Annotated in this window: 92 protein-coding genes and 1 riboswitch (1 of these 93 only partly in view); of the genes, 36 read left to right on the forward strand and 56 right to left on the reverse strand. The window is 74.8% G+C overall.

The genetic code is table 11. From position 1 onward, the window contains the following. The 4 genes from MT994_RS00760 to MT994_RS00775 form a co-directional block, all read left to right on the forward strand. Positions 1-193: the 3' end of an HNH endonuclease gene (locus tag MT994_RS00760; RefSeq protein ID WP_354804663.1), read on the forward strand. The gene continues 695 nt to the left of window position 1, outside the view; 193 of the gene's 888 nt are visible here — the last part of the coding sequence; its start codon lies beyond the left edge, outside the window; the stop codon is at positions 191-193. Positions 194-554: 361 nt separating this feature from the next. Continuing rightward, the gene (locus MT994_RS00765) at positions 555-851 is read left to right on the forward strand and encodes a hypothetical protein (protein ID WP_354804664.1); all 297 of its coding nucleotides are present in this window, start codon (positions 555-557) and stop codon (positions 849-851) included. Positions 852-1,138: 287 nt separating this feature from the next. Then, the gene (locus MT994_RS00770; RefSeq protein WP_354804666.1) at positions 1,139-2,308 is read left to right on the forward strand and encodes an ATP/GTP-binding protein; all 1,170 of its coding nucleotides are present in this window, start codon (positions 1,139-1,141) and stop codon (positions 2,306-2,308) included. After that, entirely contained in the window at positions 2,305-2,700 is a 396-nt protein-coding gene (locus MT994_RS00775; protein WP_354804668.1) for a hypothetical protein, read from the forward strand. Before MT994_RS00770 ends, MT994_RS00775 begins: the two co-directional genes overlap by 4 nt. Before the next feature lie 66 nt (positions 2,701-2,766). Here MT994_RS00775 and MT994_RS00780 read toward each other — a convergent pair whose 3' ends face one another. The 3 genes from MT994_RS00780 to MT994_RS00790 all read right to left on the reverse strand — a co-directional run bounded on the left by MT994_RS00780 (position 2,767) and on the right by MT994_RS00790 (position 5,166). Beyond that, entirely contained in the window at positions 2,767-3,564 is a 798-nt protein-coding gene (locus MT994_RS00780) for a hypothetical protein (protein ID WP_354804669.1), read from the reverse strand. Between the two features lie 86 nt (positions 3,565-3,650). After that, complete coding sequence (locus MT994_RS00785) at positions 3,651-4,733, reverse strand: hypothetical protein (RefSeq protein WP_354804670.1); 1,083 nt, start codon at positions 4,731-4,733, stop codon at positions 3,651-3,653. Between the two features lie 46 nt (positions 4,734-4,779). Beyond that, positions 4,780-5,166 carry a hypothetical protein gene (locus tag MT994_RS00790; protein WP_354804671.1) on the reverse strand — a complete coding sequence of 129 codons (387 nt, stop codon included), beginning with the start codon at positions 5,164-5,166 and terminating at the stop codon, positions 4,780-4,782. Positions 5,167-5,280: 114 nt separating this feature from the next. On the opposite strand from MT994_RS00790, the gene MT994_RS00795 reads away from it, so the two are divergent. After that, complete coding sequence (locus MT994_RS00795) at positions 5,281-5,940, forward strand: DUF6308 family protein (RefSeq protein ID WP_354804672.1); 660 nt, start codon at positions 5,281-5,283, stop codon at positions 5,938-5,940. After that, positions 5,937-7,616, forward strand: a complete 1,680-nt coding sequence (locus MT994_RS00800) for an SIR2 family protein (protein WP_354804673.1) — start codon at positions 5,937-5,939, stop codon at positions 7,614-7,616. Before MT994_RS00795 ends, MT994_RS00800 begins: the two co-directional genes overlap by 4 nt. 52 nt (positions 7,617-7,668) lie before the next feature. On the opposite strand, the gene MT994_RS00805 is transcribed toward MT994_RS00800, so the two are convergent. The 3 genes from MT994_RS00805 to MT994_RS00815 form a co-directional block, all read right to left on the reverse strand. Next, the gene (locus MT994_RS00805) at positions 7,669-9,336 is read right to left on the reverse strand and encodes an NERD domain-containing protein (RefSeq protein WP_354804674.1); all 1,668 of its coding nucleotides are present in this window, start codon (positions 9,334-9,336) and stop codon (positions 7,669-7,671) included. A gap of 65 nt (positions 9,337-9,401) precedes the next feature. Then, a complete protein-coding gene (locus tag MT994_RS00810; RefSeq protein ID WP_354804675.1) occupies positions 9,402-10,001 on the reverse strand; it encodes a hypothetical protein in 600 nt (199 codons plus the stop codon). A gap of 72 nt (positions 10,002-10,073) precedes the next feature. Then, a riboswitch (SAM riboswitch) is annotated at positions 10,074-10,191 on the reverse strand. A gap of 228 nt (positions 10,192-10,419) precedes the next feature. After that, on the reverse strand, positions 10,420-10,584 hold the full coding sequence (locus MT994_RS00815; RefSeq protein ID WP_354804676.1) for a hypothetical protein: 165 nt from the start codon (positions 10,582-10,584) through the stop codon (positions 10,420-10,422). A gap of 126 nt (positions 10,585-10,710) precedes the next feature. Between MT994_RS00815 and MT994_RS00820 the strand changes: the two genes are divergently transcribed. From MT994_RS00820 to MT994_RS00830, 3 genes are all read left to right on the forward strand, one after another. Beyond that, a complete protein-coding gene (locus MT994_RS00820; RefSeq protein WP_354804677.1) occupies positions 10,711-11,973 on the forward strand; it encodes a ubiquinone biosynthesis protein UbiD in 1,263 nt (420 codons plus the stop codon). Positions 11,974-12,120: 147 nt separating this feature from the next. Further along, positions 12,121-13,065 (forward strand): hypothetical protein, encoded by a 945-nt coding sequence (locus tag MT994_RS00825; RefSeq protein ID WP_354804678.1) that lies wholly within the window; start codon positions 12,121-12,123, stop codon positions 13,063-13,065. A 101-nt stretch (positions 13,066-13,166) separates the two neighbouring features. Then, positions 13,167-13,802, forward strand: a complete 636-nt coding sequence (locus MT994_RS00830; protein WP_354804679.1) for a glycosyltransferase — start codon at positions 13,167-13,169, stop codon at positions 13,800-13,802. A gap of 289 nt (positions 13,803-14,091) precedes the next feature. Here the strand turns inward: MT994_RS00830 and MT994_RS00835 are convergent, their stop codons facing one another. The 3 genes from MT994_RS00835 to MT994_RS00845 all read right to left on the reverse strand — a co-directional run bounded on the left by MT994_RS00835 (position 14,092) and on the right by MT994_RS00845 (position 21,933). Beyond that, on the reverse strand, positions 14,092-16,569 hold the full coding sequence (locus MT994_RS00835) for an Ig-like domain repeat protein (protein ID WP_354804680.1): 2,478 nt from the start codon (positions 16,567-16,569) through the stop codon (positions 14,092-14,094). A gap of 108 nt (positions 16,570-16,677) precedes the next feature. Next, the gene (locus MT994_RS00840; protein WP_354804682.1) at positions 16,678-20,679 is read right to left on the reverse strand and encodes a ThuA domain-containing protein; all 4,002 of its coding nucleotides are present in this window, start codon (positions 20,677-20,679) and stop codon (positions 16,678-16,680) included. 105 nt (positions 20,680-20,784) lie between these two features. Continuing rightward, positions 20,785-21,933 carry a multicopper oxidase domain-containing protein gene (locus MT994_RS00845; protein WP_082774719.1) on the reverse strand — a complete coding sequence of 383 codons (1,149 nt, stop codon included), beginning with the start codon at positions 21,931-21,933 and terminating at the stop codon, positions 20,785-20,787. 533 nt (positions 21,934-22,466) lie between these two features. On the opposite strand from MT994_RS00845, the gene MT994_RS00850 reads away from it, so the two are divergent. Next, complete coding sequence (locus tag MT994_RS00850; protein WP_354804684.1) at positions 22,467-24,788, forward strand: glycosyl hydrolase family 65 protein; 2,322 nt, start codon at positions 22,467-22,469, stop codon at positions 24,786-24,788. Between the two features lie 44 nt (positions 24,789-24,832). Here MT994_RS00850 and MT994_RS00855 read toward each other — a convergent pair whose 3' ends face one another. Beyond that, entirely contained in the window at positions 24,833-25,879 is a 1,047-nt protein-coding gene (locus MT994_RS00855; protein ID WP_163188806.1) for a GlxA family transcriptional regulator, read from the reverse strand. Positions 25,880-26,029: 150 nt separating this feature from the next. Here MT994_RS00855 and MT994_RS00860 point away from each other — a divergent pair, with 150 nt between their 5' ends. Next, positions 26,030-26,662: a hypothetical protein gene (locus MT994_RS00860; protein ID WP_354804685.1), complete on the forward strand. Its 633-nt coding sequence runs from the start codon at positions 26,030-26,032 to the stop codon at positions 26,660-26,662. Positions 26,663-26,689: 27 nt separating this feature from the next. Here the strand turns inward: MT994_RS00860 and MT994_RS00865 are convergent, their stop codons facing one another. Continuing rightward, positions 26,690-27,568: an alpha/beta hydrolase gene (locus MT994_RS00865; RefSeq protein WP_354804687.1), complete on the reverse strand. Its 879-nt coding sequence runs from the start codon at positions 27,566-27,568 to the stop codon at positions 26,690-26,692. Positions 27,569-27,685: 117 nt separating this feature from the next. On the opposite strand from MT994_RS00865, the gene MT994_RS00870 reads away from it, so the two are divergent. Further along, positions 27,686-28,894, forward strand: a complete 1,209-nt coding sequence (locus MT994_RS00870) for a hypothetical protein (protein ID WP_354804689.1) — start codon at positions 27,686-27,688, stop codon at positions 28,892-28,894. A 79-nt stretch (positions 28,895-28,973) separates the two neighbouring features. Next, positions 28,974-29,720: a histidine phosphatase family protein gene (locus MT994_RS00875; protein ID WP_354804690.1), complete on the forward strand. Its 747-nt coding sequence runs from the start codon at positions 28,974-28,976 to the stop codon at positions 29,718-29,720. A gap of 138 nt (positions 29,721-29,858) precedes the next feature. On the opposite strand, the gene MT994_RS00880 is transcribed toward MT994_RS00875, so the two are convergent. Continuing rightward, entirely contained in the window at positions 29,859-30,317 is a 459-nt protein-coding gene (locus tag MT994_RS00880) for a DUF6194 family protein (RefSeq protein WP_354804691.1), read from the reverse strand. Between the two features lie 43 nt (positions 30,318-30,360). Between MT994_RS00880 and MT994_RS00885 the strand changes: the two genes are divergently transcribed. Together MT994_RS00885 and MT994_RS00890 are read left to right on the forward strand one after the other, a co-directional pair. Beyond that, complete coding sequence (locus MT994_RS00885; RefSeq protein WP_354804693.1) at positions 30,361-31,185, forward strand: MerR family transcriptional regulator; 825 nt, start codon at positions 30,361-30,363, stop codon at positions 31,183-31,185. Between the two features lie 136 nt (positions 31,186-31,321). After that, on the forward strand, positions 31,322-33,211 hold the full coding sequence (locus MT994_RS00890) for a glycerophosphodiester phosphodiesterase family protein (protein ID WP_354804695.1): 1,890 nt from the start codon (positions 31,322-31,324) through the stop codon (positions 33,209-33,211). Between the two features lie 99 nt (positions 33,212-33,310). Here the strand turns inward: MT994_RS00890 and MT994_RS00895 are convergent, their stop codons facing one another. Beyond that, positions 33,311-34,678 (reverse strand): hypothetical protein, encoded by a 1,368-nt coding sequence (locus MT994_RS00895; protein ID WP_354804696.1) that lies wholly within the window; start codon positions 34,676-34,678, stop codon positions 33,311-33,313. A gap of 46 nt (positions 34,679-34,724) precedes the next feature. Beyond that, complete coding sequence (locus tag MT994_RS00900; protein WP_354804697.1) at positions 34,725-35,558, reverse strand: VOC family protein; 834 nt, start codon at positions 35,556-35,558, stop codon at positions 34,725-34,727. A 157-nt stretch (positions 35,559-35,715) separates the two neighbouring features. On the opposite strand from MT994_RS00900, the gene MT994_RS00905 reads away from it, so the two are divergent. Both MT994_RS00905 and MT994_RS00910 read left to right on the forward strand, forming a co-directional pair. Beyond that, on the forward strand, positions 35,716-36,999 hold the full coding sequence (locus tag MT994_RS00905) for an endonuclease/exonuclease/phosphatase family protein (RefSeq protein WP_354804699.1): 1,284 nt from the start codon (positions 35,716-35,718) through the stop codon (positions 36,997-36,999). 274 nt (positions 37,000-37,273) lie between these two features. Next, the gene (locus MT994_RS00910) at positions 37,274-38,419 is read left to right on the forward strand and encodes a ScyD/ScyE family protein (protein WP_354804700.1); all 1,146 of its coding nucleotides are present in this window, start codon (positions 37,274-37,276) and stop codon (positions 38,417-38,419) included. Positions 38,420-38,464: 45 nt separating this feature from the next. On the opposite strand, the gene MT994_RS00915 is transcribed toward MT994_RS00910, so the two are convergent. Then, positions 38,465-39,931, reverse strand: coding sequence for a pyridoxal-dependent decarboxylase (locus MT994_RS00915; RefSeq protein ID WP_354804702.1), 1,467 nt, complete (start codon positions 39,929-39,931; stop codon positions 38,465-38,467). 185 nt (positions 39,932-40,116) lie between these two features. On the opposite strand from MT994_RS00915, the gene MT994_RS00920 reads away from it, so the two are divergent. Then, a complete protein-coding gene (locus tag MT994_RS00920; RefSeq protein ID WP_354804703.1) occupies positions 40,117-41,736 on the forward strand; it encodes an asparaginase in 1,620 nt (539 codons plus the stop codon). A gap of 227 nt (positions 41,737-41,963) precedes the next feature. Further along, the gene (locus MT994_RS00925) at positions 41,964-42,620 is read left to right on the forward strand and encodes a chitinase (RefSeq protein ID WP_354804705.1); all 657 of its coding nucleotides are present in this window, start codon (positions 41,964-41,966) and stop codon (positions 42,618-42,620) included. A 121-nt stretch (positions 42,621-42,741) separates the two neighbouring features. On the opposite strand, the gene MT994_RS00930 is transcribed toward MT994_RS00925, so the two are convergent. The 11 genes from MT994_RS00930 to MT994_RS00980 all read right to left on the reverse strand — a co-directional run bounded on the left by MT994_RS00930 (position 42,742) and on the right by MT994_RS00980 (position 57,544). Then, complete coding sequence (locus tag MT994_RS00930; protein ID WP_354804706.1) at positions 42,742-45,234, reverse strand: alpha/beta hydrolase-fold protein; 2,493 nt, start codon at positions 45,232-45,234, stop codon at positions 42,742-42,744. Positions 45,235-45,354: 120 nt separating this feature from the next. Beyond that, a complete protein-coding gene (locus MT994_RS00935) occupies positions 45,355-46,218 on the reverse strand; it encodes a CoA ester lyase (RefSeq protein ID WP_354804707.1) in 864 nt (287 codons plus the stop codon). Continuing rightward, the gene (locus tag MT994_RS00940; protein ID WP_086149918.1) at positions 46,215-47,435 is read right to left on the reverse strand and encodes a CoA transferase; all 1,221 of its coding nucleotides are present in this window, start codon (positions 47,433-47,435) and stop codon (positions 46,215-46,217) included. The genes MT994_RS00935 and MT994_RS00940 overlap by 4 nt, the downstream gene beginning before the upstream one ends. Further along, positions 47,432-49,495, reverse strand: a complete 2,064-nt coding sequence (locus tag MT994_RS00945) for an SUMF1/EgtB/PvdO family nonheme iron enzyme (RefSeq protein WP_354804708.1) — start codon at positions 49,493-49,495, stop codon at positions 47,432-47,434. The genes MT994_RS00940 and MT994_RS00945 overlap by 4 nt, the downstream gene beginning before the upstream one ends. 53 nt (positions 49,496-49,548) lie before the next feature. Next, the gene (locus tag MT994_RS00950) at positions 49,549-50,529 is read right to left on the reverse strand and encodes a ribokinase (RefSeq protein WP_354804709.1); all 981 of its coding nucleotides are present in this window, start codon (positions 50,527-50,529) and stop codon (positions 49,549-49,551) included. Next, positions 50,526-52,004 carry an ADP-ribosylglycohydrolase family protein gene (locus tag MT994_RS00955; protein ID WP_354804710.1) on the reverse strand — a complete coding sequence of 493 codons (1,479 nt, stop codon included), beginning with the start codon at positions 52,002-52,004 and terminating at the stop codon, positions 50,526-50,528. The genes MT994_RS00950 and MT994_RS00955 overlap by 4 nt, the downstream gene beginning before the upstream one ends. Then, a complete protein-coding gene (locus MT994_RS00960; RefSeq protein WP_212715493.1) occupies positions 52,001-53,182 on the reverse strand; it encodes an ADP-ribosylglycohydrolase family protein in 1,182 nt (393 codons plus the stop codon). Before MT994_RS00960 ends, MT994_RS00955 begins: the two co-directional genes overlap by 4 nt. Before the next feature lie 182 nt (positions 53,183-53,364). Further along, a complete protein-coding gene (locus tag MT994_RS00965; protein WP_354804711.1) occupies positions 53,365-54,654 on the reverse strand; it encodes a sugar ABC transporter substrate-binding protein in 1,290 nt (429 codons plus the stop codon). Between the two features lie 71 nt (positions 54,655-54,725). Further along, positions 54,726-55,553: a carbohydrate ABC transporter permease gene (locus tag MT994_RS00970; RefSeq protein ID WP_021481799.1), complete on the reverse strand. Its 828-nt coding sequence runs from the start codon at positions 55,551-55,553 to the stop codon at positions 54,726-54,728. Positions 55,554-55,556: 3 nt separating this feature from the next. Then, positions 55,557-56,516 carry a sugar ABC transporter permease gene (locus MT994_RS00975; protein WP_206158315.1) on the reverse strand — a complete coding sequence of 320 codons (960 nt, stop codon included), beginning with the start codon at positions 56,514-56,516 and terminating at the stop codon, positions 55,557-55,559. Continuing rightward, on the reverse strand, positions 56,513-57,544 hold the full coding sequence (locus tag MT994_RS00980) for a LacI family DNA-binding transcriptional regulator (protein ID WP_354804712.1): 1,032 nt from the start codon (positions 57,542-57,544) through the stop codon (positions 56,513-56,515). The genes MT994_RS00975 and MT994_RS00980 overlap by 4 nt, the downstream gene beginning before the upstream one ends. A 355-nt stretch (positions 57,545-57,899) precedes the next feature. Here MT994_RS00980 and MT994_RS00985 point away from each other — a divergent pair, with 355 nt between their 5' ends. After that, the gene (locus tag MT994_RS00985; protein WP_083384651.1) at positions 57,900-58,880 is read left to right on the forward strand and encodes a glycoside hydrolase family 19 protein; all 981 of its coding nucleotides are present in this window, start codon (positions 57,900-57,902) and stop codon (positions 58,878-58,880) included. 84 nt (positions 58,881-58,964) lie between these two features. Here MT994_RS00985 and MT994_RS00990 read toward each other — a convergent pair whose 3' ends face one another. Beyond that, entirely contained in the window at positions 58,965-59,762 is a 798-nt protein-coding gene (locus MT994_RS00990; RefSeq protein ID WP_354804713.1) for a DUF305 domain-containing protein, read from the reverse strand. 48 nt (positions 59,763-59,810) lie between these two features. On the opposite strand from MT994_RS00990, the gene MT994_RS00995 reads away from it, so the two are divergent. Together MT994_RS00995 and MT994_RS01000 are read left to right on the forward strand one after the other, a co-directional pair. Continuing rightward, on the forward strand, positions 59,811-61,619 hold the full coding sequence (locus tag MT994_RS00995) for a carbohydrate-binding protein (protein ID WP_354804714.1): 1,809 nt from the start codon (positions 59,811-59,813) through the stop codon (positions 61,617-61,619). A 135-nt stretch (positions 61,620-61,754) separates the two neighbouring features. Beyond that, positions 61,755-62,198: a YchJ family protein gene (locus MT994_RS01000; RefSeq protein ID WP_354804715.1), complete on the forward strand. Its 444-nt coding sequence runs from the start codon at positions 61,755-61,757 to the stop codon at positions 62,196-62,198. 69 nt (positions 62,199-62,267) lie between these two features. Here the strand turns inward: MT994_RS01000 and MT994_RS01005 are convergent, their stop codons facing one another. The 5 genes from MT994_RS01005 to MT994_RS01025 all read right to left on the reverse strand — a co-directional run bounded on the left by MT994_RS01005 (position 62,268) and on the right by MT994_RS01025 (position 67,443). After that, positions 62,268-63,044, reverse strand: coding sequence for a fumarylacetoacetate hydrolase family protein (locus MT994_RS01005; protein ID WP_354804716.1), 777 nt, complete (start codon positions 63,042-63,044; stop codon positions 62,268-62,270). After that, positions 63,041-64,177, reverse strand: coding sequence for a sialidase family protein (locus MT994_RS01010; RefSeq protein ID WP_354804717.1), 1,137 nt, complete (start codon positions 64,175-64,177; stop codon positions 63,041-63,043). Before MT994_RS01010 ends, MT994_RS01005 begins: the two co-directional genes overlap by 4 nt. Next, entirely contained in the window at positions 64,174-65,613 is a 1,440-nt protein-coding gene (locus MT994_RS01015) for an MFS transporter (protein WP_211932698.1), read from the reverse strand. Before MT994_RS01015 ends, MT994_RS01010 begins: the two co-directional genes overlap by 4 nt. Positions 65,614-65,740: 127 nt before the next feature. Further along, on the reverse strand, positions 65,741-66,616 hold the full coding sequence (locus tag MT994_RS01020) for a dihydrodipicolinate synthase family protein (protein WP_354804718.1): 876 nt from the start codon (positions 66,614-66,616) through the stop codon (positions 65,741-65,743). Positions 66,617-66,780: 164 nt separating this feature from the next. Next, positions 66,781-67,443: a GntR family transcriptional regulator gene (locus tag MT994_RS01025; RefSeq protein ID WP_021483304.1), complete on the reverse strand. Its 663-nt coding sequence runs from the start codon at positions 67,441-67,443 to the stop codon at positions 66,781-66,783. A gap of 110 nt (positions 67,444-67,553) precedes the next feature. On the opposite strand from MT994_RS01025, the gene MT994_RS01030 reads away from it, so the two are divergent. Continuing rightward, positions 67,554-68,561, forward strand: coding sequence for a LacI family DNA-binding transcriptional regulator (locus tag MT994_RS01030; RefSeq protein WP_354804721.1), 1,008 nt, complete (start codon positions 67,554-67,556; stop codon positions 68,559-68,561). 7 nt (positions 68,562-68,568) lie between these two features. Here the strand turns inward: MT994_RS01030 and MT994_RS01035 are convergent, their stop codons facing one another. Continuing rightward, positions 68,569-69,561 (reverse strand): ketose-bisphosphate aldolase, encoded by a 993-nt coding sequence (locus MT994_RS01035; RefSeq protein WP_168945881.1) that lies wholly within the window; start codon positions 69,559-69,561, stop codon positions 68,569-68,571. An 83-nt stretch (positions 69,562-69,644) separates the two neighbouring features. Between MT994_RS01035 and MT994_RS01040 the strand changes: the two genes are divergently transcribed. After that, on the forward strand, positions 69,645-70,703 hold the full coding sequence (locus MT994_RS01040; RefSeq protein WP_076404334.1) for a LacI family DNA-binding transcriptional regulator: 1,059 nt from the start codon (positions 69,645-69,647) through the stop codon (positions 70,701-70,703). Positions 70,704-70,759: 56 nt separating this feature from the next. On the opposite strand, the gene MT994_RS01045 is transcribed toward MT994_RS01040, so the two are convergent. From MT994_RS01045 to MT994_RS01065, 5 genes are read right to left on the reverse strand one after another with little or no spacing between them, the layout of a single operon-like run. Continuing rightward, complete coding sequence (locus tag MT994_RS01045) at positions 70,760-71,404, reverse strand: class II aldolase/adducin family protein (protein WP_021483183.1); 645 nt, start codon at positions 71,402-71,404, stop codon at positions 70,760-70,762. Then, positions 71,401-72,900 carry an FGGY-family carbohydrate kinase gene (locus MT994_RS01050; RefSeq protein WP_354804722.1) on the reverse strand — a complete coding sequence of 500 codons (1,500 nt, stop codon included), beginning with the start codon at positions 72,898-72,900 and terminating at the stop codon, positions 71,401-71,403. Before MT994_RS01050 ends, MT994_RS01045 begins: the two co-directional genes overlap by 4 nt. Then, positions 72,897-73,823 carry a carbohydrate ABC transporter permease gene (locus MT994_RS01055; protein WP_086149933.1) on the reverse strand — a complete coding sequence of 309 codons (927 nt, stop codon included), beginning with the start codon at positions 73,821-73,823 and terminating at the stop codon, positions 72,897-72,899. Before MT994_RS01055 ends, MT994_RS01050 begins: the two co-directional genes overlap by 4 nt. Further along, on the reverse strand, positions 73,820-74,788 hold the full coding sequence (locus tag MT994_RS01060) for a sugar ABC transporter permease (protein WP_083711552.1): 969 nt from the start codon (positions 74,786-74,788) through the stop codon (positions 73,820-73,822). Before MT994_RS01060 ends, MT994_RS01055 begins: the two co-directional genes overlap by 4 nt. Positions 74,789-74,790: 2 nt before the next feature. Beyond that, the gene (locus MT994_RS01065) at positions 74,791-76,128 is read right to left on the reverse strand and encodes an extracellular solute-binding protein (RefSeq protein WP_031316944.1); all 1,338 of its coding nucleotides are present in this window, start codon (positions 76,126-76,128) and stop codon (positions 74,791-74,793) included. Between the two features lie 459 nt (positions 76,129-76,587). Here MT994_RS01065 and MT994_RS01070 point away from each other — a divergent pair, with 459 nt between their 5' ends. Then, the gene (locus MT994_RS01070) at positions 76,588-78,150 is read left to right on the forward strand and encodes an FGGY-family carbohydrate kinase (protein WP_354804723.1); all 1,563 of its coding nucleotides are present in this window, start codon (positions 76,588-76,590) and stop codon (positions 78,148-78,150) included. Continuing rightward, complete coding sequence (locus MT994_RS01075; protein ID WP_354804725.1) at positions 78,147-79,796, forward strand: fucose isomerase; 1,650 nt, start codon at positions 78,147-78,149, stop codon at positions 79,794-79,796. The genes MT994_RS01070 and MT994_RS01075 overlap by 4 nt, the downstream gene beginning before the upstream one ends. Positions 79,797-79,916: 120 nt before the next feature. On the opposite strand, the gene MT994_RS01080 is transcribed toward MT994_RS01075, so the two are convergent. Then, entirely contained in the window at positions 79,917-80,384 is a 468-nt protein-coding gene (locus MT994_RS01080) for a VanZ family protein (protein ID WP_143317176.1), read from the reverse strand. Positions 80,385-80,503: 119 nt separating this feature from the next. Between MT994_RS01080 and MT994_RS01085 the strand changes: the two genes are divergently transcribed. Further along, positions 80,504-81,496 (forward strand): TIGR03885 family FMN-dependent LLM class oxidoreductase, encoded by a 993-nt coding sequence (locus MT994_RS01085; protein WP_354804726.1) that lies wholly within the window; start codon positions 80,504-80,506, stop codon positions 81,494-81,496. Continuing rightward, positions 81,493-83,196 (forward strand): alpha-amylase family protein, encoded by a 1,704-nt coding sequence (locus MT994_RS01090; RefSeq protein ID WP_354804728.1) that lies wholly within the window; start codon positions 81,493-81,495, stop codon positions 83,194-83,196. Before MT994_RS01085 ends, MT994_RS01090 begins: the two co-directional genes overlap by 4 nt. Positions 83,197-83,287: 91 nt before the next feature. Here the strand turns inward: MT994_RS01090 and MT994_RS01095 are convergent, their stop codons facing one another. Then, a complete protein-coding gene (locus MT994_RS01095; RefSeq protein ID WP_051028580.1) occupies positions 83,288-83,515 on the reverse strand; it encodes a hypothetical protein in 228 nt (75 codons plus the stop codon). 128 nt (positions 83,516-83,643) lie between these two features. On the opposite strand from MT994_RS01095, the gene MT994_RS01100 reads away from it, so the two are divergent. Both MT994_RS01100 and MT994_RS01105 read left to right on the forward strand, forming a co-directional pair. Further along, positions 83,644-84,780, forward strand: coding sequence for a beta-eliminating lyase-related protein (locus MT994_RS01100; protein WP_354804729.1), 1,137 nt, complete (start codon positions 83,644-83,646; stop codon positions 84,778-84,780). An 18-nt stretch (positions 84,781-84,798) separates the two neighbouring features. Further along, positions 84,799-85,299 carry a nucleoside deaminase gene (locus MT994_RS01105; RefSeq protein ID WP_354804730.1) on the forward strand — a complete coding sequence of 167 codons (501 nt, stop codon included), beginning with the start codon at positions 84,799-84,801 and terminating at the stop codon, positions 85,297-85,299. Between the two features lie 69 nt (positions 85,300-85,368). On the opposite strand, the gene MT994_RS01110 is transcribed toward MT994_RS01105, so the two are convergent. Further along, complete coding sequence (locus MT994_RS01110; protein WP_354804731.1) at positions 85,369-86,319, reverse strand: hypothetical protein; 951 nt, start codon at positions 86,317-86,319, stop codon at positions 85,369-85,371. 83 nt (positions 86,320-86,402) lie between these two features. Here MT994_RS01110 and MT994_RS01115 point away from each other — a divergent pair, with 83 nt between their 5' ends. After that, positions 86,403-86,831 (forward strand): SRPBCC family protein, encoded by a 429-nt coding sequence (locus MT994_RS01115; protein WP_228485119.1) that lies wholly within the window; start codon positions 86,403-86,405, stop codon positions 86,829-86,831. A gap of 95 nt (positions 86,832-86,926) precedes the next feature. On the opposite strand, the gene MT994_RS01120 is transcribed toward MT994_RS01115, so the two are convergent. Continuing rightward, positions 86,927-90,529, reverse strand: coding sequence for a DUF5979 domain-containing protein (locus tag MT994_RS01120; protein ID WP_354804732.1), 3,603 nt, complete (start codon positions 90,527-90,529; stop codon positions 86,927-86,929). 197 nt (positions 90,530-90,726) lie between these two features. Here MT994_RS01120 and MT994_RS01125 point away from each other — a divergent pair, with 197 nt between their 5' ends. Together MT994_RS01125 and MT994_RS01130 are read left to right on the forward strand one after the other, a co-directional pair. Then, positions 90,727-91,941, forward strand: coding sequence for a glycoside hydrolase family 3 N-terminal domain-containing protein (locus MT994_RS01125; RefSeq protein ID WP_354804734.1), 1,215 nt, complete (start codon positions 90,727-90,729; stop codon positions 91,939-91,941). A gap of 29 nt (positions 91,942-91,970) precedes the next feature. Beyond that, positions 91,971-93,023, forward strand: a complete 1,053-nt coding sequence (locus MT994_RS01130) for a LacI family DNA-binding transcriptional regulator (protein WP_354804735.1) — start codon at positions 91,971-91,973, stop codon at positions 93,021-93,023. An 88-nt stretch (positions 93,024-93,111) separates the two neighbouring features. On the opposite strand, the gene MT994_RS01135 is transcribed toward MT994_RS01130, so the two are convergent. From MT994_RS01135 to MT994_RS01150, 4 genes are all read right to left on the reverse strand, one after another. Continuing rightward, positions 93,112-93,390, reverse strand: coding sequence for a hypothetical protein (locus MT994_RS01135; protein ID WP_034654462.1), 279 nt, complete (start codon positions 93,388-93,390; stop codon positions 93,112-93,114). A gap of 23 nt (positions 93,391-93,413) precedes the next feature. Next, entirely contained in the window at positions 93,414-94,682 is a 1,269-nt protein-coding gene (locus MT994_RS01140) for an inorganic phosphate transporter (RefSeq protein WP_228485120.1), read from the reverse strand. A 209-nt stretch (positions 94,683-94,891) separates the two neighbouring features. Next, positions 94,892-96,586: a hypothetical protein gene (locus MT994_RS01145; RefSeq protein WP_354804737.1), complete on the reverse strand. Its 1,695-nt coding sequence runs from the start codon at positions 96,584-96,586 to the stop codon at positions 94,892-94,894. 99 nt (positions 96,587-96,685) lie between these two features. Next, positions 96,686-97,522: an NUDIX domain-containing protein gene (locus MT994_RS01150; protein ID WP_354804738.1), complete on the reverse strand. Its 837-nt coding sequence runs from the start codon at positions 97,520-97,522 to the stop codon at positions 96,686-96,688. Between the two features lie 97 nt (positions 97,523-97,619). On the opposite strand from MT994_RS01150, the gene MT994_RS01155 reads away from it, so the two are divergent. The 3 genes from MT994_RS01155 (at position 97,620) to MT994_RS01165 (ending at position 100,406) form a co-directional block, all read left to right on the forward strand. Next, positions 97,620-98,663: an SPFH domain-containing protein gene (locus tag MT994_RS01155; RefSeq protein WP_043658139.1), complete on the forward strand. Its 1,044-nt coding sequence runs from the start codon at positions 97,620-97,622 to the stop codon at positions 98,661-98,663. A gap of 2 nt (positions 98,664-98,665) precedes the next feature. Continuing rightward, positions 98,666-99,589 (forward strand): inorganic polyphosphate kinase, encoded by a 924-nt coding sequence (locus MT994_RS01160; protein WP_043658143.1) that lies wholly within the window; start codon positions 98,666-98,668, stop codon positions 99,587-99,589. A gap of 172 nt (positions 99,590-99,761) precedes the next feature. After that, positions 99,762-100,406 (forward strand): zinc ribbon domain-containing protein, encoded by a 645-nt coding sequence (locus MT994_RS01165; RefSeq protein ID WP_354804739.1) that lies wholly within the window; start codon positions 99,762-99,764, stop codon positions 100,404-100,406. An 81-nt stretch (positions 100,407-100,487) separates the two neighbouring features. Here MT994_RS01165 and MT994_RS01170 read toward each other — a convergent pair whose 3' ends face one another. The 10 genes from MT994_RS01170 to MT994_RS01215 form a co-directional block, all read right to left on the reverse strand. Further along, on the reverse strand, positions 100,488-101,450 hold the full coding sequence (locus MT994_RS01170) for a hypothetical protein (RefSeq protein WP_354804740.1): 963 nt from the start codon (positions 101,448-101,450) through the stop codon (positions 100,488-100,490). Between the two features lie 39 nt (positions 101,451-101,489). Continuing rightward, a complete protein-coding gene (locus tag MT994_RS01175; RefSeq protein WP_354804742.1) occupies positions 101,490-103,868 on the reverse strand; it encodes a S9 family peptidase in 2,379 nt (792 codons plus the stop codon). A 29-nt stretch (positions 103,869-103,897) separates the two neighbouring features. Next, positions 103,898-105,334 carry a DUF1254 domain-containing protein gene (locus MT994_RS01180; RefSeq protein WP_354804743.1) on the reverse strand — a complete coding sequence of 479 codons (1,437 nt, stop codon included), beginning with the start codon at positions 105,332-105,334 and terminating at the stop codon, positions 103,898-103,900. Positions 105,335-105,497: 163 nt separating this feature from the next. Continuing rightward, the gene (locus MT994_RS01185; RefSeq protein WP_354804744.1) at positions 105,498-107,216 is read right to left on the reverse strand and encodes a PQQ-binding-like beta-propeller repeat protein; all 1,719 of its coding nucleotides are present in this window, start codon (positions 107,214-107,216) and stop codon (positions 105,498-105,500) included. Positions 107,217-107,237: 21 nt separating this feature from the next. Then, positions 107,238-109,127 (reverse strand): PQQ-binding-like beta-propeller repeat protein, encoded by a 1,890-nt coding sequence (locus MT994_RS01190; protein ID WP_354804745.1) that lies wholly within the window; start codon positions 109,125-109,127, stop codon positions 107,238-107,240. A gap of 52 nt (positions 109,128-109,179) precedes the next feature. Next, positions 109,180-109,899 carry an ABC transporter ATP-binding protein gene (locus tag MT994_RS01195; protein ID WP_021483127.1) on the reverse strand — a complete coding sequence of 240 codons (720 nt, stop codon included), beginning with the start codon at positions 109,897-109,899 and terminating at the stop codon, positions 109,180-109,182. Continuing rightward, complete coding sequence (locus MT994_RS01200; RefSeq protein WP_228074992.1) at positions 109,886-110,761, reverse strand: ABC transporter ATP-binding protein; 876 nt, start codon at positions 110,759-110,761, stop codon at positions 109,886-109,888. Before MT994_RS01200 ends, MT994_RS01195 begins: the two co-directional genes overlap by 14 nt. Before the next feature lie 185 nt (positions 110,762-110,946). Then, the gene (locus MT994_RS01205; protein ID WP_354804746.1) at positions 110,947-112,341 is read right to left on the reverse strand and encodes a branched-chain amino acid ABC transporter permease; all 1,395 of its coding nucleotides are present in this window, start codon (positions 112,339-112,341) and stop codon (positions 110,947-110,949) included. Beyond that, a complete protein-coding gene (locus tag MT994_RS01210; RefSeq protein WP_043657230.1) occupies positions 112,338-113,396 on the reverse strand; it encodes a branched-chain amino acid ABC transporter permease in 1,059 nt (352 codons plus the stop codon). Before MT994_RS01210 ends, MT994_RS01205 begins: the two co-directional genes overlap by 4 nt. 114 nt (positions 113,397-113,510) lie before the next feature. Then, positions 113,511-114,764, reverse strand: a complete 1,254-nt coding sequence (locus MT994_RS01215) for a branched-chain amino acid ABC transporter substrate-binding protein (protein WP_354804748.1) — start codon at positions 114,762-114,764, stop codon at positions 113,511-113,513. Positions 114,765-115,343 lie beyond the last annotated feature (579 nt).

Consider the following 115,343-nt stretch of genomic DNA (forward strand, 5'->3'; position numbering starts at 1 on the left):
GAACATGCTGGGCGTGACGCCTGACGGCGAGGTGCGGATCGCGCTCGACCTCCTCCAAGAGATCGACGGACCCATGCTTAAGCACGGGCTCCAAGAGATGCACGGGCGCCACCTCACGCTCCCGCGCCGTCGTGCCGACAGACCCGATCGAGAGCTTCTTGCGTGGCGCTTCGAGCGCTTTGGACGCCTGTAGCGCGCTCACGAAGGACACCCGCTTCGCTATCCCGCGAGGTCGTTTCACCACCGCCTCGGCGGTACGGGTTGGAGCTCGCGCAACCGCATCGAAGGAGACGTGTGAACACTCCGCCGGTCGCCGCGTCGCTCGCTGACGAGCAGGCCTGCTTCACCCAGGCCCGACGTCCGGGAAGCGAAGCGGGCCGCGCGCAGCGCCGCACCGTCTGCCGCAGGGGACATTAAGGCCGCAAGCAGGCTCAAGGCGAACGCCGAGGCCGATGACACGCTGGGAGATCCTTCGGACGCCGCCGCGTACCTCCCGAACGACACGGGGGACGAAACGTTCTACGTCGGGCGCGCAGGGGTGCGGGACGACGCCGGTGACGTCCTCGTCTACTCGGTGGAAGGCTCGCTTCGTCCAGGGGCTCGCCTCGGCGACCGCACACGACCCGGGCGACGCCCTCCGTCAGCGGCGCTATCACGTCCATCCGGTCAACACGATCACGGAGACGAGCGACACGGTCTTCGCCGAGTTCGCCCGGCGCATCGCAGAGCTGGAGGACCTCGACCCCGGACAGGATCCCGTCGCCTACGTGATGGGCAAGGACTCGTTGCTGGTCGATGCGCTCAAGCAGGAGCGCAAGCCGGAGATGCGCCAGTTCGTCGAGACGCTTTAGGGGGCGCAGGCGGCACTCATCAGCGCCGACGCCGAGCCCCTGCTCGTCGTCCAGGGCGGGCTCGGCACGGGGAAGTCCGCGGTCGTGTTCATGGATGCCCACTTGAAGATCGCCCAGTCCGGCATGATCTCGCCTCGGATGCACTACCACGACGCCGTCGACACCCACGGCCATGTCTACGTCGGCTACCTCGGCCCACACCTCCGACGCAGAAGTCCAACTGACCGCGGGTGAAGTCTGACAGCGAGGCTCGGGTACGCCGCCGCACCACTGCTAGCGTCACCGCCGTGGCAACAAAACCCCGGGTCCGCGAGCAGAACATCGCCGTGTTCGGCGCCAGCGGCAGCGGCAAGACCGTCCTCCTCTCGTCGTTCTACGGGGCGGCCCAGGAGCTGGCGCTCGACAAGGAGAGCCTGTTCCGCGTCCTCGCCGACGATGCCGGGCAGGGCAACCGGCTCTACCAGAACTACCTGGGCATGAAGAACCGTGCCAGGGTGCCTGCCACGAACCGCTTCTCCGCGATCCGCTACTCCTTCACTCTGACGTTCAAGGACTCGGGTGACGCCAAGGCCGCCAAGTCGCGACCGTTCGACGAGCTGCGTCTTGTCTGGCACGACTATCCCGGGGAGTGGTTCGAGGAGGAGCCCGGCACCGACGAAGAGTTGACGCGGCGCGTCGACACGTTCCGGACGCTGCTGCGTTCCGACGTCGCCCTCGTCCTGGTCGACGGACAGCAGCTCCTCGACCACGCCGGCGAGGAGGAGCGGTACCTCAAGGCGCTGTTCAGCAGCCTTCGGGATGGCCTGCTCCGGCTCAAGCACGAGCTCCTCGACGACGGCGAACCACTGGTCGAGTTCCCGCGCATCTGGATGCTCGCGCTGTCCAAGTCCGACCTGCACCCCGATCTCGACGTCCACGGGTTTCGCGACCTGCTCGTCGAGAAAGCAGGCAGCGACGTCGCTGCTCTGCACGACGTCTTGCGGGAGTTTGTGCAGCTCCCTGAGGCACTCTCGATGGGAGAGGACTACCTGCTGCTGTCGTCGGCAAGGTTCGAACCCGGACGGATCGAGGTCGCAGATCGCATCGGTCTCGACCTCATCCTGCCGGTGGCTGCGCTGCTCCCCCTCGAGCGCCTGGTCCGATGGGCCGAAAAGCTCGAGATTCCCCGCAAGTGGCTCGACCGCCTCGCAGACAATGCCGATGCGCTCGCTACCGTCCTCATCGGCACGGGGATCGTCGGCACGCTTCTCGGGAAGGTGCCTCGGGTCGGCGCCCTGCTCGCGAAGGTCGCGCTCCCGTTGCTCGCAGGAGCGATTCAGCTCAGCGAGTCGAAGATCAGAGAAGTCAACGAGCAAGCCCGCGCGAACCGGGACTACCTGACCGCGACTCTGACGCAGTTCCAGCTCGACCTCGACCGCGGCGAGGACGAGGGGATCTTTAGGAAGAGCCCTCGGTGAACCTGGTCTGGGCGACGCGCGGTCGGTCCTGGGGCTTCCGGTTCCTCCTCGACGGCGGCTTCGAAGACCCGTTGTCGACGTACGACCTCGCGTTCGCGGGGATCGAGGGCGAGCCGACGGCATACCGCCGTGTCGGGAGGCTCGTTGCTCTGCGCTTCCCCGACCCGGCGGGCCGACACGACCGGGCGGGTCGGGTGATCCCGCACGACATCGTGGTTTTGCCGCCGTCGGCGGACGACGTGCGGTCCGTCGACGACGGGCTGCGCCTCGTCTGGCCCCGGCTGGCGGAAGCGTACGACGGCGTGTGGGACCGGGCGCAGCCACCGTCGCGCGCCGAGGTTCGCCTCGCCCTCGACCACGTGGCAGGCGGCGGTTCCGACGACACGATCTGACGGTCCAGAGTCTGGCGATTCGCATCCCTCCCCAGGAGATCCCGACAGCCGATCGGTGCAATCAGCTCAGTCGTCGCAGGTGTCGCACCGGTCGTTCGCGGGCAGCTGCGTGTGGCACGTGGGGCACGTACCGAACACACGCTCTTCGAGCCGACGAAAGGCGTCGGCTTGCCCTCCCCGGCGAGGACCGCCGCGAAAGTTCGGCAGCTCGACGACCTCGTAGTCGTTCGGGCCACGGTAGATCGAGACGTACCCGGCGCCGAAGTAGGCCGCGGCGGGCGTGCCCGGCGTACCGACCGCGACGTACGACCGGGCCGGTGGGATCCACACCTCGGTGAAGCTCAGACCGGCCGCGATCTCACGGAGTCGCACCCGGTTCTCCACCGGCATACCAAACTCTTCGAGCGCCTCGTCGAACGACCCGAACGTCGCCCGCGCCGCACCGGGGTGGCCTTGCACGGCCGCGCCGTCGACGTCGTCGAGCGGGTCGTCCTGCTCGGCGGCGCCGTCCGGGCCGACGTAGCGCAGCGGGTTCTGTGCTCCGCGCGGGAACCACGGGGTGACGTCGAGACCGTCGTACAACCGATCGAGCTCGGGGTCTTCACGGCCCTCGAACGACCATCGCGCGCCCCCTTCGTCGGGGGTCCACTCGTCGATCCACCACGCGCCGACAACCGCGTTGTCGCGCACTGCGAGGGCGACCTCGACCGCCTCGGGCCCCTCCCGCCGGCGGGCTGCGACACGCCACCACGCGTGTGCGGCGTCGTACAGGATCCGCGCTGAGACCTCGGTGCTGCCGAACTGTGTCACCTTGACCAAGACGGCGCGGTGCTGAAAGGGGACGACCATGTCTGGGACCTCCATGTCACGAGAGACGGAACTTCGATGGCCCGCCGGTACCCGCCAGCTGCGAGGGACGTCGTCGCGAACCGGCCCACACCGTCGGGCACTCAGTCTGCGGCGGTCACCCCACCCAGGGGACCTGCCGCGGCCTGCACCGCGGTCGTGTAGCAGTAGAAGCCTGGCACCCGCTCGCCGACACGGAAGGTGACCTTGTTGAGCTGACCCTTCCGGTTGGCGATGACGCTCCACGGCAGCGGGCCACGGGCCGCCGCGTCCACGAACTGCTGCAGCGCCGCGCGCGACGAGTCCGCGTTGAGGTAGACCGGCACGCCGCGCACGGTCGCCCAGACGACCGCTCGTCCCCCGAACGTGCCCACGTCGGCGAGCGTCGGCGCGCCCGACGCGAGCACCGACCGTACGTGCGCCAGCAGGTGCTGCTCGTCGAACGGGTCGTCCTTCGTCCCGCGGGGAACGGGCACCGCTGCGGGCCCGGCGCTGCGACGACCGACCGTGGAGCTCCCACGAGCTGGTACGGGACCACCGGCCGCTGCGCGGTCCGCCTCCGTGTACACCGCGTGCTGGTCACGCGCCGCAGCGGGCGGCGCACCCGCGGCCATGGCCGTGCGCATGCCGGCCATGCTGCGCGACGTCGCGGCGTACGCCTGGTCGACGTTCGCCGTGTCGTACGTGAGCGACCGCTCGCGCTTCACGCCGAGCGACGCGCCGACCTCGATCGCGTCCTGGTTGGCGCCCATGTAGAGGAATGTCCAGCCGAACTGCTCCTCGCGCTCGGTGACGAGCGCCTTGATCGCGGCGTGCGTGTACTCCTTCGACGCGTTCTCGAGGCCGTCGGTCATGATCCCGACGATCACCGCGCCGGGCCGCTGGTCCTCGGGGAGCTGCGCGATGCGCAGCGCGGTCGTCTGGACGAGGCGCCCGATGGAGTCGAGCAGCGCCGTCATGCCACGCGGGCGGAGGTCGAGCGGCGGGACCTCGCGCACGTCGAGGTCGGTGTAGACCTCCTCGTACTCGTTGTCGAACTGCGCGAGCGTGACCGTGCACCTGCCGGGGGTGTCACGCTGCTCGGTGAGAAACAGGTCGAAGCCCTGCTCGGTGGCCTGCTTGATGGTCTGCATGGACCCGGAGCGGTCGAGCAGCATGGCGAGGTGGGTGAGGGTCTGGTCAGGCATGGCGGTTCCCTTCGTCGTGCTGCTGGACGGACGGCGCGGCAGGTGCTCAGGTGCGACGGCGGAACCTCAGCGGTTCGACGGTGGTCGTCCGCTCGGGCGGCGGTGTCCCGCGCTCGCGGTCGTAGCGGGCGCGCGTGACGCCCTCGGCAGTGACGCGGCCGTCAGGGCTGGAGTAGCCCGCGAGCGCCGACGTGCGCGCGAGGCGGGGCGGGACGGTGTTGGGGGCCACGCCTGCCGCCTCCGCGACCGACCGCATCGACGACCCGGCGAGCAGGGCCTCGGCCATCGCCTCGTCGAGCGCGACGTCGAGCAGCGCCCGGGCACGGGCGAGAGGTTCGACGGCGGCCCCCGGCTCAGCCGCGGCCGCCTCGTCGAGCGCCGCGCGGGCGGCGTCGAGTCGAGGTCGGTGATGTCGCGACGAGTCCGTGATCATGCAATTGACCGTACGTGCACTAACTGCACACATGCAAGATCTGCTTGCTGGTTTCACCCGCGCGGGATCCGAGCACGGCGGTGTCCACGTCCCCGGCCGACCTACGCTGACGCCGTGACATCGACGCTGATCGTCCCTCCGGTCCTGACGCCTCCTCTCCGTGGCGAGGCCGTCAAGCATCTTCGCCGCTACTTCGGCCCCGTGGGCGCGACGACGGGCTGGGCAGGTTCGCGCTTCGAGCGGTTGGCCGGCGGAGGCGACCGCCCGGAAACGGCCGACCGGTTCACGGCGGACGATCTCGTCGCCGTCTCGCTCCTTTCGGTGAACGTCCCGCCGCACGGAGCCATCGATCTCCTCGAGACCCGCGCGGACGAGTTCGCGCAGCTGCTCGCCGAGATCCCGCACGATGTCGAGCTCGTCGACCTGGAGTCGATCCCCGACGACTGGGCTCCGGGCCGACTGTGGGAGGCGCTGCGCGGCATCCAGGGGATCGGCTGGGTCACCGCCGGCAAGCTCCTGGCACGCAAGCGACCGCGGCTCGTCCCGGTCTACGACACCGTCGTCCGGGCGGCGGTCCAGCCGACCGCCTCCTTCTGGGAGGCCCTCCGCGCGGAGCTCCGCGCGGACGACCGCGCCCTCCACCGGCACCTCCTCTCCCTGCGGGACGAGGCCGGCATCGGCGACGACATCTCGGCGCTGCGCGTCTTCGACGTCGTCGTGTGGATGCACCACCGCTACCTCGTGCCCACCGCCGACGCGGAGGTCGCCCGATGACCGCGGGTCACCTCTTCGTCGTCAACGGCCGCCTCGAAGCCCTGAGCGCCGACGCCGTCGTCATCCCGACCGACGCGGGGTTCCGCGTCGAGCGCTGGTGGCGCGACGCGGCCGGACTCGATCCCGCGACCACGTGGAGCCAGGTCGAGCCGGCGGGATGGGGACGGGGTGCAGCCCTCCCCGCGCGGACGTCTCGCCGCAGCACCAAGAACCGGCCCGAGGTCTGGTTCCTCGACGCCGTCGCCACCACGCCTGCCGGCGTGGGCGACGCCGCACGCCGTGCCGTCGAGGCGATCGTCGAGCACTCCGGCGACCGTCTCCGCGCCGCTGCCGAGGCTGCGGGCCGCGAGCTGCCGCTCGTCGCGCTGCCGGTCGTCGGGACCGGCTACGGCGGTCACCGGCTCCGCCGCGGCCAGGTCATCTCCGCGCTCCTCACCACCCTGCACGACGCCGCACGTGACCTGGGCGTCGACGTCGCCCTGGTCGCGTCGAACCGAGCGGACTACTCCGCGCTCCAGCACCGCCGTCGCGTGCTCGCCCGGCCCACGGGGCTCGCTGACCACGTCACGGCCCGGGCCCAGGCTCTCGGCGCGCACGCCGCCCGCGGTGAGCTCGCCCTGTTCTTCGGTGCCGGCGTGAGCATCGCCGCGGGCCTCCCGTCGTGGAGCCACCTGCTGACCGAGCTCGTCGTGAAGCTCGACCTGGACGGCGACGTGCGCGAACGCATGAAGGATCTCGGCCCGCTCGAGCAGGCGGAACTCATCCAGGTCGCGCTCGCGGACCGGTCCGCACGGGCCAGGTCGGACACGCAGAAGGCGCTCGGCGCTCGCGTCGCGAGCATCATCAAGGCCGCGTCCGCCCGTCCCAGCCTCTCCCATGCCCTCCTCGCGAGCATGCGCGTGCGTGAGGCCGCGACGACCAACTACGACCAGCTCTACGAGCAGGCCGTCACGGCCGCGGGCGGCCCGACCGACGGGCTGCGGGCCGACATCGACCGGCTCCCGTGGGACCGAACGAGCACGGGACGGCCGTGGCTCCTCAAGATGCACGGCGACGTGGAGCACCCCGACTCGATCGTGCTGTCCCGCAGCTCGTTCGTGCACTACGACAACCGGTGGAAGCCCGTCGGATCCCTCGTCCAGTCGTTGATGATGACGAAGCACCTTCTCGTCGTCGGGGCGTCCATGACCGACGACAACCTGCTGCGGTTCGCCTACGAGGTGGCCGGCCTCCGGGCGAGCGTCGAGAAGCACGACCCGGCCGCTCCGGAGATCGGCACGGTCCTCCATCTCGCCGACGACGCAGCGTTCAGCCGCCTGTGGAAGGGCCGGTTCGACGTCGTCGTCCCGACCCTGGAGGCCGAGGAGCGCGCCGCGATCGTGACGCCTGACCCGTCCGAGTCGGACGACGCACGGCGCGACCGCGAGGCGACCGAGCGGCGTCGAGCCGCACGGGCCCTGACCGTCCTCCTCGACGTCGTCGCGATGCACGCGGAGCGCGAGGCACCCCACCTCCTCGACGCGCGGTACGTCGACGAGCGCGGCGAGGAGGCGGCATCGCTCGTCACCGACCTGAGGAACCTGGCGAGGACTGCCCGCCAGATCGGCGCCGACGACGCCTGGACCCAGCTCGCCGACGCCCTCGACCAGTTCGGTGCCGGATCGACCGACGGCTGAATCTCACCCGGCGCACGACGCCGTCGTCCACCGCGGACGTCCACGGCGAGGCTCAGGCCGGCGACCACTCCTGCGCCCGGGCGAGGCGACGGCGGACCGCTTCTCCCCCGATGTCCTCGATCCACGAGCGGTCACCCACGACGACCAGGAGCGACCGCGCCCGGGAGAGCCCGGTGTAGAGCATCTCGCGCGCCCGGACGACGTCGCGGACGCCGTTGACGGCCAGCACGACGACCGGACGCTCGAGCCCCTTGAACCCGAGGACGTGCCCGTAGAACACGTCGTCCTCGGCGAAGAACGCGTCCCAGTAGGCGGCGTGGCCGCCCGCCTCGACCTCGTTCACCTGCTGCGGGTGCCGACGCCCGGTCGCGAGCAGCGCGAGCTGCCCGCTCCCCCACCCCTCGTCGAGCAGGGCCTCCACCGCGTCGTCCGCAGCGCCGACGGCGTCGGTCGCAGGAACGTCGACGACCCGGACGGGCGGCCCCTCCATGCCGCGCGGCGTGATGCGCTCCGGCGAGAGCGCCCCGAACACCTGGGCGACCTGCTTCGTCGAGCGCAGGTTCTCGTGCAGGGTCACCGGCACGAGCTCCAGCGGGACGCGTCCCTCGCGAGGGAAGACGCGCTGCGCGTCGTCCATGAAGACGTACAGACCGCCGGAGTCCTGGTCGCGCAGGCAGCGCAGCAGCGACGGCCACCAGAGGTCGCCGAAGTCCTGCGCCTCGTCGACCACGACCGCGTCGAAGAGGTCGGCCGCGCCGCGTGCGTCGGCGAGCGCGCCGAGCGCGAGCGGCAGCCGCCGCTCCCAGTAGTCCGGGTCGTCGTCCGCGCCGGGATCCGCGCCCCAGGCCAGCGGCAGGTCGTGGAAGAGACCGACGTAGGCCGGACGGTCGCGCGCCGGCCACTGCTCGACGATCCGCTCGAAGTAGCGGCCGAGCCCGCGCGAGTAGCACAGGAGGGCGATCCGCTCGCCGGCTCGCGCTCGCCGTCGCGCCTGTTCGAGAGCGAGCCACGTCTTGCCACACCCCGCGCCGCCGACGACGCGCATCCGGTGCACCTCCGAGAGCGCGTCGAGCGTGCGGGACTGGTCGCGGGTCATCTGCTCGAGCCGCGTCTCGTGCTGCGCCGCGAGCGCCAGGTGCTCCGCCTGGCTGGGAAAGCCCCCGGTGAGCGACTCGACGAGGTCGGGGACGTCGTCGAGGGCGAGCGGCGCGTGCCCCTGGCCGTGGCGCTCGATCGCGTGCTTGACGCGGTCGGCCACGCCGAGCGGCCGCTCCAGGTCCGTGCGGTCGACGAGCATGTCTCGCGGCAGGTCGAGCGACGACCAGTCGGCCGGCACGTACCGGTGCGGCAGAGCGACGAGGTGCGCGGTGCGCGCCCCGCCGGCCCAGAGGCCGCGACGACGCAGCAGCGCCTGGAGCGCGTGCCGGGCCCCCTGCACCTGACGGACCGGGTCGATGCGGTGCCTACGGTCGCCGCTGCCCTGGTACCACGCGCCCTCGTGCCGGTCGACGTAACCGCCCTTGACCTCGATCGCCGCGATCCCGACTCCCGGCCACGCGACGAGCACGTCGATCTCGTACTCGTGCTCGTCCTCCTGGAGGTGCAGGCCGTGGACGACGACCGCGTCGTCCGGCAGCTGCGCGACGAGCGCCTCCCACACGGCGCGCTCTGCGCCGCCGTCGTCGGGAAACGTCGGGTCGGGGGGATACGCGTGCGGCATGACCTGTTCGTACCGCACCGGCCCGATGCCGTCACGGGTGCCGGCGGGACGGTGCGCCACCCTCATCAGATTTCACCCGCCTTCGCGGAGGCGACCACGCTTGCGGGATGCACGGCACGCACCCACGCGAGGTAGGCCGCGCGGCGGGCGGCGTCGTCGAAGCTGCCGTGGGCTGCCCAGTGGTCGTGCCAGGTGAAGAGGCGCTCGGGCCGCGAACGCATCGCGTCCTCGATGATGCCGTCCTGGACCGTCCGCCGGCCCCAGTACGGCGCGCTCGGGTCGAGCCGGAGGACGGGGAGACCCGTGGCGCGCGCCAGGCGCCACCGCTCGGGAAAGACCAGCGTCACGTAGGCGCGCATCCGTGGCTTCATCGGGTCGTCCTGGTGGCGCGGCGCGAGCGACGGCACGCCCAGTGCCGAGGTGAGACGCGAGTCGACGGCGAGGCAGTCCGCGCACACGGAACGCTGCACCCGCAAGGTCCCGTGGGAGTACGAACTACCCCGCAGGCACACCTGGCACAGGGTCAGTCCGGCGCCGACGGCGCACGCGCGGGACGGCGTCGGGCGGGGGACGCCGGTGTGGACGGGGCAGATCAGCCCTCCGTCGGCGGTGAGGAGGACGCGGCACGCCTCGTCGGTGCGGACCCAGTGGGTGAGGACGGACATCGGTACAGCCCTTCGTTCAGGGCCGACGACCGGTCGGCGCGCACCGTCGCGGTGCGGCCGAGGCGGACGTCGACCTCGCACTTCCCTCGGCCGGTCGGCCGGGGGCCGGTCTTCCTCCTGGGGCACCGTGCGCGAGGGGCGCGGTTGCCGGACCAGCACGCGGAGGGCGTATCGCTGGACACTCGTGACCTGGGCAGATGTCTACCTCATCCGCCGACGGACAGCAAGAACGCTCCTCGTGTCCGCCGGGCTCCGCGCCCTCGGAGCGGTGCCGAACCCAGGTCGCCTCGCAGCACCCGCTCCCCAGCCGCGCAAGGCGCGTCCGGCACAGGGTCGTCTCGGCGGGAACGGGGTGAGGTCTCTGATGGGCAGGAACTGCTCGGCCAAGGGGCCGGCGGAGTCGCCCGGTGGCGCGCCCTTAGCGGCCGTCCAACAACCCGATCGCGACGCCGACCACCAGCACCGCCACGATGACGACGACGCACCACAGCACCCCGACGAGCCCAGGCCGGGGCCCGTCGGGCCGTCCACCGTCGTCGGGCGGCCTGTCCTCGCGCCGCGGGTCGTCAGGCTGTCGGTCCATACCGCCAGGACACCACGCGGGCCGCGGGCGAGCGCGGGCAGGGAGCGGCCGGACCCCGCCGACGCGCGAGCCCCGGCACCGCTCCGTAGTCTCGCGGGATCCCTGGTTCCGGCGAAAGGTGACCCCATGACCGACGCCCCGACCCCTCCCCCGGCGACGGGCCGCATCGTGCTCCTCGGCGCGACGGGCTACACGGGCACGCTCGTCGCGCACGAGCTCGTGGCCCGCGGCGCGAGGCCCGTGCTCGCGGGTCGGTCCCAGGACCGGTTGGAGGCGCTCGCCGCCGACCTCGCCGCGGAGACACCGACCGCGACCGCACGGACCGCGGCGGCACCGTCCGCGACGGCACCGTCCGCGGCCCGTCACCGCGCCGAGCCCGCGGGCTCGCGCGAGGCCGGGAGCCCGCCGTCGGGCACCGCTGCGCGCACGCCGCTCGAGACCGCGGTCGCGGACGTCGACGACGCGCGGACCGTGCGTGCGCTGGTCGAACCGGGCGACGTGCTGATCTCGACGGTCGGCCCGTTCGGGCGGCACGGCGGCCCGGCGGTCGAGGCCGCGATCGAGGCGGGCGCGGTGTACCTCGACTCGACGGGCGAGCCAGCGTTCATCCGGCGCGTGTTCGACGAGCTCGGGCCGCGCGCCCGGCGCACGGGTGCGGCGCTGCTCACGGCGTTCGGCCACGACTGGGTGCCCGGCAACCTCTCGGGGGCGCTCGCGCTCCAGGAGGAGGGCGCCGACGCGGTGCGCCTGGAGATCGGCTACTTCCCCACCGGCGGCGGCGTGAGCGGCGGCACGCGCGTGAGCGCGCTGGAGACGGCGCTCGAGCCGTCGTACGCGTGGCGCGACGGCGGTCTCCGGAGCGAGCGCATCGCGGCGCGCGTCGTCACGTTCGACGTCGGCCCCGGCCGGCGCGTGCGGGGCGTCACCGCGGGCGGCACCGAGCCGTTCACGCTCCCCGGGCTCGAGCGGGGGCTGCGCGACGTCGAGGTGGCGCTGGGCGTGTCCGGTCCCGCGGTGCGGCTCGCGCCGGTGGCGACGGCGGTCGCGACGGCCGCGCTGCGCGTCCCCGGGCTCGGCGACGGCCTGCGGCGGCTCGCCCGCTCGCGCAGCGGGTCGAGCGGCGGGCCGGACGAGGCAGCCCGCGCGGCGTCGCGCACGCACGTGCTCGCGGTCGCACGCGATGCCGAGGGCAAGGTGCTGCGCCGGGCCCGACTCGACGGTCCCGACGCGTACGACCTCACGGCCCACTACCTCGCGTGGGGCGCGACCCGAGCAGCGGCCGGCGAGACGAACGGGACGGGAGCGCTAGGCCCGGTCCAGGCGTTCGGCCTCCAGCCGCTGCTGGCCGCGGCCCGCGCCGCCGACACGACGGTGACCACCAACCGCTGACCACCACGCCCTCACCGACCGTCGACCACGGGGTTGCCGACCAGAAACAGCCGCAAGAGGTCGCCATCCCCGTGTTCGACCCACGGCGTGGCTAGGACGGGGCGGCAGGTGGGCCCGGCGGGGCAAGGCGATCGTAGGATCGGGGTGATGTCTGACCACACGATTGGGGCGCCGTCCGCCCCTCATGACGAATCGCCCCTGCCGCCGTCTGCCGCGCTCGCGCGCAAGACCGCGGACCCGAAGGCCATCCTGCGGCTGGTGGGCAACGACGAGTCCGTCGACGACCTGCCGCGCACGCCCGAGGGGCTCATGGAGCCGCCGTCGGGCGTCGGGACGAAGATCCGCAACGGGGTGCTGCTCGCGCTGCTGTCGGGCGGGTTCGTCTGGCTCGTGACGGTCAACGCGTGGGACCACGACGGCTTCTTCCCGTGGTTCTGGAACGTCGTGTGGACGATCTTCCCGTGGGTCTTCCTCGGCCCGATGTGGGCGGGCTACGCGCGGTCGCTGCGCCGGTCGCGCGACGACGCCCCGCTCTACGCGCAGTACCACCGCGACCGTCTGGCGGCGACGCGCGAGGCCGGGGTCGTGACGGCGTCGGTCACGGACCGCACGGAGTCGGGCGGCGTCGCGCACTGCGCCGTGCGCGTGCGGCACGGGGCGCTGACGACGACGGTCACGCGCCTCGCCCCGGTCACGAACCTGCTCCCCTCGGAGGTCCCGCAGCCCGGCGACCCCGTGGTCGTCTGGCGCCTGCCCGGGGAGCGGGTCGTGGTGCAGGCCCGCCGCGACCGCACGCGCGCGCTGCACGACGCCGCCCGGGCCGCGAGCGCGACCGTTGCCGACGCACCGGTCGCCGACGACCCGACGAGCGACGCGGACGTCCCCGCGTGGGGCTCGCCCACGCGCTCGTCGTCCTCGACGACCACCACGTACACGACGACCCGGATGACCCGCGGCGCGGGCACCCCCGAGGTGACCGTGCAGCACGGCGTCACCGCGGCGCTCGCCGAGCTCGCGAGCCTGCACGCCGCGGGCTCCCTCACCGACGACGAGTTCACCGCCGCCAAGCGGATGCTCCTCGGCGGCTCCTGAACCGACGATCCCCCGAGCCACCGAGCACGAGGTTGCTGGCGGTATCGCCGTGAGAACGACAGCAACGTCGTGCTCGGCGCCGACCCGGCAGACTGTCCTCCGTGAGCAGCAGCCACCGACCCCGGCAGCCGTACCGGCCGACGATGGTGTGGACCGCCGTGCGCGGCGGCGTGCGCGGTCGCGAGCGCCTGACGCCGGTCGCCGACTACCTCGCGGTGCTGCTGATCCTGCTGGCGCTGTGCGGCGGCGCGGTGGCGTTCGCGGTGTGGCTCCTGCGGAACGACGAGGGGTTCGCGGCCGCCCTGATCGGCATCGTCGCCCTCGCCTTCGGCGGCGGGCTGCTGGCGTACGTGCGCGGGCCGTCGAAGCACGCGGTCGTGCTGCGGCCGCACGAGGTCGAGCTGCCGGTGGGTCGCGCTGAGGTGGCCCGGGTCGTCGTGCGGTGGGACGACGTCGCGCGCGTCCACGTCGTCCCGGGCGAGGGGCGCCCGTCGCTCCGCGTCGAGCTGCACGACGGCGCGCGGTCACGCCACGCGGAGGGCGAGGACCTGCTGCAGGGCCGGCCCGCGCACGGACCGGACCCCGACCCCGTCGTCGTGACGGACCCCGAGGCGGTCGCGCGCGTCCTGCGGCACCTGCTCGACCACCCGGAGGACCGCGCGCGCCTCGCCCAGCGCGGCGGGCTCGGGATCGTCCTGGCCTTCGTCCGCCCGGTGTACGGCGAGCCGCCGGCCTGACCGGTCCGCGCGGCGTCGGGCAACCCGGCCGCCCTGCCCACAGCCCGACGGCGAGGCACGCCCCTCCCGGGCGCCCCTCCCGGCGGGGCAGGCCGAGCACGACCCTGCGCGCGGTCGAGAACGACTCTCTCGTCGGGATACCGCCCCAGGCGACAGCAACGTCGTGCTCGGCGCACCGGGGGTGTCTCTCGGACCCGGGGTGGGCCGGGACGACGACGGCCCGGGCCCGCTCCTGGAGGGAGCGGGTCCGGGCCTTCGCCGGTCGGACGTGCTGGTGGGACGGGTGCTGTCAGCGGCGACCGATGTCGGACAGCTGGGCCGCCGTGATGACGAGGTCCCGCTCGGCGTCGTCGAGGACGCCGTCGAGGACGAGGTCCTCGGTCACGAGGCTCACGTGGTCGACGAACTCACGGTGCGTCGCGTACTCGTCGTTCTCGGCGACGTGGTCGTTGACCGTGCAGCCGGTGCCGTCGTCGTAGTTCTGCACCGTGCTGTCGTGGCCGTCGATGATCACGGTCGGGCGGATGTCCGAGCCGACGCAGCGGTCCCGCACGAGCTTGAGGACCGTGAAGGTCACCTCGCCGCTCGTGACGTTCCCGACGCCGTCGACCGCGCGGTACCGGACCACGTGCTGGCCGTCGGCCGCGAACGCGACCGGGGCCGCGTAGCGCTGCCACGCGCCGTCGTTGGCCTGGAACTCGATGCGGTCCACGCCCGACTCCTCGTCGACCGCCGTGAGCGTGACGCGCGCGCTCGCGACGAAGTCGCCGTCGCGCGTGCGGCTGCCGCTGACGCCCGCCGTGACGACGGGGCCGTCGGTGTCGCCGCCGGGCTCCTCGCCGCCCGCGATGACGAACGTGACCGTCTTCGGGGCGGACACGTTGCCCGCGACGTCCGTCGCGCGGTAGGTCACCGTGTGCGACCCGGGGGTCCGCACGGAGATCTGCTTGGCGTACGGGGTCCACTCGCCGCCGTCGAGCTGGTACTCGACCGACGCGACGCCGGAGTCGGCGTCCTTCGCGAGGAGGCGCACGAACACGTTGTCGAGGTACTCGCCGGCCTCGTTCTTGTCGCCCCCCATGACGCGGTGGTCGACGGTCGGGGCGACGGTGTCGCCGCCCTGGCCCGCGACGACGTCGAACGTGACGGTCGCCGGCTCGCTGACGTTCCCCGCGACGTCGGTCGCGCGGTAGGCGAGCGTGTGGCGGCCGGGCTCGTCGACGACGACGGCCCCGGTGTACTCGGTCCAGCCCGCACCGTCGAGGTCGTACTCGACGGTCGCGACGCCCGAGCCGTCGTCCGTGGCGGTGAGCAGCACGGACGCGGAGCCGACGTAGGCGCCGTCCTCGTCCTGCTGGCCGCTGAGCTCGGTCGCCACGACGGGGGCCGTGGTGTCCTCCTCGGCCTCCGCGACGACGACGAACTCGGTGACGGTCTCCTCGGAGACGTTGCCCGCGACGTCGGTGGCCCGGTAGACGAGCGTGTGCTCGCCGGGCTCGTCGACGACGACCGGCTCGGTGTACGGCTGCCAGCCGGCGCCGTCGAGGTCGTACTCGACGCTCTCCACGCCGGACGCGTCGTCCGTCGCGGTGAGCGTCGCCGTGGCGGACCCGACGAACGCGCCGTTGCCGTCCTGCGTGCCGGTGACCTCGGCGGTGACGGTCGGGGCGGTCGTGTCGTCCTCGCCGCCGCCGGCGACGACGGTGAACGTCACGGAGCCGACCTCGGACACGTTGCCCGCGACGTCGGTCGCCCGGAACGACACGGTGTGCTCGCCGACCTCGGTGAACGGCACCGTGGTCGTGTACGGGAGCCACGCGCCGCCGTCGACCTGGTACTCGACGGACGCGACGCCCGAGCCCTCGTCCGTGGCGTGGAGCATGAACGCGGCGGTGCCGACGTAGGCGCCCGACTCGTCCTGCTGCCCCATGACCATGGGCTCGACGACCGGGGCGGTCGTGTCCTCCTCGACGTCGCCCTCGACGACGGTGAAGGTCGCGGTCTGCGCCTCGGACGTGTTGCCCGCGGCGTCGGTCGCGCGGAACTGGAGCGTGTGCGTGCCGACGGCGTCGACGACGAACGGCTCCGTGTAGGCCTGCCAGCCCGCGCCGTCGAGGTCGTACTCGACCCCGGCCACGCCGGAGTCGTCGTCGGTCGCGTCGAGCGTCACGGTCGCGCCGCCCACGTAGGCGCCGTCGCCGTCCTGCTCGCCCGTGACGAGCGCGGTCACGGACGGGGCCGTGGTGTCCTCGCCGCCGGTGCCGCCGTCGGTCACGACGAGCTCGCCCCACATCTCGCCGTGCCCGGGGATGGCGCAGAAGTAGCGGTACTTGCCCGGGGTGAAGGTGACCTGGGCCTCGTGCCGCCCGCCGTTCGCGTCGAACGGGCTCGCGAGGATGTTGAGGTTCACGTCGTGGTTGTAGCCGGGCGACGACGTGTCGAACGTGAGCGTGTGGCTCATACCGAACGTGCTGCCGGTCGCCATGCTGTTCTCGAACACGATCGTGGCGGGGCCCGCCTCGGCCGTGGCGGGGAAGGCCTTGTAGTCGGTCACGCTGTTGTCCGCGGTCCACGTGAGGACCTGCTCCGCGGCGACGGTGGCGTCGGCGACGGAGAAGACGGACGACGGCGCTGCCGTCCCTGCGGGGGACGCGGACGCCGGCGCGACGGTGAGGACCGTCGTCGCGGTGAGCCCGGCGACCGTGGCGGCGAGGAACCGCCGCGCGCCGCGGCGGCGGACGCCGCCGGGACTGGTACGTCGTTCCATGAGGGTGCACTCCTCGGGGGGTGTCTCGGGAAGGTTCTGGGGGTGGTTCTGGGGGCTCTGCCGGGTACGGGCGGGGACGGCCTGGCCGGCCGCCCCCGCCCGGCGGTGCTACAGGTCCGCGACCCGGATGTCGCGGAACTCGATGAGGTCCGCGTTCCCGTGGTTCTGGAGCCCGATGAACCCGCTGTCGAACTGGCGCAGGTCGGTCGGCGGGTCACCGGCACGGGACGACTGCTGTCCCGGGGTGTTCTCCCACTCGTTGATGACGACGCCGTTGCGGATGATCGTGTACTGCTGGCCGACCACCCGGATCTCGTACTCGTTCCACTCGCCCTTCGGCTTCTCGCCGCCGGTGTTCAGGCCGAGCGGGTCGAAGTTGTAGACCGAGCCGGTCTTCTGCGGCTCGCCCGTCGGACCGTCGTAGATCTGGATCTCGTGACCGCACGAGATCGCGACCCACGCGGGCGACTGGTTGGCCGCGCACGGCACGTCGCCCGGGTCGTTCGGGTTCGGGAACCGGGTGAACACGCCCGTGTTGGCGTAGTGGTCACCCTCGGAGACGTCGCGGTACAGGAGCTTCACGGAGAAGTCCCCGAGCTCCTCGCCCGCGTACCAGAGCATCCCGAGGCCGCCGCTCGACTTCAGCGAACCGCCCGGCTCGAGCGTGAACTTGCCGCTCGGTGCCTGGAACCAGTCGTACAGCGACTCCTGCGTGCCGTCGAAGATCGTGCGGTACCCGCCCGGGTCCACGCCGATCTGCGACCGCGCCGCGGCGTCGACGAGGCGAGCACGCTCGCGCTCGTCGATCCGGCTGTCGTCGTACAGGCTCTTCGCGACCGACTCGACGTGCGCCAGGAACCGGGCGTGGGTGCGCCACTCCTTCTCGTCCTGGAACAGGTCGTTCATCGTGCAGGCGCCGAGGTCGAGGTTCTCGACCGTGGAGTCGACGTCGCCGAAGAACACGGTCTCGCGCTCGTCGGGCAGGGTGCACGACGGCGAGCCGTCGGTCGTGACGGTGGCCGTCGAGCCGTCCGCGTACGTGACGGTGAGCTTGGCCTCGTAGGTCCCGATGCGGGGGTACTTGTGCTTCGGGTTGGCCTGGCGCGAGGTCTTGCCGTCGCCGAACTCCCACAGGTAGGAGACGCCGCCGGACCGCGCACCCGTGAACTGCACCGTGAGCGGGTCGCCCTGGATGCTCGTCGCGGACGCGGCCGGGGCCGGGGTCGGGGCCCCGCCCTGGTACGTGATCCGCATGAGCTTCTGGTTCGGGTCGAGGCTGAAGAAGCCGCCCGCGTAGTCGACCAGGTACAGCGCGCCGTCCGGACCGAACTTCGCGTCCATCCAGCTCTGGAGCAGCCCGTCACCGCGGCCGCCCGGGATGATCTGGCGGAGGTCCTCCATGAACACGGGGGCGTCCAGGTTCTCCGGGTCGACCGTCACCGCGACGCGGTTGTTCGAGTTCGACTGGTCGCCGATGAACCACTTGCCCTCCCAGTACGACGGCCACGCGACGTCGGACTCGGGGTCGACCTGCGACTGGCGGTACGTCGGACCGGACATGACGGCCTGGCCGCCGCCCCGCAGCCACGGGATGGTGTAGGTCGCCTCGTCGTCCTCGTACGTCGGGATGCCGTTGCCGCGGTCCGGGAAGACCGGCCCGCCGCCCGAGGGCGAGTACCAGATCATGTTGTTCCGTACCGGCGGGAGGTCCACGAGGCCCGTGTTGCGGGGCGACGTGTTCTTCGGGTTGTCGCAGTCGTACCAGCCGGTGAGGACGCTCGCGTCCTCGTTGCTCCGGTCGCGGTACGGCTGCTTGTTGCCCATGCAGTAGGGCCAGCCCTGGTTGCCCGCGGACGTGATGATCGTCGCGGTCTCGTACTTCGCCGGGCCGAGCTCGGGGCTCGGGCTGCCGGCGTCCGGGCCCACCCAGGCCGCCGTCAGCCAGTCGGTGTCGGGGTCGATCTGGAGGCGCGAGATGTTGCGCACGCCCATGACGTAGATCTCCGGGCGCGTCTTGTCCGCGGGGTACTCGCCCACCGGGAACAGGTTGTCGTCGGGGATCGTGTACGTGCCGTCGTCCTCGGGGTGGATCCGCAGGATCTTGCCGTTGAGGTCGTTCGTGTTGCCCGACGTGCGGCGCGCGTCCTGGAAGCTGATGCCCGCGAACTCCTGCGTCCAGTTGTTGCCGGAGTACCCGTTCGACCCGCCGGACGAGTTGTTGTCGCCCGAGCCGATGTAGAGGTTGCCCTCGCTGTCGAACGCCATGCCGCCGCCCGCGTGGCAGCAGCTGTGGATCTGCGTCTCCCACTCGAGCAGGTCGACGCGCGTGCTCTGGTCGATCGTCGGCGTCTCGGGGTCGTAGGTGAACCGCGAGACGGTCCGGTAGCCGACGCGACGCTCGCGGTCGATGTTCTCGTGCGGCATCCAGTACACGTAGAGCCAGTGGTTGGTCGCGAAGTCGGGGTCGGGCACGATGCCGAGCAGCCCCTCCTCGTTCTTCACCAGCTCGTCGCCGCTGCCGCGGTTGCCCATGACGTCGAGCGTCGTGAGCAGCTTCGCCTCACCCGTCTCCGGGTCCCACTGGTGGATCGTGCCGCAGCCGAGGCCCACGTTCGGGTCGCTCCACGGGACGATCGGGCCGGTCGGGCAGGCGCCGCGGCCGATGTAGAAGACCGTGCCGTCGGGCGCGATCGTCAGACCGTGCTGCTCGCCGTTCTGGTCGAGCGTGCCGGCCGTGTTCACCTGGGACAGGCGCTCGGCCTTGTAGTTCGACGCGATGGTCGCCTGGCAGTCGCCGCGCACCACGCCCGTCGTCCACTGGAGCGCACCGAGCAGGTGCTCGCGGAACGTCGCGTCAGCCCAGCTCTCGGGCGTGCCGCCCATGCCGGTGAAGAACGACCGGCCGCCGTCGTAGTCGCGGCACCACGAGACGGGCTGGAACGGGTTGGTCGTCGGGCCGGCGTCGGCGCCGGGCTCGAGCGTCGCGACCGTGTGGACGTCACCGGTCGGGTCGTCGGCCCAGTCGAGCCACCGGTCCTCGCGGTCCCACGTGAGCGGGAGGTCCGCCGTCGCGGGGTGCTGGCGGTCGACCAGGTCGACCGTGCGCTCCTCGAGCGGGATCTCCGGGTCGGGCTGCTCGACGGAGTCGGGGCCGAAGATCGAGAGCTCCGCGAGCTGGATCTCGGCGTCGCCGGAGTTCGCGGTGACGTCCAGCCGGTACCAGCCGTACGCGGTCTCGTTCGCGACGTCGAACGTGCGCGGCTGGAAGCGCTGCGGGAAGTCCTCGTCGGCGCGCGTGTCGAGGTCGACCCACGTCTGCCCGTCGGTCGAGCCCTGGAGCTTCCAGTTCTTCGGGTCGCGGCCCGCGGAGTCGTTCGCCGACGTGATGCCGTACTTCACCACCGCGACGGGCTGCTCCATGCGCAGCGTGAGCTGGCCCGTGCGGGCGAACGTCAGCCACTTGGTGTTGGGGTCGCCGTCGACGGCCTTGGCCGGCGTCTCGGCGGCCGGGCTGCGGCCGGTGCCGGTCGCCTCGGCGACCTTCTCCGCCGTCATCGTGGCGCCCTTGATCCGGGCGCCGACGAGGCCCTCGAACCACTTCGAGGCCTCCTGCGAGCGCGCGGCGTCGCGCACGCCGAGGAAGCCGCCGCCGCCGTTGATGTACGCCTGGAGGGCGGCCTCCTGCTCGCCGCTCAGCTCGATGCCCTCCGCGGAGAGCATGACGACGCCGCGGTACTCGCCGAGCGTCGCCGCGCTGATCATCTCCGGGTCGGACGTCGCCTCGACCTCGAAGCCGTTGGCGGCCCCGATCTCGGTGAGCGCCGCCGTCGCGTCGACGACGGGGTCGGTCTGCTCGTCGGGCGCGCCGTGGAACACGAGCACGCGCACGGGCGCGGCTGCGGCGGCCGGCGCGGCGGCGACGGACCCCGCCGCGAGGGACCCGCCCGCGCTGACCGCGGTGGTCGGTGCGGTGGCGCCGGTCTGGGCCGCCGCCGGGAGGACGGCGGCGCTCGCGACGAGCGCGACGCCCGTCAGGCCGACGGTCAGGGCCCGTAGTGCCCCCGGTCGGGAGCGCCCCCTCGTGGGGGGTGTCGATCGTCTGGAAAGCACTCTCCAACTCCTTCGTCATCGGTGCGACGCCCCCGGACGGGCCGGGAGCGGGTCCTGCCGGGTGCGGGACGGGCCGACGGCCCGCCCCACCTCACCGGCGGACGGTCAGTGGCCGGCGTGGCCCGTGAGGTCGACGACGGCCGGCCCGGAGCCACCGCCGGCCGGACCGCCGGGGGCGGTGGCCGGGGCGCTCGTCGTCGCGGCGGCGCCGGACGGCGCGGCCCCGGACGGGGCCGACATGGTGTGGCTGCCGTGGCCCTGGAAGCGGTCGATCGACTCCTGGGCGCCCGGCGGCATCGAGCCGTCGGCGTTGCGCACGAGGAAGATGCCCGCCATGCCGCCGTCGGAGTGGAACTGGACGTGGCAGTGGTACATCCACGCACCCGGCCCGACGCCGAGCCCGGCGACGACCTGGAACCCGAACGCGTCGCCCGGGTTGAGGTCCCGGTTGTCGACGACCTGGCTCGGGTCGTACTGGTCCGCGAGCAGGCCGGTGCGGTTGTTCGCCCAGCGGTGCGCGTGGAGGTGGAAGGTGTGGAGCTGGTTGCCGTGGCCGATGCAGATGAACTCGACGCGCTCGCCGAGCTTCGCCTCGAACATCGGCGTGTCCGGCGCGACCTTGTTGTTGATGGTCATGTCGTTGAAGACCATCGTGAACTGCTTCTGCGGCAGCACGTCGCCGACCCGGCGCACGACGAGCGCGCCGTAGAGGCCCGCGGCGAGGCCCTGCGTCCCGTGCTCGCCCCACGCGTGGTCGTGGTAGTGCCAGTACCCCGCGCTGCCGGGCATCCAGATGCCGCGGTCGCGCGCCATCTTGACCGTCGACCACGTGTACGTCCGCGTCTCGCCCGGCTCGTTGAACGAGTTGTTGAACGTGCTGCCGTCGCTGTTGACGTCGTAGTTCACGCCGTGCGGGTGGATCGACAGACGCTTGTCCGTCGTGTTGACGAGCGTGATCTCGAGGGTCTCGCCCTCCCACATCTCGAGGATGGGCCCGGGGACGGTCGCCTTGCCGCGCTCGAGCCCGTAGCCGACGAGGGTGTCGGAGATGCGCTCGGCGTACATGGTGATCTTGCGGACGCCGGTGGCTGCGGTGACGGTCGTCGCGGCGGCGGCGGGGGGCGCCGCGGCGACGCTGCCGCCGGCTCCGAGCAGGAGCGCGGCGGCGGGGCTGGCAGCGACGACGCCGGCCCCGGCGAGCAGGGCCCGCCTCGAGAGCGGCCTCGGCGCCGTCTCGGTCGTCGGGTCGGGCATGGGGGACTCCTTCCGGGCGTACGGGGTCGTCCGGGCGGTCCGTGGCGCGCCGGACCGGCGGGACGGCGGTCGCCGCCCCGCGTGCCGGCGCGCTCGGGCGCGCGGAGGCTCCCCGAGGTGGTGCGGGGGACTCTGAGCAGCAGGACTGGGTGGTGCGGGGGTGTCCCGCGGTCGCAGAGGGTCGAGAGGGTGCTCGGTCGTGCGGGGCTCGACCCGGGCCGGTGGGAGACCGGCCGTGGGGCGAGGTCCAGGGCCGTCGGGCCCCGCCGGGGTACGCGTCGGTGCGTACCGTCCGGCTGTCGGTCCGGACGACGGGCTCCCCTGCGCCGACGTCCGGCCCCCTGGTCGGTTCCAGGGGCAACGAGGTTCATGACACCGCAGTCAGTGCATGGATGTCAACAGGTAGGCGAAAGTTGTGTCGACAACAAGCAAAAGTCCACGGCCGATCGACACTTGTCTCCGGAGCGGCCCTAGACGGCGCTCGGACACGCCCCGGACGGGTGTGCGACACGGCGTCGTGGTGGAGTGACCGCGTGACTCGCGACCTCCCCGCGTGGTCCGTCCGGGAGTCGGCCCTCGACGTCGACGACCCGGCCACGGCCGCGTCCCTCCTGTCCCTCGCCAACGGGTACGTCGGCGTCCGCGGCACGCTCGACGAGGCGGACCCCGACGACGACCCCTCGACCCTCGTCGCCTCCGTGCACGAGGAGTTCGAGCAGACCTACGCGGAACGCGCGTACGCCTACCCCGAGGTCGAGGAGCGCCTCGTGCCGGTCGTCGACGCGTGGCGGCTCGGCTGGTCCGTGGACGGGGAGCCGGTCGACGTCCGGACCGCCGACCCCGCGGGTCCCGACGGGACGGTCGAGGCGCACGAGCGCGTGCTCGACCTGCGCCGGGGCGTGCTGCGGCGCGAGCTGCGCTGGACCGCGCCGTCGGGCGGGACCGTCACGCTGCACAACGAGCGGCTCGTGCCGCTCTCGCGCCGCGAGGTCGTCGCGTCGCGCTGGCGCGTGCTCGCGCACGACGACGTCACCGTCACCCTGCGCCCGGTCCCCGGCTGCGCGCACGGCGGGCAGGACCCGGGCCGCGAGGCGCCCGGGCTGGTCACCGTCTCGTGCCGGCACGACGCCGAGGGGTCGTCGGTGCGCCAGCGCACCGTGCGCTCGGAGCGCGGCGTCGCGGCCGAGACCGCGCACCTCGTCGACGCCGCGGACGGCGTCCGCCCGCGCTGGCACCACCGCGGCGGCGCCGCGGTCCTCACCGTCGACCTGCGCGCCGACGAGTGGCTGGAGGTCGTCGTCCTCGCCGCGTACGCGGGCGGCGCGGATGCCGACGCGCTCCCCGCGCACGCGCACACCGTGCTCGCCGCGGCCGTCGACGCGGGCTGGGACGTGCTCGAGCGCGAGCAGGCCGACGCCCTCGCCGCGGTCTGGGACCGGGGCGACGTCGAGCTCGACGGCGACGACGAGATGCAGCAGGCCCTGCGGCACAGCCTGCTCCAGGTGGTCCAGGCGTCGGCGCGGGTCGAGGGCGTGGGCGTGCGGGCGAAGGGCCTCACGGGCACCGGCTACGCGGGCCACGCCTTCTGGGACTCGGACACGTTCGTGCTCCCCGTCCTGGACCACGTGCTGCCCGACGCCGCGGCCGCGCACCTGCGCTGGCGGCACGCCACTCTCCCCCACGCGTGCGAGCGGGCCGCCGAGCTCGGCCTGCCCGGCGCGGCGTTCCCGTGGCGCACGATCAGCGGCCGCGAGTCGTCGGGCTACTGGCCCGCGAGCACCGCCGCGTTCCACGTCTCGTCGGCCGTCGCGCTCGCCGCCGTGCGGCACGTCGCCGCCACGCACGACGACGAGCTCGCCCGGGACGTCGTCGTCGACCTCGTGGTGCAGACCGCGCGGCTGTGGGCCGGGCGCGGCCACCACACGGCCGCCGGCTTCCGCATCGACGGCGTGACCGGGCCCGACGAGTACACCGCCGTCGTGGACAACAACACGTACACGAACCTCATGGCGCGCAAGAACCTGCGCGCGGCGGACGAGCTGTGCGAGCGGTTCCCGGAGCAGGCGGCGCGGCTGGACGTCACCGCGAACGAACGCGCGGGGTGGCGGCGCGCGGCGGACCGGATGGTCGTCCCGTACGACGCGGAGCTCGGCGTCACGGAGCAGTCGCAGGACTTCACGCGGCACGCCCACTGGGACTTCGAGTCGCGAGGCACCGCGCGGTTCCCGCTCGACGACCACGTGCACTACGTCGAGCTGTACCGGCGGCAGGTCGTCAAGCAGGCCGACCTCGTGCTCGCCCTGCACGCCGCGCCCGAGGAGTTCACGCCCGAGCAGCGGCGCCGCGACTTCGACTACTACGAGCCGCTGACCGTCCGCGACTCGTCGCTCTCGGCGCCCGTGCAGGCGGTCGTCGCCGCGGAGATCGGCTACGTCGACCTCGCGTACGACTACGCGCGCGAGTGCGCGCTCCTCGACCTGTGCGACCTGCGCGGCTCGACCGACGGCGGGCTGCACGTCGCGTCGCTCGCGGGCGCCTGGACCGCCGTCGTCACGGGCATCGTGGGGCTGCGGCACGACGACGACGGGCTCCGCCTCGCCCCCCGGCTCCCGTCCCGGCTCACGCGGCTCGCGCTCGCCGTCCACCACGGCGACGCCCGGGCGCGCGTCGAGGTCCGGCCCGACGGCGTCACGTACCGTCTCGAGTCCGGCGAGCGGCTGCGGGTCGTGCACGGCGACGAGCCGTTCGAGCTCACGCCCGAGCACGCGGTCTTCGAGCGGCCCCTGCTCGCCGGGATCCAGGACCCGCCGCCCGCGCAGCCGCCCGGCCGCGCGCCGCTCTTCGCCACCTCGTAGGTGGACGTACCCGCGACGGGCCCGGTGGGCCGTGCGCGGGTCCCCTACGTCGGCAGCCGCTCCTGCTCGCCGCGCGCGCCGCGGAGCCCGGCGGCTCCCGGACCGGTCCCGCCAGGCGGGGCGAGGCGCCCGGCACGCCGGTGCGCGGCCCGGTACTGCGAGGGCGCGAGGCCGTACTCCGCGGCGAACGCCTGCCGCAGCGCCTCCGCGGACCTCAGCCCGCACTCGCGGGCGACGGTGGTGACCGGGCGGTCGGTCGACGCGAGCAGGTGGGCCGCCGCCTCGGTCCGGGCTCGCCGGACGTACCGCGCCGGCGTGCGGCCGAGGTGCCGGACGAACAGGCGCGTGAGCTGGCGCTGGCTCACGCCCGCGTGGGCGGCGAGGGCGGGGAGCGAGAGGTCTCCGTCGAGCCGCGCGGCGACGAGGTCGACCACGGCCCGGACGCATGCGTCCCGTACCTGAGGGGCCGCCGTGAAGACGCTCATCTGGGCCTGGTTCCCCGGACGCTGGAGGTACGTCACGAGCGCGCGGGCCACCCTGCGGGCGAGCTCCGGACCGTTGTCCTCCTCGACCAGCGCGAGCGTGAGGTCGAGCGCGCTCGTCACGCCCGCCGACGTGTAGACGTTGTCGTCGCGCACGTAGATGGGCGCCGGGTCGACGCGGACGGCGGGGTACTCCTGCGCGAGCCGGTCGGCGTAGCGCCAGTGCGTGGTGGCACGACGCCCGTCGAGGAGACCCGTCGCCGCGAGGACGGTCGCGCCCGTGCAGACCGACGCGACCCTGCGGCTCAGGGCGGCCACCCGGCGCACGTGCGCGACGACGAGCGGGTCGGCACCGGCCTCCTCGTGGCCGAGCCCTCCGGTCACGACGACCGTGTCGACCGGCTCGACCCACCGCTGGAGGGAGCCGTGGCTCGCGAGCGTGAGGCCCGAGTCGCACGCGACGGGTCGCCCGCCCGGGGTCAGCAGCACCACCCGGTAGGGGGGCGCGGCGCCCACACGGTTCGCGAGGACGAGGGTCGAGGTCACGCACGCGATGTCCAGGAGCTCCGCGCCGGCGTAGCCGACGACCGCCACCAACCGCTCCGCCATGAGCCGTCACCCCCGGGTTCCCGACGTCCGGTCCACAGATCCGGACACCGTCCACGATACCCCCGGGGAGTACCGCGGCCCAGGGTGAGGCTGTTCCTCCCAGGAGAGCGCGGTCGCCCGACCGCGACCGCCACGAGAGACGAGGACGTCATGAGCACTCCACGCACCGCCCGGCAGACCACCGGACCGCGCTCCGGAACCGCGCGGGGGACGAGCACCCAGACGAGGACGGGGACGAGCACCGGGACGAGCACCGCCCGGGCCGTCGTGGCCCGCTGGCCCGCCGCGCTCGGCCTCGGCGTCGCCGTCCTGCTGCTCGCGATCGGCGTGGCCGACCGCACCACCCTGGCGATCGGCGTGAGCGCGGCCGCGCTCTGCTACGTGGCCGCAGCAGCGCTCGGACGCCCCTGGGTCGCCTGGGTGAGCATCCTCGGCGCCTCGCTCGTCGTGGTCGCGAGCGAGGTGGCGGGCATCCCCTGGTGGGCCGGCATCGGGCTCACCGCGCTCGTGCTGCTCGGGATCGGCGTCGCGCGCGGCGCAGCACGACCGACGCTCCCCCAGGCGGCCGCACTTCTCGGCTACGGTTCCCTCGCTGTGGTGGCGCTCGCCGTCGACCCGGGCATCGGTCTCGTCGTGGCAGGGCTGACCCTGGCCGGCCACGCCGCGTGGGACGTCGTCCACCACCGGCGCGGCGAGGTCGTCCCCCGGCCGATGGCGGAGGCGTGCCTGTACTTCGACGTCGTTCTCGGCCTGGGCTGCCTCGCCCTCGCCGCCCTCCGCTGAGACGCGGGGCGCGTCCGGGACGCGCCGTCAGCCCGCGAGCGCCTCGCGCAGGGTCGTCGCGAACGCCGCCGGGTCGTTCGCGGGCGACCACTCGTTGACCATGAAGCCGCCGTGGTCGCCCGGGAACGTCACCGGCTCGACGCCCAGGAGGGCGGCGAGGGCGGCACCGCCGCGCCACGCGAGCGTGCCCTCGCCCTGGGCGCTCACCGCGGGGACGATGCGGGTCGCCGCCGCACGCAGGGCGTCGCCGTCGGGCGCCCACGACGGCATGGTGGCCAGGTTCCGGCCGAGGAGCAGGTCGTCGCGCGACCCGTCGTCGTCCGTCGGGAAGCCGAACATCGCCGGGTCGGGCGCCGGGCGGTCGAGGTAGTCCGCGGGCAGCGGGCCCACGTGGCTGACGAGCGCGACGAACTTCGCCATCGCGCGCCCGAAGCCCTCGCGGCGGTACGTCTCCACGATGTCCGCCTGCACCGCCGTCGCGGTCGCGGCGTCCTCCAGGAGCGGCGTGATCGGCGGCTCGTGCGCGACGAACGTCCGCACCTCGCCCGGGTGCCGCTCGATCCACGCGAGCCCGACGACGCCGCCCCCGCTCGACCCGAACACCTCCACCGGCCCGAGCCCGAGCGCGGCCACGACCTCGTGCAGGTCGTCCGCGTGCCGCTCGACCGACACCTCGCCGTCGGCGGCGAGCGTGCTGCGCTCGGTGCCGCGCGGGTCGTACGTGACGACCACCCGGTCGTCGATCAGGTCCACGAGCTGCCCGAACCCGGACGCCGCCATGGGCGAGCCCATGACGACGAGCGGCGGCAGGTCGCCCGGCGCCGCGGGGGTCCGGACGTCGTACGCCAGGACGGCTCCCGGCACGTCCAGGGTGCGGCTCGTGGTGCGGGTCGTGGTCTCGCTCATGACGTCCTCCGTGTCGTCGTCCCGCCGCGCGTCGCGGCAGGTCCCGTGCGTAGAGACGGCGACCGCCGCCGGAACTGAGCGGTCCGCGCGGCCGCGCGTTGCCACTACCCTCGCAGGATGCCGTCATCGAGGACCGTGCCCGCCGTCGTCGCCGCGGGGACGCTCACCGCGGTGCTCTGGGTCGTCACCGGGCGGGTCGCGGACTGGCTCGCCGGGGCGACGCACGCCCTGCCCGCCGGGCTCGTCCGGACGCTCCTGCCCCACCCGACCGGCGTCGTCACGGGCGGTCAGCAGGTGTCGGGCAGCACCGTGCTCACGGCCGCCCTCGCGGGCGGGCTCGTCGCGCTCGGCACGCACCTCGTGCTGCGGCGCCTGCCCGCGGGCGAGGGCCGCTGGGCCGCGTTCCTCGCCGTGTGGGGCGCGGCCGTGCTCGCGTCCGCGCTCGCCGCGACGGCGGCCTGGTTCGCGGGCGTCACGCTCGCCTGGCGCGCGGACACGATCACCCGGTTCGTCGCGACCGCGCTCGGCGGCTGGTGGGGGTTCGTCAACGGCCCGCTCGTGGCCGTGACGGTCGCCGTCGCGCGCGCCCTCACCGACCGCCACGACGACCCCGCCGGCACCCGTCACACCCGGACGCCGACGCGCGTGCGAGCGTGGCCCGCCGCGCTCGCCGCGGGCACGGCGACGGGCGTGCTGTGGGCGGCCGCGGGCGTCGGGCGCACGACGCTCCCCGGCGCCGCGGACCCGCAGTCGCCGTGGGGCGTGGCGCGCGACGTCGTGCTGCTGCCCTCCGCCCGGATCGCCGTCGACCGCGCGGCGCTCCTCGCCGACCCCGTGCACCTGCTGCTGCCCGTCGGCGTCGGGCTCGCGGTCGGGCTGCTCACGGCGCTCGCCGCGCGACGCCTGCCGCCGGTCGAGGGCCGCGCGGCGCTGCTGCTCGGGGTGTGGCTCGCGTGCGCCGGAGGTGCGGCCCTCGCCGCGGCGGTGCCCGTCGTCGCCTCCACGCTCGCCGCGGGCGGCGTGCTGCCCGACGCCGGCCGCACCCTCCCCGTGCTCGAGGCGGGCCTCTCCTGGGGGATGGTGTGCGGGGTGCTCGTGGCGCCGCTCGCGGTGGTCGTGCACCGGCACGCGGGCGCGCGACCGCACGCGGGGTCGGCCGTCGCCGACGAGCCGTGGCCCGCGCCCGTCGCTCCCGAGCAGCCCGAGGAGCGCGTGCCCGAGCACGCAGAGACATCCGACGCCGAGCAGGCGCGTCCGCGCGACGCCGACGACGCTCCCGGGCCGGACGACGCCCGGCACCTCGACGAGGTCACCGCCCGCTCCTGAGGGACGGCGTTCCGGCACCCGCCACCCCGGCGTCACCCGGCGGTCGTCGTGCCGACACCCCGGCCCCCTAGCGTCGGCCGTGACCAGCAGACCGGGACGCACCGGAGAGGGCACAGCGACGATGACCCTGACGATCACGCTCGTACGCCACGGGCAGACCTACCTCAACGCACGACGCCACCTGCAGGGGGCGTGCGACTCCCCCCTCACCCGCACGGGACGCGCGGGCGTGCGCGTCACGGCGCAGCACCTCGCGCGGCACGACTTCGCGGCCGCGTACTCCTCGCCGCAGGGCCGCGCGGTCCTCACGGCGATGGAGATCCTGCGGCACCACCCCGACCTCCCGCTCACGGTCGACCCCGACCTGCGCGAGCTGTCGTTCGGCTCCTACGAGCGACGGCCGGAGTCGCAGCTCGACGCCGTCGAGCCGTGGGCCGAGCTCGTGCCCCGCATGCTCGCGGGCTCCCACCCGGGCGTCGGCGGCGGCGAGCCGGGCCGGGACTTCATGGCGCGCGTGCGCGCGGTGTTCACGCGCGTCGTCGCCGCGCACGACGACGCGTCCCGCCCGGGCGCGACGCGCGACCGGCACGTGCTCGTCGTCGGGCACGGCCTCACGCTCGGCGCGTGGCTCGCGACGCTCGCCCCCACCGGCCTCGTCGCGCTGCCCAACGCGTCCGTCTCGACCGTCGAGGTGACCGACGGCGTCCCCCGCCTCCTCGCGGTCGGGGTCGACGTCGCCGGCCACGGCCACGTCGCCGCCCGCCCCGCCCCCGCCCCCGCTCGCGCTCGCGCTCGCGCTCGCGAGAGCACCCGACTCCCCGCCTAACCGCCACCCCGCCCGATCCCCCCGGCAGAGACCTCCGCCGAACACGGGGTTGGGGTCGCTCTCCCGGCGAAACACGTCGCCAACCCCGTGCTCGGCGGGGACCAACCCCGTGGTCGACGGCGGGTCGCCAGGTCTCCGCTACCGGGTGGTGCGGCGGGCGGTGCGGGTGCGGGCGTCGTCGTGGGCCGCGCGCAGCAGGTCGAGGACGAGCGCGGTCGTGCGCTCGCCCGGCACCACGACCGCCACCCAGCCGAGCGCGCCGTAGACCGGGTGCGGCACGACGACGTCAGTCTCCGCCGCCTCCGACGCCGCGCCGTCGCGCGGGTCGGTGCCGAGGAGCGTCCGGAACCGGTCGCGCCCGACGTGCACGTTGACCCTCCAGCGCCCCTCCGCACCGAGGCGCGACGCGGTGTCGTCGGGGTAGTCCTTCGTGACGACCGTGCCGTACGGCTGCCCGGGCGGGACGACGCCGTCGGGGGCGAAGTAGAAGAAGTGGTCGCCCCACGCGAACTCCGGGAACGCGCTGCCCGGCCCCGGGGAGAGCACGAGGGCGCCGTCGAGCGACCGGACCGTGGCGAGGATCTGCTCCATACTCATGGTTCCAGTGTGAGGTTGACGTGCTTCCGGAGGGTTGGGCGACGTGGGTGCACGAGCGCGGGGGTCGGGCGGCGGTCCCGACACGCCCCGGGTGCTGCGCACGTCCGACGTCGCGCGCGCGACCGGCTGGTCCGTCCAGCAGGTGCGCGACCTCGAGGCGCTCGGCGTCCTGCCGCCCGCGGGCCGGTCGTCGAACGGCTACCGCACGTTCGGCGACGAGCACGTGCTGGCGCTGCGTGCGTACCGGGGGCTGGCGACGGCGGTCGGGCCGGTCGTCGCTCGCGCGGTGCTGCGCGACGTCCGCACGCTCCCCCTGCCCGACGCCGCAGCGCGCGTGGGGGCGCTGCACGTGACGCTCGCGCGCGAGCGGGACGAGGCGCTCGTCGCCCGCCGCGCGCTGCTCGCGATCCGCGCGGAGGGCGGGCCCACCGGCGAGACCGGACCCGACGAGGGCGGCCCGTCCGCGAACGTGCCCGCGGGCGCGGCCGGCGACGAGGGCGACGTCCTCACCATCACCGGGCTCGCCGCGGCGCTCGGCGTGCGGGCCTCAACGCTGCGCCACTGGGAGCGCGAGGGGCTCGTCGCTCCCGAGCGCGTCGCGACGCGCGCCGGGACCCACGGTGCGCGCGCCTACCCGCCCGCCGCCGTCCGGGAGGCGCGCATCACCGCGGCGCTGCGGTCGGCCGGGTACCCGGTCCCGGCGGTCCGCGAGACGATCGCGGCGCTGCGCCGGCTCGACGACGTCGCCCCGACCCTCGCAGCCCTCGACGCGCGCCTCGACGCGATCGCGCGCCGCACCGTCGCGCTGCTCGCCGCGGGGGCCGACGTCGCACGGCTCCTGACGGGCGCGACCGGGCCGCCCGGGTGAGGCTCGAGGGGATGCCGAGGGGGCCGGCGGCGTCCCGACACCTGACCGTCCCCGGGGCGTCGCCCGGCGTCCACCGGAGCGCAAGGCCGCGTTCCTAGGGTCGCCGGGGCAACCGACCCGACGCTCGGAGGACCCGATGACGACCACCCGACGCCGCGCCGTGCGCGGCACCGCCGCCGCACTGGCGGGGACCCTGCTCGCGACGACCCTCGTCGCCGCCACGGCCACGACCGCGACCGTGCCGTTCGCGGCCCCGGCCGCCGCCGCACCCGGCGACGTGCTGCTCGCCGAGTCGTTCGACGGCGACGCCCTCCCCGAGGGCTGGACGCCCGTGCTCGGCGACTGGCAGGTGCGCGACGGCCGGCTCGTCGGCGACGCACCCGACGGGTCGTCGCCCGCGCGGATCGTGTTCGGCCGCTCCGCGGAGAACTACCGGCTCGACGCGACGCTCCGGTTCGAGAGCGTGGACAACGCGTCGCGTTGGGCGGGCGCGATCCTCGACGTCGCGCCCGACGGCACGACCCCGTGGTGGCAGGCGGTCCTGCGCACCACGACGACGGCGCCCAACGGTGTCGAGATCGCCCAGCGCACCGCCGCGGACGCCTGGAACGTCCCGTACACCGGCTCGGCGCCGACCGACGCCGCGACGGGGCGCGACGTGCACCTGTCCGTCGAGGTGCAGGGCGCGGCCGTCACGTACGCGCTCGACGGGCGGACCGTGCTGGAGGGGCGGATCGACCGGTCCCGCGACGGCGCGCTCGGCTTCGTCACCGCCGGGGCGACCGTGAGCGTCGACGACGTGACCGTCACGGAGATCGAGCCCGCGTCGTACGTCGGCGGCGACGGCGAGCTGCCGGTCACCGTCGCGCACCGCGGCTACTCGTCGGTGGCTCCCGAGAACACGCTCGCCGCCGTCGCGGCCGGGATGCGCACGGGGGCGGAGTACGTCGAGGTCGACGTGCACACCACGGCCGACGGCGTCCCCGTCGTGCTGCACGACCAGACGGTCGACCGCACGACCGACGGCACGGGCGACGTCGCCGTCCTGGCGGGCGAGCAGGTCACCGCGCTCGACGCCGGGTCCTGGTTCTCGCCCGCGTTCACCGGGCAGCGGCTGCCGTCGTTCGCGCAGCTGCTCGACCTGCTGGAGACCGGGTCGTCGACCCTGCTCCTGGAGATCAAGGGGCCCGAGACGTCCGCGGAGGTCGAGCGCGTCGTCGACATGGTCGTCGAGGCCGGGCTCGAGGACCGCGTGGTGCTCCAGTCGTTCGACGTCGACGCGCTGCGCGCCGCGCGCGAGCACGCCCCGCAGATCCCGCGCGGGCTGCTCCGCGGCGCGCTCGACGCCGACCCCGTCACCGTGGCGCAGGACCTCGGGGCGGTCATGTACAACCCGTCGGCGAGCGCGCTGCTCGCGCGTCCGGGCGTCGTCGCCGACCTCAACGCGGCGGGCGTCGCCGTCATGCCGTACACGGTGAACTCCGCCGCCGACTGGGCGCGGCTCACCGAGATCGGGGTCGACGGCATCATCACCGACCGCGCGGGGGCGTTCGTCGGGTGGAAGCAGGCGCGCGAGCAGGAGGCGCCCGCGCCCGGCGCGCCGACGGTCACGATCGTCAGCCCCGCGGAGGGCACCGAGGTCGAGCGGGGCGGCACGCTCGTCGTCGCGGCGAGCACGACGGACGCGGACGAGGTGGTCGTGACGCTCGACGGCGAGCCCGTGGACAACGGGGCGGTCGTCCCGGCCGCGGACCTCGCGCTCGGCGAGCACACGGTGACGGCGACCGCGCGGGGCGCGGGCGGCGAGGCGACCGCGGAGACGACCGTCGTCGTGACCGTGACGCCGGAGGGCCTGCGCTCGCGCCTCGCGGCGCTCGACCTCCCGCCCGGCCAGCTGACGAAGGCGCTCGACGCCGTCGAGGCCGGGCGGTGGGCGTCGGTGCGCAAGGTCGTGGAGAAGTTCGTGCGCGACACGGCCACGCGCGAGCGTCTGCTCGAGGAGGTCGACCACCTCGACGGCCGCTGACCGGGCAGCCTGACGGGGCGCCTGACATCGACCGGGCCGCTGCGCGCAGCGGCCCGGTACGTCGCCCGTCCCCGGTCGGAGCCGACCGGGGACGGGCGCTCACGCGTCGGCGAGGAAGCGTCGCCGCTCCCCGCGGGCGGACCCGGCCCGCACCCAGCCGGTGAGGACGAGGGCGCCGCCCGCGACCCACGGGACGACGTCCCACCCGGGCGGTCCGTCCGACCCGACGACGGCGCCGTCCGTCGCGAGGATCGCCGCCCCGAGGCCGAGCAGCGCGAGGCCCAGCACCAGCAGGACGACGTCCCACGCCGCGCTCCCCGCGCCCCGCCGGGGCGCGCGGGCGACGAGGGCCGCCTTCTCGGTCGCGGTGAGCGGCGCCGTCGGGCCGAGGGGCTGGACGCGCTCGGCGCCGTGCCGGAACCGCGCCGGGTCCTCGACGGCCTCGACGAGCGCAGCGGGCAGCCCGAGGAGGTAGGCGAGGTCGGCGACCGGGTCGCCGGGCCAGGTCGACGCGGCGAGCAGCGCGCGCAGCCGGCCCGGGTCGCGCGGCGCGCCGAACGCCTCGACCAAGGCCTCGTACGCACCCTCGGGGCCGGACGTCGAGAGGTCCGTCCAGGTGTCGTTCCAGCTCCCGAAGACCCACGGGCGCCCCGGCGTGCTGAGCGTCCAGGCGACGCCGCCGCCGGTCCGTTCCAGGCTGACGACGACCTCCCCGGCGCGCAGGCCGCGCTCGATCGTGGACCGGGCGCGGAACTCGCCCGAGAGGGCCGACCGGAACGCCTCCTGCTCCGCCTCGTCCGCCGCGCCGAACCTCGGCACCTCGGGGCGTGCGGCGCTCCAGACGACGGTGCGCTCGTCGGTCGCGCGCACCCACGCCGTGCCCGCCCGGCGCACGGCGGCGCGGACGAACGCGGCGTCCGCGCGGACGAGCTGCACGACGGCGTCGGGCGCCGCCGAGTCCGTCGCGGGCAGGTCCGCGACCGCCGCGAACGCCTCGAGGAGGTCGTCGGGGTGCTCGAGCGCGCGCAGCCGGTCCGCGGCGCTCGTCGCGTCCCGCAGCCCGACGAGCGCGCCGACGGCCGCGAGCACGGCGCCCGGGTCGCCGTCGAGGCGCATCGTGTGGTCGGTGGTCGAGCCGGGCTGCGCGGGGGCCCAGGTGACGACGACCGGCGGCGCGACGGCGTCCGTGCGGGCGGCGAGGATCGCGCTCACGCCCTCGGGCAGCAGGTCCGAGCCCGCGTCGAGCTGCACGACCCACGGGACCGGCACGAGCGCGTCGACCTGCGCGAGGGCCTCCGCGGCCGACGTCGGGGCGTCCGCCGCGTCGGTCGCCGTGCCGTTCTCGGTGTCGACCTCGGCGAAGGTCCAGCCCCGCTCGTCCGTCGGGCCGACGCGCCCGTACTCGAGGTCCGCGGCGCGGAGACGGTCGACGACCTGGGCGTGCGGACTGCGCGTGACGACGTTCACGGCGTCATGATGCCGCACCCGCCTCCACCCGGCGGTCAGCGTCCGGTCAGAAGCCCTCGGGCGGCGTGAACTGCGAGAGCGTGAGCACCGCACCCTGCGGGTCGCGGACCTCCGCCTCGCGCGTCCACCCCGTGTCGGCCGAGGACAGCACCACCGCACCGGCGCGCTCGGCTGCCGAAGCCGCGGCGTCCCGGTCCGCGACGGCGAACGTCACGGTGTGGCGTGCGGGTCCGGGCTCCTCCAGGACGCCCGCCACGACGTCCCGGAAGCCGGGCGGCGCGCCCGCCTGGTTCGCGTCGATCTCCGGGTTGACGGTCCGCGCGAGGTGGTCGCCGTAGCCCTCGACGCGCGCCATCCCGGCTCCGAGGTCCGGGCTCACCTCCCAGCCGAGCAGCGGGCCGTAGAAGTGCAGGGCCCGCGCGACGTCGGGCGTGCGCAGCACGCTGAAGTTCCACGTGCCCGGCTCGTTGGCGCGCTGCGCACCGAGCCGCGTGCCCGGCTGCCACAGCCGGAACGTCGCGCCCTGGGGGTCGCGCACGGTCGCCATGCGCCCCGGCGGGCCGACCGTCGTCGGGCCGTCGAGGACCTCGCCCCCGAGGTCCGGGACGCCGCGCGCAGAGGCGTCCACGTCGTCGACCGCGACGTACGTGATCCACCCGGGCTCGCCGCGGCCCGTCGCGACGGCCGCGACGTCCTGCCCGCCGAGCGAGGCGACGACGTACCGCTCCCCCGCGCCGGGCGGGAGCCGGTCCTCGAACTGCCACCCGAAGAGGGCGCCGTAGAAGGCGAGGGCGGCGTCGACGTCGGGCTGCTCGGTGTCCACCCAGCAGGGCACGCCGTGCGGGTAGGTGCGGACGGGTCGGGACGGCGAGGTGTCCATGTCTCACGGTCCCACCGGGCACCCACATCGTCACCCCGGCCCGGCGCCGGGTGTTCGCCCGCGCGACACCTTCCCGACCTTCCGGGCGTGGGCACCCGTGCGTACGGTGGCGGGGAACCTCTCGACGACCACCGTCCCCCGACGACGAGGAGCCACCGTGTCCACGAGACCGTCCAGCCCGACCGCGCGCCGCACCCGACCGCGCACCGCGCTCGTCCCCGCCCTCGCGGCCGCCGCGGCCCTCGCCGTCGCGGGCGCGGGCGCCGCCGCCGCCCCCGCCGCCGCGCACGGCGACCGCCACGGCCACGACCGCGGGACGCTCCGCGTCGCGACGTACAACGCGAGCCTCAACCGCGCCGCCGCGGGCGAGCTCGAGGCCGACCTCTCGACCCCCGACGACCCGCAGGCCGCGACGATCGCCGAGGTGCTCCAGCGCACGCGGCCCGACGTCGTGCTGCTCAACGAGTTCGACTTCGTGCCCGGCGGGCGCGCCGTGGACCTCTTCCGCGACCACTACCTCGAGGTCCCGCAGGGCGGCGCCGAGCCGATCGAGTACCGCTACGCGTACGTCGCACCGTCGAACACCGGAGTGCCCAGCGGGTTCGACCTGAACGACGACGGCGTGGTCGGTGGCGGCGACGACGCGTTCGGCTTCGGCGCGTTCGAGGGGCAGTACGGCATGGTCGTGCTGTCGCGGTACCCGATCGACACGCGCGGCGTCCGCACGTTCCAGCACTTCCTGTGGAAGGACATGCCGGGAGCGCTCCTCCCGGACGACCCCGCGATGCCCGCGCCCGCGGACTGGTTCACGCCCGAGGAGCTCGACGTCGTGCGGCTGTCGAGCAAGTCGCACTGGGACGTCCCGGTCCGCGTGGCGCGGCAGACCGTCCACGTGCTCGCGTCGCACCCGACCCCGCCCACGTTCGACGGCCCCGAGGACCGCAACGGCCGCCGCAACCACGACGAGATCCGGTTCTGGGCGGACTACGTGACGCCCGGCAAGACGTCCCGCTACGTGTACGACGACGCGGGCCGGCGCGGCGGGCTGCGCCCGGGCGCGAGCTTCGTCGTCCTGGGCGACCAGAATGCCGACCCGCTCGACGGCGACTCCGTGGACGCCGCGATCGACCAGCTCCTCGACCACCGGCGCGTCCAGGACCCGGCGCCCCGGTCCGCCGGCGCGGCCGAGGCCGCCACGCTCCAGGGCGGGGCGAACGCGACCCACCGGGGCGACCCCGCGCTCGACACCGCCGACTTCGCCGACAGCGCCCCGGGGAACCTGCGCGCGGACTACGTGCTGCCGTCGCGCGACCTGCGGGTCCGCGACGCGGGCGTGTTCTGGCCCGTCCAGGCCGACCCGATCTCGCGCCTCACCGGCGTCTTCCCGTTCCCGAGCAGCGACCACCGGCTCGTCTGGGTGGACCTGGCCGTCCGCGGCTGACCCACCGGCCCCGACGTCGCCCCGGGTGCTCGTCGCCCGGGGCGACGATGGTGGACCGGCGCCGCCCGCGGGTGCACACTCGGAGGTCTGTGCTCACCGCCGACGCACAGCAGACTCCCGGCCGGCGCCTCGCCGGTCGCACGGCACGCCCCCGGCGCGCCACGTCGTCCGGCCCGACGACCACCTCACCCTCGTCCCCGGGGCGACGCCCGCGCCGACAGCAGCGCGCGCCGGCTCCCCTCGCCCCCGCGGGACCGCCGGACCAGGAGCACCCATGAGAAGACTCCGCACCGCCCTGCCCGCCGCCGTCGCCGCCGCGACCGCCGCCCTCGTGCTCGTCGCGGGGCCCGCCGTCGCGCACGGCGGCAAGCCCTCGCCGCGCCCGCCGACCGTGACCGACGTCGCGACCGGCCTCGTCACGCCGCTCAGCCTCGCGGTCGGACCGCGCGGCACCACCTACGTCACCCAGAACTTCGCCGGGCTGCTCACGGCCGTCGGCCGCGACGGCACCCCGACCGTCCTCTACGCGTCGCCCGACGGCGGCGAGGTGGGCGGCGTCTCCTACGACGGCCGTCGGATCACGTTCACCGAGACGCAGCTCGGCGAGGAGGGTCCGGTCGCGTCGGAGGTGTCGACGCTGCGGACCGACCGGCGGGGCAACCCGACGGGCGCGCCGGTCGTGCTCGCGGACACGTTCGCGTACGAGCAGGCGAACAACCCCGACGGCGGCGTGACCTACGGCCTGCGCGACACCGACCCGGCGTGCGTCGCCCAGGTCCCCGCGTCGCCCGTCCCGCCCCGGTACACGGGGATCGCGGACTCCCACCCGTACGCGACGACGTCGTCCCACGGCACCACGTACGTCGCCGACGCGGGCGCCAACGCGATCCTGTCGGTGAGCGACCGCGGCCGGGTCCGGACGGTGGCCGTGCTGCCCGCGCAGCCCGCGGTCGTCACCGCCGAGGCGGCGGCGGGCCTCGGGTGGCCCGCGTGCGTCGTCGGGCAGACGTACTGGTTCGAGCCCGTCCCGACGGACGTCGAGGTGGGCCCGCGCGGCGTGCTCTACGTGACGACGCTCCCCGGCGGGCCCGAGGACGCGAGCCTCGGCGCGCGCGGCGCGGTGTACACGGTCGAACCCTGGCGCGGCGCGGTGCGCCGGCTCGCCACCGGGTTCCTCGGAGCGACCAACCTCGCCGTGTCCGGCGACGGCACGGTCTACGTCGCCGAGCTGTTCGGCGGGAAGATCTCGCAGGTCGGCAAGCGCGGGCCGAGCACCCTCGTCGAGGTCCCGCTCCCCGCGGGCCTCGAGTGGGACGGCAAGGGCCTGCTCGCGACGACGAACGCCCTCCCGGCGGACGAGACGACGCCGCCCGACGGGCACCTCGTGCGCATCGACCTCGGCCGGCACGGCGGGCGCTGACGCACCACCGACCCCGGGCGTCGCACCGACGCCCGGGGCCGGTCGTCAGGCGCGGGTCGCGGCGACCGCCCGGCCGAGCGCGTCGACGCTCACCGCGACGTCGGCGTCCGTCGTCGCCCAGGAGCTCACGGAGACGCGGAGCACGGCGCGGTCGTGCCAGCGCGAGCCGGACATCCACGCGGTCCCGTCGTCGAGCACGCGCCGCACGACGTCCTGCGTCCGCGCGTCGTCGCCGAACGCCGCGCACACCTGGGTGAACACGACGTCGTGCAGCACCTCGCCCTCGAGCGCGCGCACCGCGTCGGCGAACGTCGCCGCGTGGCGGCAGAACCCGTCCACGAGGTCGGCGACGCCCGAGCGGCCGAGCGCCCGCAGCACCGCCCAGACGGGGAACGCGCGACCGCGCCGCGAGAGCTCGGGCACCTTGTCGAGCGGGTCGCCCGCCTCGCTCTGGATGAGGTAGTCGCCGTGCATGCCCATCGCGGCCCGCAGCGGCGCCGGGTCCGCGACGATCGCGAGGCCGCAGTCGTACGGGACGTTGAGCGTCTTGTGCGCGTCGGTCGCCCACGAGTCGGCGCCCTCGTACCCCGCGACGAGGTGGCGGTACGTCGGCGACGCGGCGGCGAAGAGCCCGAACGCGCCGTCGACGTGCACCCACGCGCCGTGCCGGTGCGCGACCTCGACCGCCGGGCCGAACGGGTCGAACGCCCCGGAGTGCACGTTGCCCGCCTGCAGCACGACGATCGTGGGCGCCGGCCCCGAGGGAGAACCCCGGTCCCGCGAGGTAGAGCTCTGGTCCCGCGAGGTAGAGGCCAGGTCCCGCGAGGTAGAGCCCTGGTCGTCCGAGGGAGAGTCCGGGTCGGCCAGCGCCTCCTCGAGCGCGGCGACCGAGACCCGGCCCTGGTCGTCCGCGGCGACGACCTCGGGCGCCCCGAGCCCGAGGTAGGACAGCGCGAGGTCGACCGACTCGTGCCGCTCGGTACCGACGAGCACGCGCACGCGCGGCGCACCCGTGAGGCCGTCGCGCCGCACGTCCCACCCCGCGCGGCGCAGCACCTCGCCGCGCGCGGCGGCGAGCGCCGTGAAGTTCGCGGTCGTGGCGCCGGTGACGAACCCGACCGCGCCCGACGCGGGCAGGCCCAGCAGCTCGAGCAGCCACGCGCTCGTCACGTCCTCGACGGCGGTGTGGGCCGGGGTGACGGTGCGCAGCGCGGAGTTCTGGTCCCACGCGCTCGTGAGCCAGTCGGCCGCGAGCGCCGCCGGGTGGCTGCCGCCGATGACCATGCCGTAGAAGCGGCCCGACGGCATCGCGGTGAGGCCCGGCCCGCACGCCGTGGCGAGCAGGTCGACGACGTCGGCGGCCGGGCTGGGACCGTCCGGCAGGTCCGTGCCGAGCGCGGCGACGACGTCGGCGACGCCCGCCCGGGGCGGGACCGGGCGCGTCGCGAGGGAGTCGAGCCACGCGGCGGCGTGCTCGTGCGCCCGCAGGAGGGCGGCGTCGCGATCGTCCATGACCGCTCCTGACCGGGCCGGACCGACGCCGGCCCTCCCGCCAGGCTGGACCCGCGGGGAGCGCGGGTCAACCGCTCCACCGGTAACCGGCACGTCCGTACTTCTTACGCCCAGGCAATCCCCAGGCAACACACGGTCCCTAGCGTCGGGCGGGCCAGATGTTCCCCCCGACGGAAGGCCCCCTGTTGAGAACGTTCACCCTGACCCTGTCCGGCCGCGCCGTCGCGGCCGTCGTCGCGCTCGTGCTCGCGTGCGCCGCCCTCGCCGCGACGGTCGCGTACACCGTCGCCGACTCCCGGGCGTCGGCCGCCGCCGCGCGCGCCGAGGGTGCCGCGGCACCGGTGCTCGCGGCCGGCACCGCGCCTGCGAACCCGCTCGGCATCACGTCCGCGCGGTACACGACCGCGACGGCGACCGCCGCGGCGGAGAAGCCGAAGGTCGTCGTCGTCGCGACCGGCGGCACGATGGCCGGCAAGGCGACCGGCCGCGACACGTTCACGAGCTACCGCGCCGGCACGTACCGCATGGAGGACATGCTGAACACGCTGCGGCCCGAGCTCGACGCGGTCGCCGACGTCACCGCCGTCCAGTTCGGCAACGCCGGGTCGTCCGGCTACTCGATGGAGCAGTTCCACGCGCTCACGCTCGAGGTGGAGAAGCAGCTGAAGACCGCCGACGCCGTCGTGGTGACGACCGGCACGGACACGCAGGAGGAGTTCGCGTACTGGCTCGACCTCACCGTGCGGTCGCGCAAGCCCGTCGTCACGTCCGGCTCGATGCGTCCGTGGGGGTCGGGCGCCGGGCCCGACTCGAGCCTCGTGTTCGGCACGGACGCGCCCGCGAACCTCTACAACGCGATCAAGGTCGCCGCGTCCCAGCAGACGTTCTGCTTCGGCACGGTGCTCATGCTCAACGACGAGATCCAGGCGGCCCGCGAGGTCACGAAGTCGAACTCGTACCGCACCGACACGTTCCAGACGCGCGAGTACGGCGTGCTCGGCTGGATCGACGGTGACAACGTCACGCTCGGTCGCGCCCCGGCGCGCGTGCTCGCGTGCGACACCGAGGAGTGGTTCACGCCGTTCGACCTCGCGAAGGTCGACGCGAAGACGCTTCCGCGCGTCGAGATCCTCATGTCCTACCAGCAGGCCGGCGGCGAGGCCGTGACGGCGTTCGCGAACGCGGGCGTCCGGGGCATCGTCACCGCGGGGACGGGTGCGGGGGGCATCTCGTCCGCGATGAGCCAGGCCCGCACCGCCGCCGTCCGCGACAAGGGCGTCTGGTTCGTCTCGACGACGCGCACCGGGTCGGGGTCGTCGTACGGGGGCGGCAACGGCATCATCGCCGGCGGCGACCTCACGGCCGTCAAGGCGCGGCTCCTGCTGCTCCTGTCGCGCGCCTTCACCGACGACTTCGCGACCGCCCAGGGCTGGTTCACGACATTCGGCAACGCGTCGTTCGACCAGTCCGCGACGGCGGCCACGGTCGGCGCCGAGCCGGGCTCGACGACGGTCCGCTTCTCCGGCACCGCGACGCCGTCGTGCAAGGCCGCGGGCAAGCAGCTCTGGCTGACGGCGTCCGTGACGAACGAGGACACGGTGCCGATCGACGTGTCCGTGCAGACTCCGGCGGGCGAGCACACGTTCTCGGCGGTCCCCGCCGGGGAGTCGGCCGAGAAGACGCTCGCCGTGAAGGCCAAGACGCTCGACGCGGGCGAGATCACGCTCGTCGCGACGAAGGACGTCGACGGGCGGGCCGTGCAGACGGAGACGACCGCCGCCTACCCGGAGACGACCTGCCGCTGACACCCTGACCCCTGGCCCCGCCCACCACCCCGTCGAGCACGGGGACGGCGACCGGATCCGCACCGATCCGGTCGCCGACCCCGTGCTCGGCAGCGTCGTGGGGGTCTCGGTGGGCGACTCGGTGGCTCGATCCGAGGCACCTCTCCCGGTTACGCAGGTCTCCTCACCAATCCCGTAGGGTGGGCGCGGCCGCGGCGTCGCGGCCGCCGCCGACGAGGGGGGACCCCGTGACCGACCCGACGACCACGACCACCACCGCACCGACGACGTTCGTGGTGACCGAGCAGCAGTTCGACGCGATGTTCCCGGAGCGGAACCCGTTCTACACGTACGCCGGGCTCGTCGCGGCAACGGTCGCGTACCCCGCGTTCGCGACGTCGGGCGGCGACCGTGTGGCCCGGCGCGAGGCCGCGGCGTTCCTCGCGCAGGTGAGCCACGAGACGCACGGGCTGGAGCACGTCGTCGAGGTCAACACCGCGAACTACCCGCACTACTGCGACCCCGCGCAGCCGTACGGGTGCCCCGCCGGGCAGGACGCCTACTACGGCCGCGGCCCGCTCCAGCTGAGCTGGAACTTCAACTACCGGGCGGCCGGGGAGGCTCTGGGGATCGACCTCCTCGCCGACCCGTGGCTCGTCGAGCAGGACCCGACCGTCGCGTGGCAGACGGCGCTCTGGTACTGGAACACCCAGCCCGGCACGGCCTCGATGACGTGCCACGACGCGATCGTCGGCGAGCACGGCTTCGCCGAGACCATCCGCGCCATCAACGGCCCGCTCGAGTGCGAGGGCGGCAACCCCCGCCAGATGGACAACCGCGTCCGCCTCTTCCGGCACTACGTCGAGATCGTCGGCACGACCACGGGCGACCACCTCACCTGCTGACCGCGCCTCCCCGACACCACCGCCCGCCGAGCACGGGGTCAACGACCGAAATCCCGAAGAAACGGTCGCCGACCCCGTGCTCGGCTGCGTGCGGGGGGCGGCGGCAGCGTAAGGGTCAGGGTCAGGGGCAGGTGAGCGCGGCGTACGGGACGACGACGGCGCGGCCGTCCACCGTCGCGGTCGCCTCGCCCGCGGGGACGGTCGTGGCGCGGACGGCGAACGACCGGTAGGCCGACGCGCCCGGGACGACGTCCGCGACGACGTGCGTGCCGTACGGCGTCGCGAGCTCGACGTCGACGGGCGCGTCCCCGGTGCTCGTCGCGCGCACGGCGACGTAGGCCTTGCCCGCGAGGCACCGCGCCTCGGCGGTGACGTCCAGCGCCGGGCCGGTGGCCCCGGCGTCGGGCACGACGGCGTCCCACGGCGTCCGGGCCACGAACACGTCGGCGGCGCCCGCGTTCGTCGCGCCCGCGGGCGCGCCGTACGTGAGCCCGGTGAGCAGCGCGGCGCCGTCGCGGCCGTCCGCGGCGGGTGCGGGGGCCGCGAACAGGTTCGCGTCGTCCCACTCGTCGGCGCCGTCGCGCTCGCGCGACCCGGTCTGCGTCGCCTCGCCCGGGGTGCCGTCGGCCGCGACGGGGAACGTCACGACGTCGACCCCGCCGACGGCCGTGCCCGGCGCGCCGTACGTCGTGCCGACGACGAGCACCGCGTCGTCGGCGCCGAGCACGCCCGTCACGCCGCGGTCGTCGGTCGACGTCCCGACCTGCGTCGTCCACAGGACCTCTCCCGCGGTGTCGAGCGCGCGCACGACGACGTCGTTGTCCCCGAGCTTGCCGCCCTCGCCGAGCGCCCCGCGCGTGTGCCCGACGGCGACGACCGACCCGTCCGAGCGCGCCACGAGGCCGTTGACCTGGTCGTTCTCGCCCGTCGCGACGGCGCGCAGCCACTCCTGCTCGCCGTCCGCGCCGTAGCGCGCGACCCAGCCGTCGTTCGCGCCCGCACGCTCGGCCCCGGGCATCCCGCCGCCCGACACCCCGCCCACGTACACCGCGCCGTCGGGCGAGGCCGCGACCGCGAGCGCCTTGTCCTCGCCGGGCCCGCCCACCTGGTGCAACCACAGCAGCTCGCCCGCCGCGGAGACCCGCCCGACCAGCGCGTCCTTGTCCCCGGCGCTCGGCGCGTCGCCCACGGCACCGCTCGTGTACCCGGCGACGTAGGCGCCGCCCGCGCCGTCGGGCGCGACGGCGTAGAAGCGGTCGGCCGCGGCGGGGTCGCCGGTCTGCAGCGTCCAGGCGCGCTCGCCGTCGGCGGTGACGGCCGCGACGAACCCGTCGTCGCGCGTCGTGCCCGCGTGAGCGCCGTCGAGGTCGCCCTTCGTGTACCCGGCGACGAGCACGCCGCCGTCGGCGCCCGGCACGACGCCGTACGCGCGGTCGTCCGCGGCCGTCGCGACCGCGTGCCGCCAGACCTCGGCGCCGTCGGCGTCGCGCCGCACGACGACCGTGTCGAGCCCGCCCGCGGGCTCGTACCCGTCCCACGCGCCGGCGAGGTTGAGCGCGACGGCGGTCCCGCCGTCGGGCAGGGCCGCGACCCCGCCCGCGCGGTCGTCGCCCGCGGAGCCGAGGAGCTCGGCGTCCCACGGCACGGCGGGCGTGGTGCGCAGGCGCGCCGAGACGTCGACGACCCCCTCGCGGAACGCGGGCCGCCAGACGTCCCAGTCGTGGCCGCCGTCGAGCACGCGCAGCTCGGCCGTCACGCCCGGGACGCGGCGCGCCTGGTTGTAGAGGCGCGCGGACTCGAAGTCGATGTCGTGCGTGGCCTCGGCGGGGTCGGGGTTGGCCCACTCGTCGTCGCCGACGGCGACGAACAGGTGCACCGGGAGCGCCGGGTCGAGCGCCGCGAGCGCCGTCGGGTAGGACAGCTCCGTGTACCGGTCGGCGTCGAACGGCGCGGTCCCGACGCCGTAGCCGCCGTGGTCGCGGGCCGAGGAGTCGGCCGGCGGCTGCGGCACGTAGACGGCGGGGCTCAGCACGATGCCCGCGGAGAACGTGTCCTGGTGGGCGAGCGTAAACCGCAGCGCGCCCGCGCCGCCCATGGAGTAGCCGCCGACGGCGCGCGCCTCGCGGTCCTCGACCGTGCGGTACGTCGCGTCGACGTGCGCGACGAGGTCGCGCGTGAACGCCGTCTCGACGGCGGTGCCGACCCCGGCGCCCGTCGCGTCCCCGGTGTAGAGCGAGTCCGTGTACCAGGAGCCGCGGTCGTTCCACGGCGCGTCGGGCATGACGACGACCATCGGCTGGATCTCGCCCGCCCCGATGAGCTCGTCGAGGTCGCCCGTGACCTGCTGCCACGCGGCCTGCGTGTCGCCGCGGCCGTGCAGCAGGTAGAGCGTCGGGTACTCCTGCGCGGCGTCGTCGTAGCCGGGCGGCAGGTAGACCGTGTAGTCGATCGGCCCGGCCGCGGAGTCCGCGACCCGCCCCGCCTCGACCGTGCCCTGCTCCGCGGCGGTCGCGGGCAGCGCGAGCGCCGACCCGCCGATCGTCGCGCTCACCGCCAGCGCGGCGAGCGCCGCCGTCGTCCCGGGCCGCCGGTGCGGCCGTCGTGCTGCGTCCATGGTGTCTCCTCGTCGAGATCCGGTGATGACTGCCCCCTCCCCCTACCCCCCACCCGCCGACCACGGGGTTGGCGACCGTCCTCGGGGGAATCCGGTCGCAGATCCCGTGCTCGGCGGTCGTCAGTGGCGTGGGCGGCGGTCCGCCAGCGCGAGGACCGTGCTCGCGCGCTCGACCATCGCGACGTCGAGGAACGTGCCGTCGGCGAGCGCCACGACGCCCGTGCCCGACGCCGCCGCGTCGCCGACGCGCTCGACGACCTCGCGCGCGCGGTCCACCTCGGCCGGGGTCGGGAGGAACGCGTCGCGGATGGTGTCGAGCTGCGCGGGGTGGATCGCGGTGCGGCCGCAGAACCCGAGGGACCGCCCGGCGCGGCACGACGCCGCGAGCCCGTCGAGGTCGCGCACGTGCGTGAACGCGGACATCGCGGGCGACGGCAGCCCCGCCGCCCGGGCCGCGACGACGACCCGGCTGCGTGCCCACGCGAGCCCGGCCTCGTCGTCGACCCGCAGGTCGGAACGCAGGTCGGCCTCCCCGAGCCCGAGGGACGCGACCTGCGGCGACGCCGTCGCGAGCTCGAACGCACGCTCGACGCCGAGGGCCGACTCGACCAGCAGGTGCAGCGCCCGCCCGGGGAGCGCCGCCGCGAGCGCGCGCACCTCGTCGGCGGACTCGACCTTCGGCGCGCGCGCCCCGACGGCGAGCGGCATGCCCGCGAGGGCCGCGACGTCGGCGGCGTGCCACGGCGTCGCGGGGTGGTTGACCCGCACCTGGACGCCGCGCGCGGCGGCCGCGTCGTCGAGCAGCGCGACGGCGTGCGCCCGCGCCTCGTCCTTGCGCGCCGGCGCGACGGCGTCCTCGAGGTCGACGAGCACGACGTCGGCCGCGGACCCCAGCGCCTTGGCCACCCGGTCGGGCCGGTCCGCGGGCACGTACAGCAGCGTCAGCGGCGGCCCGGCGCCCGGCCGGTCGCCCCGGCCCGTCACACCGCCCCCTCGGCCCGGAGCTCGGCGACGCGCTCGGGCGAGAAGCCCAGCTCGCCCAGCACGGCGTCGGTGTCGGCGCCGTGCGCGCGGCCGGTGAAGCGGATGACGCCGTCGTTCTCGGACATCCGGAACAGCGGGCCCTGCATGAGCATCGGGCCGAGCTCGGGGTCCTCGATCTCGTGGATCGTGCCGAGCGCGCGGAACTGCGGGTCGTCGACGATGTCCTGGGCGTCGTAGATCGGCGCGACGGCGGCCTGCGCCTCCTCGAACGCGGCGACGACCTCGTCGCGAGTGCGCTGCGCGATCCAGCCGCCGACGGCCTCGTCGAGCAGGTCGGCGTGCTGCGCGCGCTCGACGCCGCTCGCGAACCACGGCTCGTCGACGATCTCGGGGCGACCCACGAGGCGCATGACGCGCTCGGCGATGGACTGCGCCGACGTCGACACCGCGACCCACTGTCCGTCGCGCGTGCGATAGGTGTTGCGCGGCGCGTTGTTCGCGGACCGGTTGCCGGTGCGCGGCTGCACGGTGCGGAGCTGGTCCCAGCGCGTGATCTGCGGCCCGAGCATCGCGAGGATGGGCTCGATGATCGCCGTGTCGACGACCTGCCCGTGCCCGGTGCGCTCGCGCGTGGACAGCGCGACCATGACGGCGAACGCGGTCGCGAGCGACGCGACGCCGTCGGCGAGCCCGAACGGCGGGAGGGTCGGCGGGCCGTCGGGCTCGCCGGTCATCGCGGCGAACCCGCTCATCGCCTCGGCGAGCGTGCCGAACCCGGGGCGGGTGCGGTACGGCCCGACCTGCCCGAACCCGCTCACGCGCGCGAGCACGAGGCGCGGGTTGCGCGCGGACAGCTCGTCGTAGCCGAGGCCCCAGCGCTCGAGCGTGCCAGGCCGGAAGTTCTCGACGACGACGTCCGCCTCGGCGGCGAGCGCGAGGAACACCTCGCGGCCGCCGTCGCTCCCGAGGTTCGCGGTGACGGTGCGCTTGTTGCGCCCGAGCGTCTTCCACCACAGGTTCACGCCGTCCTTCGCGGCGCCGTGCGTCCGCGACGGGTCGGGCTTCGTGGGGTGCTCGACCTTGACGACGTCGGCGCCCAGGTCGCCGAGGTGCATCGCCGCCATGGGCCCGGCGAACAGCGTCGACGCGTCGACGACGCGCAGGCCCGCGAGCGCGCCCGCGGCCGGGTCGCGCGAGACGCGCGGTGCGTCCGTCATGCCGTCACCCCCGTCGCGTCGTCGGCGAGGTCCCACGCGCAGCGGAACCCGACGGTCGCGCCGCGCGCGAGCCCCACGCCCGGGACGAGGAGCTTGACCGCGTAGTCGGCCGCGTGGCGCCCGCCCTCGACGTACCAGTCGGAGCCCTCGGCGCGGTGGTCGCTGCCGCCCTTGAGCATGACGAACCGCGTGCGGCCGTCCGAGTGCTCGGAGCCCGTCCAGCTCCACACGGCGGGCTCGTCGCGCGTCCAGCCGGGCTGCTCGGCCGCGAGCTGCCACTCGTCCTCGGTGGGCAGGCGCCCGCCGCGCCACGCGCAGAACGCGCGCGCGTCGTCGAGGTCGACGAAGGTCACGGGCTCGTCCTCCGTGCCGGGCGCGGGACGGCCGTCGACCCAGTGCGCGAGGAAGCGGTGCGCGACGGCGGGCACGTAGCCCGTGGCCGCGAGGAACTCCGCGAACTCCGCGTTCGTCACGTCGCGGCCCACCGCCACCGGGGCGGCGAGCTCGCCGTCGCGCTGGAGGGTCCGCGCGTCGTGCAGGCGCGGCGGGAGCGGCTTCCACTCGTCCACGTACGGCGCACCCTGGTACATCCCGGTCTCGCGCGCGCGGTAGCGGACGGTCAGCGCGTACGGCCCCGCAGGCACGACGACGGCGCCCGCCCCGGGCGCGCCCGTCGCCCGGGCGGCGTCCTGCCCGACGACGGCCTCCGGCCCGGTCGGGTCCGTCTCCCCGGTCGGAGCGGACGTGGGGACAGAGGCGTCGAGGCGCCGCGCGAGGCGGTGCGGGAACCGCGCGTCGGGGTCGTGCGGCGCGGTCTCGTCGAGCGAGGCGACCACGTCGCGCAGGTGCGGCAGCCACGCGGGCTCCGCCGCGCCGTCGGCCACGTGCAGCGCCGCGGCGATCCCTCGGCCGGGCACGCGCACGTCCGCGCCGTCCCCGCCGCCCGCGAGCAGCGGGCCCGCGTAGTCGGCGTCACCGCGGTTGACGAGCGTCCACAGGGTCACGCCGTCGAGCTCCCAGCGCGACGCGTAGACCCCGGCGGCCTCGGCCTCGGGTGCGAGCTCGGCCAGCGGCGTCCACTCCCCGTCGAGCAGCAGCGGACGCGCCGCGCGCTGGACCGTGACCAGGCGCGTCACGGTCGCGGCGTCGCGCCGCGACCAGCCGACCCACACGCCGAACACGACCTCCCACACCATGACGCCCACGCCGTTGAGCCACGCGGACTGGAGCTCCTCGGAGTGGTCGCGGTGCCAGCGGCGCACGTGGTGCTGCATGTGCCGGCGCTCGTACCAGTGCGCGCGCAGCACGCCGGGCACGGGCGAGTCGGCGAAGAACTGCGCCCACGACGACGAGTGGTCCTCGATGCGCTCGACCGGGAGCTTCGACTCGCCCTCCAGGACGATCCCCGGGCGCGCGGCCTCGAGCCGTGCGACGAGCTCCGGCTCGGCCTTCTTCAGCGTGTCGAGGAAGACGCCGTCGGCGCCGAGGTCGCGCACGACGGCGGCGAGCTCGGTGAGGTCGTCGTCGCCGCGGCGCGTGCCGACGTCCCACGGGTTGTAGTCGACGAACACGTGCAGACCCGCGTCGTGGAACGTCTGCACGAGGTCGACGATCCCCGGAACGTCGCGGTAGAAGTCCCACTGGTTGCGGTCGTCGATCCCGATGACGGGGTACGCGTGCCACAGCACCACGGCGTCGAGGCCGCCGAACCGCTCGCGCGCGTCGGCGAGGAACCGCTCCGGCGTGAACCGGTGCTCCTCGAACGAGTACAGCAGCTCGTCCCACAGCCACACCTGCGCGACCGTCGAGCACCCCGCGGCCCACGCCGCGTCCGGGCGGTCGTACGCCGCGCCCGTGTACCCGTGGCGGCGGCGTGCGTCGTCGCGCCACGCGGCGAGGCGCTCGCGCCAGGCCGGGCGGTCGGCGGGGTCGGCCGGGCCGACGAAGATCTTCGCCTCGTCGAGCGCGAGGGACTGCTCGGGCGTGAGCGGCCCGTCGAGCGCGACCTCGGTCGGCAGGTCGATCGGGCGCGGGACCAGCGGGTCGAACGTGTAGGTCATGGTGCCTTTCCCTCGGCGGGCCGGGCCCGCGCTCGGACGTGCTGCGGACGGGCTCAGGTCGGTCGGTCGGGGTTCGCGGCGCGCTCGGCGAGCGCGACGACGTCCGCCGCGTCGGGCACGGCGTCCTGCGCGCCGGGCCGGGTCACGGCGAGCGCGCCCGCGGCGGCGGCGAGCCGCGCGGCGTCGGGCAGGTCCGCGCCGCGCGCGAGCGCCGCGGCGAGGACGCCGCAGAACGTGTCGCCCGCGCCGGTGGTGTCGACCGCCTCGACGACGATCGCGGGGACGGTCGTGAGCAGGGGCCCGGCCGGGCGGCGCTCCGCGACGAGGCTGCCCTCTCCGCCCAGCGTCACGACGACGGCCGGCACGCGCTCCAGCAGCAGCCCCGCGAGCGCGCTCGGGTCGGCGTCGCCGGAGGCGCCCGCCAGGTCCGCCGCCTCGTGCTCGTTGACGACGAGCACGTCGAGCGCGGCCCACACGTCGTCGGGCAGGTCGCGCGACGGCGCCGCGTTGAGGACCAGCAGCGCGCCCGGCCGGCGCGCCGCGGCGGCGGCGCGCACGACGTCGAGCGGGATCTCGAGCTGCGCGAGCACGACGTCCGCCGCGGCGATCCGCTCGGCCTGCGCCGCGCCGACCGTCACGTGCGAGTTCGCGCCGGGCGCCACGACGATCGCGTTCTCGCCGTCGGGCGAGACGGTGATGAGCGCGGTGCCCGTCGCGGCGTCCACGCGCTCGACGAGGTCGGTCCGCACCCCGCCGCGGTCGAGCGACGCGAGCAGCAGGTCGGCCGCGTCGTCGTGCCCGAGCGCGCCGACGAACGTCGTCTCGGCACCGCCCGCGCGCGCCGCGCCGACCGCCTGGTTCGCGCCCTTGCCGCCGGGGTTGCGCCGCAGCTCGCCGCCGAGGATGGTCTCGCCGCCGCCGGGGTGCCGCGGCACGTCGACGACGAGGTCGACGTTCGCCGACCCGACCACCACGACCCGTCCCGACCCGCCCGGGACCGTGGCGCCCTGCTCCCCGTCCGCCGTCGTGCTCATGCCTGTGCCTCCTCCGTGGGACCCTGCACGGCTCCCCCGGCCACCACGACCGGGACCGTCGCGAGCGCGACCGTCCGCGCCGCGAGGTCCACGATCCTCTGCTCGCCGCCGGGCAGCGAGGTCGCGATGTGGCCGTCGAGCGGGCGCGTCCACCGCTGGCCGATGCCCTCGACGCCCTGCAGCGCACCCACCACGCCGCCGACCGTCGCCCCCGCGGAGTCGGTGTCCCAGCCCGCGGTGACCGCGATCGCGACGCTCGCGCCGAAGTCGCCGCGGCCGTCCGCGCCGCGCCCCGCGGTGAGCGCGTAGGCGATCACCGCGGCGTTGTTGAGCACGTGCACCCAGTGCAGGTCGCCGTACGCCGCGTGGATCGTGTCGAGCCCGGCGCGCACGCCCGCCTCGGACGCGTCGCCGTCGCGGCCCGCGTCCCGCCCGAGCCGGATCGCCGCGGCCAGGCGGCTGCCTGGCGGCACGACGGCGTCCGCCGCGTCGAGCACCTCGTCCACCGTCTCGCAGACCATCGCCGCCGACGCGAGCGCGGCCGCCCACATCGCGCCGTACACGCCGTTGCGCGTGTGGCTCAGGCGCGCGTCCGTCCACGCGAGGCGCGCGGCCTCGCGCACGTCGCCGGGCGAGACCCAGCCGAGCACGTCCGTGCGGATGAGCGCGCCGATCCACTCCCGGAACGGGTTGTGGTGCGTCGCCGTCTCCGGCACCGGCCGCGCGTCCAGGATGTTGCGGTACGCGGCGCGCTCGGCCGTGAACACGCGGCCTGCGGGCAGCGCGTCGAGCCAGAGCTGCGCGACGTCGTCCGTCGTGAAGCCGCGCCCGTGCCGCTCCAGCAGGGCGAGCGCGAGGATCGGGTAGTTGAGGTCGTCGTCCTCGGGCATCCCGTCGATGTTCTCCTCGAGCGACGTCGGGGCGCTGCGCCGGTTCCACGGCCAGCGCGCGGCGACGTCGTCGGGCAGCCCGACGGCGGTGAACCAGCGGTCCAGCGGCCACCGGCCCGTGGCGCGCAGGATCTCCTCGATCCCGGCGCGCGGGATCTTCTCCACGGGCTTGCCGAGCAGGCAGCCCGCCGCGCGCCCGGTCCACGCGCCGAGCACGCGGTCCGCGTACGCGGCGTCGGCGGCGCCGGTTCCCGTGCCGACGGAGGACCCGACGGCGCCCGGGCGGGTGGGCAGGCCGGGCGCCGCCGGGAGCGTGGTGAGGATCGCGTCCCAGTCGTCGGGCTCGTGCGGCGCGGGCGCCGCGGGCAGCGCGTCGAGCTCCACGAGCAGGCCGCGCGCGAGCGCGCGCAGCTCCGGGGTCGCGGGGACGGGACCGGCCCCGCTCACCGCGGGGACGGGGTCCCCGCCCGCGGCGGCCCAGCGCTCGCGCACGTCCGCGAGCGCCGCGGGGTCCTTGCCCTCCGCCGCGGCCTGGACGAGCTCGTGCGCGAGCAGGTCCTCCGGCTGGGCCCAGGTCAGCCTCACGCCGGTTCACCCGCCCGCGCGGGGAGGGCCGCGCCGTCGACGGGCGCGTTGCCGAGCTCGGCGAGCGCGCGCAGGCGCGCGGTCGCGCGCTCGCGGTCGGCCCGCAGGATGTCCTGCGCGGCGGACGCCATGAGCCGCCCGGTCTCCCGGACGTCCATGCGGCTCGCCTCCTCGATCGCGTCGAGCCACTCGTCCGGCACGACGGCGGTCCCGCCGAGGCCCGCGCACACCGCGCCGGCCATGACGGCGATCGAGTCGGCGTCGCGCCCGTAGTTCACGGCGCCGAGGACCGCGCCGCGGAAGTCGCCGCGGTGCCCGAGCACGAAGCCGAGCGCCGCGGGCAGCTCCTCGATGGACTTGGTGCGCGACGGGCGCCGTGCGTCCATCGACATCTGCCGGTACGCGGGCCCGACCGAGTCGAACGGCGCGACCGTGTCGCGGATCAGCCGCGCGAGGGCGCGCTCCTCCTCGTCGGTGGTGGGCGCCGTCGTCCAGCCGTCGAACGCCTCGACGACGGCCTGGAGCGCGGCGGCCGTGCCGTCGTGCGCGACGTCGAGCGCGGCGTGCACGACGTCGTCGACCGTGGCCCCCGGCGCGACGGACGCGGCGACCATGGCCGCGAACACGCCCGCCGCCTCGCGGCCGTAGCTCGACTGGTGCGCGCCGGTCAGGTCGATCGCCTCGGCGTACGCGCCGCGCGGGTCGCCCGCGTTCGCGAGCCCGACGGGCGCGACGTACATCGCGGCGCCGCAGTTGACGACGTTCCCCACCCCGGCCTCGCGCGGGTCGACGTGCCCGTAGTGCAGGCGCGCGACGATCCACTTCTCCGCGAGGAACACGCGCTGGAGCAGCAGGGCCGTGGACTCGAGCTCGGGGATCCAGCGCGGCTCGCCAATCATGAGGGGCACGAGGTCCTCGGCCATCGCGTACGCGTCGAGGTGCTCGCGGCGCTTCGCGTACACCTCCACGAGCGCGCGCGTCATGAGGGTGTCGTCCGTGATGTGCCCGTCACCCTTGTGGTAGGGCGCGATCGGACGCGCGTCCTGCCAGTTCGGGTACCAGGGCTCCACGATCCCCGTCACGCGGCCGCCGTGGCGCTCCTCGATCTGCTCGGGCGTCCAGCCCTCCGTGGCGCCTCCCAGCGCGTCCCCCACCGCCGCTCCGGTGATCACTGCCACCGCTCGGTCGTCCAGCCAGGTCACGATCCACTCCCTGTCGATCCGTCTCGGCGCCTCGCGCCGGTGCGACCCGTGCGGGTCGCGGTTCCCGGCCGGGCGGTCGCGTGCGCGGCCGCCCGGCCGCTGCTGCTCGGTGCTCGCCGCGACCCGTGACGCGGTGCCGCGGCGAACGACCGAGAGTGCTACTTGGTGATCTCGGCCCAGCCCGACTCGAGCTCGGTCGCGAGCTGGTCGGCGTCGATCTCCTGGGCGAGGAACTTCTGGTACGCGGGCGTCGCGACGGTGTCCTTCCACTGCGCGTACGCGTCGACGAACAGGTACGGCGCCGAGGTGAGGTACTGGCCGGAGGAGAGGATCGTCGACCAGCCGTTCTCGTCGCCGAGCGACTCCGCCATGGCCTCCTGGGCCGACGTCGTCGCCGGGATGAGCGCGTCCGCCTCGTTGAGCGCGGCGAGGTTCTCCGTCTGCGTGAAGAACTCGATGAACTCCGCGGACTCCTCGACGTGCTCGGAGTCGATGTTCACCGAGAGCGTCTGCGGGTTCGCGGCCTGCTCGGCGCCGTCGGGGCCCTCGAGCGGGGGCAGCACGACCCAGTCGAAGCCCTCGGGCGCGTCGTTCGCGATGTTCGCCGCCTGGAACGAGCCCTGGATGGTCATCGCGACGTCGCCGGCGTAGAACGACGCGAGCGTCTCCGACCCGGACTGCGTGAGGGTCACCGGCAGCACCGTGCTGTCGGTGTGCGCCATCGTGTCCACGAGCTCCGGCAGGGCCATCTCGCCCTCGCCGATGGTGATGCTCGCGTCGGCGCCGGTGCCCTCGAAGTACTCGCCGCCGAAGCCGGGGGCCATCGCCATGAACGCGGCCGTCGGGCTCGCGAGCCCCCACCCGAGCCCGTACGCGCCGTCCTTCGTCGTGGCCTGCGCGATCTGCCGCAGCTCGTCCCACGTCATCGTCTCGCCCGTGGGGATCTCGACGCCGGCCGCGTCGAGCATCGTCTTGTTGGCGAAGACCATGTAGGACTGCAGCTCGGTCGGGTACGCGATGACCTGGTCGTCGACCGTCACCGCGTCCAGGATGCCTTCGGGGATGTCCTCGCGGCGCTCGTCGGACATGTACTCCGAGAGGTCCGCGAGGTACCCGTCGACCGCGAACGGCACGATGCTCGCGGCCTCGTAGTGGATGATGTCCGGCGCGGCGCCGCCGTTGAACTGGGTGATGAGCTTGTCGTAGATGCCGTCCCAGCCGGCGGGCACGATCTCGACCTGGACGTCGGGGTTCGCCTCGTTCCAGTCGGCGACGATCTTCTCGGTCGCCTCGATCGCGGCGGGCTGGTCGGACAGCGACTGGAACTTCAGCGTCACCGTGCCGCCGTCGGCGCCGTCGTCCCCGCTGCCGCCCCCGCTGGAGCAGGACGCGACGAGCAGGGTCGTGATCGTGAGGCATGCGGCGATGGACGCACCACGAGTCTTCATGGTTCTACCTTTCGGGTGGGGGTGGGGTCGAGAGAGCCTGGGGGCGGGACCGGGCGTGGAGGGGGTCACGGTCAGCCCTTCACCGCGCCCGAGAGCAGGCCGCCGGTGAGCTTCTTCTGCATGATCGAGAAGAAGACGATGCTGGGGATGGCCGCGAGCACGGAGCCCGCGGCGAGGGGGCCGAGCGCCACCTTGCCCTCGCCGCCGATGAACATCTTCAGCGTGATGGGCAGCGTGTAGTTCTCGGGCGACTGGAGCAGCACGAGCGCGAAGAAGAACTCGTTCCACGAGGAGACGAAGCTGAACATCGCGGTCGCGACGATCCCGGGCATGAGCAGCGGGAAGACGATGGTGCGCAGGACCGTGAGCCGGCTCGCGCCGTCCATGGAGCCCGCCTCCTCGAGGTCCACGGGGATGGCGCTGACGTAGCCCTGCATCATCCACAGCGCGAACGGCAGCGTGTACGTGGTGTGGACGAGCGTGAGGCCGACGAGCGAGTCCGTGAGCCCGATGGTCCGCAGGATGAGGAACAGCGGCAGGATGATGAGGATCACCGGGAAGACCTGGCTCACGAGGATCCAGCCGACGCCCGCCGCGCGGATCTTGCCCCGCAGCCGGGCGAGCACGTACGACGCCGGCAGCGCGATGACGATGACGAGCAGCGTGGACACGACCGCGACGATCGCGCTGTTCCAGGCCGAGCGGACGAGGCCCTGCCGGGCCAGCGCCTGGGAGTAGTTCTCCCAGTGCCAGTCCTGCGGGATCAGGCTCACGGTGAGCGAGTTGAGCTCGCCCGAGGACTTGAGCGAGGCCGAGATCAGCCAGAGCAGCGGGAAGCCGAGGAACAGGATGTAGAACCCCAGGGCCGCGTACTGGGCTGGACGGACGAGTGCGCGCACGGGTCAGCTCTCCTTCTCGGAGCGGAACTGCGACCGCAGGTAGATCGCGAGCAGGAGGACGACCACGACGACGAGCACGACGCCCATCGCGGCGGCGTAGCCGATGTTGCGGTTCTTGAACGCCTCGAGGTACGTGAAGAGCATCGGGAGCATGGTCCGGCCGCCCGGCCCGCCCTCGGTGAGCACGTAGACCAGCGAGAACGAGTTGAAGTTCCAGATGAAGTTCAGCGAGGTGATCGAGGTGATGATCGGGCGCAGGCTCGGGAGCGTCACCGCGGTGAAGCGGCGCCACGCGCCCGCGCCGTCCATGGCCGCGGCCTCGTGGAGCTCGTCCGGGATCTGCTGGAGCCCGGCGAGCAGCGTCACGGTGGTCTGCGGCATGCCGACCCACACCCCGACGACGATCACCGCGGGCAGGGCGGTCGAGAAGTCCGCGAGCCAGTTGATGTCGTCCGGCAGGCCCAGGGCGCCGAGGAACGCGTTGAGCGGCCCCGCGTTGGGCGAGTAGATCATCTGCCACATGATCGCCACGACGACCGGCGGCATGGCCCACGGGATGAGCGCGAGCACGCGCGTCAGGCCCTGGAGCCGGAGCCCGGAGTTGAGCAGGAGCGCGAGGCCCATCGCCGCGACGAGCTGGAGCAGCGTCACCGAGACGGCCCAGATCATGCCGATGCGGAACGAGTCCCAGAAGAACGAGTTGTCCGCGAGGCGCACGAAGTTGTCGACGCCGACGAACTGGTAGTCCGGCTGGCGCACGAGCCGCGCGTCGGTGAACGCGAGCGCGACGCCCATGACGAGCGGCGCGACGCTGAGCACGAGGATCGGCAGGAGCGACGGCATGACGAGCGCGATCGCCTCGCGCCGCTTGGCGCGGGCCATGCCGCCGGTCCGGCGCACCGGGCCGCGGTCGGGGCGCAGGGCGGCGCGACGGGGGTCGCCCGCGAGGGTCGGTGCGCTCACCGGGAACCACCCCCGGGGGCGGTCGACTCGCGCACGACGAGCCGCGGCCCGACAGCGGTGTGCCGCCCGGGCTCCGCGTCGCCGTCGACGAGGTCCACGACGAGCTGCGCGGCGACGCGCCCACGCTCCGTCGAGCCAAGCGAGACGCTCGTCAGGCTCGGCTGGAACACGCGGCCGATCTCCGTGTCGTCCATGCCGGTCACCGCGACGTCCTCGGGGACCGAGAGCCCGCGCTCGCGCACGGCGCGGATGGCGCCGATGGCGAGGAGGTCGTTGGCCGCGACGATCGCGTCCGGGCGGGCGCCGTCGTCCGTGGCGTCGAGCAGCGCGCGCGTCGTCGCGAGGCCCGCGGCGACGGTGAAGTCGAGGGCGGGCGCGACCTCGACCCGCTCGGCATCGAAGTCGGCGGCGCGCGTCGCGGCGTCGAAGCCACGCTGGCGCGCCTCACCGGGGGTCGTGTCGAGGGGGCCGTTGAGGAACGCGATCCGGCGACGGCCGAGGCCGAGCAGGTGCCGCACCGCCTCGCCGATGCCGCCCGCCGAGTCCGTGGACACCGAGTCGATACCGCGGTCCGCGAGCGTGCGGCCGATGACGACGACCGGCACCGGCGCCTCGCGGATCTCCTCGACGAGCTCGTCGTCGGTGCGCAGCGGGCTGAGGATCATGGCGTCGACGAAGCCGCTCGACAGGCTGCGCACGAGCTCGACGGTGGACCGCGTGGTGTCCCCCGTCGTCATGACGACGACGCGGTAGCCGTGCGGCGCGAGCACCTCGTGGATCGCCGTCATCATCTCGACGTAGACGGGGTTGCCGATGTCCGCGACGGCGAACGCCACCTGGAACGTCTTCTTGAGGCGCAGCGAGCGCCCGATGGCGTCCGGGCTGTACCCCAGCTCGGTGGCCGCGGCGCGCACGCGCTCGACCATCGCGGGGCTCGCGCCCGTCCCGTGCAGCGCACGGGAGGTCGAGGCCAGGGAGACCCCGGCCCGCTGTGCCACCTGGATCAGCGTGGCGCGTGATGACGTCACTGTCGTCCACCTCGTCGTCGAAGGACCGTCGTTCTGGAAACGTTTCCAGACTGACGACCTCGACAGCCCTGGAAACGTTTCCGGGTTGGCGGACACTCTTGCACCCGCCCCGCCCGGACGTCAACCCGCCGCCCCCGCGACGCTCGTCCCCCACCACGAGGTAGAGCTCTGGTCCCGCGAGGCAGAGCCCCGGTCGCGCGAGGTAGAGCCGTGGTCCCGACCTCGGCTCTACCTCGCGGGACCTCGGCCCTACCTCGGGCTCCCACGGGTACGGGGTTCCGCGTAGGGGGGTTGTCCACGACGCCGCGCGGCGGTCAGGCTCGAAGCGACCCGACCACCGACGAAAGGTGCACCGATGCACACGCGAGCCCCGGCGTCGTCCTCCCCCGCGGCGCCCACGACGGCCGCCGCCCGGCCGATCTCCCGCCCCCTCGCCCTGCTCCTCAGCCTCGTCCTCGCGCTCGCGGGAGCGCTCTCGTGGTCCGTCGCGGGCCCGGCGCAGCAGGCGCACGCCGCGACGTGCGCGGCCCCCTGGAGCGCGAGCGCCGTGTACACGGGCGGCGCCGTCGTCTCCCACGGCGGCCAGAACTGGAAGGCCGGCTGGTGGACCCAGGGCGACACGCCCGGCACCACCGGCGAGTGGGGCGTCTGGCGCAGCCAGGGCGCCTGCGGCGGCGGCACGAACCCCGGCAACCCGGGGAACCCCGGCAACCCGACCGGGTTCGTCGTCTCCGAGGCGCAGTTCAACCAGATGTTCCCCAACCGGAACCCGTTCTACACGTACCAGGGCCTCGTCGACGCGCTGTCCGCCTACCCGGGCTTCGCGACGACGGGCGGCACCGAGGTCGCCAAGCGCGAGGCCGCGGCGTTCCTCGCCAACGTCAACCACGAGACCGGCGGCCTCGTGTACGTCAAGGAGATCAACACCGCGAACTACCCGCACTACTGCGACACGTCGAAGCCGTACGGCTGCCCGGCGGGCCAGTCCGCCTACTACGGCAAGGGCCCGATCCAGCTGAGCTGGAACTACAACTACAAGGCCGCGGGCGACGCGCTCGGCATCGACCTGCTCAACAACCCGTACCTCGTCGAGCAGAACTCCGCGGTCGCGTGGAAGACCGGCCTGTGGTTCTGGAACACGCAGTCGGGCGCGGGCTCGATGTCCGGGCACCAGGCGATCGTGTCGGGCGCCGGCTTCGGCGAGTCCATCCGCTCGATCAACGGCACGATGGAGTGCAACGGCGGGAACCCGGCGCAGGTGCAGTCGCGCATCGCCGCGTTCCAGCGGTTCGCCCAGATCCTCGGCACGACGACGGGCAACAACCTCTCCTGCTGACCCGTCCCGCACGCCCGACGGCGGCCCGTCCCACCCCGGGGCGGGCCGCCGTCGTGCGTGGCGGCCCGTGCCGGGACGGCCGGGTCAGAGCTGCGCGAGGAGGTCCCGCATGCGGTCGATCTCGCCGCCCTGGCCGGCCGCCGTCTCGGCGGCCATCTCGTTCGCGAAGAGGTCCTCTCCCTCGACGAGCACGACGTCGACCATCGCGAGCGCGCCCTCGTGGTGCTGGATCATCCCCTCGAGGAAGAGGCGGTCGAACTCCGGGCCGCTCGCGGCCTCGAGCGCCGCCAGCTGCTCGTCGGAGAGCATCCCGGCGGCCCCGTCGCCGTGGTCGTGCCCCGCGCCGTCGGGCGCGCGCGGGCCGGTCCCGCCCGCGTCCTGCGCGCCCTCGGGCACGGCGAGGTCGCGCGCCTGGAGCCACGACGCGAGCGCGTGCACCTCGGGCCCCTGCGCGGCGGTGACGCGCTCCGCGAACGACCGGACGGCGTCGGACCCGGCGCGGTCGGGCGCGAGCGCGGCGATCTCGAGGGCCTGGAGGTGGTGCTCGATCATGCCGGTGACGAACGCGGCGTCGGCCTGGTTCCACGAGCCCTCGTCGGGCGCGCCCGCGTAGTCCTCGGGGGCGACGGTCGTCGCACCCTCCCCCGGTCGCCCGGGCTGCACGACGACGCTCGACGGCGTCGACGTCGGCTGCGGGTCGGGCGTGCACGCGGCCAGGCCGAGCGCGGCACCGAGCGCCAGGCCGGTCGCGGTGACGCCGCAGGTCAGGGCACGCGCGGCGGTGCGCCGCGCTGTGTTACGGCTGGGAAAAATCTGCACCCGCGCTGTTCCCTCCGTGTAAAAGATCGTCGCGAACCGCCCGGTTTGAGTGGTCCAGATCACATTTGCCCGCCAGAATTTGCAGCACCCTACCAAGGAGGTGTTTCCCTCGTGCATCGAAGAACGCACCGGCAGACGCACCGGCACCGGAGCCGGGTCCTGCTCGCCTCGTCCCTGGCGGCGACCCTCGCCGTCTCGACCCTCGCGGTCGCCACGACCGCCGCCGCGGAGCCGTCCGACGGCTCCCCCGAGGCGGTGGCGGCGCTCACCGACCAGGCCGCCGCCTCGCTCGCAGACCTCCCCGCACAGCGCCTCGCCCCCCTCGCCCAGGCCACCGACGTCCTGGCGCCCGGGGAGACGGCGGGCAGCCCCAACCTCACGCACGTCGCCAACATCCCGAAGAACGGCGGCTTCGCGCCCGAGGGGCAGTACAGCACCGACCTCGCGTTCCAGGGCCGGTACGCGTTCGCCGGGAACTACGGCGGCTTCACCGTGTACGACGTCGCGAACCCGACCGCCCCGCAGCAGGTCGCCCAGGTCGTCTGCCCCGGGTCCCAGAACGACATCTCCGTGTACGGCGACCTGCTCGTCCTCAGCACCGACTCCTCGCGCAGCAACGACTCGTGCGAGAACGTGGCCCAGAGCGCCGCGATCAAGGACTCGTGGGAGGGCATCAAGGTCTTCGACATCTCCGAGCCGACGGCGCCCGAGTACGTGGCGTCCGTCGAGACGCAGTGCGGCTCCCACACGCACTCCCTCGCGCCGTCGCAGGACGGCGGGGAGCTGTTCGTCTACGTCTCGTCGTACAGCCCGAACGCGGCGTTCCCCGACTGCCAGCCGCCGCACGACCTCATCTCGGTCGTGCAGATCCCGCTCGACGACCCCGCCGCGGCGGAGCTCGTCTCGACGCCCGTCCTCTTCCCCGACGGCGGCAACCCGGGCGGCAACGGCTCGAGCACGACGTCGGGCTGCCACGACATCACGACCTACCCGTCGAAGGACCTCGCGGCGGGCGCGTGCATGGGCGACGGCATCCTGCTCGACATCTCCGACCGCGCGCACCCGGTGGTGACCGAGGTCGTCCGGGACACGACGAACTTCGCGTTCTGGCACTCGGCGACGTTCAACAACGCCGGCACCAAGGTCGTCTTCACGGACGAGCTGGGCGGCGGCGGGGCGCCGACGTGCAACCCGACCGTCGGGCCGGAGAAGGGCGCGGACGCCATCTACGACATCGTGGGCGGCGAGCTCGTGTTCAAGAGCTACTACAAGATCGAGCGGGAGCAGGCGGCGACGGAGAACTGCGTCGCGCACAACGGCTCGCTCATCCCCGTCCCGGGCCGCGACATCATGGTCCAGGCCTGGTACCAGGGCGGCATCTCGGTGTGGGACTTCACGGACTCGGCGAACCCCGTCGAGATCGCGTGGTTCGACCGCGGCCCGCTGTCCGCGGAGCGGCTGATCCTCGGCGGCTCGTGGTCGGCGTACTGGTACAACGGCGCGATCATCTCGAACGACATCCAGCAGGGCCTCGACGTCCTGCTGCTCGACGACCCGGTGACGAACGCCGCGAAGTCGGTCGTGACGGACGAGTTCAACCCGCAGGCCCAGCCGACGTACACCGAGCCGCCGGCCTGGTCGAAGGGCACCGCCTACGCGGGCGGCACCACGGTCACCTACGGGGGCGCCGTGTGGCGCGCGCAGTGGTGGACGAAGGGCCAGGTGCCCGGTGCCGACGCGTGGGGCCCGTGGGAGGAGATCGCGGGGGTCGACTCCGCCGGGGTCGGCGCGTGGAAGCCGAGCCGCGTCTACGTCAAGGGCGACAGCGTGACGTACGAGGGCACGACGTACACCGCGAAGTGGTGGACGCGGAACCAGGCGCCCGGCGACCGCTGGGGCCCCTGGGACCCGCAGGACTGACGCGCCCCGCCCGGTCGCCGCGCCCGAGCGTGGCGCCCGGGCGGCGCACCGCCCGACGACGCCCGTCCACCCCGGTGGGCGGGCGTCGTCGTGCGGGGACCGTGCCCGCACGGCTCGCCCGTAGGATGCGGCCGCATGACCGGGAACCCGCTCGACGACGGCGCACGCTGCCCCTGCCTCTCCGGCGACACCTACGGGTCGTGCTGCGGCCGGTACCACGCGGGGCTGCGCCCCGGACCGGACGGCACCGCCCCGGGCCCGCACGCACCGACCGCCGAGACGCTCATGCGCTCGCGCTACAGCGCGTTCGCCGTCGGCGACGCCGACTACCTGCTCGCGACCTGGCACCCCTCGACCCGGCCCGCCGACCTCGACCTCGACGACGACGTCGAGTGGCGCCGCCTCGACGTCGTGCGCACGGAGGCGGGCGGCCCGTTCGACACGACCGGGGTCGTGGAGTTCGTCGCGCACCACCGCTCGCGCACCGACCCGGCCGACCGCGGGCGGCTCCACGAGGTGAGCCGGTTCGTCAGGGAGGGCGACCGCTGGTCCTACGTCGACGGCACGGTGCAGGGCTAGGAGCCGCCGCGTCGGCCCACCGGCGCCCGGTGGGGCCGGGTGACGCGGTGGCTCCGGCGACGCGGCCGCTCAGGCGACGCGGTGGTGCAGCGTGCCGACGCCGCCGACCTCGAGCGCGACCTCCACCCCGCCCTCGACGGGCACGGCGGACCGGTGCGCGCCCGTGAGCACGACGTCCCCCGGGCCGAGCTCGAGGTGGCGCGTGAGGAACACGAGCTGGTCGACGACGTCGTAGGACAGCCCCGCGGTGGTCGACCGCGCCCGCTCCACCCCGTCCACCGCGACGACGAGCGCGGCGTCGTCGAGCGTGGCGGCGGTGTCGATCCACGGGCCGAGCGGCGTGAACCCGGTGCCGTTCTTCGCGCGCGTCATCATCGCGTCGAGCCGCACCTGGTCGTCGGCCGTGAGGTCGTCGGCGACGGTGCAGCCGAGGATCGCGCCGGGGACGTCGTCGGGCCGCAGGTCGCGGCACGGTCGTCCCACGACGACCGCGGCCTCCGCCTCCGCCACCAGACGCCCCAGCGCACGGTCGTGCCGGACGACGGCCCCCGGCCCGACGACCGTGCGCGCCGACTTGAGGAACGCCTGCGGGGGCAGCGCCCGGCCCTCCGGCCCGCTGTTGTGGGCCATGCCGACCACCACGCGCGGGCGGCACGGCGCGAGCAGGGCGCCGTCGAGGCCCGGGTCGTCGGCGCGGACCCGCACGCCGCTCGACGCGGGCAGCGCCGGGCGGCCGTCGCGACCCGTCGCGGGCTCGGGGACGTCCGCGACGAGCACGTCCCAGGCGTCGCCGTCGAGCACGGCGGCCCGCGGGCCGTGGGCGGTGCGGAGCCGCGCGATCCTCACGACGACCCGGCCCGGTCGGTCGCGCCGGCGACCGCGTCGGCGACCGGCCGGTCCACGAGCCGCAGCGGCACGCGCGCGAGGACGATGCCCCGGCGCTGCCAGGTGTAGGCGACGAGCAGCGTCGCGCCGTCGGTCGTCGCCGACGGGTAGGAGTACTCGCCGCGTCCGTCCGTGACGATCCCCGTGTCGCCGGCGGCGAACCCGCTCGGCGGGCCGGCCTCCCGCAGCGCCGGCACGGGGACGCCCGGGAGCGTGGCGGGCGCCTCGGTCCCGTCCTCGAGGTCCAGCACCCGGTGCCAGGTCAGCCCGTCGTCGTCCGAGACCGAGACGCTCAGCGGGCACCGCGCGCCCCACTCCTCGCCGACCGGGTTGTGCACGAGGGCGACGCGCCCGCTCGGGAGGCGGACGGCCGTGAGGCCCGAGTTGTTGTTGGGCAGCCGCGTGGGTGCGGCGGCCGTCCACGTGCGGCCGTCGTCGGCGGACGTCGTCCGGTAGACGAGGCCCTCGCTCGACCGGCAGACGGCGACGAGGCCCGACCGCCCCGACCAGAGCGCCGGCTGGATGACCCCGGCGCCGCGCAGCCGCGACCGGTCGAGCGGGACGTCCGCGAGCGCCCAGCTCGCCCCGGCGTCCTCCGAGCGGTCGAAGCGCGCGCCCCAGACGGGGTCCGCTCCCCCGCTCTCGACCGAGGACGGGGCGAGCCACGCGCCGCGCGGCGTGACGACGGGCGGGTTCTTCACCGGGCCCCGACCGCCGCTCGCGTCCCCGGGCACGAGCTCGCGCGGCGCCGTCCAGGTGCGGCCGTGGTCCGTGGACGTGCGGTACCAGGTCACCCAGCGCGAGATCCGCTCGCCCCGGTGGGCGAAGAGCCAGAGCCGGCCGTCGGGCGCGACGGCGAGCACGGGGTTCCACCAGGCGACGCCGTCGTCCTCGCCGAGCACGACCTGGGGCTCTCCCCAGACGCCGTCCTCCTCGGCGACGAGCCAGATCGCGTTGTCCGGCGTGCCCTCCCGGGTGCCGGCGAACCATGCCACGAGCGTGCGCCCGCCCGTGCGGGCGACGGTAGACGCGTGGCACTGGGCCCACGCCTCGCCGTCGCCCGACACGAGCAGGCGCTCCACGGGCGTCGTCACCGGACGGTCTCGCCGACGACGTTGAGGTCGCGTCGGAAGGTCTCCGGCGTCTTCCACACGGTGAGCATCGTGATGAGCGCACCGACCATGACGTACAGCGCGACGAGCTGCCAGCGCGACCCGTCCTCGCCCGCGAGCGCGGTCGCGATGAACGGCGTGAGGCCGCCCGCGACGATCGACGCGATCTCGCGCCCGGTGGCCGCGCCGGAGTAGCGGCGGTCCGCCGGGAAGAGCTCGGCGAAGAACGCCGGCTGGATCGAGTTGATGGCGTTGTGCCCGAGGTTCAGCATGAGCACGTACCCGAGCACGATGAGCACGAAGCTGCCCGTGTTGAGCAGCCCGAAGAACGGGAAGGCCATGACGAACACGACGAGGGCCCCGAAGAAGTAGACCGGCCGGCGACCGATCTTGTCGGAGACCCAGGAGAAGATCCCGTGGGCGGGGAACGCGAGGACCGCCATGATGAGGATCGCGGTGTTGAGGCTCTCCTTCTCGATGCCGAGGTGCTGCGGGCCGTAGCTGAGCACGAAGACCGTGAGCAGGAAGTACGGCAGGGCCTCGGCGAAGCGCAGCCCGACGATGCGCAGCAGGTTGCGCCAGTCCTCGAGGAAGACGCTCGCGAGCGGCCCGCGGGTGGGCGTCTGCGGCGCGGGCTCGGCGGCCGCGGCGGCGTCGCGCTCCTGGCGCTCGCGGATGGCGGCCTGGCTGGCCTCGAGGTTCTCGACGGTGAGCGAGCGGTTGCGCCCCTCCTTCTCCAGCCCGGCGACGGCGTCGGTGAAGACCGGCGTCTCCTCGAGCGAGCGGCGCATCCACAGGCCGACGGCCAGCACGACGGCGGAGAGCCAGAACGGCACGCGCCAGCCCCACGACTGGAGCTGGGCGTCGTCGAGCGTGTACACCCAGGCGAACACGAGGGTGATGAGGATCTGCGCGGAGAAGCCGCCGGTGTTCGGCCACGACGTGTAGAAGCCGCGGTGCCGCGGGTTCGTGGACTCGAGCACGATGATCATCGACCCGCCCCACTCGCCGCCGACGGCGAAGCCCTGGACGAGCCGGAGCACGACGAGCAGCGCCGGCGCGAGGAGGCCGATCGAGTCGTAGGACGGCAGGAAGCCGATGAGCAGGGTCCCGGTCCCCATGATCGCGAGCGTGAGGACGAGCGTGGACTTGCGCCCCTGCTTGTCGCCGCGACGGCCGAAGAACATGCCGCCCAGCGGGCGGGCCAGGAACCCGACGGCGAACGTGCCGAGGGATGACAGCGTCGCGACGAACGAGTTCTCGGACGGGAAGAAGACGGCGGGGAAGACGATCGCGGCGGCGGTGCCGTAGACGAGGAAGTCGTAGTACTCGAGCGTGTTGCCGACGAAGCTCGAGAGCGTGACCTTCCAGGCGTACCGCCTGCTCGTGAGCGGGGCCGCGGGTGCGGTGACGGACATCGTTGTTCCTTCGGTGCGGGGTTCCGCTGATCTCAGTGTGGGGGCTCCGGGTCTCAGCGGCGAGGGCCCGGGCCCCTCCCGCGGCACCCGTCCGGGGTGCCGCGGGTGGAGCGGTTCGGAGCGGGGGTCAGGCGGCCGCGAGGTCGTGCCCCGCGGCGGCGAGGGCCGCGCGGATCTCCGCCTTCACGGCGTCGGACGGCGGGTCGACCGGCATGCGCGTCGTCCCGCCGGGCAGCCCCTGGACGTCGAGGCCGTACTTGAGGCGGGCGATGCTGGGCCCGAGCGCGGCGACGAGCCGCTGGACGACCGCCTGCGCCCGCACGACGGCGGCCGCGTCGTCCGCGGCGAGCGCCGCCCGCAGGTCCGCGAACGCGCGCGGCGCGACCCCGGAGACGCCGGACACGGTCCCGCGCCCACCGGCCGCGACGACGTGCGGGAGGTCGGCGTCGTTCCCCGACCAGAGCGCGAGCCGCGGGGCCGCGGACCGGTACGCGTCGACCCGGGCCGAGGCGGAGCCGGACGTCTTGACGCCGTCGAGACCGAGCTCGGCGAGCACGGCGAGCAGCTCGGGCGAGACGTCGGAGCACGCGACGTCCGGGAAGACGTAGGCGTAGAGCTCGCCGTCCGTCGCGGCCCGCAGGCTGGCGTAGTAGCGCACGACGCCCTCGTCGCTCGCCGTGAGGTAGTAGGGCGTGATGGCGGCGAAGCGCCGGACGCCGGCGTCCTCGGCCGCGCGCAGGTGGTCGAGCGCCTCGTGCACGGAGGCGGCACCGACGTGCGCGATCGTCCGGTCGGAGCCGAACACGTCGACCGCGGTCCGCACGAGCGCGGCGCGCTCGGCGGCGTCGAGGGCCGGGAACTCGCCCGTCGTGCCCACGGCGAACACCCCGTCGACCTCCGGCTCCACGTGGGCGAGCAGCACGCGCAGCGCCCCGAGGTCGAGCGCGCCCGACGCGTCGTAGGTGGTGACGGGCGGGGTGATGATCTCCGGTGCCGTGGTCATGGCACGTCTCCTTCGGTCTCTCGCGTCGCTGCGCGGGCGCTGCTTCGCGCCGCCGTCAGGATGGCACCGTTTACTGTTAACAGTCAACCGTCAACGGGAAGACGTTCCTGCGGCACGACGACGCCCCGGCCTGCCGAGGCAGACCGGGGCGTGCGGGAGGGGGCTCAGCGGCGCGGCTGCTGCAGCGCGTCCTTCATGCGACGGCGCGAGCCGGCGAGGTGCTCGTCGAGGTAGGCCAGCGCCTCGTCGAGGCGCGGCGTCCGGATCGCGTCGAGCAGCCGCTCGTGGTCCGCGCAGGACGGGTGCAGGTCGACGTCCTGCTTGTTCGTCTCCTGGAGCATGACCGCGAACGTGGGCTCGATCTGCTCCCACAGCGTGCGCAGGCGGCGGTTCGGCACGGCGGCGTACAGCGTGGAGTGGAACGCGAGGTCGTGAGCGGCGTACGTGTACCAGTCGCCGGCGTCCGCCGCCTCCCGCATGCCGGCGAGAGCCGCCTCGCTCGCGGACCAGTCGACCTCGTCGGCGTGCTCCGCCGCCGCGCGCACGGCGACCGCCTCCAGGGCGCTGCGCACGTCGTACAGCTCGTCGACGTCGGCGGCGCCCACGCCGCGCACGACGTACCCGCGGCGCTCGGACTCGACGAGGTGCTCGGCCGCGAGGACCCGCAGGGCGTCGCGGACGGGCCCGCGCGACACGTCGTACTGCCGCGCCACGCCCTCCTCGACGAGCCGCTCCCCCGGCGCCAGCTCCCCCCGGACGATCGCGACCCTCAGGACGTGGGCGAGACGATCCCCCAGCGACCCCGCACGCACCGTGTCGACCGACACCCTCGCCCCTTCGTCCCCACGCCCGACGGGGCCGGCGACCGGCCCCATGACCGGACCATTGTGCCGCAGACGCGCGGGTGGGACCCGGGCGCCCGGCTACGCTCGCGGGCATGACCCGCATCGTCGACGTCGCCCGGCACGCCGGCGTGTCCACGGCCACCGTCTCCCGGGTCCTCAACGGCAAGACCGTCCGGCCGGAGCTCGCAGCCGCCGTCCGCGCGGCGGTCGAGGACCTCGGCTACGCCCCGGACCGCACGGCACGGTCCCTGCGCCGCCGGTCGAGCGACGTCGTCGCGCTCGTCCTGCCCGACGTCGAGAACCCCTTCTTCACGGCGGTCGCGCGCGGCGTCGAGGACGTCGCGCAGCAGGCTGGCTACTCCGTCGTCCTGTGCAACACCGACGACGACCCGGCGAAGGAGGAGCGCTACCTCGCCGTCGCCGAGCGCGAGAACATGGCGGGGGTCGTCCTGGCCCCGGCCACCGACGCGCCCGAGACCGCCGCCCTGCGCGCCCGCCGTCGGGCCGTCGTCGTGATCGACCGCCGGGTGCGCCAGGACGTGGACCAGGTCGTGTTCGACAACGTCGCGCTCGGTCGCCGCGCCGCCGCGGAGCTCGTCCAGCGCGGGTTCCGCCGGGTCGCGTGCATCACCGGGCCGCGCGGCACGAGCACGGCGGTCGAGCGCGCGGACGGGTGGCGCGAGGCGCTCGCCGAGGCCGGGCTCTCCCCCGACGGGCTGCTCGTGCACGCGAACTTCCGCGTCGACGGCGGCCACGGGGCGGCCGTCGACCTGCTCGCCCGGCCCGACCCGCCCGACGCGATCCTCGCCACCAACAACCTCGTGGGCGTCGGCGTGCTCCGGGCGCTCGCCGAGGCGCACGGCCGACCCGCGGCGTCGGCTACCGACGCACGGGCCCGCGGCGCCGGCGACGGGCCCGCCGTCGGGGTCGGCATCGTGGGCGACCTGCCCTTCGCGACGTCGCGCACGTCCGACGTCGCGCTCGTCCCGCTCGACCCCCGGGCGCTCGGCACGACGGCCGCGCGGATCCTGCTCGACCGGCTGGCCGGCGCCGACGACCCGGCGCGCCGCGTCGTCCAGGGCACGCCCACCGGGCCGTGAGCCGGCCTCAGCCCGCCGCCGGGGCGCCCGCGGCGGCGGGCAGCACGTCGGACGCGCGGCCGGCCTGGCCGAAAAGTACCATGCGCTCCTCGACGAGCCGCTGCGCCCACTCCCGGCCGAGCGCGAGGTAGCCCGCCGGGTCCACGTCGCCGGGCGACGCGGCGAGCGCGACGCGGACGCCCGCCGTGAACGCCATGTAGTGGTCCATGCCCTGGTTGATCTTGCGCACGCCGAGGCTCGCCGCCCGGGCCTTCTCGGCGTCGGGGACGCCCCACGACTCCGGCAGGTCGCCGCCGTGCGCGTTGATGGTCGCCCGGAGGTCGGCCGGGAGCCCCGACGAGCCGTGCATGACGAGGTGCGTCCCCGGCACGCGCCGCGCGATGCGCTCGACGAGGTCCATGTGGAGCACGGAGCCGTCCGGCGGGCTCGTGAACTTGTAGGCGCCGTGCGAGGTCCCGATCGCCACGGCGAGCGCGTCCACCCCGGTGCGGCGCACGAACTCCTCGGCCTGCTCGGGGTCCGCGAGGACGATCTCCGCGTGGCTGCGCCCGTCCTTCGAGCCGCCGATCGTCCCCAGCTCGCCCTCCACGGACACGCCGTGCGCGTGCGCGTGCTCGACGACGCGCCGCGTCACCGCGACGTTGTCCTCGAAGGCGGCGGGGCGGCCGTCCGGCCCGAGCGAGCCGTCGATCATGACGCTCGTGAACCCCGCCGCGACGGCGCGCGCGCACGTCGCCTCGTCGGGGCCGTGGTCGAGGTGCAGCGCGACCGGGACGTCGGGGTACGCCGCGATCGCCGTGCGCAGGGCGGACCACCACAGCGCGTCCGAGGCGTACGGGTGGGACCCGGCCAGGGTCTCGACGATGACGGGGCTCTCCGTGGCGCGCGCGGCGTCGAGCACCGCCGTCGCCATCGCGAGGTCCGCGACGTTGAAGGCGCCGACGCCGTAGCCACCCCGGGCGGCGGCGTCGAGCAGGGTACGGTTCGTGACGAGGGTCATGGCTGACCTTCCTGTCGTGTCGTCGGGAGCGTGCCGCCCGGGCGGACGGCGGCGGGTGCGGGCGAGCGACGGGCGGAGGCGACGTGACGCAGGACGACGACCGGACCGCGGGAGCGGGTGGCCGGTCCGTGCGGCTCGCCGACATCGCGGCGCGCGCGGGGGTGTCCATCAAGACGGTGTCGCGCGTCGTCAACGACGAGCCGCACGTCGCGGCCGCGACGCGGCGCCTCGTGGAGGACGCGATCGCCGAGCTCGGGCTGGAGGGCGAGTCCCGCCCGCGCGGCCGCAAGCGGCGCACGGGCGTGGTCGGGCTGGTCTTCCCAGACGTGCGCAACGACTACTTCGCAGCCGTCAGCCGCGCGCTCCAGGAGCGGCTCGCCAACGTGAGCCCCACGCTGCTGTCGGCGGACTCGGACGACGACCTGCACACCGAGGAGGCGATCCTCACCGCGTTCCGTCGGCTCGACGTCGACGGCATGGTCATCTTCCCGACCGGCGCCCCGGGCCTCGTGGAGTTCGCGCAGTCGGTGCCGACCGTCGTCGTCGACCGCACGGTGCCGTCCGTGCGCGGCCTCGTCGACCACGTGCTGCCGGACGCGCGGCACGCGGCCGAGCAGCTCACGCTGCACATGATCGAGCAGCACCGCGTGCAGCGCGTGTGCCTGGTCGCGGGCGACCTCGCGGTCTCGACGCTGCGCAACCGGCACACCGCGTTCCAGCGCGTCGTCAGCCGGACGGGGACGGAGAACCACGTCCTCGCCGGCCTCACGACGTCGGAGGAGGCGGCGACCGCGGCGTACTCGCTCTTCCGGACGCTCGAGCCGCCGTTCGGCGTGCTGGCGACCAACAGCCTCATGTTCTGGGGCGTGCTCACCGCGGCGCAGCGCCTCGGCCTCAAGGTGCCGTCCGACGTCGTGCTGACGACGTTCGACAACGTGCCCGGCGTCGGGACGACGGGCCTCGTGCCCACGAACGCCGTCGCGCCGGCGGCGACGCTCGCCGCCCGGACGGTCCAGCTCCTCACGGAGCGCATGAACAACCCGTCGCTGCCGCCGCGCCTGCTCGACATGGACTACGACATCGCCTACGGCACGACCTGCGGGTGCGTGCCGATCGACCCGGCGCGCAACGTCCTCGGCTAGGCGGCCCGGCCGGGCGGTGCGCCCGACCGGACCGGGTCGCTGCGCGCCGGGCCCGGTCACAGCGTGTGCGTGATGCCCAGCGACGCGTAGTCGAGGACGATCGGGTCGTCCGTCACGGCGCGCGCCGCGGAGAGCACCTTCGCCGCGCTCTCGACCGCGACGCTCGTCTTGAACGCGTCGCGCAGGTTCGGCCCGACCGTGAGCAGGCCGTGGTTGGCCCACACGACGGCGTTGCGGTCCTCGAGGTACCGCGCCATGTCCCGGCCGAACTCGGTCGAGTTGCTCAGCGCGAACGGCATGACCGGCACGTCGCCCTTGGTGTAGATGACCATGTTGACGAGCGCGCCGCGGATCGGCTCGCCCAGAACGCCGAACACGTTCGCGTACGTGGGCTCGGTGTGGACGATCGCCTGGACGTCGGGGCGCGCGGCGTAGACGGCGAGGTGCACCGTCACCTCCGACGACGGCTGGAGCCGCCCCTCGACGACGTTCGCGTCCTCGTCCACGACCACGAGGTCGTCCGGCGTCATGCGGTCGTACTCGAGGTCGGTCGGGGTGATGAGGAACGTCGACGTGCCCGGGATGCGGAGGCTGATGTTGCCCTGCGTGTTGAAGTTGAGCCCGAGCTTCACGGACTCCAGGCAGTACGCGAGGACGTCCTCGCGCGCGGCCTGCAGGTCGAACGTGTCCAGCGTGGTCATGCGATCTCCTTGAGTGCGGTGCCGTCGACGGTCTCGACGGCGAGGGACGTGCTGACGGGGGTGAGGAGCTGGTGCAGCGAGTCGAACGTCGCGCGCTGCCGCGCGTACCACGCGGCGTGCCGCGGGTCGGGGCTCGCCTCGTGCACGACGGCGGGGGCGGGCAGGTCGAGCACGCTCGCGAAGGTGCCGGCACCGAGCGCGGCGAGGAGCGCGGCGCCGCGCCCCGCCGCCTCGCGCACGACGGCGCGCAGCGGGACCCCGGCCGCGTCGGACCGGGCCTGGAGGGCGCCGAGGTTGGCCGAGCCGCCGCCGACGGCGTGCACGTCCACCGGCTCCACCCCGCGCTCCGCGAGCGCCGCCCGGATCTTCGCGAGCTCGAACCCCGAGGCCTCGACGAACGCGCGCGCGATCTGCGCCGTCGTCGTCTCGAGCGTCAGGCCGAGGAGCGCACCCCGCGCGGCGGGGTCGTTGTCGAGCGTGCCCGACCCGGCGAGGTAGGGCGCGACCAGCAGCGGGGGCGGGTCGACGGCGCCGACCTCGTAGAGCGACGCCCACGGGTCGATCCGGTCGTGGTGGACGATCGACGAGAACCAGTCGAGCGCGAAGCCGCCCGCCGCCGTGCCCGCGAGGGTGACCCACAGGTCCGCCCCCACGGGGTAGGTCGCGAGCCCGGTCCCGCCGAGCCGCTCCGGCCGGGAGCGGGTGCCCACGGTGAGGCAGTCGCTCGACCCGAACGAGAACACGGCCCGCAGGCCGGGGCGTCCGCCCCCGCCGAGGAAGGCCGCGGCCTGGTCGTGCACGCCCGCGACGACGGGTGTCCCGGCGCGCAGCCCCGTCCGGGCGGCGGCGTCCGCGGAGACCACGCCGATCACGTCGCCCGCGGCGACCACCGGGGACAGGAGCGCGCCGGGCACGTCGAGCGCGTCGAGCACCGCGTCGGACCAGGCGCGGGTCCGGACGTCGAACGCTCCCGTGCGGGACGCCATCGTCAGGTCCACGGCCGGCGCCGCGCCGAGCCGCGTCGCGACGAAGTCGTCCAGGGTCCGCACCGCGGCGGGCAGCGCGCCGTCGGGCAGGAGCCCGCGCACCTTGTGCACGGAGAACATCGGGTGCAGCGGCTGGCCCGTGATCTCCTGGACGGCGTCGCCGCCGAGCAGCTCGCGGAGCCGGTCCGCCGAGCCCGCGCCCCGGCCGTCCATGCTCAGCGGGGCGGGGCCGAGCGCGCGGCCCGCGCGGTCGACGGGCACGACGGCCTCGCCGAGCGTCGAGAAGGACAGGGCCTCCACCGGGTCCGCGGCCACCGCGGGCTCGGCGACGACCTCGCGCACGAGCGCCTCGACGCCGTCGAGCACGGCCTCCGCGTCGACGTGCGCGCGCCCCGGCGCGGGGCGCACGACCGTCGTGCGGCGCGAGCGCGCGACGAGCTCGTTGCCCCCCTCGTCGTACACGCCGACGCGCGTCCCCGTGGTCCCGAGGTCGATGCCGAGGTAGCTCACTTGACCGACCCCGCGAGACCGTTCACCAGGTACCGCTGGATGAACAGGTAGACGACGACGATGGGCACGGAGATGAGCACGAGCACCGCGAACAGCGCGCCGGGCTGGCTCAGGTAGATCCCGCGGTACGCGAGGGGGACGAGCGTCAGGGGCTTGAGGTCGTTGTCGCTGATCGCGACGAGCGGCAGGAGGAAGTCGTTCCACGTCATCATGAGCTGCCAGATCACGACGACCGCGGCGGCCGCCTTGCCGAGCGGGAAGTAGATGCGCCAGAAGATCGTCCACGCGGACGCGCCGTCGACGAGCGCGGCCTCGTACGTCTCGTCGGGGATCGCGAGGTACGTGGTGCGGATCATGATCACGGCGAACGGCAGGCCGAGCGCCGTGTAGGCGAGGACGAGCCCGAGCAGCGAGTCGTAGAGGCCGATCGCCTGGAGGATCTTGAAGACCGCCACGACGATGCTCGCCATGGGCAGCACCAGCGCGAGCAGCAGCCCGACGAACACGACGCCCCGGAACGGCACGCGCAGGCGGGCGAGGGCGAACGCCGTCATGGAGCCGAGGAGGACGACGAGGAGGATCGACGGGACCGACACGAGCAGGCTGTTGAGCAGGTGCTGCAGGATCGGGTTGGTCTCGAAGATCGTCACGTAGTTGCGCAGCGTCGGCTCCTCGGGGAGCAGGCCGAGCGCCGTCGTCGAGGGGTTCGACGTGGGCAGCAGCGAGATGCCGACCACCATCACCACGGGGACCATCCACAGCGCCGCGAGCGGTCCGAGCACCCAGTGCGACCACCGCGGCGGGGCCTCGACGTCCTTGCTGCGGCCGTGGCCGCGCCGACGGCGGACGGGGGCGGCGGGCGGCGTGGTGGTGCCGTCGGCCGCGCGCCGCGCGCGGTCGGTGCCGGAGCTGAGCGCCGTCATGACTTCTCCCCCGTGATGAACCCGGCCCCGAACGTGCGCAGCATCGCGACGGACGAGCCGATCGCGAGGACGAGCAGGACGACGGAGATCGTCGCGCCGTAGCCGAACGACTGGAGCTGGAAGGCTTCCTTGAACATGTACGTGGGCATGAGCTCCGACGCGTGGTTGGGCCCGCCCTCGGTGAGCACCCACACGAGCTCGAAGGTCTTGAGCGAGCCGATGATCCCGAGCAGGACGAGCGAGAGGTGGGTCGGCTTGAGGAGCGGCAGGACGATGCGCCGCACGAGCGCCCACCCGCTCGCCCCGTCGATGCGCGCCGCCTCGAGGACGGAGTGGTCGAGGAGCTGGAGGCCGGCGAGGTAGAACAGCATCGAGAAGCCCGACCACATCCACACGTTGACGACGATCACCGTGACGATCGCCGTCGACGGGTCGGACAGGTAGGGGCGCGTGAGGACCTCGAGACCGGTCGCCCGCCCGAGCTGCGCGAGCACGCCGTTGAACGGGTCGAGCAGGCGCTGCCAGACGATGCCCACGACGACGGGCGACAGGACGGCCGGCAGGAAGAAGATCGCGCGGTACACCGTGCGTCCCCGCAGCCGGGTGTTGAGCAGCCAGGCGAGCGTGAAGCCGATGACCGCCTGCGGGACGATCGTCAGGAGGATCCACAGCAGCGAGTTGCGCAGCGTGATGTGGAAGACCGGGTCCTGGGCGAGGTCCGCGTAGTTCTGGACGCCGACCGGCGTCCCGGCGTTGACGCCGTCCCAGTCGAGCGTGCTCGCCTGGACGTTGAACACGATCGGGTACACGACGAACACCGCGAAGAGCAGGAGCGCGGGCGCGATGAAGCCGAGCGCGACGAGCTGCTGGCGGCGACGCGTGCCGCGTCCCGTCGACGTCGTCGCGCGCGGCCCGGCGACCCGCGGCGTCGCCGCCGCGGGTCGCCCGGAGACGAGGGCTGCCATCGTCAGCCCAGCCCGTCCTGGACCGCCTGGACCTTCGCCGCGGCCTCCTCGGGGGTCGACTGCCCGGCGGCGACCGCGGACAGCGCGTCCGCGACGGCCGTGTCGATGTCCGGCGACTCGAAGTAGCGCGAGTACTGCACCTCGGGCATCCAGTCCTCGGTGAACGTCGTCCACATCTCGCGCTGCTTGTCGCTCGTGAACTCCTCGGGGTCGAGGCCCTGCACGGCGGGCAGGTCGTTGAACGTGTTGATGAGCACCTGGGCGCCGTCCCCGGCGATCCAGTCGGTGAGGACCTGGCACGCCAGCTCGGGGTTCTTCGCGTCCTTCGAGATGCCGAGCGCGACGTCGATGCCGCCGACGAGCTGCGGCTCGGGCGCGCCGCCCGGGATCGTCGGGAACAGGAAGGGCTCGTAGCCCTCCATGCCCTGCGAGAGCGGCGGGATGTCGGCGCGCGAGGGGTCGGACTGCTGGATCCACCAGGCCCCGAGGGGGATCATCGCGGCGTTGCCCGCCTCGAACTGGTTGACGCCGTTCGGGTAGGCGTCCAGCGCGAGGGCGCCCTGCTGGGCGATCCCGTCGGTGAAGAGCTTCTGCCAGTACGTGAACGCCTCGACGATCCCGGGGTCGGTCCACGACGCCTCGCCCGACTCCGCCTGCTGGACGAGGCCCGGCTCGACGTTGTTGGCGATCTGGAGGAAGACGACGTTGCGCAGCCACGAGTCCTTGGCGGGCAGCAGGAACGGCGCGGCCGAGCCGCCGCCGAGCGCGTCGACGGCGCTCTCGAGCTCGGCCCACGTGGCCGGGGGCTCGACGCCCGCCTCGTCGAGGAGGTCGGAGTTGGCCCAGAGGTTCACCGTCTGCACGAGGAGCGGCAGCGCGTAGTAGCTGTCGTCCCCCTCGGGGTTGCCCATCCGCGCCTGCTCGAGGCCGATCGGGAAGAACTTCGACTCCCAGTCGTCACCCCACGTGTCGGCCGCGCACTCCTCGAGCGGCATGAGGTTCTCCCGGTACTGCTGGGTCAGCGCGCCGGGCTGCAGGCCGACGATGTCGGGCATGGTGCCCGAGCTCGCGCGGGTCTGCAGGTCCACGACGTACTCGGGGTAGTTGAAGATCGTCGAGTCGATCGTGACGTCGGGGTTCGCGGTGGTGAACGCGTCGATCATCTGGCGCGTGGTCTGCTCGATCGGGCTCCAGGAGCGGAACGTCACCGTCGTCCCGCCCTCGCCCCCCTGGCCCGACTGCTCGGGGTCGGCGCTGCCGGCGCACGCCGCGAGCGACGTGACGATCGTGAGCGCGACGCCGGCCTGGATGCCGCGCCGCGCAGTTCGGGGAAGCTTCATCGCGTCCGTCCTCTCTCCGTCGTTGGATGCGAGGGCCTCATCGAACGTCTCCCCGCCGGGACCGTCAACGGGTCGAGCCGGGGTGCGGCGGCCCGCGGCGCGCCGTGTCGTCCGTGTCCAGTCCGGCCGCCGCGACCCGGTCCCGCGGACGCCGACAGCGCGTCGCGGCGTCGAGCCGACAGCGGGATGTCCGTTGTCCGACACGGAACCCGGGCACGGCCCCGCGGTCCCGCGGCTGGGGGCCGCGCCGCGGACCGGTGGCCCCGCGCTGACAACGGGCCCCGGGTCGGTTGTCCGGGACGCGGGCGCGCCGCCGAGCCGCTCCGCGCCGCTCGGCCAGGCCCGAGGTCACAGTTCCGTGACGCCCCGATTCGTCTCACGTGTTGAGACTGCCGAGGGCAACATCGCAGGTCGCGGCACCCGTTGTGTCTGTAATCGATTTCTGCCATGCTGGTCGGCATGCCCTCCCCCACGACCCCCGGCCTCGTCGGCGTCGACGTCGGGACGTCGAGCACCAAGGGCGTGCTCGTCGGTCCGGACGGCGCGATCCTGCGCTCGACCACGCGCGCGCACGTCGTCGACCGGCCGCAGCCCGGCCACGTCGAGATGGACGCCCAGGTCTGGTGGGAGGAGCTCGTCGACGTCGTCACCGAGCTCACGGCCGACCTCGCCCCCGGTGCCGTCCGCGGCCCCGACGTCCCGGCCGACCTCGAGGTCGCCGCCGTCGGGCTCTCCGGCATGGGCCCGTGCGTGCTGCTGACCGACGAGCAGGGGACCCCGGTCCGCCCGGCGATCCTCTACGGCGTCGACACCCGGGCGACGGAGCAGATCGCCGAGCTCGACGAGGCACTCGGGCGCGCGACGGTCCTCGACCGGTGCGGCTCGGCGCTGTCGTCGCAGGCCGCCGGGCCCAAGATCGCCTGGGTGCGGAGGCACGAGCCCGAGGCCTGGGCGCGCGCCCGCCGCCTGTTCATGCCGGCGTCGTACCTCGCCTTCCGCCTCACCGGCGCGTACGTGCTCGACCACCACTCGGCGTCGCAGTCGACGCCCCTGTACGACCCGCGCGACCACGACTGGATCGGCAAGTGGGCCGCGCTCGTCGCGCCCGGCCTCGAGCTGCCCGCGCTGCGGTGGCCCGGCGAGGCGGCAGGGGTCACCCGCGAGCGCCTCGCCGGGGTGGCCGCCGGCACGCCCGTCGTCACCGGCACCATCGACGCCTGGTCGGAGGCCGTGAGCGTCGACGCGACGCACGTCGGCGACCTCATGCTCATGTACGGCACGACGATGTTCCTCGTCGCCACGGTCGCCGAGCCGCTGCGCAGCGAGACGATGTGGGGCACCGTCGGCGCCTACCCCGGGACCCACAGCCTCGCCGGCGGCATGGCGACGTCGGGCGCCGTCACGTCGTGGCTGAAGGACCTGACCGGCGCGGACTACCCCGAGCTGCTCGCCGAGGCCGCGGCCAGCGGGCCCGGTGCCCGCGGGCTCCTCCTGCTCCCCTACCTCGCGGGCGAGCGCACCCCCGTCCAGGACCCCGACGCACGCGGCGTCGTCGCCGGCCTCACGCTCTCGCACACGCGCGGCGACCTCTACCGCGCGGCGCTCGAAGCCACCGCGTTCGGCGTGCGGCACAACGTCGAGACCCTCCGCGCGGCGGGCGCCGACGTCTCCCGCGTGGTCGCCGTGGGCGGCGGCACCCAGGGCGACCTCTGGACGCAGGTCGTCTCCGACGTGACCGGGCTGCCCCAGGTCGTCCCCACGAGCACCATCGGCGCGAGCTACGGCGCCGCGATGCTCGCCGCCGGGCTCGTGCACGAGCAGGGGCACCTCCTGGACGTCGCGGCGTGGAACCCGCCCGCGCGGGTCGTGCGGCCGGACCCCGCGGTGCGCGGCGTCTACGACGAGCTCTACGGCCTGTACCGCGACCTCTACCCGGCGACGCGCGACGTCGTGCACGCGCTCGCGCGTCGGACCGCGCCCCCCGCCCCCGACCGCACCGCCCTCGAAGGAGCACCCGCATGACCAGCAGCACCTACGCCGTCCCCACGCTCGCGCCGGAGCCCCCGGCCCCCGAGCGCACGGTCTACCTCGTCGCGTCGGGCGACCTGCGCGAGTCCGCGAACGTCGCGGGCTGGCCCACGCAGGTGGAGCTCGAGCGCGTCCTCACCGACGCGTTCGCCGCGAACGGCTGGAAGGTCGTGCGGGCCAACGACGTGGATCCCGAGACCGGGCACGGGTTCATCAGCTCCCAGCGCATGGGGCTCGAGGTGTTCGCGACGATCCCGCCCGACGCGCCGCTCGTCGTCGCGGAGGCCGTGTGGCAGTACAGCCACCACGTGCTGGCCGGGCTGCGCACGCACCGCGGCCCGGTGCTCACCGCCGCCAACTTCGCGGGCGACTGGCCGGGCCTCGTCGGGCTGCTCGGCCTCAACGCGGGCCTGACGAAGATGGGCCGCCCCTACTCGACCGTGTGGACGGTCGACGGGAGCGACGCCTGGTTCCAGGACGCGATCCGGTCGTGGGTCACGACGGGCACGATCGAGCACGACGACGCGCACGTCCACGCGCTCCCGGAGCTCCCGGACAGCGCCGAGAAGCAGCTCGGCGAGGCGCTCGCCGCCCAGCTCCTGCGCGAGAAGGCGATCATCGGCGTCTTCGACGAGGGCTGCATGGGCATGTACAACGCGATCTTCGACGACGAGCTGCTCAACGGCCTGGGCATCTACAAGGAGCGGCTGTCGCAGTCGGCGCTCTGGGCCGAGATGCAGCGGGTCGGCGACGACGAGGCGGACGCGGTCCAGCGCTGGCTCGAGGACGCGGGCATGACGTTCCGGCTCGGCACCGACGAGGCGACGGAGCTCACCCCCGCCCAGCTGCGCTGGCAGCACAAGATGTACATCGCCGCGCTGCGGATCGCCGACGACTTCGGGCTCGACGCCGTCGGCATCCAGTACCAGCAGGGGCTCAAGGACATCTGCCCGGCGTCGGACCTCGCGGAGGGCCTCCTCAACAACGTCCAGCGGCCGCCGGTCCGCTCGCGCGACGGCCGTCGGGTGCTGTGGGACGGCCAGGCGTTCCCGCACTTCAACGAGGCGGACGAGGGCGTCGCCGTCGACGCGCTCGTGACGAACCGCGTGTGGACCGCGATGGGCCTCGACCCGGCGACGACCCTGCACGACGTGCGCTGGGGCGAGGAGCACGACGGCCGCTTCGTGTGGGTCTTCGAGATCTCGGGCTCCGTGCCCGCCTCGCACCTGGAGGGCGGGTACGCGGGTGCCGAGGGCTGGCGCCAGGACCCGGTGTTCTTCCCGGCCGGCGGGTCGACGATCAACGGCGTGTCCAAGGCGGGCGAGATCGTCTGGTCGCGCGTCTACATCGCCGACGGCGTGCTGCAGGTCGACCTCGGTCGGGCCTCGGCCGTCTCCCTGCCCGCGGAGGAGACCCGCCGGCGCAAGGGGGCGACGAACCCCGAGTGGCCGATCATGCACGCCGTGCTGCACGGCGTGAGCCGTGACCAGTTCATGGCCCGCCACAAGGCGAACCACCTCAACGTCGCGTACGCGCCCGACGCCGCGACGGCCGACCGCGCGCTCGAGGCGAAGGCCGCGTTCTTCGCCGCGCTCGGCATGCCCGTCCACCTGTGCGGGGACACGTCGCTCACGCGCTGACCCCCGCTCCCGCGACCCCGGGCGGGTCGCTCCGCCGCGCTCGTCCCCCGGCCGCGGCGGGGCGGCCCGTCCGGTCTCTTGCCCGGTCTCTTGCCTGGTCTCGTGCCCGGCCCCGCGCCGTCAGCGGGCCGGCCTCGGGGCACGGGCGGGCCGCCGGCGCGCGAGCCCGCCCACGACGAGGGCGACGAGCACGGCGCCCAGGAGCGCGCCGGCCGTGTTGAGGACGACGTCCTGGACGGTCGGGACGCGGCCGGGCAGGAGGTTCTGGGTGAGCTCGATCGCGACCGAGAGGGCGCAGCCCGCGAGCGTCACGAGCCCGACGGCGCGCCACGTGCTCGGGACGGCGCCGCCCCGGCGGGCGGCCGCGCCCCGCAGGAGGGGCACGCCGAGCACGCCGAACGGCCCGAACATCACGACGTTGGCGAGCGCCTCGAGCACCGGCAGCGTGATCGGGATCCCGAGGCCCTGGAGGAAGCCGAGCGTGGACGTCGCCCAGCCGGGCGCGTCGGTGGACTGCGGCGACGGCCAGAGCGTCACGACCAGGACGGCGGCGAGATAGACGGCGAACGTCCAGGTCAGCAGGCGCATCCCGTCAGCGTACGGGCGCGCGTCCCGGACGCGCCGGGCCCCGCGGCGCGGCCACGGAGCCTCCACCGTTCCCCCTCCTCGCCGCGCGTGGGACGGCGAGGGTCGGTTCACTGGGCGCCATGGTCACCGTCGGCTTCCACGCCTCCCACGAGCAGATCCCGCCCGGCCCCCTCCTCGCCGCGGCCCGCCGCGCCGAGCAGGTCGGCTTCGACGCCGCCATGTGCTCCGACCACCTGGCCCCCTGGAGCGAGCGCCAGGGCGAGTCCGGGTTCGCGTGGTCGTGGCTCGGCGCCGCGCTCGCGACGACCGCGCTGCCGTTCGGCGTCGTCACCGCCCCCGGCCAGCGCTACCACCCGGCGATCGTCGCGCAGGCGATCGCGACCCTCGGCGCGATGTTCCCGGGCCGGTTCTGGGCCGCGCTCGGCTCGGGCGAGGCGATGAACGAGCACGTCACGGGCGACCGCTGGCCCACGAAGGCCGAGCGCGACGCCCGCCTGCGCGAGTGCGTCGACGTCATCCGGGCCCTCCTCGCGGGCGAGGAGGTCACGCACCACGGGCACGTCACGGTGGACCGGGCGCGCGTGTGGTCGCTGCCCGACGTCGCGCCGCGGCTCGTCGGTCCGGCCGTCACCCCCGCCACGGCGCGCCGCCACGCCGACTGGGCCGACGGCCTCGTCACCGTGAACCAGCCCGTCGAGTCGCTGCGCCAGGTCGTCGGCGAGTACCGCGACGCGGGGGGCCGCGGGCCGCTCGCGCTCCAGGTGCACGTCGCGTGGGGCACGGACGACGAGGCGGCGTTCGCCGTCGCGCACGACCAGTGGCGCTCGAACCTCCTCCCGCCGAGCGTCAACTGGCACCTCGAGACCCCGGAGCAGTACGACGCGGTGGCGGAGCTGGTGCGCCCGGAGGAGGTGCGCGGCACGGTGCTCGTCGAGCACGACCCCCAGCGGCTCGCGGACCGCGTCGCCGAGCTGGTCGCGTGCGGGTTCGACGAGGTGTACCTGCACCACGTGGGGCAGCAGCAGGACGCGTTCCTCGACGCGGCGGGCGAGACGCTCCTGCCCCGGCTCCGCGAGGCGTTCCGGGCCACGACCGACGGGGGTGCGGCGTGAGGATCCGCGACACCGGCGACCTGTGGTGGAAGAACGCGGTCGTCTACTGCCTCGACGTCGAGACCTTCATGGACTGGGACGACGACGGGATCGGCGACTTCCCCGGCCTGGTCCAACGGATCGACCACCTGGCCGACCTCGGGGTGACGTGCCTGTGGCTCATGCCGTTCTACCCGACGGCCGACCGCGACGACGGCTACGACATCACCGACTTCCTCGGCGTCGACCCGCGCCTGGGCGACCTCGGCGACGTCGTCGAGCTCGTGCGGACCGCGCGCGACCGGGGCATCCGCGTGATCGTCGACCTCGTCGTCAACCACACGTCCGACCGCCACCCCTGGTTCCGCTCCGCGCGACGGTCCACCACCTCCCCGTTCCGGGACTACTACGTCTGGCGGTCCGACGAGCCGCCGTCGACCAAGGACCAGGTCGTTTTCCCGGACCAGGAGGAGGGCATCTGGACCCTCGACGAGGCGTCGGGCGAGTGGTACCGGCACCGCTTCTACCGGCACCAGCCCGACCTCAACACCGCGAACCCGCAGGTGCGGGATGCGATCGCGAAGACGATCGGCTTCTGGCTGGAGCTCGGCATCTCCGGCTTCCGGGTCGACGCCGTCCCCTACGCGCTGACCGACGCGGCCGCGAACCCGGGCGACGAGATCGACGACCCCCACGACCTGCTGCGCGTGCTGCGCGCGTTCGTCGGGCGACGGTCGGGCGACGCGATCCTCATGGGCGAGGTCAACCTGCCGTACGAGGAGCAGGCGCGCTACTTCGGGGACGGCGACCCCACCGACGGCGACCCCGGCGGGGTGACGAGCAGCGAGCTGACGCTCCAGTTCGACTTCAACGCGATGCAGGCGCTGTACCTGGCGCTCGCCCGGCACGACGCGACCCCGCTCGCCGGGTCGCTCGCCGCGCGTCCGCCCATCCCCCGCGACACCCAGTGGGCGACGTTCGTGCGCAACCACGACGAGCTCACGCTCGACAAGCTCACGGACGACGAGCGCGCCGAGGTCTTCGCCGCGTTCGGCCCCGAGGAGGACATGCAGCTCTACGGGCGGGGACTGCGACGGCGGCTGCCCCCGATGCTGGGCGGCGACCCGCGCCGGCTGCGGATGGTGTACTCGCTGCTCTTCTCGCTGCCGGGCACGCCCGTGCTGTTCTACGGCGAGGAGATCGGCATGGGCGAGAACCTGGACGTGCCGGGGCGCCTCGCCGTGCGGACGCCCATGCAGTGGACGTCGGGGCCGAACGGCGGGTTCTCCCGCGCTCCCGCGCGCCGGCTCGCGGCACCGCTGCCGGGCGACGGGTACGCGCCCGAGCACGTCAACGTCGCCGACCAGCGCCGCGACCCGGACTCGCTGCTCACGTTCGTGCGGATGCTCGCGCACCGCTACCGCGAGTGCCCCGAGCTGGGCTGGGGCGACGCGCAGGTGCTCGACTCGCCCGAGCCGTCCGTGCTGGCGCTGCGCACCACCTGGCAGGACGCCTCGATGGTGACGCTGCACAACCTGTCGCCGGACCCGGTCGTCGTACGGGTGCCCCTGGGCGACCTGCCGGAGGACGCGCGCCTCGTCGACGTCCTCGACGCGGACGACGTCGAGCCTGCGCCCGACGGGACCGCCGAGGTGCGGCTCGACGGCTACGGGTTCCGCTGGCTGCGCGTCACGCCGCCCGGGTCGCGCCGGCTCCTCTGAGCCGGCGCGGCCGGGGCGTGCGCGGGGTCGGTCGCCCGGGTGCCGACCGGGCGTCGGCCAGGGCGTGAGCCCGGGGAGTGATCCCGGGGCGTCAGCCGTGGGTCGGCTCGTCGGGGCCGACGGGCCGGCCCGGCGACGACGGCCGGTCGGGGACGTCGGGCGACGGGTCGGCCGGCCCGCCGGGGACCGGGTCGGCGTGGCTCGGGTCGTGCGGCGGCGTCGACGGGTCCGGGGGCGGTCCCGGCGACTTCGGCGGCTCCACCGTCGGCTCCGCCGGGGAGCCCGGGCCCGTACCGGGCTGGTCGGGGTTCGTGGTCATGGCTGCACCTCCGTGCTTCACGCGCTGCGCGCGGTCCACGGGACGCGCACCGCGTCCCTCCTCGACGCTAGGCGCGCCCCGGCCCGCTCGCGCGCGGCCGGGCCGCTCCGCCGACCTACGCTGGGCACGTGACCTCGTTCGCCTCGGACAACTACTCCCCCGCCCACCCCGACGTCCTCGCCGCGCTCGCCGCCGCGAGCGCCGGGCACGAGATCTCGTACGGCGAGGACCCGTGGACCGCGCGCCTGCAGGACGCCGTACGCGCGCGGTTCGGGCCCGACGCCACCGCGTACCCCGTGCTCACGGGGACGGGCGCGAACGTCGTCGCGCTCATGGCGACGCTCCCCCGCTGGGGCGCCGTCGTGGCGTCCGAGCACGCGCACCTCAACACGGACGAGAACGGCGCCCCCGAGCGGGTGGGCGGCGTCAAGGTGCTCACGGTGCCGGCGCCCGACGGGAAGCTCACGCCCGCCGCCGTCGAGCGCTTCGCGGGCGACCTCGGCGACCCGCACCGCGCGCAGCCGCTCGTCGTGTCGCTCACGCAGTCCACCGAGCTCGGCACCCTCTACACGGCCGACGAGATCCGGGCGGTGGCCGACGCCGCGCACGCCCGCGGCATGCGGGTGCACCTCGACGGGTCGCGCCTCGCGAACGCCGCCGCGGCGCTCGGCGTCCCGCTGCGGGACCTGACGACCGACGCGGGCGTGGACGTGCTGTCGTTCGGCGGCACCAAGAACGGGCTCGCGCTCGGCGAGGCGGTCGTCGTGCTCGACCCCTCCGCGGTCGACGGCGTGGAGTTCGTGCGCAAGTCGACGATGCAGCTCGCGTCGAAGATGCGCTACGTCTCCGCGCAGCTCCTCGCGCTCTTCGAGCCGGTCGGCGACGTCGTCGCCGAGGTGGACGAGGTCGCCGACGCCGACGAGCTCTGGCTGCGCAACGCCCGTCACGCGAACGCGATGGCCGCGCGGCTGCGCGCGGGGCTCGCGGACGCCGTCGTGCCGGCCGCCGTCGGGCCCGACGACGCCGCCCCGGGCCCGGCAACGGGCCTCGCCTTCACCCAGCCCACGCTCGTCAACGCCGTCTTCGCGACGCTCCCCCGCACGGCGGTCGCGCGCCTGCGCGAGCGGCACCGGTTCTACGACTGGGGGCCGGGCGAGACGCCCGACCGCGTCGAGGTGCGGTGGATGTGCGCGTGGGACACGACCCCGGGCGACGTGGACGGGTTCGTCGCGGACGTGCGGGCCGCCCTCGCGGTCGCGTCGTGAGCGGGCGAGGATGACGCCATGAGCGACCAGAGCCTGCCCCTGCCGACCGCCGACGACCTCGTGCACCTGCGCCGCTGCGTCGAGCTGGCGCGCGAGGCGCTCGACGACGGCGACGAGCCGTTCGGCTCGGTCCTCGTCGACCGCGACGGGGTCGTGCGGTTCGAGGACCGCAACCGCGTCAAGGACGGTGACGCGACCCGGCACCCCGAGCTCGAGATCGCCCGCTGGGCCGCCGCGCACCTGACGCCCGAGGAGCGGCGCGACGCGACCGTCTACACGTCCGGCGAGCACTGCGCGATGTGCAGCGCGGCGCACGCGTGGGTCGGCCTCGGCCCGGTCGTCTACGCCGCGAGCACGACGCAGCTCGTGGGGTGGCTGGAGGAGTGGGGCGTCGCGCCGGGTCCGGTGCGCCCGCTCGCGATCGGCGACGTCGCGCCGGGGATCGCCGTGCGCGGTCCCGCGTACGAGCTCGAGGTGGAGGTCCGCGCGCTGCACGCGCGCCTGCACGGCGTCTCCTGACCGGCGTCGCCTGACGGGACCTGCCCGGCGTCGGGCACCCGCCCGCACCCGCCCGCAGGGGCGACGCTCTCAGGCGCCGAGCGCGTCCGCGACGGTGCGCGCGACCTCCGGGACGGCCAGGTACCCGGCGGGCCGGCCGCCGTCGGGCACGACGGCCGCCGCGTGGTGGCCCGGCGCGGCGTTCGCGACGACGAGCTCCTCGATCCCCGGCGACGCCGGGTCGAGCGGGAACGCCGCCGGGCCGAGGCCGTGCAGCGAGAGCGCGTCCCGGGGGTCGCGCGCCGCGACCCACCGCCGCACGGGGGCCGGCACGCGCAGCGGGGCGCGCGCGGCCAGAACGTCCCGGATCGCGCGGACGGCGAGCGGGGACCCGAGCGTGAGCAGGAGCGGCACGTCCCAGCGCGCGGCGTCGGGGTGCTCGCGCAGCACGGCGTAGGCGACGACCGACCCGAGCGAGTGCGCGACGACGACGGCGGGCCCGTCCGTGGGGATCGCGGCGGCGAGCGCGTCGTCGATCGTCGTGCGGACGGCGTCGTCGTGCAGGTACGCCCAGACGTCGCGCGCGAGCAGCGCGACGACGGCGCCGCTCAGGCCCGGCACGGTCCGGTCCAGCGCGGACAGCAGCAGGTTGAGCCACGCGCCGACGTCGCCTCCCTCGCCGCCGGGCCCGGCGCCCTCCGGGCGCACCGGCACCGTCACGCCCGCGGCGCGCAGCACCTCCTCGGCGACGGCCGCCACGAACGCGGCCTCGTCCGCTGCCTCGGCCGCGGACGGAAGGGCGTCCCCGTCGCGCGCCGCGCCGACCGCGTGCACGGTGACCGGCGGCGGCGTCGTGGCGCCCCCGACGAGCGCGGCGAGCGTGTCGCCGTAGTAGACGAACGCCGTGTCCGCGTCGCGCACGACGACTCCGGAGCCCGCCGCCGCGAGTCCCGCGTCCAGGACCTCGGTCCACGTCCGGTCGAGCTGCTCGGCGTCGAGACCCTGGTTGTCGCGGCCGTGGACGAGCACGAGTCGGGTCACGCGCCGAACCTACCGGCTGCCGGTGCCGCCCGGAGGGTCTACCGTCGGGCCCAGGAGCCAGCCCCCACCCCCCGGAGTCCCCCGTGAACGACCGCACCCTGACCGAGCACAGCACGACCGTCGAGACCCACGTCGCCCGGCCCCCGCAGGTCGTCTGGGCCGAGCTCATGCACCCGAGCGCCCGCTGGATGCTGGGCATGAACATCGAGACCGACTTCCGCCCCGGGAGCCCCGTGACGTTCGAGGGCCACTACATGGGCCGCGAGTTCGCGGACTGGGGCACCGTCGTGGCCGTCGAGCGCCCGCGCCTGCTGCACTTCACGCACTTCTCGCCCACCATGGGCCTGCCCGACGTGCCGGAGAGCTACCACGACATCGCGATCACGCTCGAGCCCGACGACTCGGGCACGCTCGTGCGCGTCGTCGAGCGCAACATCGAGACGGCGGAGCGCGCCGAGCGCGCGCACGCCCTGTGGACGAAGGCGCTCGCGACGCTCGCGGGCCACGACTGACGCGTCCCGCCCCGCACGACGACGGGCCGGTCACCCCCGCGAGGAGGTGACCGGCCCGTCGGCCGTCCGGCACCGGCCCGACGACGCCCCGCGCGTCAGGCGGTGCGGCGGCGGCGCGCGCGGACCACGAGGAGCGCGGCGCCCGTCCCGACGAGCAGCAGCGCGAGCGTCGTCACGACGACGGCGTCCGCACCCGTGATCGCGAGGCCGCCGGCCGACGACGCGGTGTTCGTCAGCGTCACGACGACCGGCGCGCCCGCACCGACCGTCACCTCGGTCACCCGCTCGTCACCGACGGTGAGCACCGGCGTGCCCCAGTCGACGCCGCGGACCGTCGGCAGGTCGGTCTCGGTGAGGCGTACGACGGTCCCCACGGGAAGGTCCTGCGGCCCGTCGACGACCTGGCCGTCGGCCCGCACCGTGAGCGTGCCGGTGACGGGCTCGCCGTCGCGGTCGAACGCGTAGCGGACGGTGAACTCGGTGCTCGCCGGCACGGAGCCCGCCGCGGCCCCCACGACCTCCTTCACGACGGAGAACCCGCCCACGGCCTGGTCGGCCGTGTTCGTCACCGTGACCAGCGCGTCCGTCCCGTCGCCGACGACGAGCGTCGGCGGGCTGTACACGGGCGTGCCCCACACGACGCCGTCGACCGCCGGCAGGTCCGTCTCGCCGAACGTCACGACCGTCCCGGCCGGGAGGTTCTGCGGCCCGGCGACGACCGTGCCGTCGGCCGGGACCTCGACGGAGCCGCCCACGGGCGTGCCCTCGAGCTCGTACGCGTACGTGACCGTGAACGTCGTCCCCGCGGGGACGAGGTCCGCGCGGTCGCCCACGACCTCCTTCGCGACGGAGAACCCGCCGACCGCGGCCACGTCCTGCGTCGTGTTGGTCAGCGTGACGAGCGTGTCCTCGCCGTCACCGACCGTGACGGACGCGGGCGAGAACACCGGCGCGCCCCAGACGACGTCGCCCACCTCGGGCAGGTCGGTCTCCGTGAACGTCACGACCGTCCCGACCGGGAGGTCCTGCGGGCCGTCGACGGCCGTGCCGTCGGCGCGCACCGTGAGCGTCCCGGCGACCGGGCCGTCGTGGGTGAACCCGGCGGGCAGCGCCGCGGACCACGCGACCGAGAACTCCGTGCCCGGGGGGACGCTCCCGGCGAGGTCGCCGGTGACGGTCTTCGCGACGGAGAAGCCCCCGACGAGCGCGTCGGCCTGGTTGGTCAGCGCGACGCCCGCGACGGCGTCGCCGTCGCCGATGGTCACCGTCGCGGGTGAGAACACCGGATCGCCCCACGCGACCCCGGGGACCGTCGGCAGCGGCTGCCGCTCGACGAACCGCACGACGGTGCCCGCCGGGAGGTCCTGCGGCCCCGCGTCGACCGTGCCGTCGGCGCGGACCGTGAGCGTGCCCTGCGTGTCCCCCGCGTACTCGGCCCCCGCGGGGAGCTCCGCCGTCCAGTCGACGACGAACTCCGTGCCGCCGGGGACGGCGCCGGCCGCGCCGCCCGCGACGGTCTTCTGGACGGCGAACCCGCCGACCTCCTGCACCGCCTCGGCGGCGTTCGTCAGCGTGACCTCGACGGCCGCGCCCTCGACCACCGTCACCGACGGCCCCGGGTCGAACGACGGGACGCCCCACACGACGCCGTCGACCGCGGGCAGCGGCTGCTGCTCCGCGAGCGCCAGGACCGTGCCGACCGGCAGGTCCGCCGGGCCGCTCACGAGCGTGCCGTCGGCGCGCACCGTGAGCGTGCCCGTGGTCGGGCCGTCGTAGGCGACGCCCGCGGGGACGGTCGCGCGCCAGTCGACGAGGAACGCGGTGCTCGCCGGGACGTCGCCCGCGGCGGAGCCCTCGACGGCCTTGCGGACCGCGAACCCGCCGACGACGGGGTCCGCGACGTTGGTGACCGTCACCGCGACGCCCGTCGCGCCCTCGACGACCGTCACCGGCCCGGCCGGGCTCACGACCGGGTCGCCCCACGCGACGCCGTCGACCACCGGGAGCGGCAGCCGCTCGGTGAACGTCACCGTCGTGCCGACCGGCAGGTCGGCGGGCCCGGCCACCACGGCGCCGTCCGCGAGCACGGTCAGGGTGCCGGTGAGGTCGCCGTCGTACGTCGCGCCCTGCGGCAGCGTGGCCTCCCAGTCGACGAGGAACGCGGTGTCCGCCGGGACGAGGCCGAGGGCGTCCCCGGCGAGGACCTTCGCCACCGTGAAGCCGCCCACGGCGGTGGTCCCGCCGCCGGCGTTCGCCGTGTTCACCACGGTGACCGTGACCGTGCGGCCCGCGGCGACGGTGAACTGCGCCGGGTCGCCGAGCGGCTCGCCGTCCACGCGGATCACCGGCGTGCCCCACTCGACGCCCGCCACCGACGGCAGGTTCGTCTCGCGGACCGTGACGACCGTGCCCTCCGGCAGGGTCGGCCCGTTCAGCAGGGCCCCGCTGATCGGGACCGTGAGCGTGTCGCCGCCGGTGACGCCGTCGGGCTGCTCGTAGGTGTACTCGACCTGGAACGTCGTGCCCGCGGGCACGTCCGCGGCCGCCTCGCCCGTCACGGTCTTCTGCACGGCGAAGCTCGCGCCCCCGGTGCAGTCGAACGGGCCGGGCCCGATCCAGGGGTAGCTGTGCATCTCGAGCCCGCCGGTCACGCTCGGGTCGCCGAACGTGAGGTTCCCGCCCACGAGGACGCGGCCGTTCGTGCTCGTCGTGATCGTCGCGTCCGCGACCGGCGCGACGATCGTGCCGAGGAACTGGTCGGCCCGGCCCAGCGCGAGGTCCGGCGTGGACGCGAAGTTCCACAGGATGCGCGCGGCCCAGCTGCCGAAGCCCGGGTTGGAGTTGAAGTCGTTGATGAACGGCGAGCCGTTGTCCTCCCAGTAGTTGGGGCTCATGCTCACCGGCGCGTCCCCGGTCACGTTGATCGCGATCGCGACGTCGTCCGGCACGTTCGCGAAGACGACCTCGCGGACGCCCGCGAGCTGCGCGGCGTCGACGGTGAACACCTGCGGGTCGGCGGTGCCGGAGCCGGTGAAGGTCACCCGGGTCCCCGACACGACGCCCGCCGCGGTCGCGGGCCACCCGGCGATCGTCGCCGACGCGTCGGCGACGACGGCGCCGTACCCGGCCCACTCGCCGAGGGCCGCCGCCCCCATGCCCTGCGTGACCGGGGCGTCCGCGCCCGGCGTCGTCCCGGCGGTCGAGAGCGACCCGCCGCCCGTGACCGCGGCACCGACGTTCACGGCGCCGCCGGTCGGCAGCGTCGAGCCGACGGTGACGCTCGTCTCCGGCCCGATCTCCAGGCCGCCCCCGACGGCGAGCATCACCGCACCGTCCGGCGGCGTGATCTGCGAGCCCGCTCCGACCGCGCCGATGCTGAAGTTCCCGGGGCCGTCGATCGTCGCCTCCCCCTCGACGACGAGCAGCCCCTCCGACTCCGCGGCGCTCGCCGTGGCGAGGTAGTCGCCCCCGGTCCACACCGTGACGTTCGTGTCCGTGAACAGCGGGGGCGTCTGGCCGACGTTCGGCATGTCCCCCGGCGCGGGGCAGGACCCGAGCGCGGCGGAGGCCGGGCGCGCCTGCGGCCCCGAGACGAGGACGACGGCGCCGGCCAGGGCGAGCACGGCGGCGACGAGCGCCGCGACCGCTCTGCGCAGGCGTCCGGGTGCGACGCGGAGGGAGGGTGGGCGAGGGGTCATGCCGGGCTCCAGGTTCCGGGGGGTGCGCCCCGCGGCCGCGAAGCCAGGACGCCATGTCACCCAGGAGACGCGCCGGGACGCCGATCATGACGCGAACCCCGCGGTGACGTCGGTCATACCCCCCGGGGGTCGCAGGACTGCTCGGGACGGCACCCCTCCGCGGCCGTCGGGCTACCGTGGCGTCGGAGGTGTCGCCTGTGACCGCTCGTGCCCGGACCACCTGGATCGTCGTCGCCGTCGTGACCGCGCTCGCCGCCGTGGCGGCCGTCGCCTGGTACCTCACGCGGCCCGCCCCCGCGCCGCAGACCGCGCCGTCGGACCCGCCGTCCGCCCCGGCCGACCCGACGCCGTCGGGCACGTCGCCGACGCCGTCCACCCCACCCGAGGACCCCCTGGCCGGGTGGACGCTCGAGCAGAAGGTGGGGCAGCTCTTCATGGTCGGGGTCGACGTGCGGGACCCGCAGCAGGTGAGCTACGACGCCGTCTCGCGCCTGCACGTGGGCAACATGTTCCTCGCGGGCCGCTCGCAGGCCGGGACCGGCCCGACGGCGGACCTCGTCGCGGGCTTCACGGCGCTCGTCTCCCCGGAGACGACGAACGGCACCCCGCTGTTCGTCGCGACGGACCAGGAGGGCGGGAAGGTCCAGGTGCTGCGCGGGCCCGGGTTCTCGCAGATCCCGGCGGCGACCGACCAGGCCCGGCTCGACCCGGCGACGCTCCAGGCCGACGCGACCACGTGGGGCGCCGAGCTCGCCGCGGCGGGCGTGAACCTCAACCTCGCGCCCGTGATGGACCTCGTGCCCGAGGGGACGGCCGCGCAGAACCCGCCGATCGGGGCCTTCCAGCGCAGCTACGGGTTCACGCCGGACTCCGTCACGTCGCACGCGAACGCGTTCAGCGCGGGCATGGAGGCGTCGGGCGTGGACGTGACGATCAAGCACTTCCCCGGGCTCGGCCGCGTCACCGAGAACACCGACACCGACGCCGGGGTCACCGACGACGTGACGACGCGCGACGACCCGTCGGTCGCCGTCTTCGCGTCGGGCATCGAGGCCGGCGCGGCGTTCGTCATGACCTCCACGGCCGTCTACCCGCAGATCGACGGGACGCTCCCCGCGGCCTTCTCGCCCGTCGTCGTGGACGGGATGCTGCGGGGCGACCTGGGGTTCGACGGCGTCGTCCTCACCGACGACGTGTCCGCCGCGCAGCAGGTGCAGGCCTGGTCGCCCGCGGACCGCGCCGTCCTGACGATCGCCGCGGGCGGCGACATGGTGCTGGCGTCCGCGGACCCGAGCGTCGTCGAGCCCATGGTGGCGGCCGTCGTCGAGCGGGCGTCGAGCGACGACGCGTTCGCCGCGCAGGTCGACGCAGCCGTGCTGCGCGTGCTCGCGGCGAAGGAGCGGCTGCGCTGAGCGCACGGCCCGGCGGTATAACTGACCGCATGGCTGCCCGTCGCCCCGCTCCCCGCCCGACGCTCGAGGCCGTCGCGGCCGTCGCGGGCGTCTCCCGCGCCACGGTGTCCCGCGTGATCAACGGCGTGCCGACGGTGGACCCGGCGATCGTGGCGGTCGTCGAGCAGGCGATCGACGAGACGGGCTACGTCCCCAACCTCGCCGCCCGGACGCTCGTGACCCGGCGCACGGGGTCGGTCGCGCTCGTCGTGTCCGAGCCGTCGGAGCAGCGCTCCCCGAGCCCGTTCCTCGAGCGGCTGTTCACCGACCCGTACATCGGGCGCGTGACGGCGGGCGCGCAGCAGGTGCTGCGCCCGCGCGACATCCACCTCGCCATCCTGCCCGCGGACCCGCCCGCGCACGACCAGGTCGTGCGCTACGTGCGGCAGGGGCACGTCGACGGCGTCCTGCTCATCACGTCGAGCGCGAGCGACCCGCTGCCGGCACGGTTCGCCGCGCTCACGGTCCCGGTCGTGCTGTCGACGCACCTCGACGGGGTCGACGAGGCGGCCGGCGTGAGCTGGGTGGACCTCGACCAGGCCGCCGGCGGCCGGATCGCGGCCGAGCGTCTGATCGCGGACGGCCGCACGCGCCTCGCGACCGTCGCCGGGCCGTCGGACGTGCCGTTCGCGCGGGGACGCCGCGACGGCTTCCTCGAGGCGGTGCGGGCCGCCGGGCTCGCGGAGCCGTTCGTCGTGGAGGGCGACTTCACGCGCGCGGGCGGGGAGGCCGCGGCGCGCGAGCTGCTCGCCGCGCGACCGGACGTCGACGGCGTGTTCGGCGCGAGCGACCTCATGGCCGACGGCGCGTCCCTCGTCCTGCAGGAGGCGGGCCGCCACGTCCCGCAGGACGTGGCCGTCGTCGGCTTCGACGACTCGACGGTCGCGCGCCAGGCCCACCCGCCGCTCACGACGGTCCGGCAGCCGGTCGAGGAGATGGCGGCCGAGATGGCGCGCCTCCTGCTCGCCGCGATCGACGACCCGGACACCGACGCGCGCTCGGTCCTGTTCGAGCCGCACCTCGTGGTCCGCGACTCCGCCTGACCCCCACCCGCTGAGTGCGTGAAAAGGTCGCGGTCGGGACGTCCGACCGCGACTCTCTCCTGCACTCAGCGGAGCGCGTCGTCCCGGGTCAGTGGCCCCCGCCCGCGACGAACGCGATGCCGACGGCGATCGCGACGACCACGACGGCGAAGCACACGACGGCGCCGACCTGACGGGGACGGGTCGCGCGCTCGACGCGCACGGTGCGGCCGTCGGACGTGAAGCGGCCGTCCGGGGTGCCGACCTCGACGGGCACGGCGCGCCCGGCGGCGAGCCGGACCCCCAGGGCGAACAGGGCGGGCAGGCCCGCGCCGACGACGAGGCCGGCGACGACGACCTTGAGCAGCGAGTCGATCTCGACGAACACGGTTCTCTCCTCCGGGCTGCCGGTCAGACGCCCGCGCGCTGGCGCGAGGCGGGCGTGGTCGGGGTGGTCGGCGCCGGGGCGGGCGCGGCGTCGGTGAACGGGTCGGCGACGTCGAGGCGACGCTCGAGCGCGGCCTCGCGCGCCTCGACGACCTCGGACTCGAGCCCGGCGTCCACCGCGCCCTCCTCCCAGGCGTCGTTGACGTTCGTGTGGTCGACGGGCTTGCGGCGCGAGGCGATCCAGATGGCCAGCGAGGACCCGACGAGGATCGCGAACACGACGACCGTCCCGGCGGCGCCCCCGATGCCGTGCTGGATGCCGTAGCAGGCCGCGCCGACGAGGCCGGCGGCCGGGAGCGTGAGGCCCCACGCGGCGAGCATGCGGCCCGCGACGCCCCAGCGGACCTTCGCGCCGGGCATCCCGACGCCGGAGCCCAGGATCGAGCCGGTCGCTACGTGCGTCGTCGAGAGCGAGTAGCCGAACAGGCCCGACATGAGGATGACCGCGGCGGACGACGTCTCGGCCGCCATGCCCTGGCGGGTGTCGATCTCGACGAGGCCCTTGCCGAGCGTGCGGATGATCCGCCAGCCGCCCAGGTAGGTGCCGAGGGCCATGAAGAACGCGCACGACAGGATGACCCAGAACGGCACGCTCGAGTCGGCCGGGACGGCGCCCGCCGCGATGAGCGCGAGCAGGATGATGCCCATCGACTTCTGCGCGTCGTTGGTGCCGTGCGCGAGCGAGACGAGCGACGCGGAGCCGACCTGGCCCCAGCGGAACGCCCGCGTGGAGACGTCCTCGGGGACGTCGCGCGTGAGGCGGGCCACGGCCCACGTGCCGACGCTCGCGACGCCCACCGCGATGAGCGGGGCGAGCAGCGCGGGGATGAGCACCTTGGCGGCGACGCCGCTCCAGATGACGCCCTGCGTGCCGACTGCTGCGAGCACGGAGCCCACGACGCCGCCGATGAGGGCGTGCGACGAGCTCGACGGGATGCCGAGCAACCAGGTCAGGAGGTTCCAGGTGATGCCGCCCACGAGTCCCGCGAGGACGACCTCGAGGGTGATGACGTCGGCGTCGACCAGACCCTTCGCGATGGTCGCCGCGACGGCCAGGGAGAGGAACGCCCCGACCATGTTGAGGACGGCGGAGAGGGCGACGGCGGTCTTGGGCTTGAGGGCCTTGGTGGCGATGGACGTGGCCATCGCGTTGCCCGTGTCGTGGAAGCCGTTGGTGAAGTCGAAGGCCAGTGCGGTCACGACGACGAGCACCAGCAGGAGCGTCTCGGTCACGTCGTCCATGGTGCGGTCACGACCGCCGCGCGCTCGACCATCCTGTGGATTCTTCCGCCACTGTTCACCGACAGTTCATCCGGCGTTCGAAGCCCTCGTTCGAACGCCGGAGAGGCCCGTCGGCGTCCGGGGCGGACAGCCCGGGAGCGGGGGCGGACGGCCCCTGGCGCGGCCGCGTCGGACGTGCCCGGCGCGACCGTCCGCCCGCGTCAGGCCGGGGTGCGGGCGGCGAGCTCGGCGAGGGTGTCGTCGAGGTCGGCGACGACGGTCGCGACGGTCTCGCGCTGGGTCCGCGCGCGCTCCGCCGACGCGGCCACGGCGGTGCGCGCCTCGGCGAGGTCGGCCTCGAACCGGTCCGCGCGGGCCTGCGCGTCGGCGCGCTGGTCGCGTGCCCGCCGCTCCCCCGCGAACCACTGCCACGCGGCGAGGCCGGCCGCGACGACGGCCACCGTGAACCACGCCGGCGAGGCGGCGAGGCCGAGCACGACGCCGAGCAGCGCGACCGCGCCGGTCCCGCCGACGGCGCCCCACGACACGCCGTCCACCGGCTGCGCGAGGAGCTCCGCGCGGGCGGTCGCGGCCGGTGCGGCGCCGTCCTCGGTCGGCGTGACCGTCACGGTGCGGCGCCCGAGGCGCAGCTCGCGCGACGGCGCGGGCGCCCCCGCGAGCTCCGCCGCCCGCGCGTGGGTCGCGGCCCGCAGCTCCTCGGCGACGAGCGGGCCCGCGAGCGCCGCACGCCCGGGGTCGGTCCCGCGGGCGTCCTCGACGAGCAGGTCGACGAGCGTCCCCGCCGGGGCGTCCCACCCGGGCGCGTCCTCGCGGGGCGCGCGCCCGACGCGCTCGTCGAGCAGCGCCGCCCGGTCCAGGAGCCCGCGCTCCACGGGCGCCCCCTCGTCCACGAGCGACGCGACGACGCGGAGCAGCGCCGCGCCGGGCGCCTCGGAGGTCCCGGCCGGGAGGGGTCCGGGGGCCGGCGCGAGCACCGCGACCTCCCCCGCCACGAGCGCGCGCGACCACGCCGTCCACGACCGCAGGAGCGGGAGCGCGTCGGGGGCGGCGGCCCGACGACGCGCCCCCGCCACGTCCCCCGCGGCCTCGGGGCTGCCCCAGGCCGCGCCGTCGGCGGGCGGCTCGGGCAGCGACGGCGCCGCGTCCAGGAGCCGGGCCCGCCAGCGGGCGCGCGCGTCGTCGTCGAGCAGCGCGACCCGCTCCGCGAGCGCGCGGCGCACGACCTCCACCCCGTCGCCGCCGAGGTGACCGGCCGCGGCCGCGACCCACAGCGCGCGCTCGGCCCCGGTGACGCCCACCTCGTCGGGCCCCTCGCCCGCGCCCGGCGACGGCTCGGGGGCGCCGTCGGCGCTCCCCCAGCCCGCGGCGGGCAGGACGGGCGCGTCGAGCACCCCCGGCACCCACTCGCGCGCGAGTCCCGGCTGCCCGACGAGCGCGCACACCGCGACGAGGTACGTCGCGGCACGACGGCGGTCGCGCAGCAGGGCCTCCTCGGCGGCCTCCCGGTCGAGCCGCCCGGCGGGGAGCTCGGCGACCGCGAGCGCGGCGGGCACGAGCCAGTAGCCGGGCACGTCCACGAGGTCCGGGGAGCGCCGCAGGTGCGACACGTCGCCCTCCCCCGTGACGACGGCCTGCGTGAGCGCGCGCGCCGCGTCGCGGGCGCGGCGCGCGGGCGTGAAGAGCGCGAGCTCCTCACGGACCTCGCCGAGCTCGATGAGCGCGTTGACGAGGCGCGTCAGCACCTCGACGCGGCTCGACAGGTCGCCCTCGAGCGACCGCAGGCGGCGGTGGAGCGACGCCTCGCGGGACCGCGCCATCGCGGCCTGGGCGGCGAGCTCGTCGGACAGGGCCCGCATGTTGCCCTGGTCGCTGCGCCAGGAGCTGTACGTCGACATGCGCGCGAGCGTACTCAGCCGGGCCGCGCTGTCGAGGGGGAGAACTCCCCCGGCGTGGGCCGTCGGTGCGGGGCACCGATGCCGGGCCCGGCCGAGGCGTCAGCGACGCGGGCGCATGAGAGGCGGGTCGAGCACCGCGGGCACGCTCGCGGGGGCGTCGTCCGGGTCGACCGCAGCGGCGTCGGATGCCGCGGCGGCGTCGGCCGCGGCGGCGTCGGGTCCGGCGCTCGGTTGCGGGCCCGGCGCCGGGCGCGCCGCCCGGTAGAGCGCCGCGGGCCGCCCGGTCCCGCCCGACGTCGTGCGGCCCGTGTCCTCGAGGAAGCCCGCGGTCGTCGTGGCCTTGCGGGAGAAGTTCCGCGGGTCCAGCCGCACGCCCCAGACGGCCTCGTAGACGCGCCGCAGGTCGGCGACGGTGAACTCGGGCGGGCAGAACGCCGTCGCGAGGGCGGAGTACTCGAGCTTGGCGCGGGCCCGCTCGACGCCGTCGGCGAGGATCCGTGCGTGGTCGAACGCGAGGCCGGGCCCCGGCCCGTCCCCGAGCAGGGGCTCGACGGCGTGCCATGCCGCTCCCCCGGCGTCGGACCCGGCGTGCACGACGCCGAACTCGGGCGCGAGCAGGAGGTACGCGACCGAGAGGACCGGGCCGCGCGGGTCGCGGTCGAGCGGGCCGTAGGTGCGGAGCTGCTCCAGGTGCCCGGGCGGACGGACGCCCGTCTCCTCGGCGAGCTCGCGGCGCGCCGCCCGGGCGAGCCGCTCGCCCGGCAGTACGAACCCGCCGGGGAGCGCGAGCGCGCCGCGGTACGGCTCGACGCCGCGCTCGACGAGGAGCACGTGCAGCGCGTCGTCGCGCACGGTGAGCGCGACGACGTCGACCGTGACGGGCAGCAGGGCCGCGCCGGGCGGGACGTCGGGGGCCGGTGCGGCGGATGCGGTCATGGACTCATCGTCGCATATTCGCGTCAGGTTGACGAGAACTGATGCACCGGCCTACGCTCGTTATCGTCAGGTTGACGAAAACAGATCGGAGACGACCATGGCCACCATCCGCACCTACCCGTGGACGCGGCACTTCCTCGGGAGCCCCACCGGGCACGTCGTGCACCTGCGCCGCGGGCGGGTCGCCCACGAGGGCGTCGGTCAGGCGTTCTGGTTCCGGCCCACGACGTCGGTCCTCTCCGAGGTCCCCGTCGACGACCAGGAGCTCCCCGTCTTCTTCCACGCCGTGACCGCCGACCACCAGGACGTCACCGTGCAAGCCGGCGTGACGTACCGGTTCGCCGACCCGGTGACCGTCTCGCAGCGCCTCGACTTCGCGGTCGACCCCGGCAGCGGCGAGACGAGCACCGCGGGGCGCGACCAGGTGACGAGCATCGTCGGGCGCCTCGCGCAGAGCCGGGCCACCGACGCGCTCGCGGCGATGCCCCTCGCCGACGCCCTGACGACCGGCGTGCCGCGCGTGCGCGACGTCCTCACCGAGGCGCTGACCACCGACCCGCGCCTCACCACGACGGGCATCGTCGTCATCGGCGTCCAGGTGCTCGCCGTCCGGCCGGAGAAGGACGTCGAGCGCGCGCTCCAGACGCCCGCGCGCGAGCACGTGCAGGCCGAGGCCGACCGCGCGACCTACGAGCGCCGGGCCCTCGCCGTCGAGCGCGAGCGGGCGATCGCGGAGAACGAGCTCGCGAGCAGGATCGAGCTCGCGACCCGGCGCGAGCGCCTCGTCGCCCAGGAGGGCGCGAACGCACGGCGCGAGGCCGAGGAGAAGGCGGCCGCCGCCCTCGTCGACGCCCGCGCGACCGCCGAGCGCGCCCAGCTCGCGACCGACGCGAAGGCGGAGCAGGTGCGGGTCGTCGGCGCGGCCGAGGCCGCCGCCGAGCAGGCCCGCATGGACGTGTACGCGAGCGCCGGGCAGGGCACGCTCCTCGCGCTCGCGCTGCGCGAGGCCGCCGGGTCGCTGCCGGACGTGCAGAACCTCACCATCACGCCCGACCTGCTCACCGGGGTGCTGTCGACCCTGGCGCGCGGGCTCGGCCCCGACGGCGGGTCGCCCGCCACGGCGACCGGGAAGGCGGCCTGACGATGCTCCGGCGACGCGCCGTCGTCGTGCACCGGCGGACCGAGCTCGACGACCTGCTGGACCGGCACGGGACGCGCGGCCAGGCGGAGTTCTTCCTCCGGTCGCGCGGCCGGTCGCTGGCCGAGGTGCAGGCGCGGCACGACGCCCTCGCGGCCGCGCGCGACGCCGTCGTGGCCGCCCTGCCCCCGGGCTGGGCGCGCGCCGACGTCGAGCGGGCGGACCTGTCGCGGTTCCTCGTCGCGCCCGAGGACGTGGTGGTGGTCGTAGGGCAGGACGGCCTCGTCGCGAACGTCGCGAAGTACCTGCACGGCCAGCCGGTCCTCGGCGTCGACCCGGAGCCCGGCGTGAACGCGGGCGTGCTCGTGCGGCACCCGGTCGCGGCGGCGACGGCCCTCCTGCGCGGGCTCGGGGCCGACACCGAGGCGCCGGGCGGCGCGCCCGACCGGGTGGCGCTCCTGCCCGTCGACGCGCTCACCATGGTCCGCGCCGACCTCGACGACGGCCAGCACCTCACCGCGCTCAACGAGGTGTTCGTCGGGCACCCCAGCCACCAGAGCGCGCGCTACACGCTGCGCTGCGGCGCAGGTGAGGAGCGGCAGTCGTCGTCGGGCGTGCTCGTCGCGACGGGCACGGGCGCGACCGGCTGGTGGGCGTCGCTCGCGCACGACCGCGGCGGGCGGCGGGCCCCGGGGCGCACCGAGCACCGGCTCGGCTGGTTCGTCCGCGAGGCGTGGCCGTCGCCCGCGACGGGCGTCTCGCTCACCGAGGGCGTCGTCGAGGAGGGGGCCGACGTCGCGCTCACCGTCGCCTCGGACCGGCTCGTCGTGTTCGGCGACGGCGTGGAGGACGACCGCCTCGTCGCCTCGTGGGGCCAGACGGTGACGGTCCGCACCGCCGACGCCCCGCTCCGCCTCGTCCGCCCCTGAACCCCCGGCCGCGGCGCGCCCGCCGGTCGACCCGATTTCACCCGGGTGATCCGTCGGGACGGCGAGGGTCGGTGGGTAGCATCGCTGCGGTCACGGGATCCCCATGACTCCCCCCTCCCGCGGGCCTGGCCTGCGGGGACGCCGACCCCACGAGCCCACCGAGGTCCCCGCCATGAGCACGCCCATCGCCTTCACCGACAACGTCCGCGACCTGTCGAACGCCGGGGGCTACCAGTTCGAGTTCCGGTGCGAGCGCTGCGGCAACGGCTACCGCTCCGCCTACCGGACGGACGTCGTCGCGAAGGGCAGCAGCCTCGTCCAGGCGGCGGGCCGGTTCTTCGGGGGCAAGGTCGCCGACCTCTCCTACGCGGCGGGGTCGTGGGCCGCGGACCGCCAGACCAACTCGTCGGCGAAGGACAAGGCGCTCGACGCCGCCGTCGGCGAGGTGCGCGACGCGTTCCGCCAGTGCCACGGGTGCGGCGACTGGATGTGCCACGAGGTCTGCTGGAACGACCCCGTGGGGCAGTGCGTGCGCTGCTCGCCCAAGCAGGTGGAGGAGCTCGCCCAGCTCCAGGCCGAGGCCCGCCGGTACCAGGTCCAGGAGCAGCTCCGCACGACCGACCTCGTCGGCGGCGCGGACCTGCGCACGGCCGCCGTCACGCGGTGCCCGGCGTGCGACACGAAGGTCGACGGCGGCAAGTTCTGCCCCGAGTGCGGCGAGCGCCTGGCGCAGGTGGCCGCGTGCCGCGAGTGCGGCACGCAGAACGCGCCGGCCGCGCGCTACTGCGCGGAGTGCGGCAGCCCGCAGTCCGTCTGACCCCCCGCCGCCGAGCATGCGGTCACAGCCCGTCCCCGACGCCGGACGGGCAACAACCCCATGCTCGGCGGCCTCGCGGGGTCAGTCTCCTCGTGGGGCGTCGTTCTGGTGGTGCTCGCGTTGGCGGCGGGCGCGGAGCACCGCCTCGCGGCGCTCGCCGATCGCGTCGCTCGTCAGGCTCGTGAGGCGGTCCTGCTCGGCGCGGGCCGCGGCGCGCTCCGCCTCCACGCGTGCGCGGTGCTCGGCCGACTGCGGGCGCGACCGGACGACGCGCGGGCCGTCGCGCATCACGTACCCGTCGGCGTGGCGCTCGAGCCACCGCTCGCGCCGCGCCGCGCGCACGCGCTCGCGGTGGAACCGCCAGACCCACCGGCGCCGCAGCGCGACCACGGACCACAGCGCGAACGGGACCGCGGCCACGACGAGCACGACCCGCCAGCCGGGCGGCAGCGCCGTCGACGCGCCCGCGCTCGCGAGCACCCACGCGACGCCGGCCGGGACCGCGGCCCCGGCCTCGCGGCGGTCGGGGTGCCAGCCGCAGACGGCGAAGCGCACGAGGGTGTCCGTGAGCCGCGAGCGCCGCTGCGGCTGGAGGGGCACGGGGAGCGGCCCGGGCACGGGCGGCCCGAGCGTCGTGCCCGGCGCGACCCGGCTCGTGAACGACAGCCGGTCGTCCCGGGACGACGGCCGCAGCGCCCGCCCGGCGTGCACGAACGCCAGCGCGGCGAGCGGCCACACGGCGCACGACAGGTACCACGCGACCGGACCGGCGAGCGCCACGGCGACCGGCGCGACGACCGCCAGCCGCCCGAGCTCGGCGCCGGGCGACGCGACGAGCTCGGCCCAGGGCTCCTGGTCCGCCGGCGGCGCGAGCAACCCGTACGCTGCGGGCGCGAGGTACAGGCCGAGGAGGGCGAGCCCGACGGCCGTCCCCACCAGCCCGACGGCGAGGTACCCGACCGGGCGCAGCAGCAGCGCGGCCCTCCCGGGCGGCGTCGCGTCGCGCGCCGTCCGCGGGTCGGGCGTCACGGTCTCGTCGGTCATCGCTCCCCCTCCGTCTGCGGCCTCACGCCCGCGGGCACGTCACCGGTCGACCAGCCCGAGCACGTCGAGCACCCACGCGTCCTCGTACGCGACCTCGCGCCAGCCCTCGTAGCGGCCCGAGACCCCGCCGTGCCCGGCGTGCATCTCGATCTTCAGCAGCGCGGGCGCCCCCGCGGCGCGCAGGCGCGCGACCCACTTCGCGGGCTCGACGTACAGCACGCGCGTGTCGTGGAACGACGTCACGGCGAGGATCCGCGGGTAGTGCGACGCGTCGTCGGGCACGTTCTCGTAGGGCGTGTACGTGCGCATGTACCGGTAGACGTCGGGGTCGTGCAGCGGGTCGCCCCACTCGTCCCACTCGACGACGGTGAGCGGGAGCGACGGGTCGAGGATCGAGGTGAGCGCGTCGACGAACGGCACCTGCGCGAGCACGCCCGCGAAGAGCTCGGGAGCGAGGTTCGTCACCGCGCCCATGAGCAGCCCGCCCGCCGAGCCGCCCTGCGCGACGAGCCGCTCCGGGCTCGTCCAGCCGGCGTCGACGAGGTGCCGCGCGACCGCGACGAAGTCCGTGAACGTGGTGCGCTTGGCGAGCGTCTTGCCCTCGTCGTACCAGCGGCGCCCCATCTCGCCCCCGCCGCGCACGTGCGCGACGGCGAACACGACCCCGCGGTCGAGCAGCGACAGGCGCGAGATGGAGAACCCCGGGTCGATGCTGATCTCGTACGACCCGTAGCCGTACAGCAGGAGCGGTGCCGGCTCGGCGCCCGTGCCCGTCGCGTCCAGCCCGACGGCGTCGCGCCGCCACACGAGCGACACCGGCACCTGCGTGCCGTCCTCGGCCGTGGCCCACTCGCGGCGCTGCACGTAGTCCGCGGCGTCGTAGCCGCCGAGCACGGGCTGCTGCTTGAGGAGCGTGAGCTCGTCGGTCTCGACCCGCAGGTCGTACACGGTCGACGGCGTGACGAAGCTCGTGTAGCTCAGCCGGACGTTCGGCTGGTCCCACTCGGGGTTGGCCCCGAGCGCGGCGGTGTACAGCGGCTCGTCGAACGCGACCTCGTGCACGTGCCAGAGGTCGGTCGCGGGCCCCGGCGTGTCGCCCGTGCGGATCGGGGTGGGCAGGCCCGCGGGCCGCGGCGGCTCGGGGCTCGCGAGGTCGATCACGCCGACCCGCGACAGCGCGTCGCGCCGGTAGGAGACCACGAGGTGCCCGGCGAACGCGTCCACGGCCTCGAGCCGGGTCGCGGGGTCGTGCGGCACGACGACGGTCGCGTCGCCCGGCCCGGCCGAGACGTCGGCGGCACCGGTGACGACGAGCTCGAAGTTCTCCGCGCCGTCGTTGTGCAGGACGAGCAGGACGTCCCGCCCCTCCCCCAACCCGCCGAGCACGGGGTCGGCGACCGGATTCTCGTCAGGACGGTCGCCGACCGCGTGCTCGGCGGTCGGGAACCACGTGCTCGGCAGGACGGCGTGCTCGACCGTGTACTCGACGCCCTCGCGGCGCGGCCAGACCACGCGCGCCTCGCCCGTCGGGTCGTCGGCGTCGATCAGCCACGTCTCGGACGTGATCTTCGAGCCCACGTCGATCTGCACGAACCGCTGCGAGCGCGAGACGCCCACCCCGACCCAGAACCGCTCGTCGGGCTCCTCGAAGACGACGACGTCCTGCGTCGCGGGCGTGCCCACCTCGTGGCGCCACACGCGCCAGGGCCGCCACGCGTCGTCGACCGTCGGGTAGAACACGTACCGCCCGTCCGGGGAGAAGACGGCGCCCGGGAACGTGCCCGGGACCTCGTCCACGAGGTCGGTGCCGGACTCCAGGTCGCGGATCCGCAGCGTGTAGCGCTCGTCGCCCACGACGTCGACCGCGTACGCGAGCCGCGTCCCGTCGGCCGAGACGTCGAACGACCCGAGCGAGAAGAACTCGTGACCCTCCGCCTCGACGTTGTCGTCGAGGAGCACCTGCTCGCCCGGCACGGGCACGCCCGGCTCCAGCACGGGCGGCACCCAGGCCGACGGCGCGTCGCTGCCGAGGCTCGCGTCGATCGGGGCACGGGCCCGGATCGGGTACTGCGACCCCTCGACCGTGCGCGCGTAGTACCAGTGCGCGCCCTGGCGCACCGGGACGGACAGGTCCGTCTCGAGCGTGCGGGCCTTGATCTCCTCGAAGATGCGCTCGCGCAGCGGCTCGAGGTGCGCGAGGCGCGCCTCGGTGTACGCGTTCTCGGCCTCGAGGTGCGCGACGACCTCGGGCGACTCCTTGTCCCGCAGCCACTCGTAGTCGTCGTCGACCGTCTCGCCGTGGTGCGTGCGCGGCGCGGGCCGACGGGGGGCGACGGGCGCCTGCGGCGTCTCGGCCGCCTCGGCCACCTCGGGCTCGGGAGGAGACGGCGTGGCGGGCTGCGTGAGGTCGTCGGGCATCTCGCCAGGGTAGTGCCGGGACGCGGCCGTCAGGCGTCCGGGGCGTCGACCGGCTCCAGGTCGCCGGGCAGCCACGTGCGGTCGAACCACGGCTCGAGCGGCCCGTACAGGCGCAGCATGGGGAACCAGGACTTCCCCGGGACCGTCCCGACCCAGTTGTGCTCGCGCCCCGCGGGCGGCTCCGGCCCGAACCAGAGGACGGTGCGCCCGTCGTCCTCCGTCGCGACCGTGCCGCCGAGGCTCATGAGGCTGGGGTGCGGGTCCGCGGTGCGCAGGAGGGAGCGGGTCTGCGTGTCGTAGAGGTCGACGGACCAGAAGTTCTTCGCGGGCGGGTTCGGCGGCAGCACGAGCCGGTACGTGCGGCCGCCGTCGAGGACGTCGCCCCGCGCGTCGTGCGCCGTGTACGCGTAGGCCGAGCCCGCGCCGACCTGGGCGTGCGCCATCGCGGGCGTGATGACCGTCGCGAAGAAGTGGAACTGCGTGCGCGCGTCGAGCAGACGCGCGCCGTCCGCCAGGAACTCGTACGACCCGCCGATGAACGCGTCGAGCCAGCGCGAGCCCGGGGCGATCCGCGCCGCCGGGTCGCGCGGCGAGTAGACGAGCGCCCGGCTGATCGCCGCGGCCGTCCGCGCGGCCGCGTCGAGCGTCGCCCGGCGCTCCGGGTCGGGGTCGAACGGCCGGCCGTGGACGATGCCGAGCGACCGGAGCGCGCCCGCCCGCTCGGGGTCCAGCGCGCCCGGCGGCTCCTCCGCCACCAGCTCGGCGACCTCGTCGAAGAACGAGACGTCGCTCGCGTGCACGGTGTTGATGCGGGCGCCCGCGATGTTGACGAACTCCGTCGGCGGCGGGTCCGCCGCCTCGGCGAGCGGGTAGATCCGGGTCTCCTTCATCGCGGGCACGCCGCCGAGCGCGCGCAGCACGACCCAGTTGGTGAACGTGGGCGTGCGGTGCACGAAGTAGCCGTCCGGCACCTCGCCGTCGTAGCCCGGCGGGAGGAACAGGTACCGGCCGCCCTCGCCCCGGTCCGGCCCGGCGATGCCCATGTCCGCGACGTAGCGGAACCAGAAGTCGTCCACGACGCACAGCGACTGCCGGGGCGGCTCGATCACGAGCGGCCCCGTCTCGCGCAGGTCGACGAAGAGCGACCCGTACGTCCTCTCGGTGTTCGCGGTGAGGAAGATGCCGTTCGAGTCCGCCCGCGGGTCCGTGTACCCGACCTGGTTCGAGCGGAGCAGGCCGAGGCTGCGGAACCCGCGCCGCATGGCGACGAGCGAGGCGCCCGGCATGGCGTCGAGGAACGCCGCGACCCCGCGGACGAAGTCCAGCGACCCGTAGAGCCGGTCGAGGGACCCTGGCATCGGGACGCCGTCGACGAGCTCGACCGGACCGAACGGGGTGTCCAGCGGGGAGGGGGTGCTCACGGCAGCGACGGCGGCGGCCAGCGGGTCGGTGCTCGGCTCGGTCATCGCTCAGGCCCTTCGTCGCGGGTACGGAGGCGGGACGCGCGCGCTCGACGTCGAGCGGCTGAGCCGACCGTAGGACGCACCGGGCGGTCGCGCGACCGCGAGCGCCGCGGCGCGCGGGGGGTACGGGTGCGCGGACGCGCGGGGTGCGGGCGTGCGGGGTTCGTCAGCCGAGGAGGGCGACCGTCTGCCCGTCCCAGCGCAGGAGCCGGCCCTGCACCGGGAGGAGCCCGCCCCAGCCGCCGTCGAGGTCCTCCGACCAGACGACCGACCCCGACGACAGCTCGAGCGCCACGACGCGCGAGCTCGCCCCCGTCGCGGGGTCGACGAGCACGAGGAAGGCGCAGCGCCCGTCGGTGAACGCCTGCGTCACCACGGCGCCGTGGCCGCGCTCGCCCGCGAGGTCGTCGACGAACCGCGACCACGTCTGCTCGCCCGACAGCGCGTCCAGCCCCACGACCGTGCTCGCCGTCCCGACGACGGCCGTGCCCTCCGCGACGACGTACACCGCCTCGGGCACGCGGGCGCCGTCGAACGTCCACAGGCGCGCGCCCTGCTCGTCGTAGGCGCGCAGGGCGATGCCGTCGCGCACGAGGAGCACGCCCGGAGCGGGGTCGTCGGTCGCCTGCGGGTCCAGGACCTCGCCCGGCACGTCGAGGAGCGGCGTCCCGTCCGGGTCGAGCACGCGGTCGGCGCGCAGCGCGCCGTCCGACCCCTGCCGGTCGGCGTCGACGAGGAACCGCCCGCCCGCGAGCGGGACCGCGCCGTCGGTCGGGGCGTCCGGGTCGTCGAGCCGCTCGCCGTCCGGCAGGAACGACGCCGCGACGCCGCACCCGCCCACGTCGACCAGGGTCTCCGTCGCGACGAGCAGCAGCCGCTCCGGGTCGACCTCCTCCCCGCCGGTCTCGGCGTCCCACGACGTGCACGACCACGGGACGTCCTGGAACGGCAGCTCGCGCCGCCAGCGCACCGCGCCCGTGGCGGCGTCCTCGAGCGTCACGACGACGTCCCGCCCCGCGACGCCGTCGACGGACTCGCCCGCACCGGGGTCGACGGCGACGGGCGCACCGCTCGGCTCGCCCGGCTCGCCCATGCGCTCGGCCCGCACGAGGCCGCCGTCCGGACCGGGGACGAGCAGCGCCCCCGCGGTCTGCGCCTGCCGCTGCCCCACGACCCGCCCCCGGGCGTCGAGCACCGTCACGGTCGCCGTGCCCTCCCGCGGCCGGGGCGGCGGGCTGACGTCGTACCAGGACGGCGTGACCCCCGAACCGGCGACGCACACCACCGTGCGCGACGGCACGGCCGACCGCTCCCACGGGCTCCACGACCCGCACACGGCCTCGTCGCCGCCGACCGGCACGCGCCACGCCTCGTCGCCGGTGTCGAGGTCGAGCGCCACCGCCTCGTCGCCGTCCACGGTGACGAGCAGGCCCGGGAGGAAGGCCGTCCCGCGGTCCGCCGCGGCGGGGGCGCGCCACTGCTCCGTCGGGGCGGTGTCGAGCGCGCGGACCGCGCCGCGCGCCGTCTCCAGCCGCTCCCGCGCGTCCCGGCTCGTCGCGGCGTCGACGACGAGCATCCCGCCGACGACGAGCACGACCACCCCGGTCGCGACCGCCGCGGCCACGACCCGACGGCGGCCGGGCACGCGCGGCGCCCCTGGCGGTCCGGGCGGAGCCCCTGGCGGAAGCGCCCCCGGACCCGACGCACCGGGCGCCGACGCTCCGGGAGGCAGTGGAAAGGTCGTGCCGCGCGGCACGGCGTGCGGTCCGCCGAGCAGCACCGGGTGCGGCGCGTCGAGGAGGTCGAGGTCGTCGTCGGCCCCGGCCGTGTCGACGAGCTCGAACGTCCGGCGGCCGTCGCCGCCGTCTCCCCGTCGGAGCGGCACCCCCTCAGCGTAGGCCGGTCGTCAACCGAGCCGGGCGATCTCCGACTGCCCGATCCGCAGGAGCCGGCCCTGGAGGGGAACGGGCCAGGAGCCGTCGTCCGAACCGCCCTCGGCGGACCACGCGACGTGACCGTCGGCGAGGTCGACCGCGAGGAGGTCCGTCCGCCCGTCGTCCTGGTAGGCAAGCAGGATCGCGCGCTGCCCGTCCGTGTAGGCGGTGTCCATCCAGCTGACGCTCCCGCCGGCCGCGGCCTCGACCGTCTCGCGGTCGAGGGACCAGCGTTCGCGCCCCGTGGCCGCGTCGAGCCCGTCCAGGGCGCCGTCCCCGTATCCCGTGGAGACGACCACCGTGTCGCCCGCGGCGACGAGCACGGACTCGGCGCCGCCGGACTTCTCCGCCCCGCGCCACAGCTCGCGCCCCGTGTCGTCGAACGCGACGAGGTCCAGCCCGTCCCGGGCGAGGAGCGGCGCGTCCGAGCCGTCGGTCGCGCGCGGCACGAGGACCGGGCCGGGCGGCTCCCAGCGCACGGCTCCGTCCGCCCCGAGGATCGCGTGCCTCGCACCGCCCGGATCACCCGCTGACGTGAAGCCCCAGCCGTTCCCGTTGCCTCTCGGGTCGCGGTAGTACGTGCCGTCGGCGAGCGCCACGACACCGTCCAGCGGGTCGCCGACCTCGTCGAGGCGTTCGCCGTCGGGCGTGAACCAGGCCGTGACGCCACAGCCGTCGACACGGACGAGGTGCGTCTCCGTCAGCGCCCAGAGGCTCTCGAGCCGCGCGCGGATCGTCTCCGTGCCGCCGGTCTCGGACCACTCGACGCACTGCCCGGCCCCCGCGACGAACGGCACCTCCGCCTCCCACCGGGCGTCCCCCGTGAGCGCGTCCTCGACACGGACGACGGCGGGGCGCCCTGTGGGAAGGTCGACCGGCTCCCCGGTGGCCACGTCCTGCTCGACGACCGCGCCGTCGCCCGCCGGCACCTCGCCGACGCGCTCGGCCCGGAGGATCGTGCCCCCGGGCCCGGGGGCGGGCGTGCCGCCGTCGGACGTCGTGTCGCGGCGCCCGAGCACCTCGCCGTCCGCGTCGAGCACCATGACCGTCCAGTCCGACGCGAGGACGCGCCCGGTCTCGCGCTCGATCGTCAGCTCGTCGACCTCCCCCGACGCGACGTCGTCGGGGACGACCGGCGCCACGCACGCGATCGTCGACCCCGGCTCGCCGAAGGGCAGCGACCAGAAGAACAGTCCTCCGCAGGACGCGTACGCGCCGACGTCGACGCGCCAGCGCTCCGCCCCGTCGTCGAGCGAGCGGGCGACGGCGGTCCCGTCCTCGACCGTCACGACCGCCCCGGGCAGGAGCGCGAGCCCGCCCGAGACCTCGACGTCGGCCGTCCAGCGCTCGACGGGCGCGTCGGGCAGCGGCTCCAGGCCGCCGGGCGCGGCCCGCAGCCGCTCCACGTCGGCCCGGCCCTGCCACGCGTCGACCGCGAGCATGCCGCCGAGCACGAGCGCGACCCCCGCCGCGACCCCCGCGACGACCACCGCAGGCCGTCCCCGCCGGGGCGGCCCACCCTCGGCCGGGTCGCTCTCGGCCGGGTCGCTCTCGGCCGGGTCGCTCTCCGCCGGGTCGCTCTCCGCCGGGTCGTCCTCGGCCGGGTCGTCGTCGACCGACGCACGCCCGAGCGGACCGTCGGGTCCCGCGGGACCGTCCGTCGCCCCGAGGGCGGCACGGACGCCCGCCGTCGCGCCCGGCGTCCAGGTGATGCCTCCCGTCGCGCCGGACGGCACGCCGCGCGGCCCGCCCGGCGAGACCAGGCCCGGGCCGCCGAGGGCGTCGTCGTCCGCGTCGACGTCCTCGGACTCGACCAGCTCGAAGGTCAGTCGGTCCCGGGCGTCACGTCGTCGGAGCGGCACGCGGCCAGCCTAGGGCAGCGTCCGACGGCACGTCCGGCCGTGCGCGCGCCCGTCACGCGACGCCGAGGTACGCCTCCTTGATGCTCGAGTCCGCGAGCAGCTCGCGCCCGCCGCCGCTGCGCACGACCTCACCCGTCTCGAGCACGTACGCGCGGTGCGAGCGCGACAGCGCCTGCTGCGCGTTCTGCTCGACGAGCAGCACCGTCGTCCCCTGCGCGTTGATCTCCGACACGATGCGGAAGATCTGCTGGATGACCATGGGCGCGAGCCCCATCGACGGCTCGTCGAGGAGCAGCAGCCGCGGCCGGGCCATGAGCGCGCGCCCGATCGCGAGCATCTGCTGCTCGCCACCCGACATGGTGCCGCCCACCTGCTCCTTCCGCTCCGCGAGCCGCGGGAAGAGGTCGAAGACGCGCTCGACCGTCTCGTCGTGCTCGGCCTTCGACGCGAACGTGCGCGCGTACGCGCCCATCTCCAGGTTCTCGACGACCGTCATGCCGGGGAAGATGCCGCGGCCCTCGGGCGCCTGCACGATGCCCTCGAGCACGCGCAGGTGCGCCTTCATCTTCGTGATGTCCTTGCCGTCGAAGAGCACCTTGCCCCGCGCTACCGGGCGGATGCCCGAGATGGCGCGCATCGTCGTCGTCTTCCCGGCGCCGTTGGCCCCGATGAGGGTGACGAGCTCGCCCTCCTCGACGGTGATCGAGATGCCGCGCACGGCCTCGATCCGCCCGTAGGCGACCGTCATGTCCTGCAGCTCAAGCAGGGGCATGGCCGCTGCCTCCTTCGGTGGTGGGGGCCGCGGGCCCGACGCCGTCCGGGCCGGCCAGCTCCTCGTCGGGCACGCCGAGGTACGCCGCGACGACCTTGGGGTCGTTCGTGACCTCGTCCGGCGTGCCGTCCGCGATGACGCGCCCGAACTCGAGCACGACGATCCGGTCGGTCACCCCGCGCACGAGGCGCATGTCGTGCTCGATGAGCAGCACGGTGTACCCGTCGTCGCGGATGTGGCGGATGAGGTCCATGAGGGACTCCTTCTCCGCCGGGTTGAAGCCCGCCGCCGGCTCGTCGAGGCACAGCAGCTTCGGCTCGGTCGCCAGGGCCCGCGCGATCTCGAGCCGGCGCTGGTCGCCGTACGAGAGGTTGCGCGCCTTCTCCGTCGCCCGCCCGCCGACGCCCACGAACTCGAGCAGCGCGAGCGCCCGGTCGATCGCGTCCCGCTCCTCGCGCCGGTGCCGCGGCGTGCGCAGCAGCGCCCCGGGGACCGACGTGCGGTGCCGCGCGTCCGACCCGACGACGACGTTCTCCAGCGCCGTCATCTCGTTGAACAGGCGGATGTTCTGGAACGTGCGGGCGATGCCGCGCTGGGTGATCCGGTAGCGCTTGAGCTTGCCCACCGGGGAGCCGTCGAAGACGACCTGCCCCTGGGTGGGCCGGTAGACGCCCGTCATCGCGTTGAACGCGGTCGTCTTGCCCGCGCCGTTCGGGCCGATGAGCCCGAGGATCTCACCGCGCCGGATGTCGAACGTCACGTCGTCGAGCGCGACGAGGCCGCCGAACTGGACCGTGACGTTCTGCATCTGGAGCAGCGGCTCGCCGACGCGCGCGTGGACCGTGCGGTCCGGCGCGACCATCGCGTCGACGAGCTCGGGGTTCGCGAGCTCGGGGCGCACGTCCGCGACGTCGACGACCGCCGGCTCCTCGAGGACGGCTCCGGGCATGTACAGGTCGGCACGCGAGGAGTCGGCGCGGCCGGACGACGCGAGGTGCTCGTCGCCGTGCTCGCCGCCCGCGCCGATGCCGCCGGGGTCGTGGGTGCTCATCGGGTCTCCTCCCCGGTCGTGGTGCCGTCTGCGCCGGTCCCGGTCGTCGTGCCCGTCGCGCGCGTCGCGCGGGAGCCGCCCGACGCCGTGGCGACCGCCGGGGAGCCCGGGCGGGCGCCGTCGTCGGACCCGCTCCGCGTGACGGCCTGCGCCGCGCGCCGCGCGGCGACGTAGAGCTCGCGCCCGTAGGCGAGGAGCTTCTGCCGGACGGGGAGGAGCCCTTGCGGACGGAAGATCATGAGCACGACCAGCGCGATCCCGAAGAACAGGTACCGGTAGCTCGCGATCTCGTTGCCGTTGATCGGGATGCCGAACAGCTCCGTGCGGCCGAGGAAGAAGTTCGGCAGGTACACGATGATGAACGCGCCGAGGATCACCCCGAGCTTGTTCCCCTGGCCGCCGAGCACGACGGCGCACAGGAAGAGCACGGAGTTGATGACGTTGAAGTTCGTCGGGATGACGAACTGGACCTGCCCGGCGTAGAGCGCGCCCGCGACACCGCCGATCGACGCCCCGATGACGAACGCCCACAGCTTGAAGCGGAACGTCGGGACGCCCATGATCTCGGCCGCGTCCTCGTCCTCGCGGATCGCGACCCAGGCGCGCCCGACGCGCGAGCGCTCCAGGTTCCCCACGAGCAGCAGCGAGATGACGATGAACACGAGGCTCAGCCAGTACCACCACACGCCCGAGTTGAGCGTGCCCGCGGCGTTCCCCGCGGAGAAGACGCCGTTGGGCAGCTCCTCCGTGACGCCCACCCGGGGGTAGGCGACGCCGCGCAGGCCCTGGCCGCCGCCCGTCAGCTCGTCGAGGTTGTCCGCGAGGAGGCGGACGATCTCGCCGAAGCCGAGCGTGACGATGGCGAGGTAGTCGCCGCGCAGGCGCAGCGTCGGCGAGCCGAGGATCAGCCCGGACAACGACGTGATCGCGACCGCGATCGGCAGCGCCGCGAGCCACGCCCAGTCCTTCGACAGCCACTCGTCGGTCTGGTTCCACGGGCTGTCGGGGCTCGTGAGGATCGCGACCGTGTACGCGCCGATGGCGTAGAAGCCGACGTAGCCGAGGTCGAGCAGGCCCGCCTGGCCCACCACGACGTTGAGGCCGATGGCGATGAGCGCGATCATGCCGAACTGCGCCATCACCCCGCCGAAGTTGGTGCCCACCGTGGTGAGCACCGGGATGTTGAGGATCGGCACGAGCGCCAGGAAGAGGAGGAACGGCACGCCGATCGCCCACTGCGTGGGCCGGGCCTGGGCGTCCCACCACAGGCGCAGCCGGTCGCCGACTCCGCTGTGCGGCCGGTCCTTCGTCGCGACACGGCCGGCGGGCGGCATCGCGGTGGGGCGACCGCCGTCGGGGGCGGGGCCGGGTGCAGGTGTCGAGGTGCTCATGCGCGGGCCCTCCCCAGCGACTCCCCGAGGATGCCCGTCGGGCGGAACATCAGGACGATGATGAGGAGCGCGAACGCGACCACGTCGCGCCACTCCGTGCCGAACACGACCTGGCCGTAGTTCTCCATGACGCCGAGCAGCAGGCCACCGAGCAGTGCGCCGCGCAGGTTGCCGATGCCGCCGAGCACCGCGGCGCAGAACGCCTTGATGCCGAGGATGAAGCCGCCGGAGTAGATGATCCCGTTGGGCACGCGCAGCGTGTAGAGCAGCGCGGCCGCGCCGGCGAGGATGCCGCCGATGAGGAACGTCAGCATGATGACGCGCTCGCGCGAGACGCCCATGAGGGTCGCGGTCACCGGGTCCTGCGCGACGGCGCGGATGCCGCGGCCGAACTTCGTCCGGTTGATGAACATGTCCGTCGCGAGCGCGAGGACCAGCGCCGACAGGATGATGACGAGCGTGATGTTCGTGACCGGCGCGCCGCCGATCGTGAACTGCACCTCGGGCTGGACCAGCCGGATCGGCTGCTGCGCGTTGACGCCGCCGAGCGTGCCGCCCGTGAGCTTCGGCAGCACGAAGTGCACGAACTCCTGGATGATGAACGACATCCCGATCGCGGTGATGAGGAAGACGAGCGCCGGCGCGCCGCGCCGTCGCAGCGGCCGGTACGCCACGCGTTCCAGCCCGACGGCGGCACCGCCCGCGACGAGCATCCCGCCGAGCATCGCGATGCCGAGGTAGAGCACCGTCAGGGCGATGCCCTTGTCGTACGCGTTCCCGCTCGGGTAGAAGCCGAGCAGCATGAGCGTCGCGTACTGCCCGAACATGCCGAGCATGAAGACCTCGGAGTGGGCGAAGTTGATGAGCCGCAGCACGCCGTAGACGAGCGTGTAGCCGACGGCGACGAGCGCGTAGATCGCGCCGTAGGTGAGGCCCTCGATGGTGAGGCCCCAGAAGTTCCGGGCGAGGCCCGCGATGTTGAAGTCGATGAGGGACTGGTGGACGAGGGGGCCGGCGGTCGCGCTGTGCATCAGCGCGTCAGCAAGAGCGGGCATGACGCTCCCTGGTTCGTTCTCTGGGGTACGAGGTCGTGGTCCACGACGGGCGCCCCGCCGACCGGTCCCCGCGCGGGGCGGGGACGTCGGGGCGGGGCGCCCGTCGTCGTCGGACTACTGGACCTCGTAGATCCAGATGAGCGCCGAGGCGAGCTCGCCCGTGTCGTCCCACTCGTAGGCGCGGGCCAGGCCCTCACCGGAGTAGTTCGCCACGTAGTCGATCAGGCCCGCACGGTCGGTCACGCCCGAGGCGATGCCCGTGAGCATGATCGTCGCGAGGTCGTAGCCCTCGACCGAGTACACGCCCGGCGCCTGGCCGTTCGTCTCCTCGTAGGTGGCCGCGAAGTCCTCCGGGGCCGGGCCGCACGGGCAGGAGAGGATCGCGCCCTTCGACGCGGCACCCGCCTGCGAGACGAACTGCGGGTCGTTCGTGCCGTCCGCCGAGACGAACGGGATGTCGACGCCGCCGTCGCGCAGACCCTGCACGAACGGCGCGGCCTCCGCGTAGTAGCCGGCGTAGAAGACGGCGTCCGCGTCGGCGCCGGAGATGATCTGGACGGCGGCCGAGAAGTCCTTGTCGCCGGTCTTCACCTCGGCGGCGCAGTCCTCGTTCGCGGCGTCGCCCAGGCCCTCGGTGATCTGCTGCGCGAGGCCGATGCCGTAGTCCGAGTTGTCGGACACGACGCAGACGCTGCCGAAGTCCTTCGTGTTGACGAGGTACTTCGCGACCGACGGGCCCTGGACGGCGTCGTTCGCGAGACCGCGGAAGAAGTTCGTCCAGCCGTTCTTCGTGAGGTCGGGGTTCGTCGCCGACGCCGTGAGCGACAGCAGGCCCGCCTGGTTGAACACGTCGCCCGTGGCGGCCGTCTCGCCCGAGAACGCGGGGCCGAGCAGACCGAGCACGCTCGCGTCGCCGACGATCTGCGGCGCGACCTGGGTCGCCTTCTGCGGGTCGCCCTCGGTGTCGAACGGCTTGAGCGTGACCTGGCAGCCCGGGTTCGCCTCGTTGAACGCGTCCACCGCGACCTGGGCGCCGTACTGGATGTTGAGTCCGAGCGCGGCGTTCGGGCCCGTGAGAGCTCCGGCCACCGCGATCGAGGTGCCCTCGGCGCACTCGGCGCTGCCGTCGCCGGCGGGGTCCACCGGGTTGCCGGCCGCGGTCGCCTCGACCTCGGCGCCGTCGATGTCGATCTGGACCGACGGGACGATGCTCAGGTCGGCCGAGCCGCCGCCGTCGTCGGTCTCGGTCGACGTCCCGGTCGTCTCGTCGCCGCCGCCCTGGGACTGGGGACCGCAGGCGGTGAGGACGAGGGTGGCCGCGAGGAGCAGGGCGGCACCCCCGCTCGCCCGTCGTGCTGTGCGATGCATGCCAACCTCCGTGGTCCTGATCCCCGCGGAGGCAGCCAAGCCGCCTCTCTCCGCGGTCGATCGCTGAATTCAACACTGAATTGCGTGCTGAATAGTGACACAGGTCACCCGGGGACGAAACCTCCCCGCGGTCGCGCCGTCCGGAGCCCTCCGCGGCATCTCGGAGGGCTCCGGACCCACGAATCCGCGGGAGGGGGCGCCTCCGCGTTCCTGGGTGACGCGAACGTAGGCGGATCGGGTTTCGTGGGACGCAGGGAGTTGTTACCGACTCGTAACGCAAGGGTCTCGTTTCGTTCCGTGAACGGTACGAACGTCCCGTTCTGAGTCCTCGACGCGCTTCCCGGTCACGCTCTCCGGGCGCCTCACGGGGAGTGTCCGGGGGCCTTCCGGGCGCCTCCCCGCGCGCTCCCCGCACCTGCCACCGCGGACGCCGCGGGGGACGGCACAACAGCTCGCGGCAACCCATGGCCAAGAGGGGGCCTACCATGTACGGTTGTCTCCGAGATTGCAGTGCCTCGCTTGTCCTCGCGTCGACGTGACCGCCACCCGGCGGGTGCCCGGCGGACCTTGTTACCCAAG

It is taken from the genome of Cellulosimicrobium sp. MI9406, assembly GCF_040595865.1.
GTDB lineage: Bacteria > Actinomycetota > Actinomycetes > Actinomycetales > Cellulomonadaceae > Cellulosimicrobium > Cellulosimicrobium funkei.

What these genes read in the sequence shown, in the direction of transcription:
- MT994_RS00780 (WP_354804669.1), bottom strand. Translation starts at nt 3,564, where the DNA reads ATGGAGGTCCCAGACATGGTCGTCCCCTTTCAGCACCGCGCCGTCTTG.
- MT994_RS00785 (WP_354804670.1), bottom strand. Translation starts at nt 4,733, where the DNA reads ATGCCTGACCAGACCCTCACCCACCTCGCCATGCTGCTCGACCGCTCC.
- MT994_RS00790 (WP_354804671.1), bottom strand. Translation starts at nt 5,166, where the DNA reads ATGATCACGGACTCGTCGCGACATCACCGACCTCGACTCGACGCCGCC.
- MT994_RS00800 (WP_354804673.1), top strand. Translation starts at nt 5,937, where the DNA reads ATGACCGCGGGTCACCTCTTCGTCGTCAACGGCCGCCTCGAAGCCCTG.
- MT994_RS00805 (WP_354804674.1), bottom strand. Translation starts at nt 9,336, where the DNA reads ATGCCGCACGCGTATCCCCCCGACCCGACGTTTCCCGACGACGGCGGC.
- MT994_RS00810 (WP_354804675.1), bottom strand. Translation starts at nt 10,001, where the DNA reads ATGTCCGTCCTCACCCACTGGGTCCGCACCGACGAGGCGTGCCGCGTC.
- MT994_RS00815 (WP_354804676.1), bottom strand. Translation starts at nt 10,584, where the DNA reads ATGGACCGACAGCCTGACGACCCGCGGCGCGAGGACAGGCCGCCCGAC.
- MT994_RS00820 (WP_354804677.1), top strand. Translation starts at nt 10,711, where the DNA reads ATGACCGACGCCCCGACCCCTCCCCCGGCGACGGGCCGCATCGTGCTC.
- MT994_RS00825 (WP_354804678.1), top strand. Translation starts at nt 12,121, where the DNA reads ATGTCTGACCACACGATTGGGGCGCCGTCCGCCCCTCATGACGAATCG.
- MT994_RS00835 (WP_354804680.1), bottom strand. Translation starts at nt 16,569, where the DNA reads ATGGAACGACGTACCAGTCCCGGCGGCGTCCGCCGCCGCGGCGCGCGG.
- MT994_RS00845 (WP_082774719.1), bottom strand. Translation starts at nt 21,933, where the DNA reads ATGCCCGACCCGACGACCGAGACGGCGCCGAGGCCGCTCTCGAGGCGG.
- MT994_RS00855 (WP_163188806.1), bottom strand. Translation starts at nt 25,879, where the DNA reads ATGGCGGAGCGGTTGGTGGCGGTCGTCGGCTACGCCGGCGCGGAGCTC.
- MT994_RS00860 (WP_354804685.1), top strand. Translation starts at nt 26,030, where the DNA reads ATGAGCACTCCACGCACCGCCCGGCAGACCACCGGACCGCGCTCCGGA.
- MT994_RS00865 (WP_354804687.1), bottom strand. Translation starts at nt 27,568, where the DNA reads ATGAGCGAGACCACGACCCGCACCACGAGCCGCACCCTGGACGTGCCG.
- MT994_RS00870 (WP_354804689.1), top strand. Translation starts at nt 27,686, where the DNA reads ATGCCGTCATCGAGGACCGTGCCCGCCGTCGTCGCCGCGGGGACGCTC.
- MT994_RS00880 (WP_354804691.1), bottom strand. Translation starts at nt 30,317, where the DNA reads ATGAGTATGGAGCAGATCCTCGCCACGGTCCGGTCGCTCGACGGCGCC.
- MT994_RS00890 (WP_354804695.1), top strand. Translation starts at nt 31,322, where the DNA reads ATGACGACCACCCGACGCCGCGCCGTGCGCGGCACCGCCGCCGCACTG.
- MT994_RS00900 (WP_354804697.1), bottom strand. Translation starts at nt 35,558, where the DNA reads ATGGACACCTCGCCGTCCCGACCCGTCCGCACCTACCCGCACGGCGTG.
- MT994_RS00910 (WP_354804700.1), top strand. Translation starts at nt 37,274, where the DNA reads ATGAGAAGACTCCGCACCGCCCTGCCCGCCGCCGTCGCCGCCGCGACC.
- MT994_RS00915 (WP_354804702.1), bottom strand. Translation starts at nt 39,931, where the DNA reads ATGGACGATCGCGACGCCGCCCTCCTGCGGGCGCACGAGCACGCCGCC.
- MT994_RS00930 (WP_354804706.1), bottom strand. Translation starts at nt 45,234, where the DNA reads ATGGACGCAGCACGACGGCCGCACCGGCGGCCCGGGACGACGGCGGCG.
- MT994_RS00940 (WP_086149918.1), bottom strand. Translation starts at nt 47,435, where the DNA reads ATGACGGACGCACCGCGCGTCTCGCGCGACCCGGCCGCGGGCGCGCTC.
- MT994_RS00945 (WP_354804708.1), bottom strand. Translation starts at nt 49,495, where the DNA reads ATGACCTACACGTTCGACCCGCTGGTCCCGCGCCCGATCGACCTGCCG.
- MT994_RS00950 (WP_354804709.1), bottom strand. Translation starts at nt 50,529, where the DNA reads ATGAGCACGACGGCGGACGGGGAGCAGGGCGCCACGGTCCCGGGCGGG.
- MT994_RS00965 (WP_354804711.1), bottom strand. Translation starts at nt 54,654, where the DNA reads ATGAAGACTCGTGGTGCGTCCATCGCCGCATGCCTCACGATCACGACC.
- MT994_RS00985 (WP_083384651.1), top strand. Translation starts at nt 57,900, where the DNA reads ATGCACACGCGAGCCCCGGCGTCGTCCTCCCCCGCGGCGCCCACGACG.
- MT994_RS01000 (WP_354804715.1), top strand. Translation starts at nt 61,755, where the DNA reads ATGACCGGGAACCCGCTCGACGACGGCGCACGCTGCCCCTGCCTCTCC.
- MT994_RS01015 (WP_211932698.1), bottom strand. Translation starts at nt 65,613, where the DNA reads ATGTCCGTCACCGCACCCGCGGCCCCGCTCACGAGCAGGCGGTACGCC.
- MT994_RS01020 (WP_354804718.1), bottom strand. Translation starts at nt 66,616, where the DNA reads ATGACCACGGCACCGGAGATCATCACCCCGCCCGTCACCACCTACGAC.
- MT994_RS01030 (WP_354804721.1), top strand. Translation starts at nt 67,554, where the DNA reads ATGACCCGCATCGTCGACGTCGCCCGGCACGCCGGCGTGTCCACGGCC.
- MT994_RS01035 (WP_168945881.1), bottom strand. Translation starts at nt 69,561, where the DNA reads ATGACCCTCGTCACGAACCGTACCCTGCTCGACGCCGCCGCCCGGGGT.
- MT994_RS01045 (WP_021483183.1), bottom strand. Translation starts at nt 71,404, where the DNA reads ATGACCACGCTGGACACGTTCGACCTGCAGGCCGCGCGCGAGGACGTC.
- MT994_RS01055 (WP_086149933.1), bottom strand. Translation starts at nt 73,823, where the DNA reads ATGACGGCGCTCAGCTCCGGCACCGACCGCGCGCGGCGCGCGGCCGAC.
- MT994_RS01060 (WP_083711552.1), bottom strand. Translation starts at nt 74,788, where the DNA reads ATGGCAGCCCTCGTCTCCGGGCGACCCGCGGCGGCGACGCCGCGGGTC.
- MT994_RS01065 (WP_031316944.1), bottom strand. Translation starts at nt 76,128, where the DNA reads ATGAAGCTTCCCCGAACTGCGCGGCGCGGCATCCAGGCCGGCGTCGCG.
- MT994_RS01070 (WP_354804723.1), top strand. Translation starts at nt 76,588, where the DNA reads ATGCCCTCCCCCACGACCCCCGGCCTCGTCGGCGTCGACGTCGGGACG.
- MT994_RS01075 (WP_354804725.1), top strand. Translation starts at nt 78,147, where the DNA reads ATGACCAGCAGCACCTACGCCGTCCCCACGCTCGCGCCGGAGCCCCCG.
- MT994_RS01080 (WP_143317176.1), bottom strand. Translation starts at nt 80,384, where the DNA reads ATGCGCCTGCTGACCTGGACGTTCGCCGTCTATCTCGCCGCCGTCCTG.
- MT994_RS01085 (WP_354804726.1), top strand. Translation starts at nt 80,504, where the DNA reads ATGGTCACCGTCGGCTTCCACGCCTCCCACGAGCAGATCCCGCCCGGC.
- MT994_RS01095 (WP_051028580.1), bottom strand. Translation starts at nt 83,515, where the DNA reads ATGACCACGAACCCCGACCAGCCCGGTACGGGCCCGGGCTCCCCGGCG.
- MT994_RS01105 (WP_354804730.1), top strand. Translation starts at nt 84,799, where the DNA reads ATGAGCGACCAGAGCCTGCCCCTGCCGACCGCCGACGACCTCGTGCAC.
- MT994_RS01120 (WP_354804732.1), bottom strand. Translation starts at nt 90,529, where the DNA reads ATGACCCCTCGCCCACCCTCCCTCCGCGTCGCACCCGGACGCCTGCGC.
- MT994_RS01130 (WP_354804735.1), top strand. Translation starts at nt 91,971, where the DNA reads ATGGCTGCCCGTCGCCCCGCTCCCCGCCCGACGCTCGAGGCCGTCGCG.
- MT994_RS01145 (WP_354804737.1), bottom strand. Translation starts at nt 96,586, where the DNA reads ATGTCGACGTACAGCTCCTGGCGCAGCGACCAGGGCAACATGCGGGCC.
- MT994_RS01150 (WP_354804738.1), bottom strand. Translation starts at nt 97,522, where the DNA reads ATGACCGCATCCGCCGCACCGGCCCCCGACGTCCCGCCCGGCGCGGCC.
- MT994_RS01155 (WP_043658139.1), top strand. Translation starts at nt 97,620, where the DNA reads ATGGCCACCATCCGCACCTACCCGTGGACGCGGCACTTCCTCGGGAGC.
- MT994_RS01160 (WP_043658143.1), top strand. Translation starts at nt 98,666, where the DNA reads ATGCTCCGGCGACGCGCCGTCGTCGTGCACCGGCGGACCGAGCTCGAC.
- MT994_RS01165 (WP_354804739.1), top strand. Translation starts at nt 99,762, where the DNA reads ATGAGCACGCCCATCGCCTTCACCGACAACGTCCGCGACCTGTCGAAC.
- MT994_RS01170 (WP_354804740.1), bottom strand. Translation starts at nt 101,450, where the DNA reads ATGACCGACGAGACCGTGACGCCCGACCCGCGGACGGCGCGCGACGCG.
- MT994_RS01175 (WP_354804742.1), bottom strand. Translation starts at nt 103,868, where the DNA reads ATGCCCGACGACCTCACGCAGCCCGCCACGCCGTCTCCTCCCGAGCCC.
- MT994_RS01180 (WP_354804743.1), bottom strand. Translation starts at nt 105,334, where the DNA reads ATGACCGAGCCGAGCACCGACCCGCTGGCCGCCGCCGTCGCTGCCGTG.
- MT994_RS01195 (WP_021483127.1), bottom strand. Translation starts at nt 109,899, where the DNA reads ATGCCCCTGCTTGAGCTGCAGGACATGACGGTCGCCTACGGGCGGATC.
- MT994_RS01200 (WP_228074992.1), bottom strand. Translation starts at nt 110,761, where the DNA reads ATGGTCGCGCCGGACCGCACGGTCCACGCGCGCGTCGGCGAGCCGCTG.
- MT994_RS01205 (WP_354804746.1), bottom strand. Translation starts at nt 112,341, where the DNA reads ATGAGCACCTCGACACCTGCACCCGGCCCCGCCCCCGACGGCGGTCGC.
- MT994_RS01210 (WP_043657230.1), bottom strand. Translation starts at nt 113,396, where the DNA reads ATGCCCGCTCTTGCTGACGCGCTGATGCACAGCGCGACCGCCGGCCCC.
- MT994_RS01215 (WP_354804748.1), bottom strand. Translation starts at nt 114,764, where the DNA reads ATGCATCGCACAGCACGACGGGCGAGCGGGGGTGCCGCCCTGCTCCTC.